The sequence below is a fragment of the Aequorivita iocasae genome, from assembly GCF_016757735.1.
GTDB classification, from domain to species: Bacteria; Bacteroidota; Bacteroidia; order Flavobacteriales; family Flavobacteriaceae; genus Aequorivita; species Aequorivita iocasae.
Genome location: NZ_CP068439.1, coordinates 403,406 through 518,748 on the forward strand (window position 1 = coordinate 403,406; position 115,343 = coordinate 518,748).

At 39.0% G+C, this 115,343-nt stretch carries 125 protein-coding genes, 1 tRNA gene and 1 pseudogene (2 of these 127 running past the window's edge); 89 read left to right on the forward strand and 38 right to left on the reverse strand.

Features of this window, described 5'->3' with window-relative positions:
- Both JK629_RS01925 and JK629_RS01930 read left to right on the forward strand, forming a co-directional pair.
- Positions 1–1,703 carry the 3' portion of an adenosylcobalamin-dependent ribonucleoside-diphosphate reductase gene (locus JK629_RS01925; RefSeq protein WP_202336960.1) on the forward strand. It extends 850 nt beyond the left edge of the window, so 1,703 of the gene's 2,553 nt are visible here — the last part of the coding sequence; the start codon falls outside the window, past its left edge; the stop codon is at positions 1,701–1,703.
- 88 nt (positions 1,704–1,791) lie between these two features.
- On the forward strand, positions 1,792–2,289 hold the full coding sequence (locus JK629_RS01930) for a hypothetical protein (protein ID WP_202336961.1): 498 nt from the start codon (positions 1,792–1,794) through the stop codon (positions 2,287–2,289).
- 63 nt (positions 2,290–2,352) lie between these two features.
- Here the strand turns inward: JK629_RS01930 and mdh are convergent, their stop codons facing one another.
- Positions 2,353–3,279, reverse strand: a complete 927-nt coding sequence (gene mdh / locus JK629_RS01935) for a malate dehydrogenase (RefSeq protein WP_202336962.1) — start codon at positions 3,277–3,279, stop codon at positions 2,353–2,355.
- 199 nt (positions 3,280–3,478) lie between these two features.
- Positions 3,479–5,419, reverse strand: a complete 1,941-nt coding sequence (gene gyrB / locus JK629_RS01940) for a DNA topoisomerase (ATP-hydrolyzing) subunit B (RefSeq protein WP_202336963.1) — start codon at positions 5,417–5,419, stop codon at positions 3,479–3,481.
- A 288-nt stretch (positions 5,420–5,707) separates the two neighbouring features.
- Between gyrB and JK629_RS01945 the strand changes: the two genes are divergently transcribed.
- A complete protein-coding gene (locus JK629_RS01945) occupies positions 5,708–6,250 on the forward strand; it encodes a DUF2911 domain-containing protein (protein WP_202336964.1) in 543 nt (180 codons plus the stop codon).
- A 5-nt stretch (positions 6,251–6,255) separates the two neighbouring features.
- Here JK629_RS01945 and JK629_RS01950 read toward each other — a convergent pair whose 3' ends face one another.
- Positions 6,256–6,885: a 7-carboxy-7-deazaguanine synthase QueE gene (locus JK629_RS01950; RefSeq protein WP_202336965.1), complete on the reverse strand. Its 630-nt coding sequence runs from the start codon at positions 6,883–6,885 to the stop codon at positions 6,256–6,258.
- 198 nt (positions 6,886–7,083) lie between these two features.
- Between JK629_RS01950 and JK629_RS01955 the strand changes: the two genes are divergently transcribed.
- The 9 genes from JK629_RS01955 to JK629_RS01995 all read left to right on the forward strand — a co-directional run bounded on the left by JK629_RS01955 (position 7,084) and on the right by JK629_RS01995 (position 13,058).
- Complete coding sequence (locus JK629_RS01955; protein ID WP_202336966.1) at positions 7,084–7,806, forward strand: hypothetical protein; 723 nt, start codon at positions 7,084–7,086, stop codon at positions 7,804–7,806.
- An 80-nt stretch (positions 7,807–7,886) separates the two neighbouring features.
- On the forward strand, positions 7,887–9,416 hold the full coding sequence (locus tag JK629_RS01960) for a helicase HerA-like domain-containing protein (protein ID WP_202336967.1): 1,530 nt from the start codon (positions 7,887–7,889) through the stop codon (positions 9,414–9,416).
- 38 nt (positions 9,417–9,454) lie between these two features.
- The gene (locus JK629_RS01965) at positions 9,455–10,021 is read left to right on the forward strand and encodes a hypothetical protein (protein WP_202336968.1); all 567 of its coding nucleotides are present in this window, start codon (positions 9,455–9,457) and stop codon (positions 10,019–10,021) included.
- A 90-nt stretch (positions 10,022–10,111) separates the two neighbouring features.
- Complete coding sequence (locus tag JK629_RS01970) at positions 10,112–10,297, forward strand: hypothetical protein (RefSeq protein ID WP_202336969.1); 186 nt, start codon at positions 10,112–10,114, stop codon at positions 10,295–10,297.
- 58 nt (positions 10,298–10,355) lie between these two features.
- Positions 10,356–10,595, forward strand: a complete 240-nt coding sequence (locus JK629_RS01975; protein ID WP_202336970.1) for a DUF7218 family protein — start codon at positions 10,356–10,358, stop codon at positions 10,593–10,595.
- A complete protein-coding gene (locus JK629_RS01980; protein WP_202336971.1) occupies positions 10,595–11,023 on the forward strand; it encodes a VOC family protein in 429 nt (142 codons plus the stop codon). Before JK629_RS01975 ends, JK629_RS01980 begins: the two co-directional genes overlap by 1 nt.
- Entirely contained in the window at positions 11,020–12,060 is a 1,041-nt protein-coding gene (locus JK629_RS01985; protein WP_202336972.1) for an AI-2E family transporter, read from the forward strand. The genes JK629_RS01980 and JK629_RS01985 overlap by 4 nt, the downstream gene beginning before the upstream one ends.
- A 13-nt stretch (positions 12,061–12,073) precedes the next feature.
- Positions 12,074–12,559: a thiol-disulfide oxidoreductase DCC family protein gene (locus JK629_RS01990; protein WP_202336973.1), complete on the forward strand. Its 486-nt coding sequence runs from the start codon at positions 12,074–12,076 to the stop codon at positions 12,557–12,559.
- Positions 12,560–12,617: 58 nt separating this feature from the next.
- On the forward strand, positions 12,618–13,058 hold the full coding sequence (locus JK629_RS01995) for a YkvA family protein (RefSeq protein WP_202336974.1): 441 nt from the start codon (positions 12,618–12,620) through the stop codon (positions 13,056–13,058).
- On the opposite strand, the gene JK629_RS02000 is transcribed toward JK629_RS01995, so the two are convergent.
- The 5 genes and pseudogenes from JK629_RS02000 to JK629_RS02020 form a co-directional block, all read right to left on the reverse strand.
- Positions 13,055–13,933: a bifunctional 5,10-methylenetetrahydrofolate dehydrogenase/5,10-methenyltetrahydrofolate cyclohydrolase gene (locus tag JK629_RS02000; RefSeq protein ID WP_202336975.1), complete on the reverse strand. Its 879-nt coding sequence runs from the start codon at positions 13,931–13,933 to the stop codon at positions 13,055–13,057. The genes JK629_RS01995 and JK629_RS02000 overlap by 4 nt on opposite strands.
- A gap of 49 nt (positions 13,934–13,982) precedes the next feature.
- Positions 13,983–14,360: pseudogene (locus JK629_RS02005) on the reverse strand (four helix bundle protein).
- A gap of 43 nt (positions 14,361–14,403) precedes the next feature.
- A complete protein-coding gene (gene ffh / locus JK629_RS02010; protein WP_202336976.1) occupies positions 14,404–15,732 on the reverse strand; it encodes a signal recognition particle protein in 1,329 nt (442 codons plus the stop codon).
- A gap of 107 nt (positions 15,733–15,839) precedes the next feature.
- Positions 15,840–16,940 (reverse strand): sensor histidine kinase, encoded by a 1,101-nt coding sequence (locus tag JK629_RS02015; RefSeq protein WP_202336977.1) that lies wholly within the window; start codon positions 16,938–16,940, stop codon positions 15,840–15,842.
- 4 nt (positions 16,941–16,944) lie between these two features.
- Positions 16,945–17,724: a LytR/AlgR family response regulator transcription factor gene (locus JK629_RS02020; protein WP_202336978.1), complete on the reverse strand. Its 780-nt coding sequence runs from the start codon at positions 17,722–17,724 to the stop codon at positions 16,945–16,947.
- A 325-nt stretch (positions 17,725–18,049) separates the two neighbouring features.
- Here JK629_RS02020 and JK629_RS02025 point away from each other — a divergent pair, with 325 nt between their 5' ends.
- The 10 genes from JK629_RS02025 (at position 18,050) to JK629_RS02070 (ending at position 27,152) form a co-directional block, all read left to right on the forward strand.
- The gene (locus JK629_RS02025) at positions 18,050–19,792 is read left to right on the forward strand and encodes an FG-GAP-like repeat-containing protein (RefSeq protein ID WP_202336979.1); all 1,743 of its coding nucleotides are present in this window, start codon (positions 18,050–18,052) and stop codon (positions 19,790–19,792) included.
- Between the two features lie 106 nt (positions 19,793–19,898).
- Positions 19,899–20,351, forward strand: a complete 453-nt coding sequence (locus JK629_RS02030; protein WP_202336980.1) for a GNAT family N-acetyltransferase — start codon at positions 19,899–19,901, stop codon at positions 20,349–20,351.
- Positions 20,352–20,358: 7 nt separating this feature from the next.
- Positions 20,359–21,639, forward strand: coding sequence for an APC family permease (locus JK629_RS02035; RefSeq protein WP_225626087.1), 1,281 nt, complete (start codon positions 20,359–20,361; stop codon positions 21,637–21,639).
- Positions 21,640–21,733: 94 nt separating this feature from the next.
- Positions 21,734–22,066 (forward strand): ArsR/SmtB family transcription factor, encoded by a 333-nt coding sequence (locus JK629_RS02040; RefSeq protein WP_202336981.1) that lies wholly within the window; start codon positions 21,734–21,736, stop codon positions 22,064–22,066.
- A gap of 19 nt (positions 22,067–22,085) precedes the next feature.
- Complete coding sequence (locus JK629_RS02045; protein ID WP_202336982.1) at positions 22,086–22,553, forward strand: DUF6428 family protein; 468 nt, start codon at positions 22,086–22,088, stop codon at positions 22,551–22,553.
- Between the two features lies 1 nt (position 22,554).
- Entirely contained in the window at positions 22,555–23,043 is a 489-nt protein-coding gene (locus tag JK629_RS02050) for a GNAT family N-acetyltransferase (protein ID WP_202336983.1), read from the forward strand.
- A gap of 15 nt (positions 23,044–23,058) precedes the next feature.
- Positions 23,059–23,676: a low molecular weight phosphatase family protein gene (locus JK629_RS02055; protein WP_202336984.1), complete on the forward strand. Its 618-nt coding sequence runs from the start codon at positions 23,059–23,061 to the stop codon at positions 23,674–23,676.
- A 1-nt stretch (position 23,677) separates the two neighbouring features.
- Positions 23,678–24,730 carry an ACR3 family arsenite efflux transporter gene (arsB, locus tag JK629_RS02060; protein ID WP_202336985.1) on the forward strand — a complete coding sequence of 351 codons (1,053 nt, stop codon included), beginning with the start codon at positions 23,678–23,680 and terminating at the stop codon, positions 24,728–24,730.
- An 847-nt stretch (positions 24,731–25,577) separates the two neighbouring features.
- On the forward strand, positions 25,578–26,207 hold the full coding sequence (locus JK629_RS02065; RefSeq protein WP_202336986.1) for a DUF4386 domain-containing protein: 630 nt from the start codon (positions 25,578–25,580) through the stop codon (positions 26,205–26,207).
- Between the two features lie 18 nt (positions 26,208–26,225).
- On the forward strand, positions 26,226–27,152 hold the full coding sequence (locus tag JK629_RS02070) for a DUF5996 family protein (RefSeq protein ID WP_202336987.1): 927 nt from the start codon (positions 26,226–26,228) through the stop codon (positions 27,150–27,152).
- 14 nt (positions 27,153–27,166) lie between these two features.
- Here the strand turns inward: JK629_RS02070 and JK629_RS02075 are convergent, their stop codons facing one another.
- Positions 27,167–28,447: a DEAD/DEAH box helicase gene (locus JK629_RS02075; RefSeq protein ID WP_202336988.1), complete on the reverse strand. Its 1,281-nt coding sequence runs from the start codon at positions 28,445–28,447 to the stop codon at positions 27,167–27,169.
- A 234-nt stretch (positions 28,448–28,681) separates the two neighbouring features.
- On the opposite strand from JK629_RS02075, the gene JK629_RS02080 reads away from it, so the two are divergent.
- From JK629_RS02080 to JK629_RS02145, 14 genes are all read left to right on the forward strand, one after another.
- On the forward strand, positions 28,682–30,559 hold the full coding sequence (locus JK629_RS02080; RefSeq protein ID WP_202336989.1) for a tetratricopeptide repeat-containing sensor histidine kinase: 1,878 nt from the start codon (positions 28,682–28,684) through the stop codon (positions 30,557–30,559).
- Positions 30,559–31,335: a LytR/AlgR family response regulator transcription factor gene (locus JK629_RS02085; protein WP_202336990.1), complete on the forward strand. Its 777-nt coding sequence runs from the start codon at positions 30,559–30,561 to the stop codon at positions 31,333–31,335. The genes JK629_RS02080 and JK629_RS02085 overlap by 1 nt, the downstream gene beginning before the upstream one ends.
- 266 nt (positions 31,336–31,601) lie before the next feature.
- Positions 31,602–33,212: a galactose-binding domain-containing protein gene (locus JK629_RS02090; protein ID WP_202336991.1), complete on the forward strand. Its 1,611-nt coding sequence runs from the start codon at positions 31,602–31,604 to the stop codon at positions 33,210–33,212.
- A gap of 33 nt (positions 33,213–33,245) precedes the next feature.
- Positions 33,246–33,770 (forward strand): ester cyclase, encoded by a 525-nt coding sequence (locus JK629_RS02095; protein ID WP_202336992.1) that lies wholly within the window; start codon positions 33,246–33,248, stop codon positions 33,768–33,770.
- A 20-nt stretch (positions 33,771–33,790) separates the two neighbouring features.
- Positions 33,791–34,795, forward strand: a complete 1,005-nt coding sequence (gene ahr / locus JK629_RS02100; protein ID WP_202336993.1) for an NADPH-dependent aldehyde reductase Ahr — start codon at positions 33,791–33,793, stop codon at positions 34,793–34,795.
- A gap of 160 nt (positions 34,796–34,955) precedes the next feature.
- Positions 34,956–35,894, forward strand: coding sequence for an NAD-dependent epimerase/dehydratase family protein (locus JK629_RS02105; RefSeq protein WP_202336994.1), 939 nt, complete (start codon positions 34,956–34,958; stop codon positions 35,892–35,894).
- Between the two features lie 38 nt (positions 35,895–35,932).
- A complete protein-coding gene (locus JK629_RS02110) occupies positions 35,933–36,874 on the forward strand; it encodes a nuclear transport factor 2-like protein (RefSeq protein WP_225626089.1) in 942 nt (313 codons plus the stop codon).
- Between the two features lie 97 nt (positions 36,875–36,971).
- Positions 36,972–37,742 (forward strand): hypothetical protein, encoded by a 771-nt coding sequence (locus tag JK629_RS02115; protein WP_225626091.1) that lies wholly within the window; start codon positions 36,972–36,974, stop codon positions 37,740–37,742.
- An 83-nt stretch (positions 37,743–37,825) separates the two neighbouring features.
- Positions 37,826–38,263 carry a DUF1330 domain-containing protein gene (locus JK629_RS02120; RefSeq protein ID WP_202336995.1) on the forward strand — a complete coding sequence of 146 codons (438 nt, stop codon included), beginning with the start codon at positions 37,826–37,828 and terminating at the stop codon, positions 38,261–38,263.
- An 18-nt stretch (positions 38,264–38,281) separates the two neighbouring features.
- Positions 38,282–38,809: a RidA family protein gene (locus tag JK629_RS02125; protein ID WP_202336996.1), complete on the forward strand. Its 528-nt coding sequence runs from the start codon at positions 38,282–38,284 to the stop codon at positions 38,807–38,809.
- Positions 38,810–38,848: 39 nt separating this feature from the next.
- Positions 38,849–39,694 carry a nuclear transport factor 2 family protein gene (locus JK629_RS15450; protein ID WP_225626092.1) on the forward strand — a complete coding sequence of 282 codons (846 nt, stop codon included), beginning with the start codon at positions 38,849–38,851 and terminating at the stop codon, positions 39,692–39,694.
- 135 nt (positions 39,695–39,829) lie between these two features.
- On the forward strand, positions 39,830–41,194 hold the full coding sequence (locus JK629_RS02135; RefSeq protein ID WP_202336997.1) for an MFS transporter: 1,365 nt from the start codon (positions 39,830–39,832) through the stop codon (positions 41,192–41,194).
- A 158-nt stretch (positions 41,195–41,352) separates the two neighbouring features.
- Positions 41,353–41,979 carry a carbonic anhydrase gene (locus tag JK629_RS02140; RefSeq protein WP_202336998.1) on the forward strand — a complete coding sequence of 209 codons (627 nt, stop codon included), beginning with the start codon at positions 41,353–41,355 and terminating at the stop codon, positions 41,977–41,979.
- Between the two features lie 33 nt (positions 41,980–42,012).
- A complete protein-coding gene (locus tag JK629_RS02145; protein ID WP_202336999.1) occupies positions 42,013–43,515 on the forward strand; it encodes a M28 family peptidase in 1,503 nt (500 codons plus the stop codon).
- A gap of 9 nt (positions 43,516–43,524) precedes the next feature.
- On the opposite strand, the gene argS is transcribed toward JK629_RS02145, so the two are convergent.
- Entirely contained in the window at positions 43,525–45,312 is a 1,788-nt protein-coding gene (argS, locus tag JK629_RS02150; RefSeq protein WP_202337000.1) for an arginine--tRNA ligase, read from the reverse strand.
- A 147-nt stretch (positions 45,313–45,459) separates the two neighbouring features.
- Here argS and JK629_RS02155 point away from each other — a divergent pair, with 147 nt between their 5' ends.
- Positions 45,460–46,092, forward strand: coding sequence for a MarC family NAAT transporter (locus JK629_RS02155; protein ID WP_202337001.1), 633 nt, complete (start codon positions 45,460–45,462; stop codon positions 46,090–46,092).
- Positions 46,093–46,095: 3 nt separating this feature from the next.
- On the opposite strand, the gene JK629_RS02160 is transcribed toward JK629_RS02155, so the two are convergent.
- Positions 46,096–46,302 carry a hypothetical protein gene (locus JK629_RS02160; RefSeq protein WP_202337002.1) on the reverse strand — a complete coding sequence of 69 codons (207 nt, stop codon included), beginning with the start codon at positions 46,300–46,302 and terminating at the stop codon, positions 46,096–46,098.
- 125 nt (positions 46,303–46,427) lie between these two features.
- Here JK629_RS02160 and JK629_RS02165 point away from each other — a divergent pair, with 125 nt between their 5' ends.
- Positions 46,428–47,861 (forward strand): SDR family oxidoreductase, encoded by a 1,434-nt coding sequence (locus JK629_RS02165; protein ID WP_202337003.1) that lies wholly within the window; start codon positions 46,428–46,430, stop codon positions 47,859–47,861.
- On the opposite strand, the gene ctlX is transcribed toward JK629_RS02165, so the two are convergent.
- Positions 47,858–48,760 (reverse strand): citrulline utilization hydrolase CtlX, encoded by a 903-nt coding sequence (ctlX, locus tag JK629_RS02170; protein ID WP_202337968.1) that lies wholly within the window; start codon positions 48,758–48,760, stop codon positions 47,858–47,860. The genes JK629_RS02165 and ctlX overlap by 4 nt on opposite strands.
- Positions 48,761–48,898: 138 nt before the next feature.
- Here ctlX and JK629_RS02175 point away from each other — a divergent pair, with 138 nt between their 5' ends.
- From JK629_RS02175 to JK629_RS02195, 5 genes are all read left to right on the forward strand, one after another.
- Entirely contained in the window at positions 48,899–49,393 is a 495-nt protein-coding gene (locus JK629_RS02175) for a DinB family protein (protein ID WP_202337004.1), read from the forward strand.
- 78 nt (positions 49,394–49,471) lie between these two features.
- Positions 49,472–49,909 carry a thioredoxin family protein gene (locus tag JK629_RS02180; RefSeq protein ID WP_202337005.1) on the forward strand — a complete coding sequence of 146 codons (438 nt, stop codon included), beginning with the start codon at positions 49,472–49,474 and terminating at the stop codon, positions 49,907–49,909.
- A 1-nt stretch (position 49,910) separates the two neighbouring features.
- A complete protein-coding gene (locus JK629_RS02185; RefSeq protein ID WP_202337006.1) occupies positions 49,911–50,894 on the forward strand; it encodes an FAD:protein FMN transferase in 984 nt (327 codons plus the stop codon).
- Entirely contained in the window at positions 50,894–51,109 is a 216-nt protein-coding gene (locus JK629_RS02190; protein WP_202337007.1) for a DUF4266 domain-containing protein, read from the forward strand. Before JK629_RS02185 ends, JK629_RS02190 begins: the two co-directional genes overlap by 1 nt.
- Before the next feature lie 7 nt (positions 51,110–51,116).
- Positions 51,117–52,352 (forward strand): DUF3570 domain-containing protein, encoded by a 1,236-nt coding sequence (locus JK629_RS02195; RefSeq protein ID WP_202337008.1) that lies wholly within the window; start codon positions 51,117–51,119, stop codon positions 52,350–52,352.
- 1 nt (position 52,353) lies between these two features.
- On the opposite strand, the gene JK629_RS02200 is transcribed toward JK629_RS02195, so the two are convergent.
- The 5 genes from JK629_RS02200 to JK629_RS02220 all read right to left on the reverse strand — a co-directional run bounded on the left by JK629_RS02200 (position 52,354) and on the right by JK629_RS02220 (position 54,983).
- A complete protein-coding gene (locus JK629_RS02200) occupies positions 52,354–52,731 on the reverse strand; it encodes a hypothetical protein (RefSeq protein ID WP_202337009.1) in 378 nt (125 codons plus the stop codon).
- 130 nt (positions 52,732–52,861) lie between these two features.
- Positions 52,862–53,260: a rhodanese-like domain-containing protein gene (locus JK629_RS02205; RefSeq protein ID WP_202337010.1), complete on the reverse strand. Its 399-nt coding sequence runs from the start codon at positions 53,258–53,260 to the stop codon at positions 52,862–52,864.
- A gap of 13 nt (positions 53,261–53,273) precedes the next feature.
- Positions 53,274–53,585 carry a rhodanese-like domain-containing protein gene (locus JK629_RS02210; RefSeq protein ID WP_202337011.1) on the reverse strand — a complete coding sequence of 104 codons (312 nt, stop codon included), beginning with the start codon at positions 53,583–53,585 and terminating at the stop codon, positions 53,274–53,276.
- Between the two features lie 100 nt (positions 53,586–53,685).
- Positions 53,686–54,381: a thioredoxin family protein gene (locus JK629_RS02215; RefSeq protein WP_202337012.1), complete on the reverse strand. Its 696-nt coding sequence runs from the start codon at positions 54,379–54,381 to the stop codon at positions 53,686–53,688.
- A 5-nt stretch (positions 54,382–54,386) separates the two neighbouring features.
- Positions 54,387–54,983: a TlpA disulfide reductase family protein gene (locus JK629_RS02220; RefSeq protein ID WP_225626094.1), complete on the reverse strand. Its 597-nt coding sequence runs from the start codon at positions 54,981–54,983 to the stop codon at positions 54,387–54,389.
- 262 nt (positions 54,984–55,245) lie between these two features.
- Between JK629_RS02220 and JK629_RS02225 the strand changes: the two genes are divergently transcribed.
- The 11 genes from JK629_RS02225 to JK629_RS02270 all read left to right on the forward strand — a co-directional run bounded on the left by JK629_RS02225 (position 55,246) and on the right by JK629_RS02270 (position 64,527).
- Positions 55,246–56,673: an anthranilate synthase component I family protein gene (locus JK629_RS02225; RefSeq protein ID WP_202337013.1), complete on the forward strand. Its 1,428-nt coding sequence runs from the start codon at positions 55,246–55,248 to the stop codon at positions 56,671–56,673.
- Positions 56,674–56,675: 2 nt separating this feature from the next.
- Complete coding sequence (locus tag JK629_RS02230) at positions 56,676–57,242, forward strand: anthranilate synthase component II (protein WP_202337014.1); 567 nt, start codon at positions 56,676–56,678, stop codon at positions 57,240–57,242.
- Complete coding sequence (trpD, locus tag JK629_RS02235; protein WP_202337015.1) at positions 57,243–58,235, forward strand: anthranilate phosphoribosyltransferase; 993 nt, start codon at positions 57,243–57,245, stop codon at positions 58,233–58,235.
- Positions 58,236–58,318: 83 nt separating this feature from the next.
- Positions 58,319–59,101 carry an indole-3-glycerol phosphate synthase TrpC gene (gene trpC, locus JK629_RS02240; RefSeq protein WP_202337016.1) on the forward strand — a complete coding sequence of 261 codons (783 nt, stop codon included), beginning with the start codon at positions 58,319–58,321 and terminating at the stop codon, positions 59,099–59,101.
- The gene (locus tag JK629_RS02245) at positions 59,098–59,733 is read left to right on the forward strand and encodes a phosphoribosylanthranilate isomerase (RefSeq protein WP_202337017.1); all 636 of its coding nucleotides are present in this window, start codon (positions 59,098–59,100) and stop codon (positions 59,731–59,733) included. Before trpC ends, JK629_RS02245 begins: the two co-directional genes overlap by 4 nt.
- A gap of 61 nt (positions 59,734–59,794) precedes the next feature.
- Positions 59,795–60,976, forward strand: a complete 1,182-nt coding sequence (trpB, locus tag JK629_RS02250) for a tryptophan synthase subunit beta (protein ID WP_202337018.1) — start codon at positions 59,795–59,797, stop codon at positions 60,974–60,976.
- Between the two features lies 1 nt (position 60,977).
- Positions 60,978–61,745: a tryptophan synthase subunit alpha gene (gene trpA, locus JK629_RS02255; protein WP_202337019.1), complete on the forward strand. Its 768-nt coding sequence runs from the start codon at positions 60,978–60,980 to the stop codon at positions 61,743–61,745.
- An 84-nt stretch (positions 61,746–61,829) separates the two neighbouring features.
- A complete protein-coding gene (locus JK629_RS15575; RefSeq protein ID WP_262896517.1) occupies positions 61,830–61,958 on the forward strand; it encodes a hypothetical protein in 129 nt (42 codons plus the stop codon).
- Positions 61,958–62,089 carry a 30S ribosomal protein THX gene (locus JK629_RS02260; protein WP_202337020.1) on the forward strand — a complete coding sequence of 44 codons (132 nt, stop codon included), beginning with the start codon at positions 61,958–61,960 and terminating at the stop codon, positions 62,087–62,089. The genes JK629_RS15575 and JK629_RS02260 overlap by 1 nt, the downstream gene beginning before the upstream one ends.
- 219 nt (positions 62,090–62,308) lie before the next feature.
- On the forward strand, positions 62,309–63,622 hold the full coding sequence (locus tag JK629_RS02265; RefSeq protein WP_202337021.1) for a hydroxymethylglutaryl-CoA reductase, degradative: 1,314 nt from the start codon (positions 62,309–62,311) through the stop codon (positions 63,620–63,622).
- A 2-nt stretch (positions 63,623–63,624) separates the two neighbouring features.
- On the forward strand, positions 63,625–64,527 hold the full coding sequence (locus JK629_RS02270; protein ID WP_202337022.1) for a GYDIA family GHMP kinase: 903 nt from the start codon (positions 63,625–63,627) through the stop codon (positions 64,525–64,527).
- 55 nt (positions 64,528–64,582) lie between these two features.
- Here the strand turns inward: JK629_RS02270 and JK629_RS02275 are convergent.
- Positions 64,583–64,655, reverse strand: a tRNA-Phe gene (locus JK629_RS02275).
- 144 nt (positions 64,656–64,799) lie between these two features.
- Between JK629_RS02275 and JK629_RS02280 the strand changes: the two genes are divergently transcribed.
- From JK629_RS02280 to JK629_RS02375, 20 genes are all read left to right on the forward strand, one after another.
- Positions 64,800–65,528, forward strand: a complete 729-nt coding sequence (locus JK629_RS02280) for a type III pantothenate kinase (RefSeq protein WP_202337023.1) — start codon at positions 64,800–64,802, stop codon at positions 65,526–65,528.
- Entirely contained in the window at positions 65,528–66,766 is a 1,239-nt protein-coding gene (locus JK629_RS02285; protein WP_202337024.1) for a hypothetical protein, read from the forward strand. Before JK629_RS02280 ends, JK629_RS02285 begins: the two co-directional genes overlap by 1 nt.
- Before the next feature lie 19 nt (positions 66,767–66,785).
- Complete coding sequence (locus JK629_RS02290) at positions 66,786–68,150, forward strand: tetratricopeptide repeat protein (protein WP_202337025.1); 1,365 nt, start codon at positions 66,786–66,788, stop codon at positions 68,148–68,150.
- Between the two features lie 2 nt (positions 68,151–68,152).
- On the forward strand, positions 68,153–68,731 hold the full coding sequence (lptC, locus tag JK629_RS02295; RefSeq protein ID WP_202337026.1) for an LPS export ABC transporter periplasmic protein LptC: 579 nt from the start codon (positions 68,153–68,155) through the stop codon (positions 68,729–68,731).
- A 268-nt stretch (positions 68,732–68,999) separates the two neighbouring features.
- Positions 69,000–70,223: a hemolysin family protein gene (locus JK629_RS02300; RefSeq protein WP_237460066.1), complete on the forward strand. Its 1,224-nt coding sequence runs from the start codon at positions 69,000–69,002 to the stop codon at positions 70,221–70,223.
- Between the two features lie 194 nt (positions 70,224–70,417).
- Positions 70,418–72,529, forward strand: a complete 2,112-nt coding sequence (locus JK629_RS02305) for a peptidylprolyl isomerase (protein WP_202337028.1) — start codon at positions 70,418–70,420, stop codon at positions 72,527–72,529.
- A 137-nt stretch (positions 72,530–72,666) separates the two neighbouring features.
- Complete coding sequence (locus tag JK629_RS02310) at positions 72,667–73,572, forward strand: tryptophan 2,3-dioxygenase family protein (RefSeq protein ID WP_202337029.1); 906 nt, start codon at positions 72,667–72,669, stop codon at positions 73,570–73,572.
- A gap of 21 nt (positions 73,573–73,593) precedes the next feature.
- Complete coding sequence (locus JK629_RS02315) at positions 73,594–73,941, forward strand: DUF488 domain-containing protein (RefSeq protein ID WP_202337030.1); 348 nt, start codon at positions 73,594–73,596, stop codon at positions 73,939–73,941.
- A gap of 62 nt (positions 73,942–74,003) precedes the next feature.
- Positions 74,004–74,756: a DUF481 domain-containing protein gene (locus JK629_RS02320; RefSeq protein ID WP_202337031.1), complete on the forward strand. Its 753-nt coding sequence runs from the start codon at positions 74,004–74,006 to the stop codon at positions 74,754–74,756.
- A 110-nt stretch (positions 74,757–74,866) separates the two neighbouring features.
- Positions 74,867–75,205, forward strand: coding sequence for an arsenosugar biosynthesis-associated peroxidase-like protein (locus tag JK629_RS02325; RefSeq protein ID WP_202337032.1), 339 nt, complete (start codon positions 74,867–74,869; stop codon positions 75,203–75,205).
- Positions 75,206–75,217: 12 nt separating this feature from the next.
- Positions 75,218–75,391 (forward strand): hypothetical protein, encoded by a 174-nt coding sequence (locus JK629_RS02330; RefSeq protein WP_202337033.1) that lies wholly within the window; start codon positions 75,218–75,220, stop codon positions 75,389–75,391.
- Between the two features lie 36 nt (positions 75,392–75,427).
- Complete coding sequence (arsS, locus tag JK629_RS02335) at positions 75,428–76,504, forward strand: arsenosugar biosynthesis radical SAM (seleno)protein ArsS (RefSeq protein ID WP_202337034.1); 1,077 nt, start codon at positions 75,428–75,430, stop codon at positions 76,502–76,504.
- 28 nt (positions 76,505–76,532) lie between these two features.
- On the forward strand, positions 76,533–77,033 hold the full coding sequence (locus JK629_RS02340; RefSeq protein WP_202337035.1) for a rhodanese-like domain-containing protein: 501 nt from the start codon (positions 76,533–76,535) through the stop codon (positions 77,031–77,033).
- Positions 77,034–77,063: 30 nt separating this feature from the next.
- Positions 77,064–77,756 carry a TIGR04282 family arsenosugar biosynthesis glycosyltransferase gene (locus JK629_RS02345; protein ID WP_202337036.1) on the forward strand — a complete coding sequence of 231 codons (693 nt, stop codon included), beginning with the start codon at positions 77,064–77,066 and terminating at the stop codon, positions 77,754–77,756.
- Positions 77,757–77,759: 3 nt separating this feature from the next.
- Complete coding sequence (locus JK629_RS02350) at positions 77,760–78,578, forward strand: purine-nucleoside phosphorylase (RefSeq protein WP_202337037.1); 819 nt, start codon at positions 77,760–77,762, stop codon at positions 78,576–78,578.
- 9 nt (positions 78,579–78,587) lie between these two features.
- Complete coding sequence (arsM, locus tag JK629_RS02355; RefSeq protein ID WP_202337038.1) at positions 78,588–79,556, forward strand: arsenosugar biosynthesis arsenite methyltransferase ArsM; 969 nt, start codon at positions 78,588–78,590, stop codon at positions 79,554–79,556.
- Positions 79,557–79,609: 53 nt separating this feature from the next.
- Positions 79,610–80,506, forward strand: a complete 897-nt coding sequence (locus JK629_RS02360) for a sterol desaturase family protein (RefSeq protein WP_202337039.1) — start codon at positions 79,610–79,612, stop codon at positions 80,504–80,506.
- Between the two features lie 28 nt (positions 80,507–80,534).
- Positions 80,535–81,338, forward strand: coding sequence for a DUF547 domain-containing protein (locus JK629_RS02365; RefSeq protein WP_202337040.1), 804 nt, complete (start codon positions 80,535–80,537; stop codon positions 81,336–81,338).
- Positions 81,339–81,384: 46 nt separating this feature from the next.
- The gene (locus tag JK629_RS02370; protein ID WP_202337041.1) at positions 81,385–82,146 is read left to right on the forward strand and encodes a TIGR04283 family arsenosugar biosynthesis glycosyltransferase; all 762 of its coding nucleotides are present in this window, start codon (positions 81,385–81,387) and stop codon (positions 82,144–82,146) included.
- A gap of 86 nt (positions 82,147–82,232) precedes the next feature.
- Positions 82,233–82,667, forward strand: a complete 435-nt coding sequence (locus JK629_RS02375; protein ID WP_202337042.1) for a hemerythrin domain-containing protein — start codon at positions 82,233–82,235, stop codon at positions 82,665–82,667.
- 11 nt (positions 82,668–82,678) lie between these two features.
- Here JK629_RS02375 and JK629_RS02380 read toward each other — a convergent pair whose 3' ends face one another.
- On the reverse strand, positions 82,679–83,734 hold the full coding sequence (locus tag JK629_RS02380) for a glycoside hydrolase family 113 (RefSeq protein ID WP_202337043.1): 1,056 nt from the start codon (positions 83,732–83,734) through the stop codon (positions 82,679–82,681).
- A 131-nt stretch (positions 83,735–83,865) separates the two neighbouring features.
- Here JK629_RS02380 and JK629_RS02385 point away from each other — a divergent pair, with 131 nt between their 5' ends.
- The 5 genes from JK629_RS02385 (at position 83,866) to JK629_RS02405 (ending at position 89,724) form a co-directional block, all read left to right on the forward strand.
- Positions 83,866–85,167 (forward strand): NAD(P)/FAD-dependent oxidoreductase, encoded by a 1,302-nt coding sequence (locus JK629_RS02385; RefSeq protein ID WP_202337044.1) that lies wholly within the window; start codon positions 83,866–83,868, stop codon positions 85,165–85,167.
- 4 nt (positions 85,168–85,171) lie between these two features.
- Positions 85,172–86,758 (forward strand): 4Fe-4S binding protein, encoded by a 1,587-nt coding sequence (locus JK629_RS02390; RefSeq protein WP_202337045.1) that lies wholly within the window; start codon positions 85,172–85,174, stop codon positions 86,756–86,758.
- A gap of 112 nt (positions 86,759–86,870) precedes the next feature.
- Complete coding sequence (locus tag JK629_RS02395; protein WP_202337046.1) at positions 86,871–87,566, forward strand: glycosyltransferase family 2 protein; 696 nt, start codon at positions 86,871–86,873, stop codon at positions 87,564–87,566.
- Entirely contained in the window at positions 87,563–89,053 is a 1,491-nt protein-coding gene (locus tag JK629_RS02400; protein WP_202337047.1) for a cellulose synthase family protein, read from the forward strand. The genes JK629_RS02395 and JK629_RS02400 overlap by 4 nt, the downstream gene beginning before the upstream one ends.
- 74 nt (positions 89,054–89,127) lie before the next feature.
- Positions 89,128–89,724, forward strand: a complete 597-nt coding sequence (locus JK629_RS02405; RefSeq protein ID WP_202337048.1) for an FMN-binding negative transcriptional regulator — start codon at positions 89,128–89,130, stop codon at positions 89,722–89,724.
- A 2-nt stretch (positions 89,725–89,726) separates the two neighbouring features.
- Here the strand turns inward: JK629_RS02405 and JK629_RS02410 are convergent, their stop codons facing one another.
- The 13 genes from JK629_RS02410 to JK629_RS02470 form a co-directional block, all read right to left on the reverse strand.
- Positions 89,727–90,386 carry a hypothetical protein gene (locus JK629_RS02410; protein ID WP_202337049.1) on the reverse strand — a complete coding sequence of 220 codons (660 nt, stop codon included), beginning with the start codon at positions 90,384–90,386 and terminating at the stop codon, positions 89,727–89,729.
- Between the two features lie 47 nt (positions 90,387–90,433).
- The gene (locus tag JK629_RS02415) at positions 90,434–91,789 is read right to left on the reverse strand and encodes a UDP-N-acetylmuramate--L-alanine ligase (RefSeq protein WP_202337050.1); all 1,356 of its coding nucleotides are present in this window, start codon (positions 91,787–91,789) and stop codon (positions 90,434–90,436) included.
- An 82-nt stretch (positions 91,790–91,871) separates the two neighbouring features.
- Positions 91,872–92,876: a tetratricopeptide repeat protein gene (locus JK629_RS02420; RefSeq protein WP_237460067.1), complete on the reverse strand. Its 1,005-nt coding sequence runs from the start codon at positions 92,874–92,876 to the stop codon at positions 91,872–91,874.
- A gap of 3 nt (positions 92,877–92,879) precedes the next feature.
- Positions 92,880–93,401, reverse strand: a complete 522-nt coding sequence (locus JK629_RS02425; protein ID WP_202337051.1) for a DUF4136 domain-containing protein — start codon at positions 93,399–93,401, stop codon at positions 92,880–92,882.
- A 55-nt stretch (positions 93,402–93,456) separates the two neighbouring features.
- Entirely contained in the window at positions 93,457–93,540 is an 84-nt protein-coding gene (locus tag JK629_RS15645; protein WP_202337971.1) for a T9SS type A sorting domain-containing protein, read from the reverse strand.
- A gap of 64 nt (positions 93,541–93,604) precedes the next feature.
- Positions 93,605–94,603 carry a GTPase ObgE gene (gene obgE, locus JK629_RS02435; protein ID WP_202337052.1) on the reverse strand — a complete coding sequence of 333 codons (999 nt, stop codon included), beginning with the start codon at positions 94,601–94,603 and terminating at the stop codon, positions 93,605–93,607.
- Positions 94,604–94,643: 40 nt separating this feature from the next.
- A complete protein-coding gene (locus JK629_RS02440) occupies positions 94,644–95,006 on the reverse strand; it encodes a four helix bundle protein (protein WP_202337053.1) in 363 nt (120 codons plus the stop codon).
- Positions 95,007–95,074: 68 nt separating this feature from the next.
- Complete coding sequence (locus tag JK629_RS02445) at positions 95,075–95,647, reverse strand: adenylate kinase (RefSeq protein WP_202337054.1); 573 nt, start codon at positions 95,645–95,647, stop codon at positions 95,075–95,077.
- 118 nt (positions 95,648–95,765) lie between these two features.
- Positions 95,766–96,080 carry a hypothetical protein gene (locus JK629_RS02450; RefSeq protein ID WP_202337055.1) on the reverse strand — a complete coding sequence of 105 codons (315 nt, stop codon included), beginning with the start codon at positions 96,078–96,080 and terminating at the stop codon, positions 95,766–95,768.
- Between the two features lie 4 nt (positions 96,081–96,084).
- The gene (locus JK629_RS02455; RefSeq protein ID WP_202337056.1) at positions 96,085–96,594 is read right to left on the reverse strand and encodes a hypothetical protein; all 510 of its coding nucleotides are present in this window, start codon (positions 96,592–96,594) and stop codon (positions 96,085–96,087) included.
- A gap of 63 nt (positions 96,595–96,657) precedes the next feature.
- A complete protein-coding gene (locus JK629_RS02460; RefSeq protein ID WP_202337057.1) occupies positions 96,658–98,220 on the reverse strand; it encodes a phage tail sheath family protein in 1,563 nt (520 codons plus the stop codon).
- A 73-nt stretch (positions 98,221–98,293) separates the two neighbouring features.
- On the reverse strand, positions 98,294–98,845 hold the full coding sequence (locus JK629_RS02465) for a GNAT family N-acetyltransferase (protein ID WP_202337058.1): 552 nt from the start codon (positions 98,843–98,845) through the stop codon (positions 98,294–98,296).
- A 104-nt stretch (positions 98,846–98,949) separates the two neighbouring features.
- Positions 98,950–100,704 (reverse strand): serine hydrolase, encoded by a 1,755-nt coding sequence (locus tag JK629_RS02470; RefSeq protein ID WP_202337059.1) that lies wholly within the window; start codon positions 100,702–100,704, stop codon positions 98,950–98,952.
- A gap of 269 nt (positions 100,705–100,973) precedes the next feature.
- Here JK629_RS02470 and JK629_RS02475 point away from each other — a divergent pair, with 269 nt between their 5' ends.
- Positions 100,974–102,257, forward strand: a complete 1,284-nt coding sequence (locus JK629_RS02475) for a pepsin/retropepsin-like aspartic protease family protein (protein WP_202337060.1) — start codon at positions 100,974–100,976, stop codon at positions 102,255–102,257.
- Between the two features lie 118 nt (positions 102,258–102,375).
- Here JK629_RS02475 and JK629_RS02480 read toward each other — a convergent pair whose 3' ends face one another.
- From JK629_RS02480 to JK629_RS02495, 4 genes are all read right to left on the reverse strand, one after another.
- Positions 102,376–103,101, reverse strand: a complete 726-nt coding sequence (locus tag JK629_RS02480; RefSeq protein WP_225626098.1) for an SDR family oxidoreductase — start codon at positions 103,099–103,101, stop codon at positions 102,376–102,378.
- A 141-nt stretch (positions 103,102–103,242) separates the two neighbouring features.
- The gene (locus JK629_RS02485) at positions 103,243–103,626 is read right to left on the reverse strand and encodes a DUF3703 domain-containing protein (protein WP_202337062.1); all 384 of its coding nucleotides are present in this window, start codon (positions 103,624–103,626) and stop codon (positions 103,243–103,245) included.
- Between the two features lie 40 nt (positions 103,627–103,666).
- A complete protein-coding gene (locus JK629_RS02490) occupies positions 103,667–104,317 on the reverse strand; it encodes a hypothetical protein (RefSeq protein WP_202337063.1) in 651 nt (216 codons plus the stop codon).
- 12 nt (positions 104,318–104,329) lie between these two features.
- On the reverse strand, positions 104,330–104,779 hold the full coding sequence (locus JK629_RS02495; protein WP_202337064.1) for a hypothetical protein: 450 nt from the start codon (positions 104,777–104,779) through the stop codon (positions 104,330–104,332).
- 214 nt (positions 104,780–104,993) lie between these two features.
- On the opposite strand from JK629_RS02495, the gene JK629_RS02500 reads away from it, so the two are divergent.
- The 4 genes from JK629_RS02500 (at position 104,994) to JK629_RS02515 (ending at position 108,558) form a co-directional block, all read left to right on the forward strand.
- Entirely contained in the window at positions 104,994–105,527 is a 534-nt protein-coding gene (locus tag JK629_RS02500) for a helix-turn-helix domain-containing protein (RefSeq protein ID WP_202337065.1), read from the forward strand.
- Positions 105,528–105,736: 209 nt separating this feature from the next.
- Positions 105,737–106,351 carry a class I SAM-dependent methyltransferase gene (locus tag JK629_RS02505; protein WP_202337972.1) on the forward strand — a complete coding sequence of 205 codons (615 nt, stop codon included), beginning with the start codon at positions 105,737–105,739 and terminating at the stop codon, positions 106,349–106,351.
- Positions 106,352–106,472: 121 nt separating this feature from the next.
- A complete protein-coding gene (locus JK629_RS02510; protein WP_202337066.1) occupies positions 106,473–106,856 on the forward strand; it encodes a hypothetical protein in 384 nt (127 codons plus the stop codon).
- A gap of 34 nt (positions 106,857–106,890) precedes the next feature.
- Positions 106,891–108,558 carry a formate--tetrahydrofolate ligase gene (locus JK629_RS02515; protein WP_202337067.1) on the forward strand — a complete coding sequence of 556 codons (1,668 nt, stop codon included), beginning with the start codon at positions 106,891–106,893 and terminating at the stop codon, positions 108,556–108,558.
- Positions 108,559–108,618: 60 nt separating this feature from the next.
- On the opposite strand, the gene JK629_RS02520 is transcribed toward JK629_RS02515, so the two are convergent.
- Entirely contained in the window at positions 108,619–109,185 is a 567-nt protein-coding gene (locus JK629_RS02520; RefSeq protein WP_202337068.1) for a DUF4256 domain-containing protein, read from the reverse strand.
- 154 nt (positions 109,186–109,339) lie between these two features.
- On the opposite strand from JK629_RS02520, the gene JK629_RS02525 reads away from it, so the two are divergent.
- The 5 genes from JK629_RS02525 to JK629_RS02545 all read left to right on the forward strand — a co-directional run bounded on the left by JK629_RS02525 (position 109,340) and on the right by JK629_RS02545 (position 114,104).
- Complete coding sequence (locus JK629_RS02525) at positions 109,340–109,789, forward strand: YybH family protein (RefSeq protein WP_202337069.1); 450 nt, start codon at positions 109,340–109,342, stop codon at positions 109,787–109,789.
- Between the two features lie 177 nt (positions 109,790–109,966).
- Positions 109,967–111,121: a 5-(carboxyamino)imidazole ribonucleotide synthase gene (purK, locus tag JK629_RS02530; RefSeq protein WP_202337070.1), complete on the forward strand. Its 1,155-nt coding sequence runs from the start codon at positions 109,967–109,969 to the stop codon at positions 111,119–111,121.
- An 85-nt stretch (positions 111,122–111,206) separates the two neighbouring features.
- Positions 111,207–111,692, forward strand: a complete 486-nt coding sequence (purE, locus tag JK629_RS02535; RefSeq protein ID WP_202337071.1) for a 5-(carboxyamino)imidazole ribonucleotide mutase — start codon at positions 111,207–111,209, stop codon at positions 111,690–111,692.
- Between the two features lie 17 nt (positions 111,693–111,709).
- Complete coding sequence (locus tag JK629_RS02540; protein WP_202337072.1) at positions 111,710–112,078, forward strand: DMT family protein; 369 nt, start codon at positions 111,710–111,712, stop codon at positions 112,076–112,078.
- 7 nt (positions 112,079–112,085) lie between these two features.
- Positions 112,086–114,104 carry a M3 family metallopeptidase gene (locus tag JK629_RS02545; RefSeq protein WP_202337073.1) on the forward strand — a complete coding sequence of 673 codons (2,019 nt, stop codon included), beginning with the start codon at positions 112,086–112,088 and terminating at the stop codon, positions 114,102–114,104.
- A gap of 62 nt (positions 114,105–114,166) precedes the next feature.
- On the opposite strand, the gene JK629_RS02550 is transcribed toward JK629_RS02545, so the two are convergent.
- Positions 114,167–115,343: the 3' portion of a M20/M25/M40 family metallo-hydrolase gene (locus tag JK629_RS02550; protein WP_202337074.1), read on the reverse strand. Its footprint extends 278 nt past the window's final position; 1,177 of the gene's 1,455 nt are visible here — the last part of the coding sequence; its start codon lies off the right edge, out of view; the stop codon is at positions 114,167–114,169.

Below are 115,343 nucleotides of genomic sequence, written 5' to 3' on the forward strand. Positions count from 1 at the left end.
TAAATGAGTCCGTGCCGGATTGCTATGCAGATTTGGGTTACAAAACAGTTTCCACAAACCCTTGCGGCGAAATCCCGCTCTGTCCTTACGATTCCTGCCGGTTGTTAGCGATAAATCTGTTTTCTTATGTAGAAAATCCGTTTACCGATAAAGCTGAATTCAATTTTGAACTTTTCAAAAAACACATTGGCATCGCCCAAAAAATTATGGACGATATTATTGATTTGGAATTGGAAAAAGTAGACGCGATTATCGCAAAAATTGACGCCGATCCACAAAGTGATGAAGTAAAAGCAGTGGAAAGAAATCTGTGGAAAAATATACAGAGAAAAGCTGAAGAAGGCCGAAGAACGGGAATTGGAATCACCGCGGAAGGCGACATGCTCGCCGCTTTGGGAATAAAGTACGGCAGCAAGGAAGGCAATGATTTTTCAGTTAAAATCCATAAAAATCTGGCAATTGAAACGTATCGTGCATCGGTTTATGCCGCAAAGGAAAGAGGTGCTTTCAAAATTTTTGATTCCGAAAGGGAAAAGGAGAATCCATTTATCCTTCGCCTAAAAGATGCCGATGAAAAACTGTATTACGATATGCTGGAATACGGCCGCCGAAACATCGCTCTTTTAACTATTGCGCCGACGGGAACTACCAGTTTAATGACGCAAACTTCTTCAGGAATTGAGCCTGTTTTTCTTCCGGTTTACAAGAGAAGAAGGAAAGTGAATCCAAACGATAAAAATTCCCGAGTTGACTTCGTGGATGAAGTAGGCGACAGCTGGGAGGAATACGTGGTTTTTCACCACCGTTTCAAGCAATGGATGGAAGTTAACAGTATTGCGACCGACAAAAATTACAGTCAGGAAGAATTGAACAAAATCGTAAAGAAATCGCCGTATTACAAAGCTACTTCAAACGATGTGGATTGGCTGAGCAAAGTGCGTATGCAAGGCGCAGTGCAAAAATGGGTGGACCATTCCATTTCGGTGACCATCAATTTGCCGAATGATGCTACTGAAGAATTGGTTGGAAAACTATACTTGGAAGCGTGGCAGGCAGGATGTAAAGGCGTTACCGTTTATCGCGATGGGTCGCGTTCGGGCGTTTTAATTTCCAATGAAGAAAAGAAAGAGGAAAGCACTGAAACGCTTACTACTTTCCCCACAAAACGTCCCGAAACTCTTGAAGCAGATGTTGTTCGTTTTCAAAACAGTAAAGACAAATGGATTGCCTTTATCGGTTTGATTGACGGAAAACCGTATGAGATTTTCACAGGTTTTGCAGATGATGAAGATGGAATTTTGATTCCACGTTGGGTGAATAACGGTGTTATCATTAAAAACCGAAACGAGGATGGTACTTCGCGTTACGATTTTCAATATAAAAACAAAAGAGGCTACAAAACCACCATTGAAGGGCTTTCGCATAAATTCAACCCCGAGTTTTGGAACTATGCAAAATTAATTTCCAGTACCCTTCGCCACGGCATGCCGATAGAAAAAGTGGTGGATTTGATAAACAGCCTGCAACTTGATAGCGAAAGTATCAACACTTGGAAAAACGGGGTTGCGCGCGCCTTAAAACGCTATGTTGCCGATGGAACGGAAGCCAGAAAACAGAAATGTGAAAACTGCAATAGTACGTCGCTTATTTACCAGGAAGGTTGTTTGACTTGCAAGGATTGCGGGTCTTCTAAGTGCGGGTAGAAAGACATAGACCACTTTCGCTATAAGACGTAAGACTAACCCCAAAGTTTTTAAAAAACATTTGGGGTTTTATTATTATATTGAACAAATGAAAAAACAATTATTCCCACTTGCCCTTTGGCTATTTTTTGGGTTTGTATTGATAAATGCTATTGATTCTGTATTAAGATTTATAATTAAAGCATATTTATATTTCGGACTTTGGACGGAATTATCTTTTAATTTTCTTAAGTACTCAATCCCAGTATTAAGCACTATTATTTATGGAACAATAACTGTTTTAACTATAAAATACATTAAACTTAGAACAGTAGATTTTAACATACGTGAAATAAAATTTTCCAAAAGGAAATATATTTTAGCCGTAGTTATATCAATTTTTATGGATCCCATTACCAATAAGTTAAGTGGGGGGTTCGGTGAAAATATAGATAAGATGAATTTGGATTATGAGCTTTCTGAATTTTTGAATTTGTATGGTACCACTGAAGCTTCTTTAGGAGTAATTGGATGGCTTACAATTATAGTTTTATCAATTTATTTTTACAGAATTTACAAGAAAAGTGAATTAGAAACAAAACAATAAAAAAAGCCGACCCCGAAATTTCGGGGCCGGCTTTTTCAATGCTATAAATAATTCGCTTAAAGATTATACTTCAAGCAAGTCATTGGTTTTTCTTACACCTTCAGCACTTTCTTTCATATGCGCTTTTTCAGCATCGTTCAATTCAAGTTCTACAATTTTTTCGATACCATTTCGGCCTAAAATAACTGGAGCACCTATGCAGATATCCTTCATTCCGTATTCGCCATCAAGCATTACGGAGCAAGGAAACATTTTCTTTTGATCGCAGGCGATCGCCTGTACCAAAGCAGAAACTGCCGCTCCCGGTGCGTACCAAGCGGAAGTTCCCAAAAGTTTTGTAAGCGTTGCACCACCCACTTTGGTGTCTTCCATCACTTGATTCAATCTTTCTTCAGAAATAAATTTTGTTACAGGAACGCTGTTTCTAGTAGCCAAACGAGTTAAAGGAACCATGCCGGTATCGCTATGGCCACCGATTACCATTCCGTCCACATCACTGATTGGCGCGCCCAATGCTTCTGCCAAACGGTATTTGAAACGTGCGCTGTCCAAAGCTCCGCCCATTCCGATGACACGATTTTTGGGAAGACCTGCGGTTTTATGAACCAAATAGGCCATAGTATCCATTGGATTACTTACTACTATGATAATGGTATTTGGAGAATGCTTTACGAGATTTGAAGAAACGTCTTTTACAATTCCTGCATTTATCCCTATCAATTCTTCACGGGTCATGCCAGGCTTACGCGGAATTCCACTTGTAATTACACAAATGTCGCTATCTGCTGTTTTTGAATAATCGTTTGTTACGCCTGTAATCTTGGTGTCAAAACCGTTTAGAGAAGCAGTTTGCATCAAATCCATCGCCTTTCCTTCGGCAAATCCTTCTTTGATGTCCAACAAAACTACTTCGCTTGCAAAATTCTTGATGGCAATGTACTCTGCGCAACTTGCGCCCACAGCACCTGCCCCTACAACTGTTACTTTCATATTAATTGTTTATGGTTATTGTTTGTAATATATTTTTCCGAAGAAAATCGGAGTGACTTTTCAATCTTTCAGAACCTTTCTGAAAGGCAGCACAAAAGTACCAATATCTGCTTAAAATAATGATAATAAAGGGTTAAAAACTAAAAAGCCCATTTCTAATTTTTCAGAAACGGGCTTTTTTAAAATTATTTATATTTCGCTACGCATCAATATTTGCATAAACGGCATTCTTCTCAATAAACTCACGACGCGGTGGAACCTCATCGCCCATAAGCATAGAAAAAATTCTATCTGCTTCGGTGCCATTATCGATAGTAACTTGACGAAGTGTTCTAAATTCAGGGTTCATTGTAGTATCCCAAAGTTGTTCGGCGTTCATTTCACCCAAACCTTTGTATCGCTGAATTGACGCGCTTCCTCCAAACTCTTCATTCAATCGGTCACGTTCTTTATCACTCCACGCATATTCTTTCTTGGCTCCTTTTTTAACCAAATAAAGCGGTGGCGTGGCAATGTAAACACAACCAGCCTCAACCAACTCGCGCATGTAGCGGAAAAAGAAGGTCAAAATTAGGGTTGCAATGTGGCTACCATCCACATCCGCATCACACATAATTACCACTTTGTGATAGCGTAGTTTTTCTAAATTTAGCGCCTTGCTGTCCTCTTCGGTACCGATGGTTACTCCAAGCGCTGTATATATATTTCGAATTTCCTCGTTTTCAAAAACCTTGTGGTGCATGGCTTTTTCCACGTTCAGAATTTTCCCGCGCAGCGGAAGAATAGCCTGAAAATTACGGTCGCGCCCCTGTTTTGCAGTACCACCCGCAGAATCTCCCTCCACAAGAAATACTTCACATTTTTCCGGATCCTGTTCAGAGCAATCTGATAGTTTCCCTGGCAAGCCACCGCCACTCATCACGGTTTTGCGCTGTACCATTTCACGTGCTTTTCTTGCTGCGTGACGTGCCTGTGCGGCAAGAATAACTTTTTGAACTATCGTTTTTGCATCATTTGGATGTTCTTCCAAATAATTTTCAAGCATTTCAGAAACCGCTTGGCTCACTGCTGCGGTAACTTCGCGGTTACCAAGTTTGGTCTTGGTCTGCCCTTCAAATTGAGGCTCTGCTACTTTCACTGAAATAATAGCGGTCAATCCTTCACGGAAATCGTCACCGGCAATTTCGAATTTTAGTTTATCCAGCATTCCGGAGGCATCGGCATATTTTTTCAAAGTACGCGTCAATCCCGCACGGAAACCTGAAAGATGTGTTCCCCCTTCGTGAGTGTTAATGTTATTTACATAGGAATGTAAATTTTCATTAAAGGAAGTATTGTAAACCATTGCAACCTCAACCGGAATGTCGTTCTTTTCGCCCTCCATGGAAATCACCTCGGCAATAATAGGCTCACGGTTTCCATCCAAAAAGCGGATAAATTCCTTTAAACCTTCCTCGCTGTGGAATTTTTCAGTAGCAAATTCACCATTTTCATCTTTTTCCCTTTTATCTGTAAAATAAATGGTAATTCCTTTATTCAAAAAAGACAATTCGCGCATCCTGCTGGCTAAAGTGTCATAATTATACTCTAACGACTGCTGGAATATTTGCGGATCTGGCTTAAAAGTTACAATAGTTCCTCGATAATCGGTATCTCCAATAGACTTTACGGGATAAAGCGCCTTTCCGCGCTCGTATTCCTGCTGCCAGATTTTGCCATCGCGATGAACAGTGGCCGTTAAATGCTCGGAAAGTGCGTTTACTACCGAAACACCAACTCCGTGGAGACCTCCAGAAACTTTATAAGAATCTTTGTCAAATTTACCCCCGGCGCCAATTTTGGTCATTACCACCTGCAGTGCAGATACGCCTTCTTTTTTGTGAAGATCCACCGGAATTCCACGCCCATTGTCTTTTACAGTTATTGAATTATCCTCGTTGATCCAGATTTCAATAGTGTCGCAATAGCCGCCCATGGCCTCGTCAATAGAGTTATCTACTACTTCATAAACCAAGTGGTGCAAACCTCGTACCCCAACATCACCAATGTACATAGAGGGCCGCATGCGCACATGCTCCATTCCCTCTAACGCTTGAATTTGGTCGGCGCCGTAGCTGCCTTTTTTCTGTTCTTCGCTCATATAATAATTTGAATGATTTTCAGTTTTTTTCGTAACGAACAAATATAACCAAATCCCCAATAAAATTAAGGGTTTGCGTAATTTATAAGCAGTAAGTTATTAACAAAATACTGTGAAAAAAAGACAAGTTTTGCAGCTGGGAAAAGATACTTGGAATTTGGCGTAATAGTTGCACACTAAAATTGGCCGAATAAACGTTTTATTATTTGGGTTTTTGACTTTGATGAAACTTTACAGTTAAAAAAACGTCTAATTTTTTAAATTTTAGAAATTCCAAAATATTTTCCTATGAACAAAATATTTCTCGTTGCCCTTTTTCTCATTTCTTCATTAACCACTGAACGTGTGCAAGCACAGAGTTTTCCACAAATGGATGCCTCGCCAATGGATTTGGTAATGGCACGACCAGATAAAAACAGCCCACCTTTCGCAAGGGTTATTTACAGTCGCCCTCAAAAGAAAGGGCGAGACATTTTTGGCGATTTGGTACCATACGGCGAAGTGTGGAGAACTGGCGCCAATGAGGCAACCGAACTCACAATTTACACACCTTTAAAATTTGGAAAAACAATTTTAAACCCGGGGACTTATACCCTGTACACCATTCCAAACGAAGATAACTGGACGGTCATTATCAATAGCGATACCAATGTTTGGGGCGCTTATAGCTATAAAAAAGAAAAAGATATAGCTAGAATGGTGGTTCCCGTTAAAGACGCAGCTGCACCTATAGAATCACTTTCAATGATTTTTAGACCAGAAAGCAATGGAACTACGCTTTTAATAGGCTGGGACAACGAGTATGTTGAAATACCCTTTAAAAAAGCCTAAATTATTTAAGGGATATTTAAATATTTATGGGTTTGTAGCGAAACCTTCCATTTTGGGTTTTGCATCACGTAATCCACAATTAGCGGACTCATCTTTTCACGTTTGCTCCATTCTGGCTGCAAATAAAGAATACAATCTGGGCCTACTTTGGCAGCTTGTTCTTCCGCAAAACGGAAATCATCGTTGTTGAAAACAATTACTTTCAATTCGTTTGCAACCTTATAAACTTCCTCAGTGGGAAGTTTCATTTTTTTTGGCGAAAGGCAAATCCAATCCCAAATTCCCGTCAGTTTATAAGCACCAGAAGTTTCAATATGGGTCTGCATTCCCTTTGCTTTCAACATTTCAGTCAAGGGGCCCATATCCCAAGTAAGCGGTTCGCCTCCGGTAATAACAATTGTTTTTGAATATTTTGCAGCGTTTCCAACAATTGCTTCAATAGCAGTTGGGGGGTGCAGTTCCGCATTCCAACTTTCCTTTACATCGCACCAATGGCAACCTACATCACAGCCACCCACCCGAATAAAATAGGCAGCTGTACCTTTATGGAATCCCTCACCTTGTATAGTATAAAACTCTTCCATCAAGGGAAGCATTACTCCTTTATCCACTAATTGCTGCATTTCTTTTTTCATAAGGGGCAAAGGTAGAAAAGACTATGGTGCATTTTAAACTTTAATTGTATTTTTTGAAAAAGGCGTTGTGGTATTTTAACCACCAATCTAGACCGCTAATCGAAAATTTAGAAAATAGATAAATCCAAGGGAGGGATTTTTTCGTAAATAATAATAAGTTCACCCAAAATATTGCATTGAAAAATTTATCCCTACAAAATGACTTCAAAAAAACTACACTGGGCGTTACTTTTTGTACTCGCAATTTCCTATAATGGATTTTCTCAAGTTGGTATCGGGACTACCGGTCCAGATGCATCTTCAATTTTAGAAATTTCTTCAACAACCCAAGGCATACTCTTACCACGAATGATCACGGCCCAAAGAAATGCGATTGTTTCTCCGGCAACAGGATTAACACTCTATAACAGTACCACAAATCAATATCAATACAACATCGGGACGCCCGCTGCCCCCGTTTGGAATACGCTGGCAACTTCAAACGTGGGACAATCTTTTAAATATTCAAATACAGACATTACAACGAATGTCAATCCTGCAACGGCTGTTAACGTACCACTTTTTGGAACCTTAAACTGGAATGATAATAACAGCCTGTATGTAGTTTCAGGAAACCAAGTTACCATTATACAAGCGGGTCGCTACAGTGTAAATGTTAATATTGCTATTACTTCCACAGTACAGCGCGCCTCACCGGAAATACGTATTACAGTGAATGGAACCGCTGTGGGCACCTATGGCTCTACAGGGTATATACGGTCTATGGGTTCCCATAATGAATCTTCCATTAATTTTACCGAAGTTTTACAGCTCAATGCAAATGATGTTGTGAGAATCACTGGTTCGCAGGGTGCATCTTCTGGCGCTGTAACAATGCGCAATGCAGGTTCTTCCAATGTATATATTGAAAAGAAATCGTAGATAAATTTTATCATCTCGAAAATATATTTTCGCAAACGTTAATGCCTTATAATTTGTTACTTTTGAATAAAATTTAAAAGATGGCAGATAAGCAGGCTTTTTTTGACTATATCAATAACGGATACACAACCAAGGGAGATTTTATAAATCTCGGTGCAGCGATGCTTAATGGCGAAACTGTAAAGGACGCTTATGTCAAAGTTCCATTAAAAACATTAAACCGTCACGGCTTGATTGCGGGTGCCACAGGGACCGGAAAAACCAAAACGCTTCAAATTATTGCTGAAAACCTTTCTGAAAAAGGGATTCCCGTACTTTTGATGGACATTAAAGGTGACCTCAGCGGAATAGCCGAGCCCGGTACAACTAATGCCAAAATTGAGGAACGCCACGCTGCTATCGGTTTTTCTTACGAAGCTAAAAAGTTTCCAGCTGAAATTCTCTCTCTTTCAGATCAGGAAGGTGTTCGTCTTCGTGCCACTGTAAGTGAATTTGGCCCTGTACTGCTCTCTCGAATCCTTGATTTGAGCGATGTGCAGGCAGGTATCGTCTCGGTGATATTTAAATATTGCGACGACAACAAAATGCCGCTGCTAGATTTAAAGGATTTCAAAAAAATATTGCAATACACTACCGAGGAAGGCAAAGACGAATTTGCGGAAGAATATGGTCGAATTTCTTCATCATCTACGGGGGCAATCCTTCGGAAAGTTGTGGAATTGGAGCAGCAGGGAGCCGATTTGTTTTTTGGCGAAAAATCCTTTGATACTGACGATTTGCTTCGCATTGATGAAAACGGAAGAGGCTACATCAACATTATCCGCTTAACGGATATCCAAGACAGGCCCAAGCTCTTTTCAACTTTTATGTTAAGCCTTTTGGCAGAAATTTACGCAACCTTCCCCGAACAGGGCGATAGCGGCAGACCTGAGTTGGTAATTTTTATAGATGAGGCACATTTAATTTTTAATGAAGCCAGTAGCGCTTTGCTCAATCAGATTGAAAGCATTGTAAAATTGATACGTTCCAAAGGGGTGGGACTTTATTTCGTAACCCAAAACCCAACCGACGTACCGGATGCAGTTTTAAGCCAATTGGGATTGAAAATACAACATGCCCTTCGAGCCTTTACGGCAAAAGACAGAAAAGCTATCAAATTGACTGCCGAGAACTATCCCCTTTCAGAATATTATAAAACCGATGAAGTCTTGACAGCTTTGGGAATTGGCGAAGCATTGGTAAGTGCTTTAAACGAAAAGGGAATTCCCACACCCCTGGCCCGCACTATGCTGCGAGCGCCCATGAGCCGCATGGATGTTTTGACGGATGACGAATTAAAAAATTTATTGAAAACTTCGAAGTTAATACCAAAATACAATGAAGTCATAGACCGTGAAAGCGCTTATGAAATGTTGACGGAAAAAATTGAAATCGCCAACAAGGAAGAAGCAAAGGAAAAAGCCCAAAAAGAAAAAGAAGCAGCACGAAAAAGCACCCCGAGCAGAAGTTCCTCCCGTCGAAGAAGCACTTCTAACCCTTGGATAAAAACACTTTCCAGCCCGACTGTAATACGCAGTGTTTTGGGTATTTTGGGAAAATTGATGAAGTAATTCAGAAAAAATTATAATTTAAAATAACTAAAAAATAAATGAAAAAGACACTTTTAATAATTGGAATAGTTTCACTTGCTTTTGTTCAATGTGGAAAGGATAGCGATCCTTTTCTGATTAAAAACGGTTCTATTGGGAACTTAAACAAGGAGATAAAAATAAAGCAAATAGATTCCATTTTTGCGGAAGATTCTATTGTAAAAATAAATTCATCACCCAACTCTTTGGAAACGCAAGGAGAAGTTGAAATTTATGAAAAAGGTGGTAAAAAACTTCTATTGTTATCGCCCGATAATGAAAACGATCCAAATTCAACCATAACCAATGTACAAGTTTTCGATTCGCGCTATAAAACTGAAAAGGGTCTTACAACTGCAAGCACTTTTAAAGACGTAAAGGCCAATTATACCATTGATAATATTGAAACCACGATAAATTCGGTAGTAATCTTTCTGAAGGAAACTGATGTTTATTTAACTATTGACAAAAAAAGCCTTCCTGAAGAGCTTCGCTACAATATGGACCTTGAGGTTGAAGCCAGCCAGATTCCCGACAATGCTCCTATTAAATACTTTATGATTGGCTGGGACGTTGCTCCCGAATAATTTAATGCTGTAAAGATTTTGTTAAGGTTCATTATGGAATGAAGCTTTTCCTTTAATTTTAATCCAATTAACCATCAAATTCAATTAATTATGATTAAGATTTTAGGTTTTATTTTAACCATTGCCGGCGGAATAGGCCTCGTAATGGGAATACTTGGAGTATTCGGAAGCATGGAAGTAGGCATAAGTCCTTGGGCCATGGGAATACTTGGAATAGTTTTCTTTTTTGCAGGCATCGGTTTACTCAAAAACAGAAAAGATACTGATCAAAATTAAATAGTAACTGCAAAAGCCCTTTGTTTCACAGAGGGTTTTTCATTTAAAACAAATTGTTATGCCAAATCCTAGAATTAAAAACGAAGATCAATACGAAGCCCTTCGCGATAAAGGTTATAGTAAGGAAAAATCGGCCCGAATCGCAAACACATCCAACTCAGGAAAGAAAGGAGGAAGCTCAAAACCCTATGAAGAGTGGACCAAAGATGAGTTATACGATCAGGCAAAAAATGTAGGTATTGAGGGCCGTTCAAAGATGAACAAAAAAGAATTGATCCACGCATTACGCAATAATTGATGGGCACTACCCTACAACCCTTCCATCTTGCCATTCCAGTTGATAATCTGGAAAAGTGCAGGCTATTTTACAGAGATGTACTTGAGCTTTCAGAAGGGCGCAGCAGTGACCATTGGGTAGATTTTGACTTTTTTGGCCATCAGCTTGTTATCCATTTAAAAGAGAAAAACACGGGAGATAAAGAAGCCGTGAATGCTGTAGATGGCAAAGCTGTGCCAATTCCCCATTTTGGCGTTGTACTGGATATGCAGACCTTTAAGGAATTTTCTGAAAAACTAATCCAAAAAAACATTACCTTCATCATTGAACCATATATTCGCTTTGAAGGACAAGTGGGAGAACAAGCAACCATGTTTTTTAAAGATCCAGCAGGCAACGCCTTGGAATTTAAAGCATTTGCAGATATTACACAACTATTCGCCAAATGACCAAACACATTCCTGCACAAATAATCCGACAAATATTCGTCATCTTGCTCATTTTACTGATGGGCAGTCTTATTTTTAGGGAACTTCTTCCCTATTTAACCGGAGTTTTGGGAGCTGTGACCATTTACGTTTTAATGCGGAAATGGATGGCAAAATTAGTAAACACAAAAAAATGGAACCCTTCGCTTGCGGCAGCATTATTAATGTTCCTTTCGTTTGTGGGAATTCTTATTCCCATTGCTGGAATTATCTTAATGCTTACCAACAAAATTGGGGATGCCGTCCAGAATTCTGCAGCAGTTATAAAAGCCCTTAAAGAACAACTTGCAAAAATTGAAGATACAGTTGGCTACGATCTTACATCACAAATAGACCCTTCGGCTATTACTGGCTGGCTTTCAGACAACCTTCAGAATTTGGCAGGAGGAACTTTCAATGCATTTATTGCTATTGGGTTAATGTACTTCATGCTTTATTACATGTTTATAAACCGAAACGATTTAAGAGATTCGTTAAAAGAATATATCCCAATGCATCGAGGAAATTTAAAGGAGATTGGGGTTGAGGTTCAAGCCATGGTTCGCTCAAATGCACTGGGTATTCCCTTAGTGGCGGTTGCTCAAGGAATTGTAGCACTGATTGGTTTTTTAATTTTTGGAATTGAAGACCCCTTCTTTTGGTTTGTTATTGTCACCATTGGCAGTATGATCCCTTTCGTTGGAACACTCGTGGGTATTCTTCCCGTTTTTGTACTCACACTTTCAACAGGGCACAGTTTTCAGGCTTGGGGAATTCTTATTTACGGTTTTGTGGTTGTGGGTTCAACAGATAATATAATTCGGCTGTATGTGCTTAAAAAATTGGACAATGTGCACCCTCTTGTAACGCTTATTGGTGTTATTGTAGGCGTACCCTTGTTTGGTTTTATCGGGCTAATTTTTGGTCCATTGCTTATCAGCCTTTTTATGGTTATAGTACGTATTTATAGGAAAGAGTATGGAAAAGAAGATACCACCCTTGATGAAGAACATTTGTAAAACTTCATACTGAATGTTTTCCAAAATTGAAAAAACCGCCTTCCCTCCTTCAGAAAAACCTGTGATGGTCTGGGATGGCAACTGTGGCTTTTGCCACTATTGGATAACACGATGGAAATCTAAAACGGGAGATAGAATTAATTACAAAGCTTTTCAGGAGGCAGCTGATCAATTTCAGGACATTCCTTTAAAGGAATTCAAGAAAGCTTCCCTTCTTATTGAGCCCAACGGGTTGGTGTATAGTGGCCCAGATTCTGCATATAGAAGTTTTACTTATTTTGAAGATGAAGCTTCACGTTGGCATACTTGGTATATAAAATCTGCATGGTTCACCTTTTTGAGCGATCACGCCTATAATTTTATTGCCAAAAACCGAAATACCATGTTCGTTATTACAAAGATATGCTTCGGAAAAGATCCCACAGCTATAAAACCTTATTGGTTCATAATACTCCTTTTTATATTCACCCTAATTATAGGTTACTTTAAATTTTTATAACAAAATTTTAAAAGTATTGGCAGTTTGAATGCGTATTTTTAGGATATAAAAAAAATATATGCTTTTCAGAAAAAAGAAAGAAAAACAACCTTCCAACATTTCCATGATGGACAATAAAGTAAATGATGACTTTGTAGCGGAAAAAGTTACAAAAATAAAGGACGAAGATGTTGAATTAGTGATGGATAATGAAGAAGCCATTTCCCAAAAACTGAGCAACGCCAGTCCTTTAAGAAAATATGCCGAGCTGGGAAAAATTATGTTCGCAATGTTGAAAGACGTTAAAAAAGGCAATTATCCAAACGTGCCATGGTTTACTATTGCTTCCATTGTGGTGGTGCTATTGTATATTTTCAATCCTTTAGACTTGGTTCCAGATTTCATCCCCGGAATAGGTTATATTGATGATTTGGCAGTACTTTCCATCGGGATGGGATGGATAGAAACCGACCTGCATAAATATTTGGATTGGCGATTGGCAAATGGTGAAAACGCCTAAGCTCTGCGTTGTTCCCGTGCCAGAAGGGTGTTTTTAAGGAGCATGGCTATGGTCATAGGCCCCACGCCACCTGGAACGGGCGTTATGAACGAGGCTTTTTTACTTACATTTTCAAAATCAACATCGCCAGTAATAACGTAACCTTTGGGATGGTTTGCATCTTCAACTCTGGTAATGCCCACATCAATAATAACCGCATCATCCTTTACCATTTCGGCCTTTAAAAAATTGGGAACTCCCAATGCTGAAATTATAATATCGGCTTGGGTAGTTATTTGTGCAATGTTTTTTGTGTTGCTGTGCGTAAGTGTTACCGTGCTATTTCCGGGCCATCCTTTACGGCTCATCAAAATACTCATCGGGCGCCCCACAATATGGCTTCTTCCAATAACTACGGTATGTTTTCCTTTGGTATCCACGTCATAACGCTGCAGTAATTCAAGAATCCCGAAAGGGGTTGCGGGAATAAAGGTGCTCATATCCAAAGCCATTTTTCCGAAGTTTTCAGGATGAAAACCATCTACATCCTTTGAAGGATCTACAGTAAGCAATACTTTTTGGGTATCAATCTGTGGAGGCAAGGGAAGCTGAACGATGAAGCCATCAATATTGTCGTCTTCGTTGAGTTCTTTGATCTTTTTTAATAATTCTAATTCACTGGTAGTATCAGGCATTTTAACCAATGTGGACTCAAAACCAACCCGCTCGCATGCCTTAACCTTGCTTCCAACATATGTAAGACTAGCCCCATCATTTCCAACAATAATAGCTGCTAAATGTGGAACTTTTTCACCACGCGCTTTCATTTTATCAACCTCGGCAGTGATTTCGTTTTTTATGTCGTTACTTACTTTTTTCCCGTCTAGTATTGTCATATTTATTAGTTTTCAGTCGCAGTCGCAGTTTTCAGTGGTAAAATTTTGATTAATTATCTTCTTTATCAACGCCAAACTTATCTGGATTATTTATCATATAATTGATTAGTTTTCCTATTTCAACATTCTCTTATGACAATCCTTTATAAATACTCTCATTTATATATTCACAAGAAAAAGCATAATCTAACCATACACTTGTTTCTGAATTTTCGCCATCAAAATCTGTCAGTTTACTAATGAAATGTTGCGGATATTTTCTTTTCCGATATGCTTCAGCAATATTTGCAGAAACAGAGCGCGAACTCCTTCATATCTGGTCTGTTAATGAATATTTTTCTTCCTTTGGAAATGATTTTGAAACATTATAGATCGCCATTGCCAAATCGAACGACTTTTGATAAGATATTAATTTTTTAAAATCCATATTTATTTAAAATCAAAGCTGACAACTGCGACTGAGAACTTGATTAACGCATCCGCCCCATAGCCTGCATCATCTTTCTTCCGCCGCCACCTTGCATCATCTTCATCATTTTGCTCATTTGGTCAAACTGTTTTAAAAGCTGGTTTACTTGCTGTACGCTTGTTCCGCTACCCTTGGCAATTCGCTTTTTTCGGCTTCCGTTTATAATTGCTGGTTCTGTTCTTTCCTTCGGAGTCATTGAATGGATAATTGCCTCAATTCCTTTAAAAGCATCATCGTCAATATCAACATCTTTCAAGGCTTTTCCGGCGCCGGGAATCATTCCCACCAAATCTTTCATACTTCCCATTTTCTTAACCTGCTGTATTTGGTTCAGGAAATCATCAAAACCAAATTGGTTTTTCGCAATTTTCTTTTGAAGTTTTCTGGCTTCCTCTTCATCAAATTGTTCCTGCGCACGTTCCACAAGCGAAACAACGTCTCCCATCCCCAAAATACGGTCGGCCATACGGGCCGGGTGAAACACATCAATGGCGTCCATTTTTTCACCGGTACCGATGAATTTAATAGGTTTATCAACAACACTTTTAATGGAAATGGCAGCACCCCCGCGGGTATCACCATCCAGTTTAGTAAGTACGACACCATCAAAATTTAGCCGATCGTTAAAAGCTTTTGCGGTATTCACTGCATCCTGCCCTGTCATTGCGTCCACCACAAAAAGGGTTTCCTGGGGGTTGATTGCTTTATGAACATTTGCAATTTCGGTCATCATCGCTTCGTCTATGGCGAGACGACCAGCTGTATCCACAATTACAACATTAAAGCCATTTTGCTTTGCGTGTGCAATTGCGTTTTGTGCAATCTGTACCGGGTTTTTATTTTCGGGTTCGCTGTAAACCTCAACGCCTATTTGGTCACCGACAACGTGCAATTGGTTAATCGCCGCCGGACGGTAAATATCACAGGCTACTAAAAGTGGTTTTTTTGTTTTTTTTGTTTTAAGGTAATTCGCAAGTTTTCCGGAAAAAGTAGTTTTACCACTACCCTGCAGACCAGACATTAAAATAACCGTTGGCGCACCACTCAAATTGATTCCAGCAGTTTCGCCACCCATCAATTCGGTAAGTTCGTCTTTTACCAACTTCACCATCAATTGGCCGGGCTGCAAAGTGGTAAGTACGTTTTGCCCCAGTGCCTTTTCCTTTACGGTATTGGTAAATTCTTTTGCGGTTTTAAAGTTAACGTCGGCGTCCAAAAGGGCGCGGCGTACTTCCTTTAAAGTTTCGGCTACGTTTACCTCGGTGATGCTGCCGTGACCTTTCAGTACGTGCAACGCTTTGTCCAGCTTATCGCTTAAATTATCAAACATATTCTTGCTTTCTTTTGTAGAGTTGCAAAGATAACATTCTGCAGGGGAGTATCAAAAAATAAGTAGGCTGCGTTTATGGATATAATTATGCTCTAAAACAAAAGGTTTTATTTTAAAGGAATTTTTATAAAAGTGATAACCGCCGTATTACCTTTAGTGTTTTCAACTATCAACTCCGCACGATTTCCGTAGAGTGTTTTCAATCTATCCTGCGTATTTTTTAACCCAGTCCCCTGCTGAAGCAATTCTTCAAAAGACTGTTTTAAAGGTTGACCGTTATTTTCAATTTCGATATAAAGAAAGTTCTCCTTTTTGAAAATTTTCAGCATTACATGTAGTTCCGTAGAATTATATCCGTAGCCGTGTTTCAAGGCGTTTTCAACCATTGGCTGCAACAGCATATGTGGCACAAGTTTGTCCTCAACGTTTTTTTGAATATCTTTTTCTATGGAAAGATGGTCTGAAAACCTGACCGAAATAATGGAAATGTATTTATCGAGAATATCCAATTCCTTTTTAAGGGGAATTAAATTCTCATCCTTAAATTCCAGAATATCGCGGAAGAGATCGCCAAAATCAGCAATCAGGTTTTGTGTTTTTTCTTTGTCTATTTCCACCAATGCTGAAATACTATTGAGGGTATTGAATATAAAATGCGGATGCAGCTGCGCCTTTAGCATATTGAGTTTTGCGTTCGCCAAATGGGTTTCAACCTGTGCTTTTTGAACTTCAATATTGCGCACTTTTTTGATGTAGTAATACACATTGATTATTCCAATCATCGCGAAGTATATCAGAAAATTCACCTCCACCACAGCCACAAAATGGTTAAAGGAAATATATCGGGAGGCTTCGGCAAAGGAAGCTTTACCTATCAAAAAAGTTATAACAGCAGTTACAAAAAAGATTACGTAGCCAATAAAAAATGAAAAGAACACATGCACCCAAATTATTTTTTTCCATCCGCTTGCGCCCCATTTTTCAAACATCAATTTGGTGAGATAGCTGATGAAGGCCATAAAAACTATCACAACAATCCAATCAACAAAAACGCCGTAATTAAACAATTCTCCCCAACTTAAAGGCCCATAGCTGGTTGTGCCCTGCACTTTCCAATAACTTTTTTTGAATTGTACTAGCACCACCACTATTGTATAAAAAATAGCAAGGTATTTTAGCAGCTGTATGTCGATGTACTTTTTCAGCATCTTTTTAAATTCCCAGCTTATTTTGAAATTCCTTTCGGTAGCTTTTGCTTACACGGAATTGTGAACCATCTTTCATTTTCACGTCAATCTCGCCGAAATTTGAGTGGATTACTTTGTCTAAAAAAGCTGTATTGATTATAGTTGAGCGGTGAATGCGGAGCATTTGCCTGCTTTCCATTTCGTTGATTACATTTTGTAGTGAATCGCGAAGTACATGCTTTTTGTCCGCTGTACAGATTTCCACATAGCTGCCCGAGGCGAGAATGTATTGTATTTCCGAATAGGGAATAAAAGACACCGTATTTCCTGTTTTTACAGGAAGTTTGCTTTTTGGAGCCGTACTGCTCTTTTCCGATTTTTCTGTTTCTATATACTGCAACAACTCTTGGAATTTTTGTTCCAAACTATTTTTAGTTTCACTTTTAAATTGTTCTTTGGCGCGAATTACCGCTTGCTCAAAACGCTCTTTTTTAAAGGGTTTCAATAAATAATCCAAAGCAAAGGCATCAAAGGCTTTTACGGCATAGGTGTCAAAAGCTGTCACGAAAATAACTTTTGGTTTTTTGTTTGTTTTAAGCTTTTTCAAAACGTCAAAACCATTCATGTCCTTCATCTGTATGTCCAAAAAAATAAGGTCGGGCTGTAATTCCTCGATACTTTCAATAGCCTCTTTTCCGGTTTTGCATTGGCCAAGCAATTGTAAAGCATCCATTTCCGCTACCAAAGTGAGCAATCGCTTTCTGGCCAAGGGTTCATCGTCAATTATTAGGCAACTTATTTTCATTGAATTAGGACATGTATTTGGAATTGGAAAGTAAATGTAGCAAACCTATCATTTATTTGCGCAGAATTATTTTTTACCAACTCTAAATAACAGCTAGTCACAACCAGATTTCTGCCTTTCAAATCAATAATAAAGTAGTTCACATCTTTCTGAAAACTATATAACTTCAATTCTACCAGCAAACACCTCAAATTTTTAAAACAATTTTTAGGCACTTCAAAACAAGATTTTTCCATTCACAACATTGCTGTAAATCTTAAAGCAGGTTCCCTTTAATTTCACTTTGAAAGTTGACAGCCTCAGTAAATAATTAAAATTCAATAATATGACAAAATCAATACTTTTATTCAGCCTTGCCGCTTCCCTTTCCTTTATCGAAAAAGCCGAGGCGCAATCTTTTGAGAAAACCACTTTTGAAGCTATTACCACAACTCCCTCCGCTTCGCGAAGTGCCAATTTTATTGATGTAAATGGCGATGGGTGGGATGATATTTTTTTCACAAATGGGCCAACTGCCGGGCAAAATAATATGCTTTACATAAACAACGGCGATAATACTTTCACAACCGTAACTGCGGACGATATTGTTTTGGACAACGACCGTTCAGACGGCGCCAGTTTTGCAGATGTAGACAATGATGGCGATCTCGACGCTGTGGTTGTAACCTACGGCAGAAACGGGGTGGGCAAGAAAAATTATTTTTATCGAAATAATGGGGACGGCACTTTTCAATATGAGCCCAGCAACGCTATTGGAATTCCGTTGACTTATTCCGAAATGGTGAATTGGATAGACCTCAACAACGATCAGTTTTTGGATGCGTACATCACGAATAGCATTGTTTCCACCCGCAATCTTTATTTTGAAAATCAGGGCGACGGTTCTTTTGAAGCGGTAACAGGTTTATCAATTACCAGTGAAACGCTTGCCTCACGCTCCATAAACTGGATAGATTACGACGGCGATGGCGATAGCGATTTGTTTGTTGCGAATGAAAACAATACTAACAATTCTCTTTTCAGAAATGATGGCCCCGATAATTTTACACAGATCACCAACCTTCCCATCAATCAAAGCGGAAAGAATTCCGCAGGCAGTTCGTGGGCAGATGTGGACAATGATGGCGATTTTGATCTTTTTGTCGCCAATTGGGGCGGGCAGAACAACCAGCTCTTCATCAATGAAAATGGCACTTTTGTAGAACAAATTAACTCAGCAATTGCAGCTGAAACCGGCAGTTCTTTTGGTTCCGCTTTTGCCGATGTGGATAATGACGGCGATTTGGACTTATTGGTTTGCAATGCATATTTTCCGGGGCAGGAAACAAATTCCCTATTTATAAACGATGGCAACGGAAACTTTTCAAAAGACAACAGCAGTAGTTTGGCAAACCACCAAGGAAACACTTTTGGCTGCGCCTTTGGCGACTATAACAACGATGGTTGGTTAGATGTAATTTTGGCAAATACGCTCGATGAAAACCAAAGCAATTCCCTTTTCAAAAATACGGGAAGCGGGAATAACTGGATAAAAATCCGTTGCGTTGGCAACCCTTCAAACGGCTCCGCTGTTGGGGCTAAAGTTCGGATTAGGGCTACCATTAACGGAAACGAAGTTTGGCAAACTCGCCAAATAGAAGCCGCAAGTGGGTACTGCAGTCAAAACAGCTATACCAATCATTTCGGTTTGGGCGATGCTTCAAATGTTGATGAAATTCAAATCCATTGGCCATCGGGAGCCGTGGAAACTTTTACGGATATTAACGAAAACAATACATATTTGGTGATTGAAGGCAATGGAATTCAGTTGGGCACAACTACTCAAATTAAATATGGCTACGTAATTTATCCCCTGCCTGCGGAGGATATTTTGGTTGTTAATTTCCCAAAAAATGAATTAAACTCAAAAGTTGAGATTTTTGATTTAAATGCTAGAAAAGTAAAAGAAGACACAAACAACCATGCAGTTTCCCTGAAAATGGATATTAGTTACTTAAATGCGGGAACCTATATTTTGAAAATCACCAATAACGTACAAGTCACCTCCCAAAAAATAATTATTAAATAGGAAACGTACCGTTCCTAAGTGTTGGTTAGTTAGTAAGCGTGTTGGATTTCCCTTATGGTAATTCAGCACGTTTTTGGTATCTTCACTTCCCTAAAAACCAAATTAAATGAAAATAGTACGCACAGATTCCACAAACAAAGACTTTATGATGCTGGTAAAACAGCTGGATGCAGATCTTGCCGTCCGCGATGGCGATGACCATCCGTTTTACGATCAATTCAATAAAATAGATTCCATAAAATATGCAGTGGTGGCTTATGACGAAAACAATACGGCCGTGGGTTGCGGCGCGATAAAACAATTTGAGCCAAAGGTGATGGAGGTTAAACGGATGTATGTGCCAGTAGAACAACGCGGGAAGGGAATTGCCGTGGAAGTTTTAAAAGAACTGGAAATTTGGGCAATGGAATTGGGCAATTCAAGATGTGTTTTGGAAACTGGCATCAAACAGCCAGAAGCCATTTCGCTTTATAAAAAAAGTGGTTATAGATTTATTGATAATTACGGGCAGTATGCCGGAGTAGAAAATAGCGTTTGTTTTGAAAAACTATTAAATTAATAAAGCTTTGAAAGAATCCTCCGACTCTATAAAACTAAAAGACGCAATAGCCATAGGCATAGGCGGCATGGTTGGCGGGGGAATTTTTGCAGTTTTGGGCTTGGCCGTTTCCCTTGCGCAAGGCGGTACGCCCGTGGCATTTCTTATGGCAGGAATTATTGCCCTTTTTACGGCTTACAGTTATTCCAAATTATCGTTGTCATTTCCAGACAGAGGCGGAACGGTACGATTTGTAAATGAAGGTTTTGGAAGAGGTATTTTTAGCGGAGGAATCAATAATGTACTCTGGATAAGCTACATTATTATGCTTTCGCTTTATGCCAGTGCCTTTGGATCTTACGCTCCAAATCTAATCTCTGTAACTGGCTCCACTGAAATAGATACCCACATTTTTGTAAGTGGGGTTATTTTATTGGCTACTGTAATAAATTATTACAGTTTAAAAGTAGTTGGCGAAATAGAGAGCCTTGCCGTTTTTGTAAAACTTTTTATACTTCTTGCATTTACAGGTATAGGTATTTATGGGTTGTTTGGAAATGTAAACGTTTCGCAATTAAACCCTATTCATTGGGAAAGTCCGCTGCAACTTCTTACAGGCGGAATGGTAATTTTCGTGGCATACGAAGGTTTCGAACTTATTGCCAATGCCGTCCCGGACTTGGAGAATCCAAAAAAAAATGTTTGCCGTGCCTATTTTATTTCCGTGGGCTTTGTTGTTTTACTCTATATTCTTATTGCCCTGGTAACCGTTGGCTCGTTAAGTTTTGATAAAATTGCAAGCGCCAGGGATTATGTTTTGGCAGCCGCCGCAAAACCGATGATTGGGCAGATTGGGTTTACCATTATGACGATTGCAGCATTGATTTCTACCTTTTCGGCAATAAATGCAAGCCTATACGGAGGGAGCCGCGTAAGTTATGAACTCGCCGAAGATGATGAATTGCCACACTCGTTTACAGACCAATTTTGGAATAAGCCAATCGGTCTGCTAATTACAGTAATACTTACCCTGCTTACTGCAAACTTTCTCAATCTGGAAAGTATTTCAACCTCGGGCAGCGCTGGCTTCTTGCTTATTTTTGCAGTTGTAAATTATGTGGGTTTTCGCAAAGCAAAAAAGATAAATGCCAGCAAAACCATAAGCTTGCTAGGAGCCATTTTTTCTGCCATTGCCTTTATTGTTCTAATTATTCAGAAATCCACCTCAAATCTTTTGGGCGTCACCATTTCCATGGCAATCATTTGCTTTTGTTTTATCGTGGAATGGATTTATAAAAAAACAGCCTAAAAAAATAAGCAATAAAAAAAGATTCTTTTTTATTGAAATTCCATTGCACTATAATTATTTAATCGTAATATTGCAATGAATTAATATAACGACTATGGGAATTACTAAAACTGAAATATTTACCGATCAGCAAAACCAAGTGGCAACGTTCGCAAAAGCCTTTGGGCATCCTGCCAGAGTAGCTATTCTTCAGCATCTATTCAAGATAAATGCCTGCATTTGTGGCGATTTAGTAGAAGAAATTGGCCTAGCCCAACCCACAATTTCACAGCATTTAAAGGAGTTGAAAAATCTGGGATTGATAAAAGGAAATATCGAAGGAACCAGTATTTGTTACTGCATTCATCCGGAAAATTGGACCGCAATGAAAACGGTGATGAACCAATTTTTAAATCAAGATTTAGAAAATAAAACAAACTGTTGCTAATTTTTTAAAAACACATACTATGAAACTTTCAGAAATAAAAAATCATTTAGACTCTTTGGAGCAAATCACTTTTATGCTTCCCAATGGCGAGTTGGTACCCACACATTTCCACGTTACCGAAGTGGGCAAGATCACAAAACACTTTATAGATTGCGGCGGCACGGTGCGCCACGAGGAAGTGGCCAATTTCCAGCTTTGGAATGGCGATGATTACAACCACCGTTTACATCCGGAAAAACTTCTACATATCATTGAACTTTCAGAAAAAATACTTGGTCTTGAGGATTTGGAAATTGAGGTTGAATATCAAGCCGAAACAATAGGCAAATTTAGACTTGACTTTGACGGAAAAAACTTTTTGCTAACCACAAAGCAAACCGATTGCCTCGCTAAAGAAAAATGCGGAGTTCCTGCTGCAAAACCCAAACGGCAATTAGCGGAAATAACTGATGAACCCTGTTGCTCGCCCGATGGCAATTGTTGCTAATATGAAACTGATTGAAATTTCAGAAAAGAACTATCCCGAAGTCGCTAGAATTTACGGCGAAGGTTTACAAACGGGTACAGCAACTTTTGAAACCACCATCCCAAGTTGGGAAAAGTGGGACGCCGGGCATCTCTCTTTCGGAAGAATTTTGGCAGTGGAAGAAGACATACCTTTAGGTTGGGCAGCACTCTCGCCTGTTTCCAGCCGCTGTGTTTACGGAGGTGTAGCTGAAGTAAGTGTCTATGTTGCAGACAGTGCAAGAGGAAAAGGGGTGGGCGAATTTCTTTTAAAAAAACTAATTGAAATAAGCGAAGCCAACAATATTTGGACCTTGCAATCGGGAATATTTCGAGAAAATATAGCCAGTCATAAATTGCATTTAAAATGCGGCTTTCGCGAAGTGGGATATAAAGAAAAAGTAGGGCAACTCCACGGGGTGTGGAAAGACAACGTGCTTTTGGAACGCCGCAGCAAAATAGTTGGAATTTAAAAAAATCAATCGCAAATGAAATTATTGGCACCAATCCAAGAATATATTGAGAAGTTGGAAACTGAAAGCCTTTCCGAGGAAAGAAAATCTATTCTGCAACCCCTTATTGCTTATATAAATTCCAAAGAGCAGGAGAAAAAAGCTATCCAATTAAACTTTATTTGCACACACAATTCCCGCAGGAGCCATTTGGCGCAGCTTTGGGCGAAGACCACGGCGGAATATTTTAAAATTCCAAATATACAGTGCTATTCCGGCGGGACGGAAGCTACTGCTGTTTACCCAATGATTATTGAGACTTTGGAAAACACGGGCTTTGAGATTTCAAAAGAAGGCGACAGCAAAAACCCTGTTTATAGTATAAAATATGCTTCTGAAAAAGCTCCCATTCTTGCCTTTTCAAAAAAATATGACGACGTGGCAAATCCCACAAAAGATTTTGCTGCGATCATGACCTGTTCCCAAGCCGATGAAGGCTGTCCCTTTGTGGCAGGATCTGAAAAGCGGATTGCTATAATGTACGAAGACCCTAAAATTTCTGACGGCACACACCAGCAAAAAGAAGTATATGCAGAACGCAGCCAGCAGATTGCAACCGAAATGAAATATGTATTCTCAAACATAGATCTCTAAAATGACCGCTACCAAGAAGTTAAGCTTTTTAGACAGTTACCTTACCCTTTGGATTTTCATTGCCATGGTCTTGGGCGTGGGCATTGGTTATTTTGCGCCCAACTTTCCAGAGCTTTTGAACACTTTTAGCAGTGGTAGCACAAATATCCCCATTGCCATTGGGTTGATTTTAATGATGTATCCGCCATTGGCGAAAGTGAACTATTCCCTTTTGCCGAAAGTTTTTAGAAATACAAAGATTCTTTCCATTTCCCTAATTCTGAATTGGATTGTTGGCCCTGTATTGATGTTTGTTTTGGCAATCATCTTTCTCAGCGACCATCCGGAATATATGATCGGCCTTATCTTGATTGGGCTGGCGCGTTGCATCGCCATGGTTTTGGTCTGGAACGATCTTGCCGAAGGCAGCAGTGAGTACGGCGCCGGTTTGGTTGCGCTGAACAGTATTTTTCAGGTTTTTGCCTATAGTTTTTACGCCTGGCTTTTTATTACCGTGCTTCCGCCCTATTTCGGGTTTGAAGGCGCCATAGTGGATATTTCCATAGCTACCATAGCCGAAAGTGTTGCTATTTATTTGGGTATTCCCTTTGTGATGGGAATATTGAGCAGATTGGTTTTAGTTAAGTTAAAAGGTGAAGCATGGTATTCGCAGCGATTTATCCCCGCAATTTCACCATTAACGTTGATTGCGCTTTTATTTACCATTGTAGTTATGTTTTCGCTGAAAGGAGAACTAATAGTGGAAATACCGATGGATGTTTTGATTATCGCAGTGCCATTGCTTATCTATTTTACGTTGATGTTTATCATAGGCTTTTTCTTTACAAAGGCTATGGGAGGATCGTATGACAAGACTGCGGCGGTAGCTTTTACTGCTGCCGGTAATAATTTTGAATTGGCCATTGCCGTGGCCATTGCCGTTTTTGGATTGAACTCCGGGCAGGCCTTTACAGGGGTTATTGGCCCCTTGGTGGAAGTTCCTGCCCTTATTTTATTGGTGCGGGTTTCTTTTTGGCTGCGGAAGAGGTATTTTGGTGAGTATGTGAATCTGTGAGTTAATTTTTTTACTATTCTAAATAGCTCGAAATGAACTCTCAACTCCCCTTCAACAAGTCTATTTGGGTAGGTTGCGCGGGTGAGCTTGATTGCTGGCGTGGTAGCTAATGGAATTAATTGTTTATTGCCAATTGTTACAGGTTAATTGATAATTATTATATTTGGTATTCTCCCCGATTAAAATGCGCACTGTTACGGTTTTCCGTAAAAGGTGCAATTGCATTATTGATACATTTGAAGATAAACAATATAATCTTATAAGGGCGGATAAATGTAATAGCCACCTGGCGCGCTTTTGCAAAGCGTGCCCATCTATAAAAGCATTTACAATGCGGCTTCCATCCTGAACGCATACAACCCAATCCCTCGCACATTTTTGTAACGTTTCCTCCAAGGACGCTTCTTACGCACATTTTATCTCCTACCCATTAAGTTTATATAGTAATTTTTGAGATCGCAAATCCCACATATACAAGGCCTTTCTAAAAAAAGTGCTTCCAAAATCTAATGAAATGTCGAAAAGCCTATTTTTTTTATTATATTAGTAATTCCTTCCGTTCCCATTCAAAATCACTCAAGCTATCCCTAAGCCGACTGCATGCCGTCTGCAAGCCGACAGTAAGCCGATTGCATGCCGACTCCATGCCGACCACAATCCATAGATACTCCATAGACACTCCTAGTATATCCCCACTATACCCCAGAGGAGGCTAGGACTAGGTAGCCAAGAAAATCTCCCATTTGCAAATTTACATACGCAACCTCCCATAGCAATTGCCCATTATGGTATTTTAATTAGTTTTAAGTATTTTAGACCTGAAAACCAACCAACTAATTAAAAAATTATGAAGTCCAGAAATGTATCGCTACTCGCTGGGGTGAGCTATCTAATCATTTTCTTTGCCGCTATCTTTGCCAATTTCTTTGTCCTGGAATCCATACTTCAGGCCCCCGTGGAGACCATTCAGCAAAATTCCCTTACCGTCCGTTTTGGTATCGTGGCCTTTTTGGTAACCGTGCTTTTTGATGTAGTAATTGCCTGGGCTCTTTTTGAGCTTTTCAAAAACCATCCCTTATCGCGTTTAAGCACCTATTTTAGATTAATGCATGCTGCCATTATGGGAGTAGCCATATTTGCACTTCCGCTGGCCTTAAACAAAAATACGGCTGAAGAGATTCTGTATCAAGCAGAAATATTCAATACCATTTGGCTTATCGGTCTTTTCTTTTTCGGAATGCATTTAATCCTACTGGGCAAAATCATAAAAAGCCCTTTTGTAATTTCAATTTTTCTGATGATTGCCGGCGCCATGTATATGATCGATACACTTGCCCATTTTCTACTTGAAGATTACGCCTCGTATGCTACCATTATGTTGACTTTGGTAGCCGTGCCAAGTATTTTTGGGGAAATGGCTTTTGCTGTATGGCTCTTGGTTAAAGGCGGAAAAAGTGAAACTGTACGTATGAAATAGAAATTTAAAACTTAACCAATGAATTCCGAAAAAATACCCGACCTTCCGTTTGAAAAATGGAACGACACTCGCCTAACGCTGCATATTATATTGCAAATTATTGGCAAGACCCGGATGGCCTCCACCGCAAGAAAAAACCATTGGTGGAATATAACCCTCTACGTTTCCCCAAGGGGTTTCACTACTTCCCCTATTCCTGTAAAAAATGGAGGGGAGAGTGTAGAAATAACGTTTGATATACCCAAAAGAGCAGTAGCAATTACCCAAAGTGAGGAAGAGGAAATTGTAATTTCCTTAAAGGAAAACCCTACCATTGCTGATTTTTATTCTGAATACCTGTCAAAATTGAAAGGAACCGGATTGCACTTTGATTTTGTAAAAAAACCGTTTGATCTGGAGGTTAAAAAACCTTTTAGCCAAATTACCGAATACCATCATTACGATTGGGATTACATAGAAAAGTTTTGGAAAATAATGAAGTGGAACAACAGCATTCTCCAGGAATTCAGCGGCAGGTTTTATGGAAAAAGTTGCCCGGCACATATTTACTGGCATCATTTGGACTTGGTAGTTACCCGATTTTCCGGAAAGAAATTACCCCCAATGGATGCCTCAGCCAGGATTTTGGAAAAGGATACTTACAGCCATGAACAAATAAGCTTTGGCTTTTGGGCGGGCGATCCAAACGTTCGGGAACCTATGTATTATTCCTATACCTATCCTTCTCCCAACGGAATTGACGAGGAAATTTTACAACCTGAAGGTGCAAAATGGCAGGACAGCAACGGCAGCCCCATGGCCTTGTTAAGCTATGAAACGGTAAAAAATTCAAACAACCCCAGAAAGGCCGTTTTGGATTTTCTGGAAAGTGCCTACCAAGCCGGCGCGAAACGTGCCAACTGGAACATCGCGGAACTTACCGTACCGGATTTGGATAAACTATAAATTCAGGCAGAAAATTACCTTCTGCCCCTGCCCCTATTGGAACTGTTGTTAGTGCTCTTGGCGTGGGTATTCACCTTCGTTCCAGTATTGCGTCCACGGCTGTGGCGCTGTGCTTTTTGTTGTTTCTTTTCTTCCTCGGCGGCTTTTACGTCGGCCATGGTCTCTGTGGGTTGAAAATTGGGAAGGGTTTTCGGCTGAAGACGTTCCCCTATCAGTTTTTCAATATCCTTTAAATAACCAACCTCATCAAGGCTTACCAAAGAAAGTGCTTCGCCGCTGGCTCCAGCCCTTCCGGTACGGCCAATTCGGTGTACATAATCTTCGGAAATATTTGGCAATTCAAAATTGATAACGTGCGGCAATAACGGAATATCCAAACCACGCGCGGCTATATCGGTCGCAACCAAAACCCGGACTTTCCCTTCCTTAAATCCTGATAGCGCCCTGGTACGCGCACCCTGACTTTTATTTCCGTGGATGGCTGCTGAAGTAATTTTCGCCTTTTCAAGTTTTTCACTCAAACGGTTGGCGCCGTGTTTGGTTCGGGTAAAAACCAAAACCTGTTGCCAGTTTCCTTCGGAAATAAGTTTTATTATTAAGTCTGTTTTTTGGGCTTTATCGACTCTGTAAACAGTTTGTTCAATTTTTTCGACGGTTGTATTTTCAGGGGTGGCTTCCACCAAAACGGGATGTTGCAGAAACTCGTTGGCAAGTTTTTTTATTTCCTTTGAAAAAGTTGCGGAGAACAAAAGATTTTGTCTTTTATTCGGAAGCAAGGCAAGTATCTTTTTAATATCGCGCAGAAAGCCCATATCGAGCATTCTATCGGCTTCGTCCAATACAAGTATTTCTACTTTTGATAGTGTCAGGGCTCGTTGATCTACCAAATCGAGCAAGCGGCCAGGGGTGGCTACTAAAATATCCACTCCATTTCGCAATGCTTTAATCTGTGGGTTTGCGCCCACGCCCCCAAAAATAACGGTAGAGCGAAGGTCTGTAAACTCACTGTATTCCTTAAATTCATCCTGCACCTGTGCGGCGAGTTCGCGGGTTGGGGTAAGTATCAAGGCACGAACGGGGCGCTGGCGCAATGTGGGCTGATTATTTAAAATTTGTAGCAAAGGCAAGGCAAACCCGGCGGTTTTTCCGCTCCCGGTTTGGGCCGAGGCCAGTACATCTTTTCTTTCTAAAATTAAGGGAATTGCTTTTTGTTGAATTGCCGATGGCGTTTCGTATCCTTTTTTGCTGATTGCTTTCAGCAGGGCATCGGACAGCCCAAGTGATTTAAATGACATATATTTATTTAAGTTGTAAGACCGCTGCGCTTGGAGATAGTATATCGCGGCGCTTTTAGAATTCGGTCTTTTTTAAAAACCATTAAAACTAAGAAGACGGTTTTAATAAGTGGCGAAGGTACGGCTAATTTTCTGCGTGGAGGCATTTATATTCACATTGATGAGCACAAGGCAACTGAATATATAATTAATCTCACTATCTTTATAAACAACTAACAACCAATCCGTACACTAATGAAACGACTATTACTCCTAGTAGTACTAGCTTGCGTTTCGTGGAGCAGTCTTCCCCAAGCTTCTTCCAAAACACAAGAAGACACGCTTAAAACTTCCGCTTCGGAAATAGTTCCAATAGTTGAAGATACCCTTCAGCAATACGATAATTTCAAAAAAACGATTCAGCTTTCCAAAAAAAACAAGGAGTTTAAAACGCTGGGCGAAGCCTATATTGGTTTGGCGCAATGGCACGAGGACCACACCGTGCTGGATTCTTCCATCGTTTATTTGAAAAAGGCCATTTCGGTGTATGAAAAACAGGAAATGACCAAAGAATTGGCCGAAACCTACCTTTTGTTGGTAACCAACTACAGCGGCACCGCTGAATATGACAAAGGATCAGAAACCGTTTTTAAAGCCTTGGCACTTTATGAAAAATTGGGCGATCAGCAGGGCGTTGCACAGTGTTATACGAAAATATGCGACCTGCTTTATTATTCAGACAGCTATGCCGAAGGCGCCGATTATTGCAAAAAGGCAATAGCCATTCAAGAAAAATACGGCTATGAGGAAGACCTAGCCCTCTCCTATCGCCGGCTCGCCGAAAACCAATTATTTTTGGGCGATCTGGATGAAAGCTTGGCAAACATGAACCAAGCCATCAATCTTTATAAAACAATTGGTGAAACGGGCCCGCCAATTTTAGCCTGCTATAACGGCCGCGGAAACATCTATAAATATATGGAGCGTTATCAGGAAGCCATTGAAGATTATAACCGTTGTTACGAAGGCGCAAAAGCCATTGGGCTGGAACGCTATATGATGCCCCCAACGGCAAACATTGGGCACGTGTATTTATTACAAGGAAAATATGCCGAAGCCCTACCCTATAATCTTAGGGCTATTGAGATTATGAAACGCATAGGCAATTCCAAAAATCTTTGGGAAAACTACATGCACGTTTCCAACATTTATAAGGAATTGGGCGACTATAAAAGCGCCCTGGAATACCACGAGCTTTATGAGCAAGGGCATACGGAATATCTAAACACCATTATTGCCCGAAAGGATAGCGAACTGCAGGTAAAGTACGAAACGGCACAAAAGGATTTGGCAATTTTGGACAAGGAGGCAAAAATTGCACAACAACGAAAAACCCAATGGCTCTACATTGGTATTGCGGGATTGCTGGCTATTTTTCTCTTTGGAATGTATTTTACGTTGAAAAACATCCGCAAAAAAAGAAAGTCGCTGGCTATTTTAAATAGTGAACTCGATGCAAAAAATAGACAGAACGAATTGCTGCTAAAAGAAATTCACCACCGTGTAAAAAACAATCTGGAAATGGTGAAAAGCCTTATCGCCCTGCAATCGGCAAAACTTGAGGACGGCGCCAGCAAAGAAGCCATGCTCGCCAGCCAAAACCGGGTACAGAGTATGGGTATTATTCACCAAAAACTGTATCAAGGTGAAAATTTGGGCAGCATTGAAATGAAGGATTATTTTATGAATTTAAGTGAAGGCGTTTTGGACACTTTCAATGCTGAGGAAAAAGTGAAAATTGAATGTGCGATGGACAACCTCAACTTAGATGTGGATACCGCCGTGCCCATCGGCCTTATCGTCAATGAACTTTTAACCAATGCGCTAAAATATGCTTTCCCCGAAGGGGTAAAGGGAGAGATAAATATTAGCCTTGCCCAAAAAGACAACGATCTTTTATTAAAAGTTTCAGACAATGGCATTGGCAAAACAGGAGGCTCACAGCCCAAAGGAACAGGTTTTGGCACCCAATTGATTCAGCTATTGACCCAACAACTGAACGGCACCATTTCCGAAGACCATAAAAATGGAACAGCAGTGTCTTTCAACTTTAAAAACTTTAAAGTCGCTTAATGGATAAGGTCGTGAAAATATTGATCGTCGAGGATGAAATGGTAATCGCCGCCAATATTTCTTTACAATTAAGCGAATTGGGCTATGAAGTAACAGGCATTTTGCCCCGTGGCGAAGAAGCGCTTTCCCATATAAAAATTGACACCCCGGACATTGTTCTTTTAGACATCAGGCTAAAGGGCAAAATGGACGGTATTGAAACTGCACATGAAATCCAAAAACAATACAACATTCCTATCATCTATCTCACGGCAAACGCCGATGAGGAGCATTTTAACCGCGCCAAGGAAACGCATCCCTATGCTTTTATCTCAAAACCTTTTAAAAAACTGGATTTACAGCGTGCCATTGAGTTGACGGTAGATAGAATATCAATTGAAAACACTTCAGAAAAAAATAATGGCAGCGCAAACGGCAACGGCAACAATTTTATTAATAGTGAAAACGCAACAGATTTTATATTGAACGACCGCATCTTCGTGCGCCATAATGAAAAGATGCTGAAAATAGATATTAAGGATATCTACTATATTGAAGCCGATCGGAATTACTGCCGCATTTTTTCACAAGACAGGGAATATCTATTGGTGATGACCTTAAAAGATATTGACGAAAAACTTCCGCAGAACCATTTTTTAAGAATACACCGCTCTTACATTATCAATATTTCCCAAATAGACGAAGTGGCCGGCACCCACGTAGTTATTTCGAAAAAAGCCATCCCCATGAGCAAGGCTATGCGGGCAGAACTTCTTAAGAGACTGCAAACCATTTAAATTTTTTTACTGTTTGCACCAAGACAATTGGAGCCACAACTCTTAAATTATTATAAATGAAATACTTAATAATGATTTATAACAATCCGTCGTGTAAGCAAACGTCGTGTGCTCAATCTTAATTTTTCTTGTTCGGCAAACAAAAACATCCCTTCGGACAGAAATTGACCTTCTTCGTCCTAAATCGTTTTTAATATTCTCTGATTGTCAGTTATTTAGATGCTCTCCCCAGAACATTTATTTTCAACTAACCAAAATTTTCAATCATGAAACCAATTAATGAAACTTTAGCTTACATTATATCACCACCATCATTTAATGTAAAATTTGGGATAGCTTTTGTTACCGCAATACTGTTTCAATTTACAGGTATTGCCCAACAACAATGGACCCCTTTGGATCCCAGTAATATTGCCCAATTAAAACCTACCAAACAAAGCAGTGTTCATAATGGTGGAGCCGCAAACCGAGCCGTAGATGGCAATACGGACGGCAATTGGGGCGCCATAAGTGTAACGCATACCCAAGGAGAGGACAGCCCGTGGTGGGAAGTAAATCTACTCGCAAAATATAAGATTTCTTCTATTACCATATATAATCGTACAGATTGTTGCCCAGAACGGCTGAAAAATTTTACAATCAGAGTTTCGGACCAACCCTTTAGCGGAAACTACGGCGGTGAAGTTTTTGGCCAAGAACCCCAATGGTTTCAAGGAAATAAAACTTTCTCTGGCAACATGATAGGCCAATACATTCGCATACATTTAAACGGTCGAGATGCATTAAGTTTGGCTGAAGTAGTTGTAAGGGGCGAACCCGTGCTAGTACTAAATGATGGCGTGTGGACTGAACCTGCAGTCGGCAAAGATGAAAACCTTGCCCTTGGCAAAAAAACAAGACAATCGAGCACCCATGAATTCGGAGTTTCCAATAGAGCAAATGATGGCGTTACCGAAGGCCATTGGGGAAATGGCTCTGTAACCCATACCCAAGGGGAGTCAAGACCTTTTTGGGAAGTAGATTTAGGCAAGAAATTTCTTGTAGATGAAGTTAAGCTTTACAATCGTACCGATTCCTATAGTGACAGATTAAATAATTTTAATATTTGGGTCACCAACAGACCGTTCGACCAAACTACGGGTCGTATAGTCCCTTTTGCTGAAGAGCCCACAAACTTTCTTCCCGAAACAAATAAATCATATACAGGCAAAAAAGTAGGACGTTATGTTCGTGTTCAGCTTAAAAATTCGAACGCCCTTACTTTAGCCGAAGTAAAGGTCTTTGGAACAGAGATTGGCGATCTTAGTCAGGGCGAGGCAGAATCTAACGTATTGTATAAAGTTAGCATCTTCCGAAACGTCACTCCCATTGAAAACTCCATAAAATCATCCATTACCACCAGTGTCTCTGAAGGAATGGATTTTAACAGAACCGTAAGTGCTGAGGATCAAAAACATTGGTCATTATCTACTACGGCCAAAGCAGCGGTAAATTACGCAATTGTCTCCTTCGAACTTGAGGTGACCGCTGCCGGCGGGGGCACCACTACCAACCGCGAGGAGAATTCACAAAGCAATAACGTAACCCAATCTACGGAGCAAAATACGGAGATTTCTCAAATGGTACCCGGCGGATGCACCCGCTATGAATTTCATAAATTCATCATTAATCAAGCGCCCGTAAACTATAAATTCAATGGAAAAAATTATTCATGGTTCAAAATTAATGAGCAGGCCAAACCTGTGGGAGATATAACGGTGATGGTTTTTCCCAATGATGTAAAGCCAGACTTAAAAGCTACTGATGATAATTGGGTGACAGCTTCTAATTATGAAAGAGTGCTACAAAGCCATCCAAACTATGTTCAAGCAGAATAAAAATAAATACTAACCAATTTAAAATTTAAAACAATGAAAAAACTACTCTTTTTAGGACTTGCAATAGTCCTTTCAACAACAGCTTGTCAACAACAGGAAAAACGCTACACCCAACAATCCCCGGAAATTGACACTTATAAAAAAGTGATTGATGCTTACGAAAAACAAGACTGGGAGGCCATGGCCAGCCATTATGCAGACACTGCAAAAATAATGAACAATGTGGAAGAAAAAGATGGTCAAACACTAGCCCAACTGGTGCAAATGAATAAAGACGACGCTTCGCTCTTCTCAAGCTGGGATTATGTAGACGGAGAATCTGAATACGAAATGGTAGTGACCGATAAAGGCAAAACCTACGTAAACTTTTGGGGCCTTTGGAAAGGAACGCTCGCCGCAAATAACAAGACCTATACCATTCCTACACATATTACTGCCCAGTTTGTGGATGGCAAAGTGGTGAAGGAGTTTGGATATTGGGATTTATCAAAAATAATGCTGGATATGCAAGCCATGCAGCAGGCAGAAGCGCCCGTAGTAAACGATACAATCAAATAATAATTCAAATATTCAAAGAGATGAAAGTGAACGGATACGCGGCCATTGAGCCCAAAGCAGAATTAACGCCTTATTCCTACGAATTGGGACCCATAGGTTCGGAACAAGTAGATATTAAGGTTTCCTATTGTGGTATTTGCCATTCAGACTTAAGCATGATAAATAATGATTGGGGAATGACACAATATCCACTCGTTCCTGGCCATGAAATAATAGGAGAAGTAATCGCTACGGGTAATGCGGTTAAAAATGTAAAAGTGGGCGATAAAGTAGGATTGGGATGGCAGTCTGGGTCGTGTATGAGCTGTGATCAATGCATGGAGGGTCATCATCATCTCTGCGCTCAAGGCGAAGCTACTATTGTAGGTAGAAACGGGGGGTTTGCCGACTATGTTCGTGGGCATTGGTCCTGGTCTATTCCACTTCCGGATGCTATTGATATGAGTAAAGCTGGACCTCTATTTTGTGGAGGAATTACTGTTTTCAATCCAATACTATTAGCTGGAGTTAAACCAACGGATAAGGTGGGTGTAATAGGAATAGGTGGGTTAGGACATATGGCTATCAAGTTTCTAAAACATTGGGGCTGCGAAGTAATCGCGTTTAGTTCAAACCCGAATAAAAAGGAAGAAATATTGAAGATGGGCGCCAGTCGGGTTATTAATTCTAAAGCTCCTGAAGAAATAGAAAGCATTACGGGCAAACTAAATTTCATTTTAAATACCACCAATGTAACCTTGGATTGGAACTCATATTTGACAGCATTGGCACCAAAAGGAAAATTCCATACGGTAGGAGCTGTTTTGGAACCGATGGAAATACCGGCATTCAGTTTAGTTATGGGAGAAAAAACAGTGGGAGGAAGCCCCATAGGCAGCCCTGCTTTAACTAAAACCATGCTTGATTTTTGTGTAAGACACAAGATTTATCCAGATGTTGAGGAATTCCCCATGGCAAGGGTAAATGATGCAATTGAACACTTAGAAAAGGGTAAAGCTCGATTTAGAATAGTATTAAAAAATTAATTATTGCCCAAAGCCAGGCCGTTTCAGAAAAAACAGTATGAAAGAGTTAAAATCCCAAGAGCGTACTGGCATTGCAAATGATTTGACTACGACCCCTTATGTGCCTTATTACCATTTAGCCAAAATCATACAATAATTTAAAAAAATAAAATACGAAAATATGAAAACTGTAGGTATCATAGGTGGTTCAGGCTTTATAGGAAGTTATATAACCAAGAAATTTCTGGAAGAAGGGTACAGTGTAAAAGTATCGGTAACCGACATTAAAAAGAGCGAAAAATATCAACATCTTTTCAATCTTGAAAACTCAGATAACCTCAATATCAGCGCACTGAAAGTAGAAGATTTAGAAACTTTGAAAGATTTCATCAGCGACTGCGAAGTTGTAATACACGGAGGAACCCCTTTTCAGCTAGACGTGAAAGATCCACAAACAGAACTTTTTGACCCAACCTTAACAGGTACCGAGAATTTTCTGGAAGCCATACAGCAAGCCCCAATGATTGAGAAGGTCATTTTTATAGCTTCTGTTGCGGCTTATAATACCAATTTTCCATTGCCTGCAGAAGGTAAAAAACCTACTGACACCTTCAGCGAAAAAGATACTCCTTTTATGAGTGAAGAAAGTCATCCATATGCACAGGCTAAGTTCATCGCCAACCAGACGGTGGAAAAATTCATACAAGAAAACCCAAGGCTTTCCTTTGAAATAATTTCGGTCTCCCCTGTGGGTGTCATGGGAAAATCGCTTTCAAATAGAGAAGATTCCACTTCAACCGGCTTACAGTTTCTTTTCAAAAACAAAATAGCGCCCAATCCATTTGTACAAATGCTTTATGACACAAACGCAGAAATGGCCGTAGTAGATGTTAACGATGTTGCGGAAGCAGTTTTTAAAGCTTCAACAACTACTGGACTGCACGGCAAAAATTATTTATTGAGCAGCGAAAGCTATCCAGTGAGCGATATGAGCCTAATGCTAAACCATCAAGCCCCAAAAAACAAAGGCAGCGTAATTTACAAAAACACACTGGCCATGAACGATTTGGGAATAAAATTCAGGCCCGTTCAGGAAACTTTAAACAATTATTCACAGTAAAATATAAAAGAGAATATTAACCAAATAAATACATAAAAATGAAAACAATTAAAACTACAGCCCTATCGGTGATGATGCTTATTGCATTTATTTCCACAGCACAAAAAAAGAACGGAACTATTTACGTAGAACATCCGGCAATTACCACAGTGGAGGCTATGACACAAGCATTTGTGAAAGGCGACACCCAAAAAGTTGCAAGCTATCTGGCCGATGATTTTAAGGCCTATAACGGTACTAGCATAGACCCAAACGATAAAGGACAGGATAAAGAAAGTTTTTCAAATGCTGCAAAAGGCTGGAATGACGCCCTTGACTATTTTTCAATCAGCCGTTCCCCAGGAGCTTATCCTGACGCTCTGGAATATAAAGATGACAACCAAAAAGATGTGATGTGGGTACAGACCTGGGAAGACATGAAAGGCGTGCACAAAAAAACAGGAGTCAAGATAAACCAGCCTATGCACCGCTTGTTTATTGTTAATAAAAACAATAAAATACAAACCATTATAACCTATAGCAACGCCAATATTGGTTCAGAAATTCGCCAAAGTTTTAGCGACAGAAAGAATGGAACCATTTATAACCATCACGAAAACATAAATACAGTTCGTAAAATGATGTATGCTATAGAATTCAATGATTGGGATAAAGTATACAGTTTTTATGATAAGGATGTAGAGTTTGTAGATTCCAGTTCACCTACTATGAAAAGCATTTCCTTAGCAGAACAAAAAGCAATAGACAAACAGATTTTAGAGAAATATGATGTTTCCAGTATAGACATGGTAGGCTATCCAGACTATTTACATTATGAAATGGGTGATATTGGGGTAGTTCTTTCTTGGTGGAATATAAATTTTATCCGCAAGGCTGACAAAAAAGCCATCACCATGCCAATTCACTATCAAATGAATTTCAATGAGGAGGGCAAGATAACTTCCGAAACTGCCTACTACAACCCAAAACTATTGGATTAAACCAACAAGCCTTTTAATAATAAACCCCAAAATTTTATTAAGTGAAAAAGTAAATACTAACCGTTTTCGCCCAAGGCGGAAACACAATATTAAAATTATGAGAAAATTAATCTTTACAATGCTCTTATTGCCACTTTTGGCAATAGGACAGGAAAGTACCGAATACGGCGTATTCGAAACGGCAAACATTACTCCAAATCCAGCACAAGTAACCCAGTTTGAAAAGGGGTTAGCAGAACACAATAAAAAATACCACGGCGAGGGACCTTACGGAGTAAGAGTTTATTGGATTGCAAACGGACCAAATACAGGTAGTTATCATTGGAGTATGGGACCGTTTCCATGGAGCTCTTTAGACAATAGACCTGCTCAAAAAGATGGTCATGACAACGATTGGAATAAAAATGTAGCCCCTTACACAACGGAGGGAAGTGGCGCCCAAAGCTACTGGCGCAGTCATCCTGAACTTTCGCGCTTTCCAAAGGATTTTACCATAAAAAATATGTCGGTAGATTATTGGGACATCAAAAGAGGCAAATATGAAGATGCCATGAAACTAGTTGAAAAAGTAAATAAAGTGTACGCTGCAAAAGCGCCCAATGAAATTTGGGGCATCTACACCAACGAATTTTCAAGTACCAAGGAAGGCCGTGACTTGGCCGTTATTTCCTTTTTCGATAAATCTGCTTGGTTAGGCCAGGATAACAGCATTGCAAAAAAATATGAAGAAATGAACGGTGCCGGAAGTTGGGCTCAATTTATAAAAGATTGGATGGATGTAACCAATGGCGGTGAAACCGAAATTTGGATTTACCGACCAGATTTAAGCGGTATTAGTGGTGATGTAAAAGTTGCACCCTCAAAGTAAATTTTAAAGAAAATGTGCGGTGCAGCTTGGTTGCACCGTACATTTTCAAAATAGGGAAGTTAGAAAAAATTAAAATTAAAGTTATGGACACAAAATTAATTACTCTTCTAATCATTCTTTTTACGGGCGTCTTTTGTGCACAGGCTCAAAGCAACGATCCGCATGCCAACCATGATTCTGCCATAACTGGAATTCCTTCGGAAAAAATTTTAATGGTTTTGGATATTACGGTGAAGGATTCCCTTCAATACCAGCAGTATCGATTAAAAGCGGAACCGCTTATAGAGCAATTTGGCGGCATCTATTTGGTGCGCTCTGGCGGAATGGAATTTGATTCAGACCCAGCCCGAAAGGTAACACCTGTAGAGGGAAACTGGAACCCAAACCGGTTTATAATCCTGCAATGGGAATCCATGGAACAACTTCAGAATTTTGCTTCCTCGGAAGAATATAAAGCCGTGGCAAAATTGCGGGAGAATTCAGCTTCAACCAAGTCGATTATCGTGAAGAAATATCAATAATTACAAATAATTTCTAAAATGAAAAACACACAACCTTTCATAATATTATTAACATTTTTAGCCATCATTTTAAGCACAGGTTGTAATGAAAAACCGAAAGCTGAAACAACTGCAGAAAAACCGAAAACCACTGAAGTAGCTGTTGCAAATGAAACTCCAGACTACTTTCTACTGCGTCCTGAAGTTGAGAAAGCCTACGGCTATTCGCACGCCGTAAAAATTGGTAACGATATAAAAATATCCGGGGCCGTCAGTATGGACGATGAAGGTAATCCCACCGCCGTGGGCGATCTGGAACAACAGATGAAAAACTGTTATGCCGATATAGAAAAAATTCTAAATCACTACGGTTGCACCTTTGACGATGTGATTGTGGAAAATGTAATCACCACAAATATGTCCAAATTTTTAGAAGTGGCCGCTTATAGGGCAGAAATCTATAAAAACCATTTCCCAACTGGATCGTGGCTTGGCGTAAAAGAATTGGCGCTTCCAGAATTTATGATTGAGATTGAGTTGGAAGTGCATAAAGGCATTAGGCATTAGGCACATTAAAATATTTAAAACCAATAAATTTTAGAAATTATGAAAATATTTAAAATCCATCTTTTTTTAATAACGCTATTTGTGATAATAGGCAGTGCCTTTTCACAAGAAAAAAATATAGTGTACAAAACCGGTAATCCTACCGATTGGCCTTCCGAACTCGACGCAGTTATTGCAGCACCAAAAAACCATAAAATACTGTTGGAAAATGACAAGGTACGCGTGCTTGAAGTGACCTTGGCGCCGGGCGAAAAAGAGGCCCTGCACCACCACCGTTGGCCAAGTGCTTTATACATTCAAGAAGCAGGAGATTTTATTGATTACGAAGGTGATGGCAATGTAATTTTCGATTCACGTCAGCTCCCAGAACCATTACCCATGCCATTTACAATGTACAAAGAGCCAGAAGCTCCACATTCGGTAGTGAATTTGAGCAAAACGAAACCCATACGACTTATTCGGGTTGAAATGAAACAAGGGAATACAGCTCAAAACATTGCCATTATAGAGGGACTATACAAAGCTTTTTCGGCTGGCGATATTCCCACGGTACTTGCTGGATTGGATCCAAAAATAGTATGGAATGAAGCGGAGGGAAATTCGCTTGCAGACGGAAATCCATACATAGGTCCAGAGGCAGTGCTTAACGGTGTTTTTGCGCGTATTGGCGCAGAAAATGAATACTTCAAACTTAAGGATATTGAGTTGCACAATATGGACAACAACCAGGTTTTGGCAACGCTTCGGTATGAGGGAAAATTCAAACAAACCGGTAAAATATATGATGTACAAGCCGCACATCTTTGGACATTAAAAAATGGGAAAATAGTTGCTTTTCAGCAATATGTGAACACCAAAAAATTGGCAGAGGCAGAGAAAATGTAATTTCCCAATCAACTATATACTTCAACACGAAGTGAAAAATTTCGCCGAATGGAAAAAATTTAAGCAGAAAAGACAGTTTCCCCATGTCCCTAATTAAAAAAGGAGAATTCAATCCTCCCTTTAAAACCTAAAATCATGGCAAAAGAAACTACAATAAAAAAAACAAGATTAGGAAGAGCGCTAACCGATAATGCCTTAACAAGGTACATTACCTTTTCGGCACTGTACATTGCACAGGGAATTCCAGAGGGTATCACCTATTTTGCAATACCTGCTTGGTTAGCAATGAACGGAAAATCTGCTATGGAAATCGCAGCGTATGTGGGAGTGATTGGAATTCCATGGAGTTTTAAAATTATCATTGCGCCTTTAATGGACCGTTTTACCTTGTTGGCAATGGGTAGAAAAAGGCCCTGGGTCATTTTCGGACAGCTTGGTTTAATTATAAGCTTTCTAATTATTGGATTTGTTCCAGATCCCTTGAACAATCTTTCCGCTTTAATGACTGCTGGCTTTTTCATCAGTTTTTTTGGAGCATTTCAGGACGTGGCAACGGATGGAATGGCTGTAGATGTAATTCCGGAAAACGAACAAGCAAGAGCCAATGGCCTGATGTGGGGAACCAAAACCATTGGCATTTCGTCTTCGTTGATTATAGGTACTTGGCTTATTAATAATTTTGGTTTTTCAACAGCTATTTCTTCCCTCTCCATCGCAGTCGCAACTATTATGCTTTTCCCAATTTATTTTAGGGAACGGCCTGGCGAAAAAACAATGCCATGGACAAATGGTAAAGTTTCGCCAGATTCAAAACAAACACAGTTGAAGAGCTGGAAGCAAATTTTTAGAAGCCTCTATAAAGTTGTAAGATTAAAGTCGAGCTTGGTGTTTGCCTTCGGGATATTTGCCGTAGGCTTGATGTTTGGGCTTATAGATACACTTTTACCTATTTTCAGCATACAGGAATTGGGGTGGACCAATTCTTCCTTTTCAAATGTATTCTCTATTACCACAGTGGTAGGAGGATTTTTGGGCATGTTTATTGGCGGTTATTTGGTAGATTATTTTGGGAAAATTAAAATGCTTTCGGTGTATTTAAGTTTCTTAACCATTCTTATTGCCGTATTTGCATCCCTAAATAATTTATGGAGCAATAATATAATTATTTATGCCTTCATCCTATCCTATTATACGCTATACACTTTTTTATGTATTGCAATGTTCGCCTCGGCCATGCATCTTTGCTGGAAAACGGTTGCAGCTACACAATTTACGCTTTATATGGCACTTTCAAACATGGGGCGTGCAGCCGGAGCTGCAATGTTGGGTGTCTTGAAAACTAATTTCAACTGGGAAATCGTCTTTCTTGTTATCGCCCTTATGCCCGTTATTATGGTAATTCTTATTCAGTTTATAAACTTCAAGAAACATCGTGTTGCCGTAGATAGCTTTGTTATTTTAAAACATACCGTAGTGGCGCCGCACGTGATAAAAGATTAATTAAAAATTCAATTTTTTTCAAAAAGATATTAAAACAAAAAAACTATAAAGATCATATTGTGGTTAGAGCTCCTTTGATTGTTCCGTTTAAAAACTTTTCTCAATTCTTTTCGAACTTTCCCTATCTTTAAATTCTGAAATAAATCTTCAGATGAACTATGAATATCGATCAAATTTTCAAGAATAATCAAAATTGGGTAAACGAGAAATTAGGGCTTGACCCAAATTATTTTAAAAATCTTTCCGAAGGGCAAAACCCCGAGGTGCTTTATATAGGCTGCAGCGACAGCCGTGTTACCGCAGAAGAAATAATGGGCGCCAAACCCGGCGAAGCTTTTATATTGCGAAATATCGCCAATATGGTTTCCAATTTGGACCTCAGCGCAATGAGCGTCATCAATTATGCGGTGAGCCATTTAAAGGTAAACCATATAATCGTGTGCGGCCATTATGGTTGTGGCGGTGTAAAAGCGGCAATGCAAAGCCAGGATTTGGGAATTTTAAATCCGTGGTTGCGAAATATTCGAGATGTATATAGATTACATAAGCAGGAATTGAATAATATAAAAGACGAAGAAGAAAAATACCGCAGACTGGTTGAACTAAACGTGCAGGAACAATGTGTAAACGTTATCAAAACCGCTGATGTTCAGATTGCCTACCGAAGTAGAAACCTTACCGTACATGGCTGGGTCATGGATATGGCCACCGGAAAATTGATTGATTTAAAAATTGATTTCGATAAGGTTCTCAAAGACATTATGGAAATTTACCATTTAGACTAAGAATAATACAAAACATAAACTTTAAAAAAACCTATGAAGAAATTTACAATCCTTGCTATTACATTTTGCTGCTTCATAAATACCTTTTCCCAAACCGAAAAGGAGAAAGTTGAAGCTACCGTTTCCAAAAACAAAATTGAGGGCCACATTTATTTTCTAGCAGACGATCTTTTGAAAGGAAGACAAACAGGTACTCCCGAAAATAAAATTGCGGCATCTTACCTTGCTAATACACTTCGAAGTTATGGAGTAGAACCGGTAACCAAAAATGTAATGAAAGGATCAAGCACAGCTAGCTATTTCCAAGAAATAAAACTGAACAAAGTGAGCCCCATAAAACGTTTGGTTTTGGCAATAGACGGAAAGGAACTCAAGAAAAAAGTGGTTTTAAAACCAAATAAAATGGAAATCATCACCCAAGGAATCTATTTGGGCTATGGCCTAGAAGAGGATTATAAAGGAAAAGATGTCTCCGAGAAAATAATTGTAGTACGTTCTGGTGGCCCCAAAAATACCAATGTCCGCGGCGCTTTCGGGCTGGTAGAAAAAAAAGAGGAATTGGCCAAGGACCACGGTGCCATTGCTGTAATAGAGTTAATAGATGCCAGCGAAAATAGCTGGAGTTTCATTGATCACAATTTTAATAACGAGCGCTTAGAAATTGCTGAAAAAGAAAAGTCAAATAGTAATGAAAAAAATATTGGTTATTTATGGGTTCAGGACGAAAATCACATTTTTGCCAAATCGCTTGAAGAAAAAAATAATATAAAAATTAAATTGATGATGGAAGGAGAAGATAAAACCGAAATCATTACCCAAAACGTTATTGGCATGGTGGAAGGTTCTGATCCAAAACTAAAGGAAGAATTCATCATTTATTCGGCACATTACGATCATGTAGGCATCGGTAAACCAGACGAAAATGGAGATGACATATACAATGGTGCAAGGGACAATGCAGTAGGAACCACAACAGTTTTAAGTATGGCCGAAAACATCGCAAAACATCCAACCAAACGTTCGGCTTTATTCATTTTTTTCACAGGGGAAGAAAAAGGTTTGCTCGGAAGTCAATATTACGTTGAAAACCCATTGCTCCCCTTAAATAAAATGGTTTATTGTTTCAATAGTGACAATGGAGGCTATAATGACACTTCTGTAATTTCAATTATAGGCTTACCCAGGACTACTGCTGCTGCAAATATAAAAGAAGCCGCAACTGTTTTTGGATTAAAAGCAATAGATGATGCCGCTCCCGAACAAAATCTTTTTGACCGAAGCGACAACGTGGTTTTTGCTCAAAAAGGTATTCCCGCGCCTACTTTTTCTTTAGGATTTCAATCTTTTGATGGCGACGTTACCAAATACTACCATCAACCCAGTGATGAGGCAGACACGCTGGACTATGACTATTTGCTGAAATTTTTTCAAAGCTATGTGATGGCAGGAAGGTTAATAGCGAACGACCCCACAACCCCTAAGTGGACAAGTGGTGACCAATATGAAGAAGCCGGTAAAAAGCTCTACGTAAATTAAACTTTAAAATCACATCCGTTCGGGAACTTCAATACCCAAAAGAGCAAAAGCACTTTTTATAACCTCTCCCACAGCTTTTGAAAGTTTTACGCGGAATGCTTTTTCTGTTTCATTATCCGTTGCTAAGATTGGTACATTTTGGTAAAAACTGTTAAATTCCTTTACCAAATCATAGGTATAGTTCGCAATAAGCGCAGGACTGTAATTCTCAGCCGCCAAGTGGATAGTATGTGGGAATTGCTGGATAATTTTAATGAGCTCTTTTTCTTTTGGATGTATTTCAAATTGTTCACCAATAAAAGTTTCGACAGCGCTCAACTTGACATCGGCCGCTTTTCGTAAAATAGACTGAATCCGCGCATAGGTATATTGAATAAACGGCCCCGTATTTCCTTGAAAATCCACACTTTCCTCGGGATTGAAAAGAATCCGTTTTTTAGGATCAACTTTCAAAATGTAATATTTCAAAGCACCCAAACCAATCATTCGGTAAAGTGCTTCCTTTTCTTCTTTTGAAAAATCATCAATCTTTCCAAGTTCTTCCGAAATAGTGCGAGCAGTCTCAGTCATTTGCGAAATCAAATCATCTGCGTCAACTACCGTCCCCTCTCGGCTTTTCATTTTACCGGAGGGCAGATCCACCATTCCATAACTTAAATGAAACAGATTTTTAGCCCAACTGTAACCCAGTTTTTTCAGAATCAAAAACAAAACCTTAAAATGGTAATCCTGCTCGTTACCAACGGTATAAATCATTCCGCCAACGTCTGGGTGATCTTTAACGCGTTGCACGGCAGTACCGATGTCCTGCGTCATATAAACCGCTGTGCCGTCGCTTCGTAATACAAGTTTTTCATCAAGGCCTTCTTCGGTCAAATCGCACCAAACAGAGCCATCATCCTTCATAAAAAAAACGTCTTTTTTTAAGCCTTCCTCTATAATATCTTTTCCTAAAAGATAGGTATCGCTTTCGTAATAATAAAAATCGAAATCTACGCCAATGGATTTATAAGTTTCCTCAAAACCACTGTAAACCCAGCCGTTCATTTTATTCCAAAGCGCGACGGTTTCTTTATTGCCAGCCTCCCATTTTCTAAGCATTTCCTGTGCTTCCAGAATAAGGGGCGCTTGGGCTTTTGCTTCTTCCTCAGTTTTACCTTCGGCTTTTAAAGCCTCTATTTGCTTTTTGTATTCCTTATCAAATTTTACATAGTAGTTCCCAACAAGTTTATCGCCTTTCAAATCAGTACTATTGGGAGTTTCCCCATTTCCGAATTTTTCCCAAGCGAGCATACTTTTACAAATATGTATCCCGCGGTCGTTGATGATTTGTGTTTTATACACTTTTTTTCCTGCAGCTTTTTCAATTTCTGCCACGGAATAGCCGAGCAATACATTCCGAACGTGCCCCAAGTGCAGCGGTTTATTTGTATTTGGAGATGAATATTCTACCATCAATGCTTCCTTACCCTGCGGAACTTTTCCGAAGGAAGAAAAATCAGGAACGGAGTTGAAAAAATTCAAATAGTACGAATCGCTCAAAACAATGTTCAAAAAGCCCTGTACAACGTTGAATTTTTCAATCTCAGAAACATGTTCAACCAAATAGTCGCCAATGGCCTCCCCTATTTGCACAGGATTTCCTTTAACAACGCGCAACATCGGGAAAACAACAGCGGTGATATCGCCTTCAAAATCCTTGCGGGTGGGCTGTAATTCTACCGATTCAAGTTTTGCACCGTACAGTTTTTCGACTGCGATTTTAATTTGGGTTTCCAATGTTTGCTGAAATGTCATACTAAAATTTTAGAGTGCAAAGATACTTTTTTGAATTTTGAATTTTCAATTTTGAATTTTGAATTTTTAGAAGCCATCAAATAACTTTCTTTTAAAGTTTTGGTAATCTTCAAACACAAAAACCAAACGTCCTTTGCCGAAAAAACTATGGACATTTTTTTATATGTATTTGCCGCGCTTTTTTCAGTAATAAACCCATTGGGTACGGTACCAGTATTTGTAGGGTTGACGAGCGATGAAAGCACTCAGGAACGCAACAAGACCTCGCTTTTGACCACGATAAATGTGGTGGTAATTTTAATCATTTCCTTCTTTGCCGGAACCTATTTATTGGCCTTTTTCGGAATAAGTTTGAACGCACTCCGGATTGCAGGAGGAATGATAATAGTAACCTCTGGCTTTGCGCTGTTGACGGGAACTTTTTCAAAGCACAAAGGGATGAAAAATAAAAGGGTGCAAAAGGATTTGGACAAACGCGAAAAGTTTTCGCTCACTCCGCTTGCAATCCCTATGCTTGCAGGGCCTGGCTCCATTTCACTATTGATAACGTTCAATCAGGAATATCAAAAAACAGCAGCTATATTTTGGGTAATTCTCGCTGTATTGGCTGTGGGGCTATCCACATTTATTATTCTGAGAAGTTCGCACTACATAAGCAAATTTTTAGGTGCTTCGGGCATTAATGCTATTTCCAGAATAGTTGGATTTATAGTAATTTCAATAGGTGTGGAATATATCAGTGCAGCCGTAATTGCAATTCTTCAAAACATTCAATTTTAAATATTAACGACGGTTTTTAAGCAGTGCGCTAGCAATAAGCGCCAAAACCCCAATACCAATCATTCCAAGTGTTTGATTGGTCAATCCTTCCTTTGCATTTACTTCCAAAGGGCCTATATCCAAAACCTGTTGTGGAACAAAAGCATTGTAAAGTCCAAAAACAATCAAAACCACTCCTACAATTAGCAATACAATTTTTAAAATTTTCATGATTTTTGATTTATTTGGTTGAAGTTTTAAAGATACCGCATTGAAAAAGATGCGCTGCAACAACTTAACGGGTTTTTAACTATTGTTTAATTATTAAAATTTATCTTTAAACAAAATATTTTAAATTGAAAATTCTACTCACAGGCGCCAATGGATACATTGGTATGCGATTGCTTCCCGAACTTTTGGAAAACGGACACGATATAATTTGTGCCGTCCGGGACAAAAATAGGCTTCCGCTCGATTCGGAAACCACGAAAAAGGTAACCGTAATTGAAGTAGATTTTGCCGATGAAGTAAACACCGAATCATTCCCAAAAGATATTGATGCCGCTTATTATTTAATACACTCGATGAGCGGCTCCACCAAAAATTTTGATGAAGTTGAAGCCCGATCTGCAGAAAACTTCAATAAATATATGGCTTCCACTACTGTAAAACAGGTTATATATTTAAGTGGTATTATAAATCAGGAAGAACTTTCAAAACACCTTTCTTCCCGAAAAAAAGTAGAGGAAATTTTATACAAAGGCAACTATAACCTTACTGTGCTACGTGCGGGAATTGTTGTGGGCAGCGGCAGTTCATCGTTTGAAATCATCAGGGATTTGTGCGAAAAATTGCCTGTAATGATCGCTCCAAAATGGTTAAAGACTAAAATCCAACCCATCGCCATTCGCGATGTGATTGCATTTCTTTCGGGCGTATTGGATAACGAAAAATGTTTTAATCAATCTTTCGATATTGGCGGGCCGAATGTATTGACCTATAAGGAAATGTTGATGAAATATTCAAAAATCCGGGGACTGAAACTTTGGATAATTTCGGTTCCGGTTATGTCGCCACGGCTTTCTTCGTATTGGCTGTATTTTGTAACTTCAACTTCATATAAACTCGCTGTAAATCTCGTGGACAGCATGAAAATGGAAGTTGTGGCAAGAGATAATAAATTGCAGGAAATTTTAAACATAAAGCCTATTTCATACGAAGAAGCAATAAAAAAAGCATTTTTGAAAATTGAACAAAACCTCGTGATTTCCAGTTGGAAAGATTCATTAGTGGCCGGAAGAATTTCAAATTTGAAAGAATATATCCAAGTGCCAAAATATGGTTGTCTTAAAGACAAAAAAGTATTGAATGTAGATGACCCCGAAAGAGCGCTAAACAATATATGGGCAATTGGCGGAAAACGCGGATGGTACTATGGAAATTCACTGTGGAAAATCCGCGGATTTATGGACAGATTGGTAGGTGGAGTGGGTCTTAGACGCGGAAGAACGCACCCAGACCAAATTTATACAGGTGATGCACTGGACTTTTGGCGTGTGCTCTACGCTGATAGGGAACGTAAGAGACTCCTACTTTTTGCTGAAATGAAACTTCCTGGCGAGGCCTGGCTGGAATTCTGCATTAATGAAAACAATGAATTAATACAGACCGCCACCTTTAGACCCAAAGGTTTGTGGGGCAGACTGTATTGGTACTTGATGCTGCCCTTCCACTATTTCATTTTTGGTGGAATGATACGAAATATAGCCAAAGCAAAAAATATAGCTTAAGCCTTGGGCAGAAAAACTTCGGCCATCATACAGCGAGCGCTTCCGCCACCACAAGTTTCAATGGTGTGAAGGTCACTGCTTAAAATTTCACAATGTTTTTCTATGGCAGCAATTTGCTGTTTCGACAAACTATTATGTGCAGCTGCACTCATTACCAAATATTTTTTGTCTCGCCCCTGTACTTGAAGCATATTGCCTGCAAAGTGATGCATTTGGCCTTCGGTGATTGTGATAATTTCCTTGCCGTCAGTTTTTAAGTGCTGTACCACATTTTTCTTTTCCTTAGCATCATCAATCGTGTCCAAGCAAATCACACAGAATTCTTCCGCAAGGCACATCATTACATTTGTGTGATAGATAGGCAATCGCTTGCCATCCACCGTTTGGTTTGCAGTAAAAATTACAGGCATGTATTCAAAATCCTCACAAAATTCAATAAGCAATTCTTCATCAGCGCGTGGTGATAGGGCGCAATACGCCTTTCGGTTTACACGGTCCATCAAAATACTTCCTGTTCCTTCAAGAAAAAAGCCTTCGTCTTCGGCAGGAGTATAATCGTAAATATTATTGATTTTGAAACCTTCGTTCTCTAAACGTATCAAAACTTCCTCACGCCTTTCACGACGGCGGTTTTCGGCAAACATGGGATAGAGACCTACATCGCCATTTTCGTGAAAACTGATCCAATTATTCGGAAAAATGGAATCTGGCGTATCCATCCTTGAATCATCATTTTCAACAATCACGTTTACGCCCACGCCTCGTAACTTTTGCACAAACGCATCAAACTCTGCCTGGGCTTTGGTATTAATTTCAGCATTCTTTAGCGCTATGTCTTCCTGAAAAAAATTGTTTACTGCCGTTTGTTCGTTCATTCGGAACGCAACCGGACGAATCATTACGATGGTATCTGTGATTTGTCTTGCCAATTGAGAAAAATTTAGGCTGCAAATTTACAGGAATTTCCTGTTGAAAAAATGCTTTTAAATGGGTAAATTAGTTGTGCAAGAAAATACATTTTTTAATACCGAAAAACTATGGATACTATAAAAAATTTAATGGACGAACTTACTGAGGAATACAACACCACTAAAAAATTTCTGAATAACTTTCCAAAGGATAAAAACGATTATGCGCCACACAAGAAAAGCATGAAGCTAATGGATTTAACTACGCATATTGTTGATATTTTTGGCTGGCCTCAGGTGATATTGAATACAGACTATTTGGATTTTGCCGATGGCTACCACCCCGAAAAAATGGACGGTAAAGAAAATTTGCTACAACAGTTGGAAAAACAGTATATAGCTGGCATAAAAGCTTTGGAAAGTGCATCGGAAGAGGATTTAACGCCTGATTGGAGCATACGGATGAACGGCCAAAAAATAATGGAATGGAGCAAATATGGAGCAATTCGTCACGGTCTTAACCAAATCACACACCATAGAGCACAACTGGGGGTGTATTATAGATTATTGGATATTCCGGTACCGGGAAGTTATGGGCCATCGGCAGATGAGCAAAACAGGTAGATAAATTTTGCGGCAAATTAAATTCACCGCGGCACTAATTTTGAATATAATACGTTATTAAAAAATTAGATACCCCCTATGAAGAAAATCATTTTATTAGTTGCTGTAATTTTTTGCTCTTTTAAACTTTCAGCCCAAGAATGGCAGACCGATTTTGAAACCGCAAAACAAATTTCTTCTGAAGAAAACCGCCCAATAGTCCTTGTTTTTCAAGGAAGCGATTGGTGCGCCCCCTGTATAAAATTGGATCGTGAAATATGGAGTTCCGAAGAATTCAAAGCATATGCAAAAGACCATTTTGTTATGTTGCAAGCAGATTTTCCCAGAAAAAAGAAAAACTCCCTTCCCGATGTCCAGCAGCAAAAAAACAATCAGCTTGCTGAAAAATACAACAAGCAAGGTTACTTTCCTTTTGTAGTTGTTCTTGATAACGAAGGCAACGTATTAGGCGAAGCAGGTTATGAAAAAACTACCCCCGCTGCATATATCGAAAAACTTGAATCGTTTGTGAAATAATTTGAAAAAAGCAATTCCTATATTAATAGCACTGCTTTGTGTGAATTTTACATTCTCACAAGAAATTTTCAAACGGACTTTAAAATTGATGGGCAGCCGTTTTGAAATTACAGTGATAGCAACAGATTCCATCGAAGCAAACACTTACATTGACGCGGCTGTTGTTGAAATAACCCGTATTGAAAAACTTATTTCCTCTTGGGATCCTGCTTCACAGACTTCAGAAATAAATCGAAATGCCGGCATAAAACCTGTAAAGGTTGATGAAGAACTCTACAATTTGATTGGCCGCTCCGTTGAAATTTCAAAATTGACCGATGGTGCTTTTGATATCAGTTTTGCCTCGATGGACAAAATCTGGAAGTTTGACGGCAGTATGACTCAAATGCCTTCCGAGGAAGCCATAAAACAATCCATTTCAAAAGTGGGCTATCAAAACATTCTACTTGATCCTGAAAATTTGACGGTTTTTTTGAAGTTGGAGGGAATGAAAATAGGTTTTGGGGCCATAGGGAAAGGCTATGCGGCCGATAAAGCCAAAAAATTGTTGATGGAAAAAGGTGTCAGTGGCGGAATCATAAATGCCTCCGGCGATATGAACACTTGGGGAACACAACCCGATGGAGAGTTTTGGAAAGTGGCAATTACAAATCCCATGGACAAAAGCAAGGCTTTTGCTTTGCTACCTTTAAACGAAAATGCTGTAGTAACTTCTGGTAATTATGAGAAATATGTTACCTTTAATAACATCCGTTACACACATATAATTGATCCACGTACAGGCTATCCCGCAACTGGAATTATTAGCGCAACAGTTTTTGCGCCTAAAGCCGAAATTGCCGATGCCCTGGCCACTTCAATTTTTGTGATGGGAAAGGATGTTGGTATTGATTTTATCAATCAACTCCCCAAAATAGAATGTATCATTATTGATGAAAAAGGTGAGATCTTCACTTCTGAAAATATAGAAATAGCGCATAAATAATGAAAAAAGCAATAATACTTTCAAGTGTAATTTTGATGGGCTTTTTAAGTTCCTGCACGGTGGTAAAAGAATACCAAAAGGTAAATTTAAACGACCCTGATATGGTCTTGGGCGACAAGCCCGTTGACAGGTTTGAAATTAATGCGCAGGCATATCGCGAGGCTGCATCAGGAGCTAACGGAGGTAAAACAGGCGGCGGTTGTGGCTGTAATTGATGTTTTTATGAAAAATCTATTCAGCTTATTTATCCTACTTTTTTCGGCAACAATTTTTGCCCAGGATTCAACTTCAACCTACAAAAAACGCGTGCTACAAGCCCCAGAAATAGATTTTCTTGTAAGCTACTACAGTCAAGATGGTGAAAATGCTGCAGTAAGTGGTGGTATTGGTACTGAGAAACTTACAGACTTTACTCCAACTATCGTTGTTGCTATTCCATTAAATGACGATGATGTTTTAACAATAGATGCGGGCGTTTCAGCCTATACATCTGCATCCTCAAGTAACGTAGACCCTTTTGACAGCAATAATCCAGCAGATCCTTTTGTAGCGTCATCAGGGGCTTCAGCAAGCGATCTTTGGGCAGGTGGAAATTTTAGCTATTCCCACAGTAGCGATGACCGAAATGATATTGTGAGCGCCAAGGTTTCCGTTTCTTCGGAATATGATTATTTCTCATTAGGTTTTGGCGGAAGCTATACCAAACTTTTTAATGAAAAGAATACCGAAGTAAGCGTGCATGCCAATGTATATTTGGATACCTGGAAATTACTATACCCGATAGAGTTGCGAGAGTCTTCAAATTTTATTGGTTTGGATAAGAAAAACAGAAACTCCTATTCACTTGGATTTGGGTTTTCACAAATATTATCAAAAAACCTTCAAGGGATGCTTTCTCTAGATCTGGTTCAACAGCAAGGTCTTCTATCCACACCATTCCAAAGGGTTTATTTTAGCGATCTTTCCGATCGTTTTCGTGAAAATTTTCAACTGGCTGATGATATTGAGAGATTACCGGATACTCGATTTAAAACTGCTGTGGGCGGAAGGTTGAATTATTTTATTAATGAAATGTTTGTTTTAAGAACCTATTATCGTTACTATTTTGATGATTGGGGAATAGCCTCGCACACTGCTAGTATTGAAGTTCCTATAAAAATCTCGGATAAATTCACTTTATATCCTAGCTATCGTTTTTACAACCAGACTGCGGCAGACTATTTTTATCCATATGAAACAGCTTTGTCAACCTATGAATTTTACACTTCAGATTATGACCTTTCAGAATTTTCGGCAAACCAATTCGGTTTCGGAGTTGGGTATACAGATATTTTTACAAAGCTGAAATTGGCAAATTTTGGGCTGAAAAGTGTAGATTTAAAATATGATTACTATAAGCGTGACAGTGGCTTGCATTACAGTCTAATTTCCGCAGGGTTTAAATTTATAGGAAATTAAATTAGGCACTCATAGCATCATCTTCGTTTGGAAGATATTCATCATATTTCAAAAGTAGTTTTTTATAAAAATTGGTTTGAAGATGACCGTCTTCAATGCAACCATCAAGAGTCTCCTGCAAATTTGTATACCCCACCAAATCTGCAATAGCTTCATTTATATCAAAAAGTCGTAACGGATTTGTGGTTAATGGCTTGGTATTCCAAATAGAAATTAATTCTTCCTGATAATCAATATTTACATCAACAGCGTTGAAATAAAACTTAAGCAAAGACACATGCAGTTGTTCAAATTCCTTTGTAGGACGAATATCGAAATTGCAACTATGCGCCACAAGTTGGTGCATTTTTAGTTGTATCCTATTTTTTATTTCTTTCATAACTTCTTTATTCGCACAAGTAAGATACATAAAGTAACTATATATAATTTTTACAAAAACTCTTTTTAGCGAGAGTTTAACTTATATTCCTCTAATGAGTTAAAAAATTAGGAAAGCAATTAACAGGCTTTTAATTTTTTGTTTGAAGACCTTGACTCTCCCAATTCAAAAAGCCGCCTTCCATATCATAGATTTCCTTAAAGCCCATATCCTTCATTATTTGGGCCGCTCTAGCGCTTCTTTTGCCGCTTCTGCAGTATAAATAAACAGGTTCATTTTTATCAAGTTTGGCAACTTTCTCCTTAAAATCATCGTCTGTTACGCAAATATTCTGGGCAGTTTTCAAATGGTCTTCCCCATATTCTTCTTGGGTACGTACATCAACCAGTTGAAGGTTTTGATTATCATTTACTGCTTTATAAACCTCTTCTGGGGAAATTACTTTAATTTGCTGTGCAGTTGTATTTTCTTTACATGACGTAAAAAAAAGCAACATTGTTAATCCAAAAAGAAAAGCTATATTTTTCATAATAAGATATTTTTTAATCTGTTATTTCACCATCCCATTCCATAATTCCACCTTTTAAATTGTATGCATTTTTTATACCAATAGAGTTCATTAGCATACAAGCCTGACCGCTTCTTCCGCCAGAACGACAATAAACATAGTAATTTTTTTGTGTATCCAACTCCTTTACACGCTTAAGGAATTCAGCGCCGTTATAAATATCTATCTGTACCGCTCCTGGAATATATCCTTCTTCAAATTCAGCATCGGTACGCACATCAATTATTACTGCATTGTCATCGTTCTTAAGCTGTTCGCTCCACTGTTCTTGGGTCAAGTCTGCCATATTGTAATTTTTTTTTGTAAAAATAATAAATGCCAAGGGTTTATAAATAAAAAAACCGAAAACAAATGTTTCCGGTTTTTAATAATTATGTGCAAAGCTATTATTGTTTTACAGAACAGCCAATGGCCTTGGTTTCTTTTACTGAAACCTCCTTGCCCGCCAGCAATTCATTTACGGCATTCGCCAAAAAGCGATCTTTCACTTCAGAAACGTTACGTACATTATCATCGATAGCACCAATGTATTTTACGATGTTTTTTCCATCTTCCTTTTGAAGTAGATAAACGTGGGGCGTTTTGGTGGCGCCATATTTGGCATAAACCGTTTGGCTTTCATCAAATAAATAGGGAAAGGTAAACCCGGCCTCCTTCGCTTTTTGCTGCATCAACTCGTACGAATCATCGGGCTGAACGGCAGGATTGTTCGGATTTATAGCTATTACGGGATAACCTTTGGCTTTAAATTCCTTGTCCAAACCAACAATTCTTTCTTCGCTCGCAACCGCGAATGGGCAGGTATTGCAGGTAAAAATCACGATAAACCCTTTGGCATCCTTATAATCTGAAAGGGAAACCATTTTACCATTTACGTCTTTCAATTTAAAATCAGTTGCTTCATCGCCAATGCTGTAGCCATAATTTGCAGTTGGAGTAGGGATTTCAGTAAATACAGGTTGTACTTTTTGGTTTACCGCAACTTCAGCGGTATCGTTTGTAGGTTCGTTTTTACAACTGCTTAAAGCGATAAAACCTATTGCCGCCAAGGCCAAGCCACCAAATATTTTGATTGTTTTCATATTTTTTATTTTTTTAAAAATGCTTTTAACTCAGTTTCAAGTTCTTCAAAAGTGAAGCTTTGTTCGTAAAATTTCCTTTTCTTTTTATTATAAATAATTGTTGCTGGAATGGCGCCGCTCCACTCCTTTGAAACCCGCGGGATCCAATTATTAGCGTCCGGATCATCCAATAATACAACTTCAGACTTTATGTTATTCTTTTTATTGAAAGGAATTACTTGACTTTCAATTTTATCAGCAAAATCAAGGCTAACCAAAAGTACCTTTACTTTTTTAGAAGAATAATCCGCAGAAATTCTTTCGAAAGCGGGCAGTTCCTTTACGCAAGGTTTGCACCACGTGGCCCAAAAATTTATCACATAAATTGAATCGTTATTCTTTTGAAAATATTTCTTCTCAAGTTGGTCAAAATTGAAGGAAATTATCTTTCCTGAATTGGGATTTTCATCATTATTCTGAAGGTTTTTAACTTCGGCAAGTTCTGAAACCAAACCTGTCGATTGGCGTTCATTATTTTCCCCACAGGAAAAAATTAAAATTGAAAAAAATATAATTACCCCTATTTTCATCGGCCAAAAATATTGAAATTCAGTTGATTTCATTTATGCGTTAACGTTTGATTAGTAGTGTTGCGTATTTGGAGTTTGTTACACTTTAAAACTTTATTCTTAAAGTTTACAATATTGGGAATCCTTTTTCAAAAAAATATCTATATTCGCAACGAAATAATGAACAATTTTACACAAAATACTTGGTGGTGGAAAAACTTACGGAAAACCTCGTGAGCGGAACACCTGTAGTATAAAATATACGAAAAGGCTTGTCAATCACGACAAGCCTTTTTTTATTCAAATATTTTACGAAATGAAATACAATTTAAAAACATATTCAAAAAAACTGCTGGCAGACACGCTTACGCCGGTTTCGGTGTATTTGCGCTTGCGCGATAAATTCCCGAATAGCCTTTTGCTTGAAAGTAGCGATTATCACGCCAATGACAATAGTTTCAGCTACATCTGCTTTAACCCAATTGCTTCCATAAAAGTTCAGAATGAAACCATTTTTCAGCAATTTCCCGATGGAAAAAATACAATTATTGATTTAAAAAGTCCCCCTTCGAAGGGGGATTTAGGGGGATGTTCACCGAGTGTTCCAACTATTTTGAACGAATTTGCTGCCTCCTTTTCTTCGGAAAAAAGCAATTTCAAGGTCATAAACAATGGTCTTTTCGGTTTTATGGCATTTGATGCCGTGCGTTATTTTGAGGATATTGAACTTCACAAAAAAGAGGAAAATCTTGAAATGCCCGATTTGTTTTATGCGGTTTACCAAAACATCATCGCGATAAATCATTTCAATAACGAAGCGTATATTTTTGCCCACACATTTGAAGCTGAAAATAATATTCCACAGATAGAGCAGATTTTAAAATCGAAAAGTTTTGCTGAATATCTTTTTCAGAGAAATGGGGAGCGCACTACCAATTTAAACGATGAAGATTTTAAGAGTTTAGTCCGAAAATGCAAGGAGCACTGTCAGCGCGGCGATGTGTTCCAAATTGTACCGAGCAAGCGGTTTTCGCAAAAATTTACTGGTGATGAATTCAATGTTTACAGGGCTTTGCGAAGCGTAAATCCTTCACCTTACCTTTTCTATTTTGACTACGGAAATTTTAAAATCTTCGGAAGTTCACCCGAGGCGCAATTGGTTGTAAAAGGAAATACTGCAGAAATCCACCCAATCGCGGGAACTTTCAAACGCACGGGAAACGATGAGCAGGATGCCGAACTCGCCAAAAAACTTGCTGAGGATAAAAAAGAAAACAGCGAACACGTAATGTTGGTCGATTTGGCGCGAAACGATTTAAGCCGACACGGTACAAATGTGAAAGTTGAAAATTATAGGGAAGTTCAGTTTTTTTCGCACGTAATCCATTTGGTGAGTAAAGTTACTGCTACCAAAAATCCAAATACTTCAACAATGCAGATTGTCGCCGATACTTTTCCCGCTGGAACCTTGAGTGGCGCACCAAAGCACAAAGCGCTGCAACTTTTGGAAAAATATGAAAACAGAAGCCGTGAATTTTACGGTGGCGCCATCGGTTTTATGGATTTCAAAGGTAATTTTAACCATGCGATTATCATTCGCTCATTTATGAGCAAAAACCACACATTGCATTACCAAGCGGGCGCTGGTGTGGTTTCTGGAAGCAATGAGGAAAATGAATTACAGGAAGTTTATAACAAACTCGGCGCACTTACAAAAGCGCTGGAATTAGCGGAAAGTATATAGCTATGAAAATATTGGTAATAGACAATTACGACAGTTTTGTTTACAATCTAGTTCATTATTTAGAAGAATTGGATTGTGAGGTAACCGTAAAACGTAATGATAAATTTTCGCTTGAAGAAGCAGAAAACTATGATAAAATCCTGCTTTCACCGGGCCCCGGAATTCCAGAGGAAGCAGGTTTGCTGAAAGAAGTGATCCAAACATACGCAACCTCAAAACCTATTTTTGGCGTGTGTTTGGGGCAACAGGCAATCGGGGAAGTTTTCGGTGGAAAGCTGGAGAACTTGAGCAAGGTTTTTCACGGCGTTGCCACAACGGCCACAATTATAAAGGAAGATGAACCTCTCTTCAAAGGAATTGAAAAGGAATTCGAAATAGGCCGTTACCACAGTTGGGTTGTTTCAAAAGAAGATTTTCCAGAGGTTTTGGAAATCACTTCCGTAGATGAAAATGGGCAGATTATGTCCGTCCGTCATAAGCTTTATGACATTTGCGGAGTACAGTTCCACCCCGAAAGTGTGCTTACTCCAATGGGCAAACAGATTATTAAAAATTGGATTGAAAGCTAAATGAAACAGATTTTAAATAGGTTAATAAACCACGAACAACTCAGCAAAACTGAGGCTCGCACTGTTTTGGTAAACATTTCCGAAGGGAAATACAACCAAAGCCAGATTGCCGCTTTTTTGACGGTTTACATGATGCGGAATGTGAGTTTGGAAGAACTGGAAGGTTTTCGAGATGCTTTGTTGGACCTGTGTTTGGCGGTAGATTTCAGCGAATACAACTCCATCGATTTATGCGGTACGGGCGGTGACGGAAAGAATACGTTTAATATTTCAACATTGGCATCATTTGTAACTTCAGGCGCTGGTGTCAAAGTTACCAAACACGGTAATTACGGGGTTTCATCCGTTAGCGGAAGTAGTAATGTGATGGAAGCGTTGGGAATAAAATTCAGTAATGAAAAGGATTTTTTAAAGCGTTGTTTGGACGAAGCGGGAATCTGCGTGTTGCACGCGCCACTCTTCCACCCTGCGATGAAAAATGTTGCACCAATCCGCAAGGAATTGGGCGTAAAAACTTTTTTCAATATGCTCGGGCCAATGGTGAATCCAGCCTTTCCGAAAAACCAATTGGTCGGCGTTTTCGATTTGGAATTGGCACGAATGTATGGTTATCTCTATCAAAAAAGCGAGAAAAATTACGCTGTGCTGCACGCAATGGATGGCTATGATGAAATTTCGCTGACAGGAACAGTAAAAGTGATTTCAAAAGCTTCGGAAACTATTTTGAATGCTTCAGATTTCGGGGTGAAGCAGATTGAGGAATCTGAAATATTCGGTGGCGAAACGGTGAAGGATTCTGCAACAATTTTTCTGAATATTTTAAACGGAAATGGCACCGAAGCCCAAAATAATGTGGTCTGCGCAAATGCCGCAATGGCGATTTCTGTAGTTCAAAATTGTACAATTAAAGATGGTTTTGAAAAAGCCAAAGAATCTTTACAATCTGGAAAAGCCCTGAATTCATTAAAGAAATTGCAGGAATTATCAAATTAAAGCAGAATCAGGAACCAAGAAACACGAACCACGACTCAATACTCAATACTCAATACTCAATACTCAATACTCAATACTCAAAAATGACAATTTTAGATAACATAACAGCCTACAAACAAAAAGAAGTTGTCGCAAAAAAAGAAGCAATCCCAACTCGTTTGTTGGAGAAATTTCCACTTTTTGCAAAGGAAACCAAATCATTGGCGGAGGCTTTGCGAATTTCCACAACGGGAATTATTGCCGAGCACAAACGCCGTTCGCCCAGCAAATCGGTGATTAACGACAAGGTTTTGTTGCCCGAAGTGGTTTCGGGCTATGAAAATGCCGGCGCAAAAGGAGTTTCGGTTCTAACGGATTCCAACTTTTTTGGTGGTTCGCTCGATGATCTTTTGGTTGCTGAAAAAACGGTTTCCATTCCTATTCTACGGAAGGAATTCATCATCGATCCCTATCAGATTTACGAGGCAAAAGCTTACGGTGCCGATGCTATTTTGTTGATTGCGGCTTGCCTTTCAGCGGAAGAATTGAAACAGTTTTCTTTTTTGGCAAAAAATTTAAAACTCGATGTTTTATTGGAAGTCCACAATTCCGAAGAGCTTCAAAAATCACTTTTGCCCAATGTGGATATGATTGGCGTAAACAATCGAAACCTTAAAAATTTCAAGGTAAATATCGACATCAGCAAAAAACTGTCCGAAGAAATTCCACCCGATTTCTTAAAAATTTCCGAAAGCGGAATTAGCGATGTGGAGAAAATAAAAGATTTGAGAACCTACGGTTTTGAAGGGTTTTTGATTGGTGAAAATTTTATGAAAACCGAAAATCCCGGCGAAACCGCAAAACAATTTATAGAAAAACTGAGATGAAACCATTGCTGAAAATTTGCGGAATTACACACAACATTGCTGGAGTTGCCGAGCTTCAGCCAGATTATTTGGGTTTCATTTTTTATGATAAAAGTCCGCGTTTTTTTGAAGGTGAAATTTCTTCACTTCCACTCGGAATAAAGAAAGTTGGTGTTTTTGTGGACGAAAAAGTTTCAAAAATTATTGAATTATGCATAAAGTATTCTTTGGATGTAATCCAACTTCACGGAAATGAAACGAAAGAATATGTGCTCGACTTGCAGGGTTATTTGACTTTGTATTGTCCAGATGTATTGATTTGGAAGGTTTTTAGCGTTGATGATAATTTTGATTTTGGGCAATTATCGGTTTTTGAAAAAAAAGTGGATGCATTTCTTTTTGACACAAAAGGAACCGAAAAAGGTGGAAACGGCTATACTTTCAATTGGGAAATTCTTAAAAATTATCCTTCAAAAAAACCATTCATTTTAAGCGGTGGAATTGGTTTGCAAGAAATTGATTCCCTTAAAGAATTATTGAAAACAAACCTTCCAATCCACGCAATTGATGTGAACAGTAGGTTTGAAACTGAGCCGGGAATGAAAGATGTTTCAGCTTTAAAAGTATTTATCGAAATATTGAAACACGACTGAAATGAACCACGAACAAAGACACAAGAACCAAAACTGAATACTCAATACTCAATACTAAAAAATGAATTATAACGTAAACGAAAAAGGCTATTACGGCGAGTTTGGCGGCGCATACATTCCCGAAATGCTGTACCCAAATGTGGAAGAACTTCGGCAGAATTATTTAAAGATAATGGCCGAGGAATCTTTTCAAAAGGAATTCCGACAACTGCTGAAAGATTACGTGGGCCGGCCAACACCGCTTTATTTCGCGAAACGTCTTTCGGAAAAATACGGTACAAAAATATATTTGAAGCGCGAAGATCTTTGCCACACCGGCGCACACAAAGTAAACAATACCATCGGCCAGATTTTAATGGCGAAACGGTTGGGAAAAACCCGAATAATCGCCGAAACAGGCGCCGGACAGCACGGAGTTGCAACCGCAACGGTTTGTGCTTTAATGGGTTTGGAATGCATCATTTTTATGGGTGAAATCGATATAAAACGGCAGGCACCAAACGTAGCCCGAATGAAAATGCTGGGCGCAAAAGTGGTGCCCGCCACCAGTGGCAGCAAAACACTAAAAGATGCCACAAATGAAGCTATTCGAGATTGGATAAACAATCCAATTGACACACATTATATAATTGGAAGTGTTGTTGGTCCGCATCCGTACCCTGATATGGTGGCACGGTTTCAAAGCGTAATTTCAGAAGAAATAAAAACACAGCTCAAAGAAAAAGAAGGACGTGAAAATCCAGATTTTGTGGTAGCCTGTGTGGGTGGCGGAAGCAATGCCGCAGGGGCTTTTTATCATTATTTGAATAAAGCGGAAGTCGGAATTATTGCAGTTGAAGCCGCGGGAAAAGGCATTGACAGCGGCGAAAGCGCGGCAACCTCGGCTTTGGGAAAAGTGGGGATTATTCATGGTAGTAAAACGTTGTTGATGCAGACTAATGACGGACAAATTACCGAGCCCTACTCTATTTCCGCAGGTTTGGATTATCCAGGGGTCGGACCTCTGCACGCCCATCTTTTTGCAAGTGGCCGCGGGGAATTTATATCAATTACTGATGACGAAGCAATGCAGGCAGGACTGGAGCTTTGCAAACTTGAAGGCATTATTCCCGCCATTGAAAGCAGCCATGCGTTGGCGATTTTTGAGACCAGAAAATTTAAAAAGGACGATGTGGTTATTGTGAATTTGAGCGGCCGTGGGGATAAGGATTTGGATACATATATAAAACATTTCAATTTATAAGATGAACAGAATTCAAAACAAACTTTTAGAAAATAAAAAACTCCTTTCAATATATTTCACCGCAGGCTACCCAAAATTGGAAGACACCGTTGAAATTCTTCAACAGTTGGAAAACAATGGTGTAGATATGGTTGAAATCGGTTTGCCCTTTAGCGATCCGTTGGCCGATGGACCAACGATTCAGGCGATTTCGCAAAAGGCTTTGGAAAATGGAATGACTACAAGTTTGCTTTTTCAGCAATTGAAAGATATTCGAAAAACGGTTTCCATTCCTTTGATAATTATGGGGTATTTCAATCCGGTGCTTCAATTCGGGATAGAAAATTTCTGCCGAAAATGTGCTGAAGTTGGTATTGACGGTTTGATCCTACCCGATCTTCCGTTGTCGGAATTTCAGGTAAATTATGTTGAAATCTTCAAAAAATATGGGTTATTAAATATCTTTTTGATCACGCCCCAGACTTCCGACGAACGCATCCGGCAGATTGACGCAGCTTCCGAAGGCTTTATTTATATGGTGAGCAGCGCGAGTGTTACCGGAACCTCTTCAGGTTTTGGAAATGCTCAAGAAGAATACTTTAAAAAAATTGCTTCGCTTTCACTTAAAAATCCACAGATTGTTGGTTTCGGAATAAATAATTCCAAAACATTTCAGCAAGCAACAAAATATGCAAAAGGCGCAATCATTGGGAGTGCGTTTATTAAAATGCTTTCAGAAAAAGAAATAGCAGGAATTTCAGCGTTTGTGGGTTCAATTTGGAAGGTTTAACCATTCTTTAGCAATGGTTTAAGGGAATTTGTGATTTGGTTTCTCTATTTTAGGTATTCAATTATAAACGAAAAAAATAATACTATGGCTAAGAAATTTGAAAGAGATACAGAGCAAAAACATCCAACAAACCCAACTGGAAAGACCAATAAGCAAACTAATGAGTTTGATATAGATAAGAAAACCATTAAAAAACAACAAAACAAAAAATAGTGGGTAAAGGTGACAAAAAAACTAAACGTGGAAAGATAAACATTGGAAGTTTCGGAAAATTGAGACCGAGACGCAAAAAATTCAATATCCGCCCAAAACCGACCAAAGACGCACAAAAAAAAGAAGCTTAAAATAAATTGACTTTTCCGCTGTCTCAATTTTTTGACAGTGGAAATCTCCAAATGGAAATCCATCGATATATTTTAATTTGATCATGGATATTTCGTTTTAAGTTGAATGGAAAGGGTTTTTAAGAACAAATTTTAGTTCTTAAAAACCTTTTCTTTTTACAAGATTCCGAAGAAACCACACTGAAACATTATCTTTGCCACTAAATGACACTTATTTAAATGAACCAACCTGTTTCTGGATTTTCAAAAAAAACAAAAGCCGAAAAAATTGATTGGCTTGCAAAAAATTACTTGCAAAGCAATTCTGATTCCGTTCAAATTCTAAAAAAGTATTGGAATGAAGATGCACAATTGCAGCAACTTCACGACGATTTTATAGAGAATACCCTTTCCAACTATTACCTGCCTTTTGGCATTGCACCTAACTTTTTGATTAACGGAGAACTATTTGCCCTGCCCATGGTAACGGAAGAAAGTTCAGTGGTAGCTGCCGCTAGCAATGCCGCGAAATTTTGGTTGGAACGTGGAGGTTTTAAGACCAGCGTGATTTCTACTGAAAAGAACGGGCAAATTCATTTCAATTTCTACGGAGATGAAAAAAGCATGGAAACATTCTTTGAAGTTGTAAAACCAAAACTTCGCAACAGTATTGAATCCATTGAAAAAAACATGAAAGCGCGTGGTGGCGGACTGTTGGATCTTTCATTAGTAGATAAATCGCATATTTTAGAAGGTTATTTTTACATTCACGCTACTTTTGAAACTTTAGATGCCATGGGGGCTAATTTCATAAACAGTTGTTTGGAGCAGATGGCGCATACTTTTGAGGAAGAAGCCCAAAATTTTGAAACATTCCAAAAAAAAGAAACCTATCCGGAAGTGGTTATGAGCATTCTTTCTAATTACGTTCCTGAGTGTTTGGTGCGTGCGGAAGTAAGCTGCAAAGTGGAGGAACTTACCACAAAACATTACGAAGGCAGGCAATTTGCTGAAAAGTTTGTACGCGCCATTGAAATCGCCAAAACAGAATCGCGGCGTGCCGTAACACATAACAAAGGAATTATGAACGGAGTGGATGCGGTGGTTTTGGCAACAGGAAATGATTTTCGCGCTGTGGAAGCCGGCGTACACGCATACGCTGCCCGAAACAGTTATTACAGCAGTTTGACACACGCAAAAATTGAAGAGGGGGTTTTTACTTTTTGGATTGAATTGCCTCTGGCAGTAGGTACCATTGGTGGATTGACGTCGCTTCACCCATTGACCAAACTGGCTTTTGAAATTCTTCAAAAACCCGATGCAAAGCAATTGATGGAGATTTTGGCAGTCGCCGGACTGGCGCAAAATTTTGCCGCTGTGCGTTCTTTGGTAACAACCGGAATCCAAAAAGGACATATGAAAATGCACTTGATGAATATTTTGAATCAATTAAAAGCTACTAAAGAAGAAAAAGAAAAAGCGATGGACTATTTTAAAGAAAATGCGGTTTCACATAGCGCTGTAGTTTCTTTTCTAGAAAAGTTGAGAAAATAATTATGCAAAAGTTCCACAGCAACGGAAAATTATTGTTAACGGGCGAATATGTGGTGCTGAAAGGAGCAACGGCCTTGGCCATTCCCACTAAATATGGGCAATCTTTGGAAGTTGATTTTTCAGAAAAAAAAGAAATTTACTGGAAAAGCTATGACGAAAATGGATCTGTTTGGTTTGAAGATTATTTTGACTTAAAAAATTTAGAAGTCTCAAAAAACAGGAATAACATTTCAAAAACGCTTTCAAAAATACTTTGTGAAGCCAGAAAACTAAATCCCACATTTCTTTTGGAACAAAATGGGTTTAATGTAAAAACAAAACTGGATTTTCCGCGCAATTGGGGTTTGGGCACTTCTTCAACATTAATAAATAATATTGCACAGTGGGCAGGTGTAGACGGCTTTGCGCTACTCGCCAATAGTTTTGGCGGCAGTGGTTATGATATTGCCGCCGCACAAAATGACACTCCTATTTTATATGAGTTGAAAAATGGAAATCCTGAATATAGAAAAATACATCTTCCGTGGGATTTTACGCGGTCTTTATTTTTTGTGCACTTAAATAAAAAACAGGACAGCAAAAAAGAGGTTACGAGATTTAAAAAGACTTCAGTAGATAAAAAAGTCCTTCAAAGAATTTCAGATATCAGCAATAAATTGTTGGTATGTTATTCCCTTTCAGACTTTGAAAAATTGATGAATGTCCACGAAGAAATCATTTCAAAAAATATTAAACTCCCCACAATCAAAGAGCAACTTTTTAGTGATTATTCCAGAGCAATAAAGAGTTTGGGGGCTTGGGGCGGAGATTTTGTTTTGGCTACTGGAGAGGAAAATGAAATGGATTATTTCAAGGAAAAAGGGTTTGGGACAATTATTCCTTTTGGTGAAATGATGAAGCAATAAACTCTAAACAAATATTTTAAAACAAAAAACCCGAAACAGTTGTTTCGGGTTTTTGTGGTGCCTCCAAGAATCGAACTAGGGACACACGGATTTTCAGTCCGTTGCTCTACCAACTGAGCTAAGGCACCATTATTGAGACGGCAAATATAAAGCTATTTTCGTTTTTGCAAAACAATAATTAAAAAAATAAAAAGATTATCTTCTTCAATTTAATAGAGCCTTAACAATTACTTCATTAGCGTAGTTGTATTTTTATCGCCTTATTCACAAAAATGAATCTCGTAATTGATGTTGGGAACACGTTGGTAAAGCTTGGCGTGTTTGATTCTGGAATTTTAAAGCATAAAAAAACCTGTGTTAAATCAGATTTTTTGGCCACACTTGCTGAATTTTTTGAAAACTTTCCAGCTATTGCAGATTGCATTGTTTCTTCAGTTTCAAATCTTTCAGAACATCAGTATTCAAAAATACAGCAATACTGTAGTGTTTTATTTTTAAACCACGAAACAAAAGTTCCCTTTACTAATAGGTACGGCACGCCCCAAACATTGGGAATTGACCGTATTGCATTGGTAAGCGCAGCTGCACATCTATACGCTCAAAAAAATGTTTTGGTAATTGATGCAGGAACATGTATTACCTATGATTTTCTGAATTCTGAAAACGAATATTTTGGAGGAGCCATTTCTCCCGGTATGTTATTGCGATATAAATCTTTACATACATTTACTGATAAACTACCATTATTGGAGGCAAACAATCCTAAGTTATTTATAGGCAACACTACAGCTACGTCTATACATTCGGGCGTAGTGAATGGGGTTTTGTACGAAATAGAGGGCTTTATTGAAGCTTATAAAAAAAATTACGACAATTTAACAGTTATTTTAACAGGAGGAGACGCACATTTTTTGCGAGAAACCATAAAAAATGACATCTTTGCCAACTCAAATTTTTTATTGGAGGGCTTGAACCATATTTTAGAATATAACAAACATTGATGTTTAGACAAATAGTAGTCGGTTTATTTATACTTATTGCAGGTGTAACAGTGGCCCAGGAAGGAACCACATCTCCATATTCATATTATGGTATAGGAACCTTAAAATTTCGCGGAACCGCTGAAAATAGATCTATGGGAGGTTTGGGCGTTTTTTCTGATAGTATCCATATTAATCTTCAAAACCCTGCTTCATATGCAGGTTTAAGATTGATTAATTTTTCAGTGGGAGGCAGTCATAAAGCGTCAAAGCAGAAAACAGAAACCGATAGCCAAAATACTTCTACCACAACGCTTGATTATATTGCGATGGGTATTCCCACGGGAAAATTCGGAATAGGTTTTGGAGTAATTCCATATACTTCCGTAGGCTATGATTTCAATTCAGAATTGCCAGACGGGCTTACCCAATATGAAGGCAGTGGAGGGCTAAACCGAGCTTATCTTTCGTTAGGTTATCAAGTAACTACAGAGCTTAGTGTAGGTATTGACGCAAACTATAATTTCGGAAAGATAGAAAACACGGCCACTACTCAAAAAAGCGACCTACAGTACGGCACCCGAACATTTAATAGGTCTGATGTATTGGGTTTTAGTTTTAATTTTGGAGCCATGTATAAAAGAATGGTTACTGATAACCTACAACTTACCGGTTCTGTAACATTTACACCGGGCACCAATTTTACTTCAGAAAACTACAGAAGAATTTCGACAGTGTCTATAATACCTGCGGGAATATTCACTATTGACGAAAGAGAAATCACAGTGGCGGATACAGACTTTACTTTTCCTTCACAAATTACTGTTGGCGCTGGCATAGAAAGACCAAAATATTGGGGAGTTGGCGCAGAATTCACCAATCAAAAAACCAGTAATTTTACAAATCGTGCCTTTACTATTGATAATGTGAGCTATGAAAATGCCTCTAAGTTTCGCTTGGGAGGTTATTATATACCCAATTATAATTCTTTTGGAAATTATTTTAAAAGAGTGATTTATCGTGCTGGAGCAAGGTTTGAACAGACCGGCTTAAATGTGAATGGACAAGACATAAACGAGTTTGGCATATCTTTTGGACTAGGGTTGCCCGTAGGCCGATTATTCTCTAATATGAACTTAGGAGTTGAAATCGGAAGACGTGGAACCACCGACTTTGGCTTGATTCAAGAAAACTTTATTAACACCTTTTTAAGCTTCTCTTTAAATGACCGTTGGTTCGAAAAAAGATTATATGATTAATACCAATAAAAAAAATACCATGAAAACAAAATTTGTTCTATTATTCACAATTCTACTACTATCCTTCTCGGGAAAATCATTTGCACAAGCTCCTGATGATTGTGCAATATCACTTTCTTATTTTACAGAGCCGGCTAAAATAAAGAATTACGAAGCTGCTCTTCCCCATTACGAGAAATTGATAAAAGAATGTCCAGATTACAATCTTGCTATCTACCAATATGGCGTAAAGATGTTTGAATACTTCATTGAAGAAAAAGGCGATAAAAGCAAAGTTGAAGACTTAATTCAGGCATACAGATTGAGATTGCAAAACTTTCCTGAGCAAACCAAGGAAGGGGACGTTCTTGCAACAATTGCTCAAATAAAATTTGACAATAATCTTGGATCAAAGGCAGAACAATTCAAAGCATTTGATGAAGCTTTTACAAAATATCCAGAAGATTTCACCAGCGGAAAAAGTTTATATACATACTTTTCCCTGGCTGTAGATTTGTACAATAGCGGAGAAAAAGACCTTCAGGAAATTTTCAACCTATATGACGTAGTGATCAGCAAAATAGATTCTGAAAAAAATAGTCTTGCATCAAAACTTACCCCATTAATGGATAAGGAAGAAGCAGGAAATACACTAACCGACAAAGAGAAACGCGCAAAAGATGTTTATGACAACAACTTGGGGGTGTACGCTACTGTTGAAGGAAGTGTAAATGCAACATTGGGTAAATTAGCAGATTGTGACAATCTTGTTCCTTTCTACGAAAAAGACTTCGAAGCAAAAAAGAATGATATTGATTGGTTAAAATCTGCAAGTAACAGACTGGATGCCAAAGATTGTGAAACGCCTCTTTCAAATAAATTGGCAGTTCGCCTTCACGAATTGGAGCCAAGTTCTACCTCGGCCTATTTATTAGGAAAACAAGCTGAAGCGGAAGGTAAAGCTTCAAAAGCACTAGAATACTTCAACCAAGCGGCAGATCTTGAAAAGGATAATTCCAAAAAAGCAAGAATTTATTACAGTATAGCCGAAAACTACCGTAAAAAAGGAAGCTACGGAACCGCAAGATCTTATTACAATAAAATGATTGATGTAAAACCATCGGCAGGTATTGCCTATTATAAAATTGGTTCCATGTATGCAGACAGTGCAAACAACTGTGGCACCACTGTATTTGAAAAAAGAGCTATGTATTGGCTTGCTGCCGACATGATGGACAAAGCAGCCCGTGTTGATGGTACCGTTGCAGGAAATGCTCGTGCCGCCGCAAGCAGCTATAGACAACGTGCCCCGCAAGCTAGCGATATCTTTTCTGAAGGAATGGCGGGAAAAACCGTTACCTTTAACTGTTGGGTTGGCGGAAGCGTTAGAGTTCCTAACTTATAAGAATGTACACCGCAATAAATATGTTTAAAAGCGTGATGGCCCTGGTATTGGCCATCACGCTTTTTGCATGTGAAAGTAATTACCAAAACGTTAAAAAGATGAGTCTTTCAGATGGCGCTCCAGTAGCTGAAGGAAAAGACATCAACTTTAAATACACTGATTCTGGAAAATTGGTGACAAACCTTTTGGCTCCCAAACTACTGGATTATTCAAACTTGGAATTTCCATTTAAAGAATTTCCCAATGGCATTGAAGTTCGATTTTGGGATGAAAAAGGAAAAAAAAATACGGTAACGGCAGATTATGCCATTCAATTTGACAACACTGGTTTAGTAGATTTACAGGACAATGTTGTGGTAATAACAGCAGATAGTGTGGTTCTAAAAGCAAATCAGCTTTATTGGGACCAAAAAAATAAATGGGTTTTTACAGACCAACCTTACCAAATTAAATTTAAGGACGGCTCATATAATGATGGCGCCGTGGGGTTTGACAGTAGCGAAGATTTTACTACCTTCCTATCCAGAAAAAACCAAGGAGTACAATTAGTAGACAAAACCAAAAAAGAAGATGCTAACTAAAGTTTACCGTTTTTTTGAATACGTTTATCTTATTATTGCAGCATTTTTTGCATATGAAGCTATAAACAATTGGAATGACGCCCCCAACAGGGCCTACTTATTTATATTCTTTGTTATTCTTGCTGTCTTTATGTTCTTTTTTAAAAGAAATTTTCGAAAGAAAATGGAAGAACAGAATAGAAAATAGTTGGTTTTGTAGACCAAAAGCTTAAATTTCAAAATAACCCATACACTCGATTTGGATTACAGTATTATTATCATTTTAACAATGCTTATACTCTCCGCCTTCTTTTCAGGTATGGAGATTGCCTATGTTTCTTCCAATAAAATTCATATTGAAATTGAAAAGAAACAAAACACATTTCTAGCAGGAATTCTAAAAAAAATAACCAAACGCCCCTCAAAGTTTATTGCCACCATGCTTGTAGGCAATAATATTGCACTGGTGATCTACGGTTTCTTTATGGGCGATCTGCTAATGGAATACATCCCCATTGCTGGGTTTACAGGTTTAATTATACAAACCATAATTTCTACGATTGTAATCTTGCTTACCGCAGAGTTTCTGCCAAAAGTTTTCTTTCAGATTTATGCAAATAGCTTGGTCAAAATTTTTGCGGTTCCAGCATATTTCTTCTATTTTCTATTTTCTTTGATTTCTGAATTTATCATTTGGATTTCAGATTTGGTGCTGAAATTAATATTTAAATCTGAAGGCGATACCGTACAACTCAGTTTCAGCAAATTGGAACTAGGAAATTACATTTCTGAACAAATGGAGATTGCCGAAACCCAGGACGAGATGGATTCTGAAATACAGATCTTCCAAAACGCCCTTGATTTTTCCGAAGTAAAATCGCGCGAGGCAATGATACCGCGTACAGAAGTAGTGGCGGTAGAAATTGACACAACCCCAAAGGAGCTCGCAAAACTTTTTACCGAAACCGGCCTTTCAAAAATTCTGGTCTATAAAGAAAATATAGACGATATTTTGGGCTACGTGCATTCCTTTGAACTTTTCAAAAAGCCTGCAAGCATCAAAAAGGTACTGATGCCCGTCGTTTTTGTTCCCGAAACCATGCTTGTCAAAGATGTATTGGGCATTCTAAGCAAAAAGAGAAAAAGCATTGCGGTAGTAATTGACGAATATGGCGGGACCAGCGGGATAATTACTGTAGAAGATATTATAGAAGAACTTTTTGGCGATATTGAAGACGAACACGACAGCATTGCCCTTATTGAAGAAGAACTGGGCGATGGCCATTATAAATTCTCAGCGCGCTTGGAAGTAGATTACCTAAATGAAACCTACAAGTTGGATTTGGAAGAAAGTGAAAACTACGAAACCCTGGGCGGGCTGATAGTGAACCATACCGAAGAAATCCCGGAACAAGGCGAAACCGTTGAAATTGAAGATTATATTTTTACAATTCTAGAAGTTTCAAGCACCAAAATTGAACTCGTGGAAGTAAAAAACCTTTCCGAGGATTAGATTTTCAATTATATCTCACTTTTTTTAATATACTTTTTTATTAATGGCAGGAAAATGGTATTTTCGCCCCCTAAATAATTAAAAAAACAATACTTTCAGAACCTTATTATTTATTAGTAACTAGAAGAATATCACAACCAACCCCTTCCTCTTCGCAAATGCGAAAATGAAGCAATATAAATTACGAACATCAAATGGCAATCTTAAACAGTATTAGAAAACGTGGGATATTTCTTATCCTCATTATTGCATTGGCGCTTTTCGCCTTTATTTTAAGTGATGTATTAACCAAAGGCGGCGGCACAAAAGTTCAAGACACCATTGCCACAGTTAATGGCACCGATATTTCCAGACAAAGCTTTATGGAAGAGGTAGAAGCTACCCAGCGTAGCATGGGCCCAAATGCCAATACCTCACAAGCCGTAAATATGGTATGGGAACGTGAACTTCGTCGCGTGATCTTAGATGAGCAATATGAAAAAGCAGGCCTTTCCGTTGAAAAAGCCCAATTGGATGACGCCCTTAAATCTTCATTGGCAAACAATCCAACTTTTCTAAACGAAGCTGGCCAGGTTGATGATGGCAAAATACAGGAATATATTGCAAGCATTAAAACTTCTTCTCCTGAAATGTACCAGCAGTGGTTAAACTTTGAACAAAATACTGCAGATGCTGTACTTCAGCGCACCTATTTAAATATGGTAAAAGGCGGTTTGCGCACCACCATTGCAGAAGGGGAGCAAGAATACCATTTCCAGAACGACAATCTAAATTTTAACTATGTAATGGTTCCTTATAGCAAAATTGCAGATGAGGAGGTAAAAGTTTCTGATGAAGAAATAAAAAAGTATGTTGCCGCACATCCTAATGAGTATGAAGTTGAGGCACAGGCTGACATTCAATATGTATTCTTTTCTGAAGAACCATCAGAATCAGACATTGAAGAAGCAAAAACTGAAACTGCTGCTTTGCTAAATAACAAGGTAGAGTTCAACCAAGACACTAAAAGCAATGATACCATTGCCGGTTTCAGAAACACAACAGATTATGAAGAGTTTGTAAACGTAAACTCTGACGTTCCTTACTACGACCGTTGGATGTTTAAGGACGAACTGCCCCAAACAGTTGCGGACACCCTGATCAATCTGAACGAAGGCGCAATATACGGACCTTATAAGGTTGACAATTCATTCTACCTTTCCAAAGTTTTGGAAACCAAAAAAATGCCTGATTCTGCTGAGTCAAAGCATATTTTAATTCGCTATGTCGGAACTTTAAGAGCTCCAGAAACTATTACAAAAACCAAGGAAGAGGCTCAAAAATTGGCCGATAGCATCCTGAATGTTGTGAAGAAAGACAAATCTAAATTTGCGGAGCTTGCAACCGAATTTTCTGATGACAGTTCAAAAGATAACGGTGGTGAGTTAGGAAACTCCACACCTGGAAGAATGGTGCCAGCTTTTGACAAATTTATTTTCAATAATCCTACAGGAACCATTGGTCTTGTAGAAACTGATTTCGGTTTTCACATTGTGGAAGTAGGAAAGCAATCTGAGCCCAAAAAAGCAATAAAGCTTGCTACTGTTGTCAAAGAAATAGAGGCTTCAGATAAAACAATCAATGATGTTTTTTCAAAAGCTTCTAAGTTTGAAGTAGCCTTACAGGATGGTGATTTTTCAGAATTGGCAAAAGCACAAAATCTTGAAGTAAAGCCTGTAAACAATCTTGGGAAGATGGAATCGAATATTCCCGGTATTGGCGCTAATCGCCCTATAGTTAATTGGGCTTTTGAAGATGACACAAAAGTTGGTGACATAAAACGATTCAGTATTCCGGAAGGATATATCTTAGCTCAACTTACGCGTAAAAATGAAAAAGGATTAATGAGTGTTGAGCAAGCTTCGCCTACAGTTAAACCGATCCTTTTAAATGAGAAAAAAGCCAAGAAAATACGTGAGTCTATATCTGGAAATACCCTTGAGGAAATTGCCAAAAACCAAAATGTAAGCGTGCAAACAGCCACAGGCGTTACAATGGCAAACCCTATGATCGGCGCAACGAACGAACCGAAAGTAGTGGGCGCAGCTTTTGGAACAAAACCCGGCCAGACTACTAGTCTGATTGATGGTAAAAACGGCGTTTATAAAGTTAAGACTACTGCTTTCAATCCAGCTCCGAAAATGGAATCTTACGTAAATTATGCCAACCAATTGAGTACCAAAGCTGCTCCTGCTTCACAAAATGCTGTTTACAATGCATTAAAGAAGAAAGCAGATATTGAAGATAATCGTGCTACTTTCTATTAATTGAAAAGCATACAAATATATCAAAGCCCTGTTACAAAGTTTGTAACAGGGCTTTTTCTTTAAAACTGTATGTTAGAATACTTAAAAAAACCGAAAATATCCTTTATTTTTAAAGAGTTTTTATCAGAATAGACAAAATGGACAATACAGAAATTATAAAAGCAATTGAAGAGAAATATAAAAACCTGGGCGAAAATCCCGAAACCTACCTCAAGGGACTTTTACAGGCAAAACCCATAACCTATTGGGACTATATTCAAGTGGACACCTTGCTTTCACTCCAAAAAACAAGAACTGATTTTAAGGATGAAGAAATATTCGTGATGTACCATCAGGTAACGGAACTTACCCTCAAAATGATGATCCACGAAATAAAACAACTTTCTGAGGGTGAAAACCTTTCAGAGGAAATTTGGTTGACAAAACTTGATCGTTTAAAAAGATATACCCGAATGCTCATCACCAGTTTCGATATTATGAAAGATGGCATGAGCTATGAAGATTATAACACCTTCCGTTCTACCCTCACCCCTGCTAGCGGTTTTCAGAGCGCACAGTTCAGAATATTGGAACTTTACAGCACTCGGCTTAAAAATTTAATCAATTCCGAAGGAAGGGAAAGATTACCGCAAAACCCCACACTTGATGATTACTTCAAGCATATTTATTGGAAAGATGCCGGTCTAAACAGAAAGACTGGTAAAATGACACTCACCCTTCAGCTTTTCATCGAGAAATATGAAGCAGATTTCAAAGCCCTGGCTGAAAATGTAAAAGGAAAAACCCTGGAAGAACGAGTGGCCCAAATGGAAAACCCTTCCGAAGAATTAAAAGAAAAGTTGAAACAGTTTGATCATTTTTACAACGTCGCTTGGCCTATGGTACATTTAGATACCGCACAGCATTATTTAAACAGTAAAGGGGAAAATAAAACCGCAACGGGCGGTTCGGAATGGAAAAAATACCTACATCCAAAATACCAACAGCGCAAATTCTTCCCTACCCTCTGGACCGATGAAGAAATTGCCAACTGGGGCGAATAACCATTTGGAATTCGTGAAATTATGGACATACAAACAAAACGGATATACGAAAAACCAGCCAACCTTGATGGTACAAGGATTTTGGTAGATCGCGTTTGGCCACGTGGCATAAGCAAGGAAGATGCAAAATTGGACGAATGGATGAAGGAAATCGCCCCTTCAACGGAACTTCGAAAATGGTTTGACCACGAAGAAGAACGATTTGATGATTTCTCAAAAAAATATAAAAAAGAACTGGAAGACCGTTCAAAACTGGTACAACAACTGTTGGAAAAAGCAAAGGAAAAACGCCTCACTCTTCTCTATGGGGCAAAGGATGAAAAACACAACCAAGCCATTGTTCTAAAAAATTATCTGGAAAACCAGTAAACTCCTCTTATTTAAACCTTTTCATTATTTTTAAGATTCCTAACCAATTATTGAAAATTAGCATGAAATATCCAATTGCGCTCTTCTTCATATGCTTTTCATTTACTGCAAAATCCCAAATACTCAATGCCGAATCGCTTCGGAAAGTAACTGATACCTCTGGTTTTTCGGGTTCTGTAAGTCTTGGCTTTTCATTGAAACGCGATGTAAATGACTATTTCGCCTTTAGCAGCAGTACACACCTACAATACAAAATGAATAAGCATTTGGTACTGTTGAAGAATGATATTGAATTAAAAAACATTGAAGGCAACAAATTTGAGAATGCGGGAATAACCCATCTTCGCTATAACTATAGGTTTCATCCTAGAATAGCATGGGAGGTTTTTGGGCAAGCGCAGTATAACAAAGTTTCAAAAATAGATTTTAGGGGACTCGTTGGAACGGGACCGCGCTTTAAACTAACTACTTCAGAAAATTATAAATTCTATTTGGGAACGCATATAATGTATGAACAAGAGGAGCTCAGCGATGGTGTAACACCGCTTCAACGCGATTTTAGGAGCACTTCCTACCTTTCCTTCAGTTTGTACCCAACCGAAACCATAAGCCTTGTAAGTACTACTTATTATCAACCTAAACTTAAAGACTTTGGCGATTATCGTATATCAAACCAAAGTTCATTGCTGATTGATTTATTTAAAAACTTTGCCTTCAAAACCACTTACACATTTATATATGATGAAACCCCCGCTCTTGGCATTCCAAACTCACAGTACAATCTGGAAAGCGGCTTTGTTTATTCTTTTGATTAAATTGTTAAACTTTCGTAAGCATGCCTCTTTGTGAAAGACTACTTGCCTATATTTACCTTTATTGAAAACCAAAACACCTAAAATTTCGTACTTATAAATAAAGCACTCCTATGGCCTCACAAAATTATTATGACCCAGCAGATTTAAAAAAATTCGGAAATATCACAGAATGGAGCAAAGAGCTCGGTGAAAAATTTTTTGAATATTATGGAAAAGTTTTTGAAGAAGGCGCACTATCTGCCCGTGAAAAATCGCTCATCGCGCTTGCCGTGGCCCATACTGAAATGTGCCCTTATTGTATTGATGCCTATTCAAAGGACGGACTACAACGCGGCATCACCAAAGAAGAAATGATGGAAGCCATACATGTGGGAGCAGCCATTAAAAGTGGCGCCAGCCTCGTACACGGAGTACAAATGATGAATAAGGTGAATAAACTTGAAATGTAAAATAGAACAACAATGATGAAAAACAAAATCAATCTATTCCTTCTCTCTTTAGGTCTGTCTGTAAATGCAACAACATTTATACTTACACAATACATCAACCTTTCCGATTTTTTAAAGGGAGGTTTATTCGGAATTGGTATTGGTTTAATGCTCATGTCCTTTCTCAAGAAAAGACAAACTGCTTAAAATCATTCTCCCGAATTTTCATTCGAAAAAAATTATATGCTTAAGGAAAAAAAGAAAAAACAACAATCTCTTCATAAACGCCATAGCGATCTTGCTATCGCAAATAAACAGTTGGAAAAACTCTCCAACGGCATATTTGCCAATGGCGAGCTTCCTACTTTTTCAGAAAAAATAAACGAAACCAATCAGTTTCCCCTGCGACCGAAGAAACTTGAAATTCTTCAAATTAACGTTGGCTATATGTGCAATCAGGTTTGCGAGCATTGCCACGTAGACGCAGGCCCGGATCGAAAGGAGATAATGACGCGCGAAACAATGGAGCAGTGTTTGGAGGTTATCCGAAACACGGGCGCCCATACGTTAGACTTAACTGGAGGCGCTCCCGAAATGAACCCAGATTTCCGTTGGTTTGTTGATGAGGCAAGTAAAGCTGGTATTCAAGATTTTATCGTTCGAAGTAACTTGACGATTATCCGCGCCAATAAAAAATATTACGATCTTCCGGAGTTTTTCAAAAGTCACAATGTACACGTTGTTAGCAGCATGCCACATTGGACTCGTGGAAAAACTGATAAACAACGTGGTGAGGGTGTTTTTGACCAATCCATTAAAGCATTACAGGAATTGAATGCCGTCGGTTACGGAATGCCCGATAGCGATTTGCAGTTGGATTTAGTCTATAATCCAAGTGGTGCTTTTTTGCCGGGTGACCAGGCGAGCATGGAAAAAGATTTCAAGAAAGCATTATTGGAAGATTTCGGGATTCATTTCCACAATCTTTTTGCCATAACCAATTTACCCATTTCAAGATTTTTGGACTATTTGATCGCTTCGGACAATTATGAAGATTATATGTATTCTTTGGTTGAAGCATACAATCCCCTTGCCGTAAAGAATGTTATGTGTCGCAATACCATCTCAGTAAGTTGGGACGGCTATTTGTATGATTGCGATTTCAACCAAATGTTGGAATTGAAGGTTGCCAGTAAAATCCAGCACATTTCAGAATACAACGAAGATATTTTGAACGATAGAAAAATTGTAATTTCACAACATTGTTATGGTTGTACGGCAGGAGCAGGAAGCAGTTGCCAAGGCGCGACGGCAACATAAATACTACTATTTTGGTTTAAACAATTTCATGAAAACATTTTTTACATTCTTAGTTTGCTTGCTTTTTTCAGGTATGATGGTGGGTCAAAAGCCACTTGATGAATTGTTGAAACAATACAACACCCAAAGTGTCCCTTACATTGCTGTTGAAGAATTGCGCATGTTTCAAATGAATGACACGGTTACAATATTAGATGCGCGAGAGCCCGAGGAATTTAATGTAAGCCACATAAAGTCCGCAATAAATGTTGGATATAACAATTTTTCTTTAGAGGAAAAACAAATCCAAAAATTGAATAAATATATTCCTGTAATTGTATATTGCTCGGTTGGAATCCGTTCTGAAAAAATAGCCGAAAAATTGAAAAATGCTGGTTTTGATACCGTAAAAAATCTTTACGGCGGTATCTTTGAATGGAAGAATAAGGGTTTTCCAATTATTGATCCTGAAGGAAAAGAAACTGAAAATGTGCACGCCTTTTCCAGCCATTGGAGCAAATATTTAACTGCCGGAAACCCTGTTTACTGACACTAATTACTGATTACTTATTACTGAAAAATGGGCTTACTTTCCTCAAAACAAACTGACGGCGACAATGAAATGGCTTTCGATTTTCATTTCCCCACTTCAAAAAAGGCATTGCTAATTTTTACGCGAAACCCAGAATTGGGAAAAGTAAAAACGCGCTTGGCAAAATCGGTTGGCGATGAAAGCGCACTGAAAATTTACAAGTTTCTGCTGAAACATACAGTGGAAATCACAGAGAAATTGAATGTGGATAAATATGTTTTTTATTCAGAAAACATTCATCGTGATGACATTTGGAATCCAGATATTTTCAGAAAAAAATTACAAATAGGAAATGATTTAGGCGAAAGGATGAAAAATGCCTTTTCGGAAATCTTCGGGATGGGCTATGAAAAAGCAATCATCATTGGCAGTGATATGTTCGATTTAAGCAAAAATGATTTGGAAACTGCTTACGATGTGCTAGAAACAACTCCATTCGTGATTGGCCCCGCGACCGACGGCGGTTATTATTTATTGGGAATGAAAGAATTGAATCCCGAAATATTTCAAAATAAAGATTGGGGAACTAGTAACGTTTTGGAAACTACGCTGAAAGATTTACCAAACGAAAAATATGTTCTGCTCGAAGAACGCAATGATGTTGATTATTTTGAAGACATTAAAGAGATTGACGCATTTCAGCAATTTCTACCACCTTATTTGGACAAAAATTTTTTATAGAATATGAATACTTTAAAATACATTGAAGAAGCGGCGGCCTATCTTCAACAAAGAGAGTTTGACAAACCCGAAATAGGGATTATTCTCGGGACCGGCCTCGGGAAAATAATTGAAAAGGTGAACGTTGAGGCAGAAGTAAGCTACAACCACATTCCCAATTTCCCTACGGCCACCGTTGAATTTCACAAAGGAAAATTGATTTACGGTACGTTGGAAGGGAAAAAAGCAGTGCTTATGCAGGGCCGCTTTCACGTCTATGAGGGCTATTCACTTACCGATGTTACCTTCCCCGTGCGTGTGATGCACCTTTTGGGAATCAAGCAATTGCTGGTAAGCAACGCTTCGGGAGCTATAAATAGCAATTTCAAAAAAGGTGAAATCATGCTAATTGACGACCACATAAACCTCCAGGGAGATTCGCCCCTTGCCTTTCGCGGAGTAGAAAAAATGGGGGAACGTTTTGTAGATATGAGCGCACCTTACAATGCTGAAATGAATCAGAAAATGGAGCAGATTGCTTCAGAAAAAAATATAAAACTGCACAAAGGTGTGTACGTCAGCGTGGTTGGGCCACAATTGGAAACCCGTGCTGAATATCGCTATTTAAAAATAATAGGTGCCGATGCAGTGGGAATGAGCACAGTGCCAGAAGTTATCGTCGCCAATCATTTGGGGTTGCCCGTTTCGGCAGTTTCAATCCTAACTGATGAATGTGATCCAAACGACCTAAAACCTGTGAATATTGAAGAAATAATCGCAATGGCTGCCAAAGCGGAACCAGACATGATTACGTTATTTACAGAATTAATCAAACAACTTTAGAATAATACCATGAGCTATCTAGATATCACAAACAACGTATACAAACAAGCGGCACTCACCCCAGATGTGGGGCTATGCTGCACCACAAACCCCATTTGGGAACTTCCCGGACTAAAGATTCCTAAGATTATGCAGGAAATGAACTATGGCTGCGGAAGCACCGTAAATGCACGCGATCTTACCAATAACCCGAAAATATTATATGTTGGCGTTGGTGGTGGAATGGAACTGCTTCAGTTTTCATATTTCAATAGAACTGAAAATGGCGTTATTGGGATTGATACGGTAGGTGAAATGCTTGAAGCTTCCCGAAAAAACTTTGCGGAAGCTGAAAGATTAAACCCCTGGTTTAAAAGTGAGTTTATAGATTTAAAAAAAGGCGATGCCCTAAACCTTCCCGTAGAAGATAATAGTATTGATGTTGCGGCACAGAACTGTCTTTTCAATATTTTTAAGGCTGAAGATCTTAAAAAAGCTATTGAAGAAATGTACCGTGTTTTAAAACCTCACGGACGTTTAGTTATGAGCGACCCGATTTGCGAACAGCAAATGAACCAAACCCTTCGCGAAGATTCCCGCCTTCGCGCACTTTGTTTAAGCGGAAGCATTCCAATTGCTGAATACGTGAAAGCGTTGACCGATGTAGGTTTCGGCACTATTGAAATTCGCGCTAGAAAACCATACCGAATTCTTGATCCAAAAAACTATCCAACGGACGAATTAATCTATATCGAATCAATTGAGGTTGCTGCAATAAAAGACCCAATGCCCGAAGACGGACCGTGTATTTTTACGGGAAAAGCCGCTATTTATTACGGAAACGAAGCTTATTTTGATGATAAAAAAGGACACATCCTTTTAAAAAACCAACCCTTAGCAATTTGTGATAAAACCGCGGGAGCTATAGCAAACTTAAATCGTGATGACATTTTTATTAGCGAATCTACATTTCATTATGACGGGGGAGGCTGTTGTTAAAGTGTTGTAATCGTCACAGGCGTTTTCCGTCTAAAGACAGATAAAACTTTGCAGTGGAAAAATACTTTGAAATCTTTAAAAACTCCTACCAGGGTTACTTTAACTATCTGTGGAATGAAATTACTCACTTCCATTGGGAAAACTATTTTTACGGATTGATCGCTGTTTCTTTTATGGTCTGGGTTTTAGAACTTTTATTTCCCTGGCGGAAAAATCAAAAAATTTTCCGAAAAGATTTTTGGCTGGATACCTTTTATATGTTCTTTAATTTTTTCCTTCTAAATTTAATTGTACTTATTTTTTTATCAAATGCTTCTGCAGAACTATTCAACGATCTTTTGGCAATTTTAGGATTGGAACTTTCAGATTTTCAGTTTCTTAATTTGGATGCGCTTCCTTTTGGATTGGGGCTTTTAATTTTCTTTCTGGTTACCGATTTTGTGCAGTGGAATACCCACAGACTGCTACATTACTCCCCTTTTCTTTGGAATTTTCACAAACTGCACCATTCGGTAAAAGAGATGGGATTTGCGGCACATCTGCGTTACCATTGGATGGAACCTGTGGTTTACAAATCGCTGCTTTACATCCCACTTGCCATCATTGGTGGTTTTGATGTGGAATCGGTTGCGATTGTACATTTTTCGGCGCTCGCCATTGGTCACTTAAATCACGCCAATCTGGGATGGGACTATGGTTTTTTGAAATACATTTTCAACAATCCAAAAATGCACATTTGGCATCACGCTAAAGTTTTACCAAAACACGCCCAATATGGTGTTAATTTCGGGATCAGTTTGAGTATTTGGGATTATCTTTTCAAAACAAATCATATTCCGTACAATGGAAGGGATATAGAGTTAGGCTTTGATGGGGACGAAAAATTTCCTTCAAGCTTTATTTCCCAAGAATTGTATCCCATCAAAACCAGACAGCGAAATAATTCGTAATTATTTCAACACCAAAATTTATTCCTAAATGAAAACCATCTTTAACCTAGCAACAATACTTTTTTTGGCATTTTCATTACAAAGCTGTAATCTGCTTTCCGCCGCAGGCGTTAGCAGTCAAGGGCAACCCACTAAAGAAGTTCAGTCCGAACTCACCTCAACTACCGCAAATTCTGCAGTAAATGTAGAGCATTCACAATGGGACAAATTGCTGAAAAAACATGTAGACAGTGAAGGTATGGTAGATTATAAAGGGTTCAAAAAAGACGAAGCCAAACTGGATGAATATTTAAATATGCTTTCAGAAAAAAAACCGACTGATGATTGGAGCGTCCAGGAATTGCTGGCGTATTACATCAATCTTTACAACGCAGCGACCGTAAAATTGATCGTGGAAAACTATCCCGTAAAAAGTATAAAAGATATTGACGGTGCCTGGACTAAAGGCCGTGTGGCTGTTGGTGATAAAATGCTATCCCTCGGCGGAATTGAAAACGGAATTCTTCGAAAAATGAACGAGCCACGTATCCATTTCACTATAAACTGTGCTTCCATTTCCTGCCCAAAACTTTTGGATGAAGCGTACACAGCTGCAAAAATTAACGAGCAATTGGATCGTGCCACCAAAGAATTCATCAATAGCGATAAAAACGATATTTCACCACAAACTCCACAAGTTTCCTCTATTTTTGATTGGTACCAAAAAGATTTCAAAGTAAACGGCAAACAGGATGTTATTGGGTTTATCAATAGATACGCAAATACAAAGATAAATTCCGAAGCAAGTTTAAGTTACAAGAGTTATAATTGGGAATTGAACGAACAAAATTGATTTTGTAAAAATCAATAAATTGCAAACTGCAACCAAAAAAAATTGAATGCTTTCCATCATCATCCCGGTTTTAAACGAAGCCGAAAACATCACCAATTTACTTGAGCATTTAACCGAAAATATATCGGAAAAAGGCAAAGTTGAATTGATTGTGGTAGACGGTGGAAGCAACGATGGCACTCCCCAGTTAATCAAAAACTTTACTGAAAGCCAAACTATACCTATTAGTTTAATCACCACTTCCGAGAGTGGCCGTGCAAAACAGATGAACGAAGGTGCGCGAAACGCTTCGGGAGAAATTCTTTACTTTCTGCACGCTGATTCATTTCCGCCGAAAAACTTTGATAGTTATATTCTTTCAGAAGTAAAAAGGGGAAATCCCGCAGGCTGTTTCCGAATGAAATTTGATAGCGACCATTGGTGGCTGCAACTTGCCGGATGGCTTACGCAATTTAGCTGGCGTGCATGCCGTGGTGGTGATCAAAGCCAATTTATAACCAAAAAACTTTTTGATGAAATTGGCGGTTTTGATGAAAACTACACAATTTATGAAGACAATATTTTAATTAACGAGCTTTACAAGCGGAAGAAATTTGTGGTAATTCAAAAATGCATAACCACCTCAGCGCGCCTTTACAGACAAAAAGGCGTTTGGAACTTGCAATATCACTTTTGGGCAATTTATGTGAAACGTTGGTTTGGTGCAGATGCCGAGGAACTGTACAAATATTATTTGAAGCATATCAAGCAAGCGAATAACACGGAAATTTCAGAAGAAAAATTCTCCAATCAAGTTGCTGAAAATTAAAGAGATTTAAAATCTTTTGATTTTCAAAGTGGTTTCTTTCCAAAATTTTTAGGATATTGTAAAGAAAAACCAACAAAAACAAAGCTATGAACATTTTTGAAGCAATTAGAAAAGACCACGACAAACAACGCGAACTCTGCCGTTTGGTAACCTCCACTTCGGGTGATTCAAAAGGAAGAAAGGAAATGTGGGAAAAACTGAAGCACGAATTAAAAATACATGCAGACGCAGAGGAGCGCACATTTTATTCACCTCTAATCCACAACGATATGATGCAGGAACACGCCCGCCACGGAATTGCGGAGCATCACGAAATGGACGAACTAATGGAAAAAGTAGACGAAACCGATATGGATTCTCCCGCTTGGCTTATTTACGCAAAACAACTTTGCGAAAAGGTAGAGCACCATTTGGAAGATGAGGAGCACAGCTTTTTTCAATTGGCAGGAAAAGTTTTCACCGAAACACAAAAAACAGCCATTGCCAAGGATTATTTGGAAGAAATGAAAAAGAATAGATAAGTTGTGAAGCGCTACTCTTTTTTGGTAGAATACTGTTTTAAAATTAGCTGCAGTGCAGGTTTGTTTTGTGGCGTAAACTGATTGTCATCGGGCCCTCCCACTTTTTCGTTTATAATAAACCATTTCCAAAGGAAACCACCCGCAAACCAATCCTCTTCCCAAACCGATTTGTAGAGTCCTTCCAGTAAATTTATTTGGGCCTCTAAGTTTACAGAAGTCATTTCCCTATTGCTTTTCCACGGTTCTTTGCCACTAAAATCCACACTTCGATAACCGTATTCCGCAAAGAGGATTTTTTTATTTTCCTTTTCTGAAATGGTTTTTAATTCTTTTTTCCATCGCTCCCAACCTGCTATTGCCTCTTCAACAGTGGGGGTTTCGCTCTCCGAAATGGGGAAATAAGCATCCACGCCAATATAATCCAGTGCATCCCAAAACGGTACGCGCTTGTATTCATCCCAATTGGCGGCATAGGTCAATTTGCCCGTGTAAATCTTTTTCACTTCCGCAATCAATTCTCGCCAATAGTTTGGGCGGTGCTCAATGAATTTTTCCAACTCGGTACCAATACAGAAAATTTCAATCTCTTCTGCCTCTGCAACTTTTGCAAAATTGAGGATGAAATTTTTATAATTGATTTCAAGTTGAAGCCAATCTGCTTCCGAAGCCATTTCAACCCAACCCGTATATCCGCCATTCCAAACCCATATTTGGGGTTTCATCATTACCTTAATTTCATTTTTGTGGAGCAATTCAACATATTGTGTTACCCCTTCGCGCGTTTCACCAAACCATTGCCGCTCTTGGTCGTAGATTATTTCGGGATGGTTTAAACTTCTTATAAAACCGAACGGCATTACGGTAACATAATTGGCATGGACTTCCTTTAAAGAAGCAACATTTTTGTGCGAAAGTGAATCTGGAGCTGCCACAAGGCTCACACCGTTTATTTTGGAAACGGTCAAATTTTGAATTATTTTTTCTCCGGAAGAATTCTTCTTTTGGGCGCATCCAATTATAATGGTGAAAAGAAGAATACCGTGTAGAAAGCGATGAAGCAATAGCATTTTGAAAGTATTAAAAGTTGAATTTAAGGTTTTATTTCAGAAATTAGGGAATTATTAATAACCGTTTCGAAACTGCCCAAATTGGAATTGCGTAAATTTATAGACGACTGAAAAAACCAATCACCAAAAGTATGGAGCACATCGTCATTATAGGCAACGGAATTGCTGGAGTTACTGCAGCTCGACACATCCGAAAACTTTCCAATAAAAAAATTACTATTATTTCCGCTGAAGCCGGCCATTTTTTCTCCCGAACTGCTCTAATGTACGTTTACATGGGCCATATGCGATGGCGCGATATTGAACCCTATGAAAGCTGGTTTTGGGAAAAAAACAGGCTGGAACTCAAAAGAGAATATGTTGAAACTGTTGACACAAACAACAAAATACTTCATTTTAAAGGCGGCGGTAGCCTAAGCTACGACAAATTGATTATCGCCTCAGGCTCGGTAACAAATACCTTTGGCTGGGAAGGTTTGGAATTGAATGGCGTACAGGGTTTGGTGACAAAACAGGATTTGGAAAAACTCGAAAAAAATGCACCAAACAACAAAGAATGTCCCCGCGCGGTAATCGTCGGTGGCGGTTTGATAGGCGTTGAAATGGCCGAAATGCTCCGAACACGTGATATTGAAGCAACCATGCTGGTCCGCGAAGAGGGGTTTTGGAGCAACGTCCTTCCAAAACATGATGCCGAAATGATTTCGAAACATATATTATCACATGGAGTTGATCTAAGACACAACGAAGAACTTAATAAAATTTTGGGTGATGGCAAAGGCAATGTACGCGCCATTGTAACCAAAGATGGGGAGGAAATTCCGTGTTGCGTGGTTGGAATTACCACAGGCGTAAAGCCACAGATTTCTTTTTTGAAGAATTCAAAAATTGAAACCGATAAAGGTATTTTGGTAAACCGAAAACTGGAAACCAACATTGAAGGGGTATATGCCATTGGCGATTGCGCCCAACAGCGCGAGACTATCGGCAACCGCCCACCCGTAGAGGCGGTTTGGTACACCGGCAGAATGATGGGCGAGACTTTGGCACAGACTATTTGCGGAAAACCTTTTGAGTACAATCCCGGAAACTGGTTTAACAGCGCCAAATTTTTTGACATTGAATACCAAACCTACGGATGGGTTTTTTCAGAAAGTAAACTGAAGGATTACGAAAAACAATTCCACTGGAAATGTGCGAGCGACCTTCGCTGCGTAACAATTTCATATAATAAAAATTCAAATGAATTTCTGGGAATAAACACCTTCGGAATAAGGATGAAACATGAGGTTTTTGACAAATGGCTAAATGAAAAGCGAAGTGTTGGTTATGTAATTGAAAATTTAAAACAAGCCAATTTCGACCCAGAATTTTATAAAAAATATGAAGCGGAAATTCAATCAATATTTTTCAACCAACCCGTAAATGTTTAATCAAATGAGTACAGTGCAACGAAACATGTCGCTTACGGGGGAACCGCCAAAAACCATAAACACACAACAAAAGCTCGCTTCTGCTATAGGTTTGATAGGTTTGTCCGTACTTTTTTTGGCCTTATTAAATGTAAACTTTCCAAATAAAACCCTTTGGCTCACAGCCTCCTTAATAATGATTGGAGGAGGAACCATCTGGTTTTCCACGGCAGCATATTTAAATAAACACGAAGGCATTAAAAATGACGGCGTGTATTTTAAATCGCTCACTTCGAAGGGATTTTGGGCTTGGGTTTTAGGTATTATTCTCACTCTATTTTATGTGGTACTTTATTGGTTTCCGCAGTATTTGGGGTTAGTGAAGAATGGTGAAAACAAGGGAATAGTAGCGCTTTTTGACCCCTTGAGCAAATTGCTGAACGGTGGCCCCGCAAGTCAATGGTTTGTTTACGGAACCCTTTATACCTTGGCAATATTGGCATTTGGGATAAAATTCATCTTAAAATACCGCCATAATAAATACGAAAAATTGCGAACCTATTCAGTGATGTTCTTTCAATTGGGTTTCGCGTTTTTGATTCCCGAACTCATGCTGAGATTAAACAGTGAATCCTTTTCCCTTCCCTATTACGACCTAAAAAATATTTGGCCCCTCAATTATTACAATTTTGAGCAATACAGGGTAGATCAGTTTATTTCGGCTGGCGATATTGGCTTGGCATTATTGATTTTTGGAATCGTGTCCATTTTTGTAATCACGCCAATTTTAACCTATAAATACGGCAAACGCTGGTACTGTAGTTGGGTCTGCGGTTGCGGGGGATTAGCAGAAACCGCCGGCGATGCCTTTCGGCATTTGAGCGACAAACGGCAAATAGCCTGGAAGGTGGAACGCTGGGTAATCCACAGCGTGCTGGTGTTTGTGGTTTTGATGACTACGGCGGTGGTGCATAGCTATTTGGGCGATGACAGTTCAAAATATTGGTTGACGAAAGACGTGTTCCTAATTTCCGTGGCAGTAATCCTAACGGCCGTTTTTGCGGGAACGTTTATTTTTAAAAAGGAGGAATTACAAAAAGACGCCCGTTACGGGGCAATCGGTTATTTCGTGATTATTATTTCGTTAATTGGGTTTCACTATTTTTCTGGAAAAACTTTGTTTCTATTTGAAGCCGAGACCCTTCGAAAAAGCTATGGTTTTTTAATAGGCGCCGTTTTTAGCGGAGTGATTGGCGTAGGTTTTTACCCCATCTTCGGAAGTCGTGTTTGGTGTCGTTTCGGTTGCCCGATGGCTGCAATTCTTGGTTTTCAGCAACGGCTTTTTTCGCGTTTCAGAATTACCACAAACGGCGGACAATGCATCAGCTGCGGCAATTGTTCCACCTATTGCGAAATGGGCATCGACGTTCGTGCTTATGCCCAAAAAGGAGAAAACATTGTACGTTCCAGTTGTGTGGGCTGCGGAATCTGCTCGGCAGTTTGCCCGCGTGGGGTATTGAAACTTGAAAATGGTCCTCTGGAAAAAAGAATTGATTCAAACGAAGTTCTTTTGGGAAATGATGTGGATTTGATGAATTATGTAAATAAGTAGCAGTATTCAGTTGTAGTGCGCAGCATAGAGCTTTCAGGTTTAAGAATATACTTGTCAAACGGAATGTCATATATTTTTCTGAAATTCGCAATTCAAAAATTCCCCAGTTTTAATGTCCAAAATTATTAAAGTAATAATTCCCGCCTATAATGAAGAAGCCTCTATAGGGAAAGTGATTGCTGAAATTCCGGATATCGTTTCAGAAATAATTGTGGTCAACAATAACTCTACCGACACTACTGCCGAAGTTGCCAAAAAGGCGGGTGCCACAGTACTGTTTCAACCACAAGCCGGCTACGGAAACGCCTGCTTAAAAGGGATGGAATACATTTCAGAAGAAAAAACAAAACCAGAAATAATAGTTTTTCTCGATGGCGATTACAGTGATTACCCTTCGGAGTTGCCGCAAATCGTAGCTCCTATTATAGAGAATAATATAGATTTTGTAGTGGGTGCACGGGTAAAAGCATTGCGAGAATCTGGGTCGATGACTTTTCCCCAGCGCTTTGGCAATGAATTGGCAACAAAACTGATGAGACTTTTTTTCAATTCAAAATTTACCGACCTGGGACCCTTTCGTGCCATTAAATATGAAAAATTGCTTTCCCTAAACATGGAGGACAAAACCTATGGCTGGACTGTGGAAATGCAACTGAAAGTTTTGAAAAAGAAATTTACATATGCTGAAGTGCCTGTAAAATATAAAAACCGCATCGGGGTCTCCAAAGTTTCGGGTACGGTAAAAGGTGCTATCTTTGCGGGCGTAAAAATCCTTAGCTGGATCTTTAAATACAGTTTCAAAAAATGATTCTTGAATCAATAATCATTGCCGTTTATTCCATTGCCCTGCTCCTCATTTTTATGTATGCCTTGGCGCAGTTGAATTTGTTATTCAACTATTTAAAGGCTCGAAAAAGCAATAAATATTCACCAACATTTGATTTTTCAAATGAAGAAGAAGTTCCCTTGGTAACCATCCAACTTCCGGTTTATAACGAGCTTTACGTAATGGAACGTCTGCTGGATAATATAGCCGAAATTGATTATCCAGCGGAAAAGTTTGAAATACAAGTGCTTGACGACAGCACCGATGAATCTTTTGAGGAAACCGCAAGGCACATTAAAGCGCTTCAGAAAACAGGTTTGGACATTCATCATGTAACGCGCGAAAACCGTAAAGGTTTTAAAGCTGGCGCGCTGAAAGAAGGCTTAAAAACTGCCAAAGGCGAATATATAGCTATTTTTGATGCAGATTTTCTTCCAAAGAAAAATTGGTTAAAAAATACCATACCATATTTTAAAGATGAGAAAATTGGAGTGGTGCAAACCCGCTGGGGGCATTTAAACCGTGACTACTCCATACTTACGCGTGTTCAAGCCTTTGCGCTCGATGCACATTTCACTTTGGAACAGGTGGGAAGAAACAGCAAAGGACATTTTATAAATTTCAATGGAACGGCGGGCGTTTGGCGAAAGGAATGCATTCTGGACGCCGGCAACTGGGAAGGCGACACACTTACCGAAGATTTGGACCTCAGCTACCGTGCGCAGCTTAAAAACTGGAAATTTAAATATTTGGAAGAAGTTGAAACCCCGGCGGAACTTCCGGTGGTTATCAGTGCGGCGCGTTCCCAACAATTTAGGTGGAACAAAGGCGGAGCCGAAAATTTTCAGAAAATGGCGTGGCGTGTTTTTAAAAGCCACGATATTTCTGCGAAAACCAAAATACACAGCTTTCTGCATTTGCTAAACAGCACCATGTTTTTGAACATTTTGATAGTGGCAATTTTAAGCATTCCGATGCTTTATATCAAAAATGAATACGAACATTTGAAATTGTACTTCTATGTGATGAGCTTTTTTGTCGCCAGCACGATTATTTTTTTCATCTGTTATTGGTTTACTTACAAAACTATCTATGGCGGCGGTTTTAAACATTTTGTGAAATATTCAGCTATGTTTTTCACCTTTTTTTCAGTAGCAATGGGCTTTTCACTACACAATTCCATTGCAGTCTTGGAAGGACATTTTGGTAAGAAAAGCGAATTTATACGTACCCCAAAATTCAATATAAGTACTTTAAAGGAAAGCTGGAAAGGCAATAAATACCTGGCCAAAAACATCTCACCAAATGTGATTTTTGAAGGTATTTTAATGCTCTATTTCGCCTTTGGGATGTACAGTGCCTTTGTGGTTGGCGATCAAGGAGGCGATTTTGGACTGTTCCCGTTTCACCTCATGCTTTTTTTGGGATTTGGGTTTGTGTTTTTTAAATCATTGACTTCAAAAGCATAGAACTTTTTAACTACTTTTAAATACTGTCAATTTTGGAGAAATCGCAATTCTTCAACCTAAAATCGTAAATCAAAATGTATCCACCCCCGCACCACCAAAGCCACGATATTGAAAAAATGATTTCCGTTATCAAGCATTTTCCTTTGGGAATGTTAGTTACGGCGAAGGATAAAAAACCCTACATCACGCACATTCCCTTTATTTACAATGAAACCACCAAAAAATTGGTTGCCCATATAGACCGCAGCAATCCACAAATGGAAACAATGACTGAAAACGCGAGAGTTACGGTAGTTTTCAAAGGGCCAGATACCTACATTTCGCCTAGTATATATATTACGCCACAATTACCCACCTGGAATTATATCATCGTTCATATTACAGGCAGCCTTCAACTTATAAATGATCCGGAAGCGGCTAAGCAAACAATTGTAAACATGACCGAATTTTTGGAAGGCGAAGCACAAAAATTCATTCTAAAAAAAGACGACCCACGCATGGAGCGTTTGATAGATTACATTCAAGCTTTTGAAATAGAAATTACCAATTGGGAAGGGAAATTAAAGCTTTCACAAGATAAAATCCCCCAGGATTTTGAGAATGCGAAAGAGGAATTAATAAAAAAATCCCGAAACGATGTTTCGGGATTTATCAATAAAATATTTGAATAATTCTATTCAGCAATATTATAGGAAACTAATCTTCTTTCAACTCTTGTCAATGAATCTGATACAAAAGAACACGTTGATTTTACTTGTCCAATTTCTTCTGAATAAGAATAATAATCTCTTCCTGGTGATATATTCCCGTTGGTAAATTTTGCAAAAAGCTCATTTACAGAACATACAAAATCTCCAGCCGCAACTTGCACATTTGAATCAACACTCGCCAATACTCCATATATTTTTGCATCTCCAGGAGCATCTCTGATTAAATATTCCTGATTGATGTTGGAATTTGAAAAATATTTTAAATGATTTTCGTCAATTAAATATCCTGATGAATCTCTTAGTTTGGTGACCACAGTTCCATTATCTGGCACAATTGCACTTGTACCATCATTTCCCGATGTAGTGGTTTCGAAAGTATAAAATGTATTACCATTAATTTCAGATGTTCCAGTAATAGATACATCATCGAATGCACCCAAACTTTCAAATTCATCCGTTCGATCAATTCTTTGGAAATATTCATACCGCCAAGAATTACCAACAGTTAAAGCATAAAAATTGGGTTCGGAAAGTTCTTGCGCCTCTTGCGGAGTGCCGTCATCTTTATTACAGGAAGTAAATAAAACTGAAAATACAATTAAAACGGATAGGGAAAATTTCATAAGATTGGATTAACGTTAGTCACCTTATAACGCAATGTATTTCCAATTTATTTTAAATACTTCTTTACTTCCTCAAAATCCAACCCTCCATAATTGCCGCTGCTCATTAAAAGCAAGCAAGTATTGTCATAATCCTGAGAAAAAAGATACGTTTTAAAATCGGCCGGATTGGTGAACACTACTAGATCGTCTCGATCAAAAGCCTCGTCAATCTGCTCACCTTTTATTTCTTCCAACTGTTTTATCATCACCGCATGCGGCGAATAGAAAACTACCGCACTATCCGCTGCATCCAAGGTGCCTTTATATTCCTTTAAAAATTCCGGGTTTAGGCTGCTGTAAGTGTGCAATTCCAAACAGGCAATGAGTTTTCTCTCGGGATACTGGTTTTTAACCGCTTGGGTAGTGGCTTTTACTTTGCTGGGCGAATGTGCGTAATCTTTATATGCAACAGCAGTTTTGGTTTCAGCAATTTTTTCCAAACGTTTGCTTGCACCTTTGAAGGTTGCGATGGCTTCGTAAAAATCATCGGCATCTACACCCATCAATTGGCAAATCCAGCGGGCACCTTCCAGATTATTTAAGTTGTGTTTTCCGAAGATTTCCACCGGCATTGGCCCTTCGGGAGTTTCCAAAAGGGTGGTTCCGTCTTCCACGGAATATGCTGGTGTTTGATAGGGATATTTCTTGATCGGGTTGGCAGCTGCTTCTACCACCCGCTTCACCTCAGCGTCTTCTTCATTATAAATAATTGCACCGCCGTTTGTTATTTCCTTCAGAAATATTTCAAACTGTTCCACATAATTTTCATAGGTTGGAAAAACATTGATGTGGTCCCACGCAATGCCGCTGAGTAAAGCAATGTTCGGTTTGTATAGATGGAATTTTGGGCGACGGTCAATGGGAGAGGAAAGGTATTCATCACCTTCAATCACCATAAAATCATTGTCATCGGTTATCTTTACCATAGTGTCAAACCCTTCCAATTGGGCGCCTACCATGTAATCTACATCCTTGCCATGATAGTTCATCACGTGAAGAATCATAGATGTAATAGTAGTTTTTCCGTGAGAACCACCAATGACCACGCGGGTTTTGTTTTTGGACTGTTCGTAAAGAAATTCTGGGTAACTGTAAATTATTAAACCCAGTTCCTTCGCCTTTAAAAGTTCTGGATTGTCCGCTTTGGCGTGCATTCCGAGAATTACTGCATCAATTTCCGAAGATAACTTTTCGGGAAACCAGCCTTCTTTTTCTGGTAAAAGACCTTTGTTTTTCAATCTGCTTTTAGATGGTTCAAAAATCTCGTCGTCGCTCCCTGTTACAGTATCTCCTTTTTGATGTAATGCCAATGCAAGGTTGTGCATTGCGCTGCCGCCTATGGCTATAAAGTGGATTTTCATAAAATAGTTTCAAATTTCAGGTTTTAAAATGCTTCCTGAGTTTGCTTCAACAAATATAAAATTTCTAATTCTGAATTAGAGATTACATCGCTAAGATGAGTGATTTTTCTTTTTGCGCTTCATCAAAATCATTTCGATCTGCCAAGGCTTTGTTTATCCAGGTGAGGGCAATTTCCTTTTTGCCGAGATTTTTATAAATCTGCGCCAAACGGAAGTATGCCCAATCCTTGGGGACGCCATCTTTTATGGAGTAGTTGGCCAAATATTGGCTAAGGCATTCAATACCGTATTGGGGCTGCAGATTGTACTGCGCTGCAATTTTCCCAATTTGATAATTGAGTTGGTTGCGCTTATGGATTTTTAAGGATTTTGAAGTGGTTTCCAACGCTTCCATTGGCTGATTGTTCTTTTCATAAAGACCTGCAAGTTTTTCATAGGTATGTGGTGAACCGCCCACTTCAATTGCTTTTTTGTAAAATAGTTCCGCATCTTTCGGTCTGTCGGAATACTCGGCGATGTAGCCTTTCGCGAGGTATTCGTCCACTTTTGAAATGGCTCTCAATTCATCGGCATAGGCAATTGCTTTTTTTTCACTTCCACCGATAATGCCCGGCAACTGAATGTAAAACTCCACTAAGGCCCACCGCGCCTCAATATGGTTTGGGTCCAGGGTTGCTGCTCGTTCCAAATGGTGTTTTATATCGCCAATGTATGTAACCGCCCGAAGACGGCTTACGGATAGCGCTTTCATCCCCAGAGCACCGCCATATTTAAAATGGTAATTGGCACTGGTTCCTTCTTCTTTGACTAAGCTTTCATAATAAGAAACAGCTGTATCCCAATTCTTTCCATAAGCTGCTATATCACCTAAATATTCTCGGGTTTTTTTATCAGTGGGATTTTGTTTTAAATACTTTTCAAAAATAGGTTTTGCCTTGTTGAAGTTTTCTTGCTCAAAGTATTTTTCTGCCTTTTGGTAATTGTTTTGGGCAACTGTTCCGAGTGGAAATAATAGCGTAGGCACTAGCATCCAAAAGAATAAGGTATGCGCGTAATGTTTAAATAACTTTAAATCGTTACTGCGCACGGCCTACTTATCTTTTGGTGGATATTTCGCTAAAATTCTCTGTAAGACCGAAACGTAATATGTTTCTTTTTGTTGTGGCGTTGCACGTTCTTTCATCTCCCCTTCTGCCACGGCCTGCCAAACCAAATCGTCTTTTTCAACATCAATAAAATCCATTGTCAATTGTTGGTTTATTACTCTTCCGCCAATTGGAATGCCACCGCTTACGCCCACGCCCACGTTGCCCCCACCTCCACCAACCCCAATACCAATAGTATTGCGTGAGCGGGAAACGCTCTCGCGCGCATAAAAGTTGATGTACAATTGGGGAGTGTCACTTTTTACGAAACCTCGCTGCTGCAGCAAACTATCTGTAATCTGCATGATACGGCTATCGTCTAATTGGTTTAACCCTGAATCTATCGTAGGAAAATAGTTATAGGTAGAATATTTTGAAAAATCCGCTTGCTTGTCATAATCCACGGCCACCGTGGCGCCACAGGAAATAAAAAATATGGAGAGTACTAAAATTGAGAGCAACTTCATTGCATTATCTTTTCCTTAAAAATACGCAAAAAAGCTGCCTTTAGTTTTGGGTTTGCTATTCTTTAACAATTTTCTTTGTCACAGTACCTTTATTGGTAACCACTTCCACAAAATAGATGCCTGCGGAAAGGTCTTCCATATTTGAAAACTTAATCTAATTAATTACCGCTCACACTTTGACTTCCCTCGACCTGACATTGGTTCTAATTCAACATCGCCCAAAGTTTATCCTTTAACTCTGTCAAACCTTGTTGCGCCACGGAAGAAATAAACAGATACGGAATACCCTTAAACTGTTTGTCGAGAATCTTTTTCATCTCGGCTTTCAATTCATCATCTAGCATATCGCTTTTGCTGATGGCTACTAAACGTTCCTTATCTAAAAGTTGTGGATTGTAACGGCGCAGCTCATCTACCAAAATATCGTATTGTTCCTTAATATCCGGTGCATCTGCGGGAATCAAAAACAGCAAGGTAGAGTTACGCTCAATATGGCGAAGAAAACGATGCCCAATCCCTTTACCTTCAGCAGCACCTTCAATGATTCCGGGAATATCCGCAACTACAAAAGTTTTAAAATCGCGGTATTTAACAATCCCCAAGTTTGGCTTCAATGTGGTGAATTCGTAATTAGCAATCTTAGGTTTTGCTGCGGTAATAACGGAAAGCAGGGTAGATTTACCGGCATTGGGGAAACCAACGAGACCCACATCTGCCAGGATTTTAAGTTCAAGAATAATATCTACTTCTTCTCCTTCCTCGCCAGGCTGTGAGTAGCGTGGAGTTTGGTTGGTTGCACTTTTAAAATGGGCATTCCCTAATCCGCCGCGACCGCCTTTGGCAACTACTTTTTCTTCCCCGTCTTCGGTGAGCTCAAAGAGTATTTCCTCGGTTTCCTTATCGCGTACTACTGTACCCAAGGGTACTTCAATATAAACATCGGCACCATCGGCACCTGTGCTTGTTTGCTTGCTGCCGTGTTCGCCGTGTTCGGCTTTAAAATGTCTTTTGAATTTTAAATGGTACAATGTCCAAAGGTTTTTGTTGGCCTTTACAATTACGTGTCCGCCGCGGCCACCATCACCACCATCGGGACCACCTTTGGGAATATACTTTTCCCGACGCATGTGCTTACTGCCCTGTCCTCCCTTTCCGGAAGTAACATGGACCTTTACGTAATCTACAAAATTGCCTTCAGTCATTGTTTTGTGGAATTGTGTGTTTGTTGAATTGTGTAATTGTTTATTTTTTTAATTGTGCATTTCTTAACGCATTGATTTTATTCGATATCATTAAAAGATGTGCACGAAGTTTTTTATAAGCCTCATCATCAATAAAATTCAACCTTTTGGAAATTATTACTTGATTTAACAATTCCATTGTCGAACTAAATGCCATTGTTGAAAAATGTGATTTATCTTTTTGTGTTATTCGGGAAGTACCTTCAGCTAAATTAGAAGCTATTGAAACCGAACATCTTCGCATTTGATTGGTTAATCCAAAACGCTCCTCTACAGGAAAACTTTCACTTATTTTATATACAACCTCAACTAAATCAATTGAGTCTTGCCAAACTTCCAATTTTTCAAAAGAATGCTTATACATAAATACCTTTACACAGTTAAACCATTAAACAGTTAAACAGTTAAACAGTTAAACGATTAAACAATAAACTACAAACCGTCTATAACCTTACTTAAGCGTTCCGTAATTTCCTCAATACTACCCACACCATCAACCCCGTAGTATTTGCCTTTTTTCTCGTAATAGTCCTTTAGTATAGCGGTTTCGTTGTAATATACTTTTATACGGTTACGGATAATACTCTCGTCTGCATCGTCTGCTCTCCCACTGGTTTTACCACGTTCCAATAAGCGTTTTACCAAAACCTCATCATCCACTTCCAACGCAACCATAGCGTCTATCTGCGTATCCTTATCATCCATCAAGTGTGCCAATGCTTCGGCTTGGGCTTCCGTTCTGGGGAAACCGTCAAAAATAAAACCATTGGCATCAGGATTTTTATCTACTTCGTTGCTGAGCATATCAATAGTGATCTCGTCTGGCACTAATTTCCCTTTTGCTATAAATGACTTGGCGAGGTTGCCCAGCTCGGTTTCATTTTTTATGTTGTATCTAAATACATCACCAGTAGAAATGTGCACCAAATTGTACTTTTCTTTTAAAAAATTGGCTTGCGTTCCTTTTCCTGCGCCAGGAGGGCCGAACAAAATAATATTAGTCATGGGTTTGCTTTAATGAATAAAAAACGAAGGTGCAAATTTACGAAATTATAATTGGGGATTGGATTTCGTGATTGGTTAATTTGGGAATAAGGTGCTTAAAACTTGAAATGTATTATTTTCAAATAACCACGCCCACCGCTTTATAAAGAAAATTTACCAAGGCATTCCAAAGCTTTTCTAAAGTTACCATCAAAATTCCTTTCAAGGTATTTACGAAGTTGAGGGCCATAGCTTCCAAGCCATCCAGGAAAAACTCCCGAAGGTCTTCGTCAATATCACCATTGGCTATTCCTTTTTGGATAATCACGGTTTGTTTGGCGATGGCCTCTACTTGCCGTTCACTAAAACCGCGTACTGTGGAAATATCCTTCTCCAAAATATCGGAAGCAATATCCTTTATGCTTGTAATGATTGTTGATACATCCTGTGCCATAAGCTTATCTTTTTAAGAAACTTTCATAGGTTATTGCCTGATCCAAAAAGATTTCAACCTGGCCTTTAAATGCTTGTAACGCCAAAGGTTTTATACCATTTTCCCGATCGGTCTGCTTCATTTTTTTGAAGGTTTCGGCAATCTTTTCAAAAGCGAAGGCACTTGGATATTCTCCAGAAATGGCGCTACTTCCTTTGGCTTGCAGCAGTTCGTTTATTTTGTCCAGCGCCACATTTTCGGGAACGGGCCGGGCTTTGGCCTGTAATTTTAGCGATTCAAAAGCACCTATTAAAACGTTGTACACAGCTTCACGCTGAGCAAAACTTTCGCTGTCCGTCCCCCCATCTACTTCGGCAAAAAAACGCATTGCCAGATTACTGCTTTCCGTTACCTTTTCAACTATGGCCTGATCGTATGCTGGGGCCAAGGTAGCTTGGCAGCCTCCAAGTAAGAGAAGTGCCCCTAACAACTTTAGAGCAAAGAGTTTTTTATTTAAGTAAGGCAATAATATCATATTGTCAATGAGTAAGTTGACACTAAAATAAAGAATAAAAAGCAGATTTATACCATCTTAAGACTAAACCATTTGTTGCTGAACAAAAGAAGATACAATAAATTCCGCTGGTCTTGAGACTGCGACACCTAGGGTTACAATCAGCCGACCCTCCAAAACATCTTGGGAAGTCATGGTAGTTCCCAACCCACACTTAACAAAATATGCGTCCCTTGGGGTAGACCCCGCCAATGCTCCTTGCCTCCAAAGATTGTTCAAGAAATTTTCAATCATCCATTGTATCCGAACCCAGGTATTGGCATCATTGGGTTCAAAAACAAAATTCAAACAGGCTTTTTTACATGATTGCTCTATAAAAATCATTGTTCTTCTTACGTTTATATAGCGCCAATCATTATTATTGCCATCCAGTGTTTTAGCCCCCCATACCAATGCTCCCCTTCCAGGAAAGTTTCTAATCGCATTTATTGATTTCCCGCTCACGGCATCAACATTTAAATTTTCCTGTTCAGCTTGGTTAATTTTTATTGGCAAAGAAGCTACTCCAGTTATCGAAACATTTGCGGGAGCTTTCCAAACACCTCTACTGTTATCTAACATAGTTACAACTCCCGCCATTCCGCCACTGGCAGGCAATATGTTGACAAGCTGTAAAACAGCCGAAATAATATTTTTATAGGTTACACTTATAGCAAGTAACGTACGATGATTTTCATTTACTGATTGTGAATTTTCAGAATTATAAATAGATTTTAGAAGTTCTAAAGAACTTTTTTCAGGCGGCTGTATTGAGTTAAAAACGGTAGCCAAAGCCCTAACATCCCCGCCAAATAGATTGGTATAGTTCAAATCCTGATTACCCATAATGGTGGTTCCTAAAAAAGGGTAATATGCAGCTCCATAATTTAGGCCGGTAGTTCCTGTATTATTTCTAAATGTTTCTATATCTAAATTATTCCCACTCGGATTTTCTCTATTTCCGCCTATAACATCAAAAATGCTTATTGCCGTCTGCATTTCATTATTCTGCAAAAGCATATTTTGCATCAGGGTTCCATTTTCAGCTGAAGAAAGCAGAGTTGCCTCCGGACATATATACATAGTGGGTTCTTCCTCTGTTTTCAATGTCGACAAGCCCTTTAATAAATCGGCAAGCTGAACATTTGGGTTTACCAAAGGATCTCCAATATCTAAAGCTGCTCCTGAAGCTTTTCCATAGCCTCCAACTGATACAATATAAGCCTTGCCTCCGCCATTTTGATAAAACAATTTTATGCTGTTGTACAGATAATAGATAGTGGAAGCATCGGGAAGTATGGAGTAATATTCGCTTCCTATTAGAATAAAATCTCCCTCTTTAGGTTTGGAATTTTGACGCACCAAATAATACTGCGGACTATACTGCTGAACAGGCTCAGGGCCATCAGGAAAACAAAAAACACGTTCAAATTCAATAAAGGAAGTTATTTTGATAGGTTCAAAAGAACAATCATTACCATTGCGCTCCGCCCGGGGTGTATATCCAATAAACGCAGGAATGGCTGTTTCAACCTGAGCTACAGAATTTGGGAAGGCTGCAACTTCTTCAATATAAATTCCTGGTGCCTTGAATGTCTTCTTGCTCATTGTAAGATGGTATTTGTAGCAGCTCTGTTTAAATAGCTGATTACTAAGATAGTAAAATGGCCGATAGTAGCTATCAACAGCTATTCTTATTATTCCTCAGCCATTCTTTTTTGCTTAGCGAGTAGAAATTATGAAGCGTTCCGTCATAGTAAAATTCATTCCGTTTTAATAAACCTATTTTTTTCAAAATAACATTTGATGCAATATGGTCCACATCTGCCATACCACAGATTTCTTCGTAATTCAGTTTTGCAAACCCATGATTTAAGGAAGCTATAGCGGTTTCAGTTGCATAGCCTTTTCCCCAGTATTTTTTTATGAAGCGATATCCCAAATCGTAAAAGTTTGATCTGCCGCCAAAAGTATCGGTAATATATTTAAACCCGCTCCAACCCACAAAATCGCCACTTTCTTTTTCAACAACAGCCCATCTGCCAATGCCGTTTTGAACGTATTGCTCTTTTATGGAAGCAATCATCTTTTTAGCTTCCTCCATAGTGGAAATAGGTTTGTTTCCCAAAAAAGCATGCACCTCAGCATCAGAATCCATGGCGAACATACCTTGCACATCCTCATCCATCAAATCGCGCATAATTAATCGGTCCGTTTCTATATGTATTTTCATTTCAGTATTTATTAAAAGAAAAAGCTTGCAGATTTATATTTTAAACCTGCAAGCTAATATAACAATTTACACATCAAGAGTCAGCCACTAAAGAAAACCGATAACTAGATTTTCTTACCAACAATTTCTTGCCCTCCTTGAAACAAGGTCAAGCTTTCAACAACTCCAGCGCTATTCTTATTAAAAGTAATCTGTGCCGCAACAACTTTCACATAAAACTCTGTCTCCGATTTTGGAAATATTTCAAAACCAGGCTGCCCCGTGGCTTGTGCTTTCAGTTGGTTCCCTTCTTTAGTAACGGTAAGAACAAAACCCGGTTTCAGTTCATAATTACCCACATAAGTTTCCAAAACAGCATCGGGCACAATTGCATCTTTTGCTAAACCTTCGGTTTCCACGCCAAGCATTTTCAGCATATCAATCCCGTTTTGGTTTCCGGGATTCAATTCTATTGATTTTTTATAATTAGCAATTGCCAGCTCAATTTTTCCCTGCTCCATCAAGGCTTCCGCGTAACTGTCATATACATTAGCGGATTTTGGAAAGGCCTCCATATTTAATTTAAAAATTGCTTCCGCCTCTTTTTTCTTTCCAGCTTGTAAGAGTGTATAGCCCATAGTGTTCATTTCGCTTTCAGATTTGGAATACTCTTTTGAATCTTTATTTTTTTCATAAAATGCAAGTCCAGCTTTTAAATCTTTATCTATAATCTCTTTATAAACCAAATTGGCTAAGGATTGCTTCGGAAGCTCATAGGTTGTTCCGTGAAGAATTCGATTTATGGCAATTGTAATATCATCCAAAGGTGCTCTTCCTGTATTGTTCAACAAAATGATGGTCGATTTCTCCTTGGGCATTCGTGTTATAAGGGTGTTGAAACCATTGATTCCGCCACCATGGCCAATTATTTCTGTACTGTCTTTGGTATTACCGACCGGGAAAGAACCAACGCTCCAGCCATAACCGTAATACTGACCAAAGGCAGGCACGTATTTTTCATACATCATATCCCTATATTTCTTTGGAAGCAATTTTTCGGTGTACAAGGCTTGGTCCCAAATAAATAAATCTTCTACCGTTGAATACATTGAGCCAGCAGCATAGGGCGTGGACATATCTATATATGGTGCGTTTTCAGGCTTACTGCCCTTCATTTCATAGCCTGCTGCACGTTTTTTTAGAATTGTATGGTGATGGTCATAGCCGCTATTATTCATTTTTAAAGGCGTGAATATCTTTTCCTGCAAAACTTCTTCGTAGGTCTTTCCCGTAATCTTTTCAATTATGGCCCCAAGCGTGATATAACCTGAATTGCTATAAGAAAACCGTTCGCCCGGCGTAAAATTCAAAATAGAATCAGCATACATTTTTACCATTTCGGTTGGCGTGTATGGATTGCGGCTCATGGTTTTGAAGAAATCGGGAAACGAAGTATAATTGGGTGTGCCCGAGGTATGGGTGAGTAATTGGTGGGTTGTGATTTTATCGGCATTTACTTTAGGGTAGTCTGGCAGATATTTGGAAATAGGCGCCTGTAAATCCAATTTTCCTTCGGCCACGAGCTGCATAATGAGCATGGCGGTAAATTGTTTGGTGATGCTTCCCAAACGGTGTTTAGTATCGGGTGCATTGGGAATATCCCATTCCATATTGGCCAATCCAAAGCCTTTTTTGTAGACAATTTTCCCTTTGTCAGCCACCAATACCGAGCCGTTAAACTGGCCGTATTCGGTGTATTTATTTAAAAGGTTATCTAATTGTGTCGTTTTGTTTTGTCCGAAACTAACGGTGAATGTTGCAATAAAGGCAATGACCGCCACAAACGCGATTCTGCGTAAGGATTTTTTTGATGATTTCATGATTTTGATTGATTTTGATTGATGATATTTTTTGATATTTATATGACGAATTTTAAACTGAGGTGTTACATAAGAATAAAATTTACGCCCTTCTAAAACGCGTAAAAAAACTGGCAAATAACGTTTTACGTGTCATAAAAAAAGTGTGCTTTTGTCAAAGACACACTTTTTCAACTTTTTCAAAAAAATTACTGACTTTTTGTTACAAACTCCCCAGAAATTGAACTAATAAGAAATCTATTTCTAAAACTGTTGAAAGAAGTTTCAATATGAAAAAAATATACCTGCTCCCCATTTTATTGTTTTTTATTGGTTGCGGCCAAGGTTCAGAAAAGGCTGTCGTGGATAAAAATTTTGAGGCGTTGAATGCCTTTGTTGTGGACTTGGATTACTTCACCTTGCGGGAAGAATTCAAAAACAATAAAGAGCAACTCAACACAAGGGATTCTCTCTATTTTGAAGCAATCCTCGCCAATGCCTTCAACAATCCGGAGAAATCCAATGAGGCGATAGACACTTTTTTTAAAACCCCAAAAGCGGAAATAACCGATAGCTTGGCGGAAAAGATGCTGGCCACAAAATTGACAAACCATATTTATCGCGCAGAGTATAAAGCTGCGGTAGAAATCAATGAAAAGCTCCAGCAACAATACGCCCACTTGTTGGATTCCACCAAACTGAAAGATTTACAAAACACCCATAAAATCTGGAAAGCACTTGAAAATACAAAACCTCAAAAAGTAAAAATAGCTGCCGATGTTGCCCTGCCCATTGTAAAAGATAAAGTTGGTCTTTCCACTCTTGCCACTAACATTGGGGGTTCAACAACCAATTTTGTGTTCGATACAGGCGCCAATTTCTCGGTAATCCAGCGTTCTGTGGCAGAAAATTTGGGTCTTAAAATAATTCCCGCCCAATTTGATGTGGATGCCGCCACAGGATTAAAAGTGAAAAGCGACCTAGCCGTTGCAGAAAAGTTGCAATTGGGAGAAATTACCGCCACCAATGTAATCTTTCTGGTGTTTGATGATAAGGATTTATCCTTTCCCACAATAGATTATGAAATAAAGGGAATTATAGGCTTTCCGGTAATCCGTGCGCTTCAGGAAATCCAACTTACCAAGGATACGCTTTACGTTCCGCAGCGCCCCAACAAATATTCCTTAAAAAATCTGGCTTATGATGAATATATGCCAATAATTCAAGTAACCCACAAGAATGACAAGCTGCGCTTCAACTTTGATACAGGCGCGCAAACCACATCGCTTTATTCAAAATTCTATAAAAAATATCACACAGAAATTGATAAAAATTATACCAAAACGAGCCTCAGCACCGGTGGTGCCGGCGGGCAAGTGGCTTTGGAAGGCTATGTGCTAAAAAATGTGCCACTCGCTGTCGGCAAAGCAGCGGCAACCATAGAAACCATTCGGCTTTTTCCTGAAAAAATAGGAGTTACCGACAGTCTGCACGGTAATCTGGGCCAAGATTTTATTGGCCAGTTTGAGGTTATGATTATAAGTTTTAAAAGTGCAAGTATTTTATTTCGGTAACAGCATTGGTTATTTTGGGAGCCGAAGTGGGTAGGGTATAGAGTTGTTGATGAGTTAAAAATTGGTTCTTTTAATTGAAAAGATTCCCCTTCCTAATTATCCGCACACTTTCAAAATATTATGATTTGCCCGTAGGCTTGATAAGGATTTCATTTACATTAACCTCATCTGCCTCGGATACGGCATATACCACTGCCCTTGCAATCGCATCGGCATCCAGTTTGGGTTCATCACCGCCGTAATCCTTGTCTTCCAACAGTTCCTTATCGGTAATATCCTGGCGCAAATCGGTATCAACAGTGCCAGGCTCAATAGATGTTACCTTAATGTTGAATTCAGGCGAAAGCTCCATTCGCATGGCTCTGGAAAGTGCTATTATCGCTGCCTTTGAAGCGCCGTAAACGGCCCCGCCTTTATACAATTCCTTACCATCTACGGAGGCTATATTTACAATATGCCCCTTTTTATTATCCTTCATACTTGGAAGCGCTCCATGTACGGTACGTAAAATTCCTTTTACGTTTACCTCTATTGTTTGCAGCCATTCCTCTAAATGAAGATTTTTAAGATAGGTTAACGGCATTACCCCTGCTACATTGACCAGGATATCTATGGTATTATATTCGTTTAAAATCTTGTCAAAACCCTGTGCTACGCTTTCGCTGCTAGACACATCCATTGCAACAACTAAGGACGGATTTTTTAATTCCTTTTGAAGAGATTCCAAAATATCAACACTGCGGGCGGCCAATGCCACTTTGCATCCATTATTGTCCAGATGTTTGGCTATGGCGCTTCCTATTCCCCCACTTGCGCCTGTTACTACTGCTATTTTGTTTTTCATTTCCATATTTCTGTTTTCTCTTAAGGAACAAAAATTTCAGCATAATGGGTGTTAAGAAATTTAGAAAGTTTACTAATCAGAAGAAAAAGATTTGTTAGCTATTGGTTGTTTGTGGGCAGGTATACATTTGTAGATAACTGTTTAGGCATTTGTAGCGCTTACACCAGCCTTTATAAATATTTCCTGTACCTCTTTCTCTATGGGAAACGGTTTCAGTGGCGGCACGTTTGCTCCGCCGGGATTTCCAACGGGAACTTTCCCAACAAAAGACTTCACGCCCCCAAACACCAAACGGGGTATTTGCCCTAAGATTTCCTTTGGACTTTTTATTTTAAACCCAAATTGCAACATTTTCCAATGTACAAAAGTGTGGGCGTACGGATATCGCTGACCGAGTATATGGGCTCTTTCCAAGTGGTTCCAAGCGGCTGCCAGATTTCCACCCTTAAATTCCTTACGGTACTTACCTATTTCTATTTCATAAAAAGGTCGTAACCCTTTCGGAAGTGAAGTGTAAAGTTTCATTTTTTAATTTTAAACTTTTGAAAATTTCTGCAAGTTACTATTATCTAATCTTTATACTCTTACTTATCTTTTCATAAACCTCTCCGGTAGAGAGTTCAACTTTTACACGTATCTTATAATTTTCATTAAGAGTTGGCTTCCTATCAACTTTCAAGCGAATAAACGGAAATTGCACGTTCAGCGTATCATTTACCAAATAATCTTCTAGGTATTGATCTTCTTCAAAATAGGCCCCTTCCACAATCATAATGTCATTTAGTGTATCATTTGCACGGTGGTTGTCATCAAAATCGTTAAGTGTTATTACGGTAATGTTGGTAAGCTTTTCATTTTTTGAACCGGCATCCCCATTTTCACGACATGAACAGGCGTATGCACTGGGAATAAAGGAGAAGCTCGGCATTTTGGTACGTTTGGGCTTTTGGCTTATAAAATCCACATCATACGTTATCAATAAACTTTTATAGTCACTATAATTTACAAGCTCATTTTCCTCCATCTGCTCAAACGTATCTTCTCCCGTCTTTTTGTATTGGGTCATTTCCATCCCCTGAATATCAAAATATGCTCCAGTAATAGGGCCACAATTGCAATCATCGCTACCGTTTGGGCTGCACATCTGTAATGGTAACCCAACTACCAAAGCAATAACCAACACTTTGGTTTTAATACTATTTTTGAAGTTTTTCATAATTCTTAGACTTTATTCTTTTACCCGTTCATAAACAATCCTATAATCCTGCGTGGTACCACTTAGGGTCAATTTTCCATCGGCAACACTAATCTTTTGGCAAAGCTTATTTTCTGGTAAGTAAAAATATACAAGCTCGGGCGCGATTTTATTTGCACTTTCCTGCCTTGCAGGACAAGTAGTTGCTATTTGATATGCCTCAAATTTCGGCGGCTCAACCACGCCTTCCTCCACAAATTTTACCTCTGCGCCTTTAAACTCGGCAGTTCGGTATGGATATTCGGCTTCTTTCCATTTTCCCTGTAAATTTTCAATAATCGCTACGGTATCCCTCATAACGGTTTCTGGGGTTGTTGTTTCCGTTATGGGAGTTTCGGTTTCTTTTGATTCTTCTTTTTTGTTTTTGCAGGAAACAATTATGGCTGTCAATAATAATAGGATTGCAATTTTTTTAAGTTTCATAACATCTCAATTTTTCTTTTCTATACATATTGATTTTAAAACGATAAGTATTATGATTCATTGTTATAAACCAAATGTCCCCTCGGGCGCAGTCGAGACCTATTCGCCTTTTAATGAAGGTTTTTCAACAAAAGGTGTAATGCCAAACTCAGGATAAATTTCACTGGGGAAATAAATCACCCCGCCACGCGATGTTTATGAACTTAATTACGCAATGATACCTTGGAATATTGGTACCGTAATTGCCTTTCTATTGATTTTGCTATATAGCTATTTGGGATATAAGGGAATTTTTCAATCCAATATTTTACTCCCAGGTTTCGTTGTAAACGAATCCCTAAAAGAAGGTGGGAATGATAAAAACGTCATTACTTCAATAAGTTCTATTGGAATTACAGAGGAGGAGGCAAGCGACTTAAAGATTCGTCTGTACGAATTATTGGACGTTAAAAAGCTTTATTTAAATGATAGTCTCAGTCTTACCGATTTGGCTGAAGCGATGGACATTAGCAGTAGAAAGCTTTCAGAGTTCCTAAATAAAAACCTCGACATAAATTTTTACACCTTAATCAATGACTACAGGGTTGCCGAAGTACAGGAGCGATTAAAAGAAGAAGAGAGCAAAAAATACACCTTGTTGGGCCTCGCACAAGATTCAGGTTTTCAATCAAAAGCCAGCTTTAATCGTATTTTTAAAAATAAAACCGGCATGTCACCCTCTCAATATAGGCAAATGTACAGCCAATAATTGATGAGGCATCAGGCGTAAAATTCTAGGCCTGAGATATAAACCACGTGCCAGGAGCAAAGAGCCAGGAGCCAAGAGCCAAGAGCCAAGAGCCAAGAGATTAAAGCTAGAAAATTTTAATAGTACATTTGTATACCAACACCCTATTTGTGGACAAAGAACAAAACCAACCCAAAAAAACAAAAACCCCCTGGCCCACAAAGGCTGCCATGGAGCAAGTTTATGAAAACAACCTTTGGGGCGGCAACGAAGATGAGTTTTATTCTGGCGAGGGTTCGCACCTTACAGGAATTGTAAATCCATACCTGGCCGCAGTAACTTCATTTTTAACTTCGTTTAAAAATCCGCTAACGGTGTGCGATTTAGGTTGTGGCGATTTTAATGTTGGGAAGGAATTGGTACAGCACACAGCGAAATATATTGCAATAGATATTGTACCCAATCTGATAGCACGGAATATAGAAACCTTTAAAGCCCCTAATTTAGAATTCCTTTGTCTGGACATTGCAGTGGCCGCTTTGCCATCTGCAGATTGCGCCATAGTACGGCAGGTACTCCAACATCTATGCAATGCTGAAATACAAAGTATCGCAACTAAGTTGGCTGCTTATAAATATATTATTCTAACGGAACACATTCCCGAAGGCGGTTTTATTCCCAACAAAGACATCATTTCCGGCCAGGGAAATAGACTAAAAGTACAAAGCGGCGTAAACCTATTAATGCCGCCCTTTAATGTAAAGATTAAGGAGGAAAAACAATTATCAGCAGTAATTTTGAATGATGGAAAAGGGGTTATCGTGACGCAGCTTTTTAAGTTGTAGACCCAAAAAGAGCGATAAGGTAAAGGCTTAGCCTAAAGCATTTCCATATGACGTTTGTCATAGTTTCAAAAAGAATTCAACCTTACTTTTATAGCCTAATTAACCTTCAAAAATTACTACAATGAAAGACAACCCATCCCTTAAAACTTGGCTCAGAATTATCCTGGGTTTATTCTTGATTGTTTACGCAATAAACCAATTCTTGCATTTTTTACCTACCAGTTATGGCAAAATGCCTGAGGAGGCCATGGATTTTATATATGCGGTGGTAGTATACCTTCCATTTCTATATTTTTTCGAAATTATTTTAGGATTATTATTCGTGTTTAATAAATGGACACCATTTTTATTAATAGTCCTTTTCCCGTTATCAGTGGCATTCTTAATTTTTAGTATTTCAAACCAGGATCTCTTGGATGCGATTCCTGCTGTGGTTGTTGCCCTTTTAAATTTCACTTTGATTTTATTTGAAAAAGAAAAATACAAGCCTCTTTTCAGTAAATAATAATCAATTTTTCATTCAGCAGTAAAGAGAAGTTATGACCGATATACAAATTGCACAAAGCGTTACCCCAAAGCCTATAAAAAAAATAGCAGCACGCTTGTCAATTCCTAAAGATTCGTTGGAGTATTACGGGAATGATAAGGCGAAAATTCCTTTGAGCCTTATTGATGAAACAGCGCTAAAGCAGAGCAATCTTATATTGGTGACTGCTATTACGCCTACTCCCGCCGGCGAAGGAAAAACTACTACTTGCATAGGCTTGGGCGATGCGCTCAATTATTTAAAAAAGAAAGCTGTTGTAGTAATCAGGGAACCCAGCCTGGGCCCCGTATTTGGAATAAAAGGTGGTGCCGCCGGCGGTGGTTGGAGCCAAGTTATTCCGATGGTGGATATAAACCTGCATTTTACGGGAGATTTTCACGCTATTGAAAAAGCCAACAATCTACTTTCTGCCCTTATAGAAAACAATATTCAAAGTAAAACCAGAAATCTGGGCATTGATCCTAGAACGGTTACTTGGAAACGATGTATGGATATGAATGACCGCGGGTTGCGGAACATTATAGCCGCACTGGGCGGAAAAGCGGGCGGCATTCCGCGAGAAACCGGTTTTAATATTACCGCAGCATCTGAAATAATGGCAATTTTATGTATGGCGTCAAATTTAGAAGATCTAAAGGAAAGATGCGGCGCTATTTACATAGGCGATACGTGGGAAGGAAATGCTGTTTATGCAAAAGACTTACATGCTAATAACGCCATGGCCGTTCTTTTAAAGGATGCCATCAAACCGAATCTGGTGCAAACCCTGGAAGGAAACCCCGCTATTATCCACGGGGGACCTTTTGCCAATATTGCACAAGGAACCAACTCTATTATTGCAACAAAAATGGGGATGTCGCTAAGTGATTATACCATCACAGAAGCAGGTTTTGGAGCCGATTTAGGTGCAGAAAAGTTTATGAACATCAAGTGTCGCACTGCAGGAATCTCTCCTAAAACCATTGTCTTGGTCACTACCCTGAGAGCGTTAAAATACCATGGCGGCAAACCCTTAAAGGAAATTACCCAAGAGGATGTAGAAGCGGTTAAAAAAGGACTTCCCAATTTAGAAAGACATATTTCCAGTTTACAAAGCTTTGGAATTCCTATTGTTGTTTCTTTAAATGCCTTTAAAACCGATACGGAAGCCGAGATGAAAGTGATTACCGACCATTGTAAAAAAGGGGGCATTCCCGTCGCGCTGAGCTATGGGTGGGAAAAAGGCGGTAAAGGATGTGTTGATTTGGCTGAAAAAGTGATTAAAGCTGCAAATTCCTGTACCGATACTTTTCAAGCTACCTACAGTCTTGCTGATAGTATAACAACCAAAATTGAAAAAATTTGCAAAACCATTTATGGAGCAGCAAATGTTGAATTAAGCACTAAAGCGAATTTGCAATTACGTAAATATGAATCCATGGGCTATGGAAAACTACCTATCTGTATGGCCAAAACAGAAAAAAGTTTCAGTGATGATGAAAAGCGATTGGGCCGTCCGGAACATTTTGATATTCATATTAGAGAGTTTGAAATAGCAACGGGTGCCGGGTTTATTATTCCCATTGCCGGAAACATTTTGCGTATGCCCGGATTACCCGCAACCCCCGCCGCCGAAAATATCACTATTGATGGCAGCGGGCTTATTGAAGGTCTATTTTAAATAAAGACTATATAAAATTAGCCCTGTAGTCTTTAGATTTTAGTAAAATAGCTTTTTTCCTTAAACCCGTAGCACTCCCCGAAACCCTCGGGCCGCATAATAAGATTGTGCTCCATTGTGGTACACAAAAACTGTATCATAACGAAAATCGCCAAAAATGGCACCGCCTAATTTTCTAATTTCTGCTGGAGTTTTTAGCCAACTGGAGGTTTTGGCGTCAAAGTTTCCCAGTTTTTGTAGGTTGCGGTATTCGGCTTCGGTTAAGAGTTCGATGCCCATTTCTTCTGCCATATCCACAGCGGTATTGTCGGGTCGGTGTTCTTTTCTGGATTCCCATCCTGCACGGTCATAACAAACACTTCTTCTCCCTTTAGGACTTTCATCGCAACAATCGTAAAAAAGGTATTCGCCCGTTTTTCCGTCCTGTCCCACAACGTCAGGCTCGCCACCCGTTTCTTCCATGGCGTCCAGCGACCAAAGCTTCTCTGGCTTGGCTTTCAATTTCGTTTCAACAGCTTCCCAAGCAATGTCTTTATGCCGTTGGGTATTTTTCTCAAAACGGGTTTTTAATACTTTTAATAACACCTCAGTTTGTTCAGAAGATAAAACCGAATTTGCTTTTGACATAACTTATAATTTTAAGAATAAAGATATGAAAAAGTGAGTAGTGAGTAGTGAGTAGTGAGTAGTGAGTATATTTAAAAATCCAATGATCTTATGATTGAACGTAACTTATTTAACAATAGGGCGTCTCTTATTATATTATTTAAATAATAAAATTATGAAACTAAAATATCTAATCGTTTTTGCAATCTTTTGGGCTTGCAATAAGCAAAAGGAAAATAACACAGAACAATCCCTGCAACAAATTATTAAGGCAGATAAAGAGACTAGCGTTTTAGCATCGGAAATAGGTTTTAACAGCGCGCTTTTATCTGTTGCCGATAGCAGTTTTGTGAAACTTGGTAATGGGCAATTGCCAATATTGGGAAAAACAGCTTTTGCAAATTCCTTTGAAAAAGATAATGACCTCAAAACCATTACTTGGAATCCTGTGAAAGGCGAAGTGGCAGAATCTGGCGAACTGGGCTATACTTGGGGCGACTGGCAGTTCAAAACACCAGACACAACATACTACGGCAATTATGTAACAATCTGGAAAAAGAAGGAAGACGGCAATTGGAAAATGGCTTTGGATGGAGGCAACAGCACCCCCAATCCAAAACTTTAAAACAGAAAGGAAAAACAACTACAGCTATGTTAATCTAGACAACAAACTTCACACGTCTCACGTTTTATGAATTCCCTATCTTTGCATTCGATTTAAGCGAAAAGCGAAAAGCGAAAAGCGAAAAGCGAAAAGCGAAAAGCGAAAAGCGAAACCGACAACAGACAACAGACAACAGAAATGAACTACTTCTCCACCAACTTCACCCTCGGCATTTTAGGCGGCGGGCAGTTGGGCAAAATGATACTTTACGAAACCCGCAAGTGGGATATCCGAACCAGCGTCCTCGATCCCAGTGCTGAAGCACCCTGCCGTATTGCAGCAGACAACTTTCAGCAAGGCGACCTGATGGATTTTGAAACAGTTTATAACTTCGGAAAAAAAGTTGACGTGCTTACTTTTGAGATTGAAGGTGTAAATATTGAAGCTCTTGAAAAGCTGGAAGGCGAAGGCATAAAAGTATATCCCAGCGCCGCCACGCTTCGTAATATTCAAGATAAAGGAATTCAGAAAGAGTTTTATAAAGAACACCAAATACCTACCTCACCTTTTAAGGTTTATAAAGACAAGTACGAGCTTAACGAAGCCATAGTTAGAAAGGATTTGCATTTTCCATTTGTTTGGAAAAGCTGTACTGGCGGGTATGATGGAAAAGGCGTAAGCATTATCCGCACCGCTGAAGAGGTAATTCCGCTTTCGGAAGGCGCTTGTATTGCAGAGAAATTGATTCCTTTTAAAAATGAATTGGCTGTAATAGTTGCCCGCAGCCCTTCCGGGGAAGTAACCACCTATCCAGTTGTAGAAATGGAGTTTCACCCAGAGGCCAACCAAGTGGAATACGTAATTTGCCCTGCCCGTATTGACGATGTAGTTGCCCAAAAAGCACGAGCCGTTGCCACCAAGGTTTCCGAAGCCTTTAAGCACGTAGGCCTTTTGGCGGTAGAAATGTTCCAAACCGAAGATGACGAAATATTGGTAAATGAAGTAGCTCCACGCCCCCATAACAGCGGTCATTACAGCATCGAGGCCAGTTACACTAACCAGTTTGAACAACAAATAAGAGCCATTTTAGATTTACCGTTAGGAAATACCGACAGTAAAGTTGGCGGCATTATGGTTAACTTAGTAGGCGCCGAAGGCCACACTGGTCCGGTAGTTTATAAAAACATAAAAAACATCCTAAAGATGGAAGGCGTAACGCCCCACATTTACGGCAAAAAAGAAACCCGTCCCTTTAGAAAGATGGGGCACGTAACCATAGTTAACAAAGACCTCAGCAAAGCACGAAAGATTGCGGAGGAAGTTAAGAAGACGATTGAGGTTATTACTGAATAACCACCAAATCTCAAATTCCAAACTCCAAACTCCAAAGTTTGGAATGAGGAGCTTGGAATTTGGAATTTAAAAAATTTGGAATTTTATGAAAAAAGTAGCAATAATAATGGGGAGCACCAGCGACCTACCAGTAATGCAGGAAGCGGTGGATATTTTAAAGGAATTTAAAATTGAGGTTGAAGTGGATATCGTTTCCGCCCACCGCACCCCAGAAAAACTTTTTGATTACGGAAAGAATGCACACACCCGTGGAATTTCAGTAATAATTGCGGGAGCTGGTGGCGCAGCTCACCTCCCAGGGATGATTGCTTCGCTCTCGCCATTGCCCGTTATTGGCGTTCCCGTAAAATCCAGCAACTCCATTGATGGTTGGGACAGCATTCTATCCATTCTTCAAATGCCAGGCGGCGTACCCGTTGCCACGGTAGCGCTGAATGGCGCCAAAAATGCAGGCATTTTGGCTGCTCAGATTATTGGGTCTTCAGATAAAGCCGTTTTGGATAGGATTATTGCCTATAAGGAAGGCTTGAAGATGAAGGTGGAAGAAGGCGCCAAAAATTTAAAAAAGTGATTTTTTAAAGAATTAATATGAAGTCAATTGCAACTATAGGCTTATTGATTCTTTCAAACATCTTTATGACACTCGCTTGGTATGGGCACCTAAAATTTTCGGAATTAAAAGGTTTCCAAAAACTGGGCTTAGTCGCAATTATATTTATAAGTTGGGGCATTGCGTTGTTTGAGTATTTTTTTCAGGTTCCTGCCAACCGAATTGGTTTTAAAGAAAATGGCGGCCCTTTTTCCCTTGTGCAGCTCAAGGTAATTCAAGAGGTAATAACACTTGTTGTTTTTACTATATTCACATTAATAGCATTTAAAAATGAAACCCTCAAATGGAATCATATTGTTGGTTTTATTTTTTTAGTACTTGCTGTCTATTTTATATTCAAAAAATAAATTTTAAATGAACAATCCACTTTTACAAGATTATAATACCGCCCCATTTTCCAAAATAGAAAACAAGCACTTTCTCCCCGCTATCAGTAAATTGATTGAGGAAACAAAAGCTGAGATTGATGCCATCACCTCCAATACTGAAGTGCCTACTTTCAAAAATACTGTGGAGGCATTGGAAAATACAGGTGAAAAGCTCGATAGAGCAACAAGCATTTTCTTCAACCTCAACAGCGCCGAAACCAATGACGAAATTCAAAAAATAGCGCAGGAAATCTCGCCAATGCTCACGGAATTCAGTAACGATATGCTTCTAAATGAGGCGTTATTCGAAAGACTAAAAGCGGTTTACAATCAAAAAGATACATTAAACCTTTCCGAAGAACAGCACATGCTGCTCGACAAAAAATACAAGGCTTTTTCCAGAAACGGCGCCAATCTTTCAGAAGAAAAGAAAAAACAACTGCGAAAGATAGATGCCGACCTATCAAAATTGAGTCTCACTTTTGGTGAAAATGTTTTGGCGGAAACCAACAGGTTCGAACTTCACATTACCGAAGAAAAAGATTTAAGCGGATTGCCCGAAGGCGTAATAGAAGCTGCCGCACAAACCGCCGAGGAAAAAGGAAAAGAAGGCTGGGTTTTCACTTTGGATTATCCAAGTTATGTGCCATTTATGACCTATGCCGACAACCGATCGCTTCGCAAAAAGATGGCAATTGCCTTTGGCGCCAAAGGGTTTCACAATGACGCATTGGATAATCAGCAAAACGTTTTGCAGATTGCAAGGCTTCGCCATAAACGGGCCAATTTGCTGGGCTATAAAAGCCACGCACACTTTGTTTTGGAGGAACGAATGGCCGAAACCCCCGAAAAAGTAAAATCCTTTTTAGATGAATTGCTTGAAAAAGCAAAACCCGCAGCACAAAAAGAATTTGATGAATTGACCGAATTCGCGAAAGAACTTGATGGCATCCACCATTTGGAGAAATGGGATGGCGCTTACTATTCCGAAAAGTTAAAACAGAAGCTTTTCAATCTGGACGACGAAAAGCTGAAGCCCTATTTTGAACTGAAAAACGTTATAAATGGCGTTTTTACTGTTGCTGAAAAGTTATATGGACTTCATTTTGAAGAAGTGCAAAATATAGACAAATACCACACTGACGTAAAAACATACGAAGTAAAAGATGACGAAGGCGAATTGGTTGCCATCTTTTACGCAGACTTCCACCCACGTGCCGGAAAGCGAAATGGCGCCTGGATGACTTCCTATAAACCACAACAAATTAAGGATGGTAAAAATGACCGTCCGCATATTTCCATCGTTTGCAATTTTACGAAGCCTACGGCGAGCAAGCCTTCGCTTTTGACTTTTAACGAAGTGACAACTTTATTCCACGAATTTGGCCATGCCCTGCACGGAATGCTTGCAAACACCCACTACCCCAGCCTTTCGGGAACCAGTGTTTATTGGGATTTTGTGGAATTGCCCAGTCAGATTTTAGAGAATTGGTGTTATGAAAAAGAAACCTTGGAACTTTTCGCCACGCATTATAAAACAGGTGAAGTAATCCCAATGGAATATGTTGAAAAAATAAAGGATTCTGCAACCTTTTTGGAAGGAATGGCAACGCTGCGCCAACTCAGTTTCGGGATGTTGGATATGGCCTGGCACGGCAGCGACCCTTCAGGTATCAAGGATGTAAAAGCTTTTGAAGTTGCCGCTTTTGACAACACACAGCTTTATCCCGACGTGAAGGAAAACTGTATGAGCACTTCATTTTCCCATATATTCCAAGGTGGTTATTCCGCAGGATACTACAGTTATAAATGGGCTGAGGTTTTGGATGCAGATGCTTTCGCCTTGTTTAAGCAGGAAGGTATTTTCAACAAAAAAGTAGCCGATAGATTCAAAGGTTTTGTGCTTTCGCAGGGCGGAACGATGGACCCGATGGAACTATATATAAAATTCCGCGGGCAAAAGCCAGACCCAGAGGCACTGTTGAAACGTGCGGGGTTACTATAATAAAAAACAAGGCTTCAGAAATTAAACATTTCTGAAGCCCTAAAATTTTTGCATACAGCCACTTAATTCAATATAAATTTCTTGGTGAATGTGTGGCCGTTTTCCAAGGTGAAATGCGCAATGTAAAAACCTTGTGCAAATTGCTGAAGTGCAATACTTCCAGTCTCATCATTCATTTCTTCAGAAATTATTCTTTGTCCCGCTACGCTGTACACAGACACATTCTTAACACTGGAAACAGTATTGTTTAAACGGTAATTCAAAGTTTTATCTTTTACAAAAACACGAATTGCATTTTTAGAAAAATCATCTACCGAAAGAATTTGGGGTTTGGCAGCTTCAATCAAAAACTCTAATCCCAATTTTGCGAATTTCACGGAATGGTCAGGCTCGTTAAAAAAGGAATACACGTCTCCTGGACTGTGAATATTAGGATTGTCCTGTCCCATAGCTGCCTCAAAAGGAAAAGCGGCATCAAAACCATTATCGGCCCAGCTTGCGTGATCTGAACAACCATAACCACATTCTGTATAACCGTAGGTGAAATTGTGGTCACTGTTTGGGTTGTTACTGTTGTAATGATCCATCAATTCGGTTAAATAGGTATTCAGCGCATTGCTGTTGTACCAATCTGTAGTAATATAAATATCGCTATTAGAACCATTGTAGCCCGTCATATCAAACTGTACATAAGCACTAACATTCACCCCTTGATTTGCATAATCCTCTGCAATTTCAGCTGAACCCACAAGACCTATTTCCTCCGCTGCATAAGCCATAACTTCAATACTTCTATTTGGCACAAAGTCTTTTTCCAATAAAACGCGTACCATTTCATTTAGTGAAGCAATTCCTGAAGCATTATCATCTGCACCCGGCGCATTGTTCTTATCCCCAAAAGTAGTTGAATCTATATGCCCGCCAATAATCACAAATTCATCTGGCGTATTCGCCCCATCAAACGTTAAAATTACGGAAGGCATCTGGGTATTTACATGGTTGTAGATGCGGGTATGCACATCGTTCCTTCCAGCGGCCAGAATCAAAGCGTCCCATTTTGCCTGTTGGTCCAAAACTGCTTGCTCCGCTTGTGACTTAGTATGGTATCGGGTTCCATACGCTTGAAGTTCTAAAATATCATCTTCAATGTTCTGACCATTCACAAGATCCAAGCATTCGTTCACAAACGAATCTTCGGTAATGCTATAATCTATTTGTGTGCCACGATTTGCAACTTGG

Bases quoted from the DNA above. Each gene is read 5' to 3' on its own strand.
- JK629_RS02315 (WP_202337030.1), top strand. From the start codon at position 73,594: ATGGACATACAAACAAAACGGATATACGAAAAACCAGCCAACCTTGAT.
- JK629_RS02030 (WP_202336980.1), top strand. From the start codon at position 19,899: ATGAAAATAGTACGCACAGATTCCACAAACAAAGACTTTATGATGCTG.
- lptC (WP_202337026.1), top strand. From the start codon at position 68,153: ATGTACACCGCAATAAATATGTTTAAAAGCGTGATGGCCCTGGTATTG.
- JK629_RS01960 (WP_202336967.1), top strand. From the start codon at position 7,887: ATGGCAGATAAGCAGGCTTTTTTTGACTATATCAATAACGGATACACA.
- JK629_RS02285 (WP_202337024.1), top strand. From the start codon at position 65,528: ATGTTTAGACAAATAGTAGTCGGTTTATTTATACTTATTGCAGGTGTA.
- JK629_RS02200 (WP_202337009.1), bottom strand. From the start codon at position 52,731: ATGAAAGAAATAAAAAATAGGATACAACTAAAAATGCACCAACTTGTG.
- JK629_RS02180 (WP_202337005.1), top strand. From the start codon at position 49,472: ATGAAGAAAATCATTTTATTAGTTGCTGTAATTTTTTGCTCTTTTAAA.
- arsS (WP_202337034.1), top strand. From the start codon at position 75,428: ATGCTTAAGGAAAAAAAGAAAAAACAACAATCTCTTCATAAACGCCAT.
- JK629_RS02445 (WP_202337054.1), bottom strand. From the start codon at position 95,647: ATGACTAATATTATTTTGTTCGGCCCTCCTGGCGCAGGAAAAGGAACG.
- JK629_RS02485 (WP_202337062.1), bottom strand. From the start codon at position 103,626: ATGAAACTTTACACTTCACTTCCGAAAGGGTTACGACCTTTTTATGAA.
- JK629_RS01965 (WP_202336968.1), top strand. From the start codon at position 9,455: ATGAAAAAGACACTTTTAATAATTGGAATAGTTTCACTTGCTTTTGTT.
- JK629_RS02135 (WP_202336997.1), top strand. From the start codon at position 39,830: ATGGCAAAAGAAACTACAATAAAAAAAACAAGATTAGGAAGAGCGCTA.
- JK629_RS02160 (WP_202337002.1), bottom strand. From the start codon at position 46,302: ATGAAAATTTTAAAAATTGTATTGCTAATTGTAGGAGTGGTTTTGATT.
- trpD (WP_202337015.1), top strand. From the start codon at position 57,243: ATGAAACAGATTTTAAATAGGTTAATAAACCACGAACAACTCAGCAAA.
- JK629_RS02525 (WP_202337069.1), top strand. From the start codon at position 109,340: ATGAAACTAAAATATCTAATCGTTTTTGCAATCTTTTGGGCTTGCAAT.
- trpB (WP_202337018.1), top strand. From the start codon at position 59,795: ATGAATTATAACGTAAACGAAAAAGGCTATTACGGCGAGTTTGGCGGC.
- JK629_RS02545 (WP_202337073.1), top strand. From the start codon at position 112,086: ATGAACAATCCACTTTTACAAGATTATAATACCGCCCCATTTTCCAAA.
- JK629_RS02245 (WP_202337017.1), top strand. From the start codon at position 59,098: ATGAAACCATTGCTGAAAATTTGCGGAATTACACACAACATTGCTGGA.
- JK629_RS02330 (WP_202337033.1), top strand. From the start codon at position 75,218: ATGATGAAAAACAAAATCAATCTATTCCTTCTCTCTTTAGGTCTGTCT.
- JK629_RS02455 (WP_202337056.1), bottom strand. From the start codon at position 96,594: ATGATATTATTGCCTTACTTAAATAAAAAACTCTTTGCTCTAAAGTTG.
- JK629_RS02015 (WP_202336977.1), bottom strand. From the start codon at position 16,940: ATGCTGAAAAAGTACATCGACATACAGCTGCTAAAATACCTTGCTATT.
- JK629_RS01945 (WP_202336964.1), top strand. From the start codon at position 5,708: ATGAACAAAATATTTCTCGTTGCCCTTTTTCTCATTTCTTCATTAACC.
- JK629_RS02125 (WP_202336996.1), top strand. From the start codon at position 38,282: ATGAAAAACACACAACCTTTCATAATATTATTAACATTTTTAGCCATC.
- JK629_RS02410 (WP_202337049.1), bottom strand. From the start codon at position 90,386: ATGAAATTTTCCCTATCCGTTTTAATTGTATTTTCAGTTTTATTTACT.
- JK629_RS02345 (WP_202337036.1), top strand. From the start codon at position 77,064: ATGGGCTTACTTTCCTCAAAACAAACTGACGGCGACAATGAAATGGCT.
- JK629_RS02495 (WP_202337064.1), bottom strand. From the start codon at position 104,779: ATGAAACTTAAAAAAATTGCAATCCTATTATTATTGACAGCCATAATT.
- JK629_RS02145 (WP_202336999.1), top strand. From the start codon at position 42,013: ATGAAGAAATTTACAATCCTTGCTATTACATTTTGCTGCTTCATAAAT.
- JK629_RS02270 (WP_202337022.1), top strand. From the start codon at position 63,625: ATGCAAAAGTTCCACAGCAACGGAAAATTATTGTTAACGGGCGAATAT.
- JK629_RS02040 (WP_202336981.1), top strand. From the start codon at position 21,734: ATGGGAATTACTAAAACTGAAATATTTACCGATCAGCAAAACCAAGTG.
- JK629_RS02305 (WP_202337028.1), top strand. From the start codon at position 70,418: ATGGCAATCTTAAACAGTATTAGAAAACGTGGGATATTTCTTATCCTC.
- JK629_RS02175 (WP_202337004.1), top strand. From the start codon at position 48,899: ATGGATACTATAAAAAATTTAATGGACGAACTTACTGAGGAATACAAC.
- JK629_RS02400 (WP_202337047.1), top strand. From the start codon at position 87,563: ATGATTCTTGAATCAATAATCATTGCCGTTTATTCCATTGCCCTGCTC.
- JK629_RS02540 (WP_202337072.1), top strand. From the start codon at position 111,710: ATGAAGTCAATTGCAACTATAGGCTTATTGATTCTTTCAAACATCTTT.
- JK629_RS02370 (WP_202337041.1), top strand. From the start codon at position 81,385: ATGCTTTCCATCATCATCCCGGTTTTAAACGAAGCCGAAAACATCACC.
- JK629_RS02055 (WP_202336984.1), top strand. From the start codon at position 23,059: ATGAAATTATTGGCACCAATCCAAGAATATATTGAGAAGTTGGAAACT.
- JK629_RS02310 (WP_202337029.1), top strand. From the start codon at position 72,667: ATGGACAATACAGAAATTATAAAAGCAATTGAAGAGAAATATAAAAAC.
- JK629_RS02280 (WP_202337023.1), top strand. From the start codon at position 64,800: ATGAATCTCGTAATTGATGTTGGGAACACGTTGGTAAAGCTTGGCGTG.
- JK629_RS15575 (WP_262896517.1), top strand. From the start codon at position 61,830: ATGGCTAAGAAATTTGAAAGAGATACAGAGCAAAAACATCCAACAAAC.
- JK629_RS02490 (WP_202337063.1), bottom strand. From the start codon at position 104,317: ATGAAAAACTTCAAAAATAGTATTAAAACCAAAGTGTTGGTTATTGCT.
- JK629_RS02075 (WP_202336988.1), bottom strand. From the start codon at position 28,447: ATGTCATTTAAATCACTTGGGCTGTCCGATGCCCTGCTGAAAGCAATC.
- JK629_RS02470 (WP_202337059.1), bottom strand. From the start codon at position 100,704: ATGAAATCATCAAAAAAATCCTTACGCAGAATCGCGTTTGTGGCGGTC.
- JK629_RS02290 (WP_202337025.1), top strand. From the start codon at position 66,786: ATGAAAACAAAATTTGTTCTATTATTCACAATTCTACTACTATCCTTC.
- JK629_RS02465 (WP_202337058.1), bottom strand. From the start codon at position 98,845: ATGAAAATACATATAGAAACGGACCGATTAATTATGCGCGATTTGATG.
- JK629_RS15645 (WP_202337971.1), bottom strand. From the start codon at position 93,540: ATGGAAGACCTTTCCGCAGGCATCTATTTTGTGGAAGTGGTTACCAAT.
- JK629_RS02155 (WP_202337001.1), top strand. From the start codon at position 45,460: ATGGACATTTTTTTATATGTATTTGCCGCGCTTTTTTCAGTAATAAAC.
- JK629_RS01975 (WP_202336970.1), top strand. From the start codon at position 10,356: ATGCCAAATCCTAGAATTAAAAACGAAGATCAATACGAAGCCCTTCGC.
- JK629_RS02415 (WP_202337050.1), bottom strand. From the start codon at position 91,789: ATGAAAATCCACTTTATAGCCATAGGCGGCAGCGCAATGCACAACCTT.
- JK629_RS02390 (WP_202337045.1), top strand. From the start codon at position 85,172: ATGAGTACAGTGCAACGAAACATGTCGCTTACGGGGGAACCGCCAAAA.
- JK629_RS02340 (WP_202337035.1), top strand. From the start codon at position 76,533: ATGAAAACATTTTTTACATTCTTAGTTTGCTTGCTTTTTTCAGGTATG.
- JK629_RS02110 (WP_225626089.1), top strand. From the start codon at position 35,933: ATGAAAACAATTAAAACTACAGCCCTATCGGTGATGATGCTTATTGCA.
- JK629_RS02115 (WP_225626091.1), top strand. From the start codon at position 36,972: ATGAGAAAATTAATCTTTACAATGCTCTTATTGCCACTTTTGGCAATA.
- JK629_RS02215 (WP_202337012.1), bottom strand. From the start codon at position 54,381: ATGAAAACAATCAAAATATTTGGTGGCTTGGCCTTGGCGGCAATAGGT.
- JK629_RS02205 (WP_202337010.1), bottom strand. From the start codon at position 53,260: ATGAAAAATATAGCTTTTCTTTTTGGATTAACAATGTTGCTTTTTTTT.
- JK629_RS02050 (WP_202336983.1), top strand. From the start codon at position 22,555: ATGAAACTGATTGAAATTTCAGAAAAGAACTATCCCGAAGTCGCTAGA.
- JK629_RS02300 (WP_237460066.1), top strand. From the start codon at position 69,000: ATGCTTATACTCTCCGCCTTCTTTTCAGGTATGGAGATTGCCTATGTT.
- JK629_RS02080 (WP_202336989.1), top strand. From the start codon at position 28,682: ATGAAACGACTATTACTCCTAGTAGTACTAGCTTGCGTTTCGTGGAGC.
- JK629_RS02000 (WP_202336975.1), bottom strand. From the start codon at position 13,933: ATGACAATACTAGACGGGAAAAAAGTAAGTAACGACATAAAAAACGAA.
- JK629_RS02225 (WP_202337013.1), top strand. From the start codon at position 55,246: ATGAAATACAATTTAAAAACATATTCAAAAAAACTGCTGGCAGACACG.
- JK629_RS02365 (WP_202337040.1), top strand. From the start codon at position 80,535: ATGAAAACCATCTTTAACCTAGCAACAATACTTTTTTTGGCATTTTCA.
- JK629_RS02025 (WP_202336979.1), top strand. From the start codon at position 18,050: ATGACAAAATCAATACTTTTATTCAGCCTTGCCGCTTCCCTTTCCTTT.
- ahr (WP_202336993.1), top strand. From the start codon at position 33,791: ATGAAAGTGAACGGATACGCGGCCATTGAGCCCAAAGCAGAATTAACG.
- JK629_RS02230 (WP_202337014.1), top strand. From the start codon at position 56,676: ATGAAAATATTGGTAATAGACAATTACGACAGTTTTGTTTACAATCTA.
- JK629_RS02375 (WP_202337042.1), top strand. From the start codon at position 82,233: ATGAACATTTTTGAAGCAATTAGAAAAGACCACGACAAACAACGCGAA.
- JK629_RS02475 (WP_202337060.1), top strand. From the start codon at position 100,974: ATGAAAAAAATATACCTGCTCCCCATTTTATTGTTTTTTATTGGTTGC.
- trpC (WP_202337016.1), top strand. From the start codon at position 58,319: ATGACAATTTTAGATAACATAACAGCCTACAAACAAAAAGAAGTTGTC.
- JK629_RS02510 (WP_202337066.1), top strand. From the start codon at position 106,473: ATGAAAGACAACCCATCCCTTAAAACTTGGCTCAGAATTATCCTGGGT.
- JK629_RS02045 (WP_202336982.1), top strand. From the start codon at position 22,086: ATGAAACTTTCAGAAATAAAAAATCATTTAGACTCTTTGGAGCAAATC.
- arsM (WP_202337038.1), top strand. From the start codon at position 78,588: ATGAGCTATCTAGATATCACAAACAACGTATACAAACAAGCGGCACTC.
- JK629_RS02265 (WP_202337021.1), top strand. From the start codon at position 62,309: ATGAACCAACCTGTTTCTGGATTTTCAAAAAAAACAAAAGCCGAAAAA.
- JK629_RS02065 (WP_202336986.1), top strand. From the start codon at position 25,578: ATGAAGTCCAGAAATGTATCGCTACTCGCTGGGGTGAGCTATCTAATC.
- JK629_RS01985 (WP_202336972.1), top strand. From the start codon at position 11,020: ATGACCAAACACATTCCTGCACAAATAATCCGACAAATATTCGTCATC.
- JK629_RS02380 (WP_202337043.1), bottom strand. From the start codon at position 83,734: ATGCTATTGCTTCATCGCTTTCTACACGGTATTCTTCTTTTCACCATT.
- ctlX (WP_202337968.1), bottom strand. From the start codon at position 48,760: ATGATTCGTCCGGTTGCGTTCCGAATGAACGAACAAACGGCAGTAAAC.
- JK629_RS01950 (WP_202336965.1), bottom strand. From the start codon at position 6,885: ATGAAAAAAGAAATGCAGCAATTAGTGGATAAAGGAGTAATGCTTCCC.
- JK629_RS02220 (WP_225626094.1), bottom strand. From the start codon at position 54,983: ATGAAATCAACTGAATTTCAATATTTTTGGCCGATGAAAATAGGGGTA.
- JK629_RS02140 (WP_202336998.1), top strand. From the start codon at position 41,353: ATGAATATCGATCAAATTTTCAAGAATAATCAAAATTGGGTAAACGAG.
- purK (WP_202337070.1), top strand. From the start codon at position 109,967: ATGAACTACTTCTCCACCAACTTCACCCTCGGCATTTTAGGCGGCGGG.
- JK629_RS02020 (WP_202336978.1), bottom strand. From the start codon at position 17,724: ATGAAAATAAGTTGCCTAATAATTGACGATGAACCCTTGGCCAGAAAG.
- arsB (WP_202336985.1), top strand. From the start codon at position 23,678: ATGACCGCTACCAAGAAGTTAAGCTTTTTAGACAGTTACCTTACCCTT.
- JK629_RS02515 (WP_202337067.1), top strand. From the start codon at position 106,891: ATGACCGATATACAAATTGCACAAAGCGTTACCCCAAAGCCTATAAAA.
- JK629_RS02195 (WP_202337008.1), top strand. From the start codon at position 51,117: ATGAAAAATCTATTCAGCTTATTTATCCTACTTTTTTCGGCAACAATT.
- JK629_RS01955 (WP_202336966.1), top strand. From the start codon at position 7,084: ATGACTTCAAAAAAACTACACTGGGCGTTACTTTTTGTACTCGCAATT.
- JK629_RS02085 (WP_202336990.1), top strand. From the start codon at position 30,559: ATGGATAAGGTCGTGAAAATATTGATCGTCGAGGATGAAATGGTAATC.
- JK629_RS02350 (WP_202337037.1), top strand. From the start codon at position 77,760: ATGAATACTTTAAAATACATTGAAGAAGCGGCGGCCTATCTTCAACAA.
- JK629_RS02500 (WP_202337065.1), top strand. From the start codon at position 104,994: ATGATACCTTGGAATATTGGTACCGTAATTGCCTTTCTATTGATTTTG.
- JK629_RS02425 (WP_202337051.1), bottom strand. From the start codon at position 93,401: ATGAAGTTGCTCTCAATTTTAGTACTCTCCATATTTTTTATTTCCTGT.
- JK629_RS02395 (WP_202337046.1), top strand. From the start codon at position 86,871: ATGTCCAAAATTATTAAAGTAATAATTCCCGCCTATAATGAAGAAGCC.
- JK629_RS15450 (WP_225626092.1), top strand. From the start codon at position 38,849: ATGAAAATATTTAAAATCCATCTTTTTTTAATAACGCTATTTGTGATA.
- JK629_RS02505 (WP_202337972.1), top strand. From the start codon at position 105,737: ATGGAGCAAGTTTATGAAAACAACCTTTGGGGCGGCAACGAAGATGAG.
- JK629_RS02090 (WP_202336991.1), top strand. From the start codon at position 31,602: ATGAAACCAATTAATGAAACTTTAGCTTACATTATATCACCACCATCA.
- JK629_RS01980 (WP_202336971.1), top strand. From the start codon at position 10,595: ATGGGCACTACCCTACAACCCTTCCATCTTGCCATTCCAGTTGATAAT.
- JK629_RS02440 (WP_202337053.1), bottom strand. From the start codon at position 95,006: ATGTATAAGCATTCTTTTGAAAAATTGGAAGTTTGGCAAGACTCAATT.
- JK629_RS02105 (WP_202336994.1), top strand. From the start codon at position 34,956: ATGAAAACTGTAGGTATCATAGGTGGTTCAGGCTTTATAGGAAGTTAT.
- JK629_RS02460 (WP_202337057.1), bottom strand. From the start codon at position 98,220: ATGAGCAAGAAGACATTCAAGGCACCAGGAATTTATATTGAAGAAGTT.
- JK629_RS02120 (WP_202336995.1), top strand. From the start codon at position 37,826: ATGGACACAAAATTAATTACTCTTCTAATCATTCTTTTTACGGGCGTC.
- gyrB (WP_202336963.1), bottom strand. From the start codon at position 5,419: ATGAGCGAAGAACAGAAAAAAGGCAGCTACGGCGCCGACCAAATTCAA.
- mdh (WP_202336962.1), bottom strand. From the start codon at position 3,279: ATGAAAGTAACAGTTGTAGGGGCAGGTGCTGTGGGCGCAAGTTGCGCA.
- JK629_RS02095 (WP_202336992.1), top strand. From the start codon at position 33,246: ATGAAAAAACTACTCTTTTTAGGACTTGCAATAGTCCTTTCAACAACA.
- JK629_RS01990 (WP_202336973.1), top strand. From the start codon at position 12,074: ATGTTTTCCAAAATTGAAAAAACCGCCTTCCCTCCTTCAGAAAAACCT.
- JK629_RS02325 (WP_202337032.1), top strand. From the start codon at position 74,867: ATGGCCTCACAAAATTATTATGACCCAGCAGATTTAAAAAAATTCGGA.
- JK629_RS01970 (WP_202336969.1), top strand. From the start codon at position 10,112: ATGATTAAGATTTTAGGTTTTATTTTAACCATTGCCGGCGGAATAGGC.
- trpA (WP_202337019.1), top strand. From the start codon at position 60,978: ATGAACAGAATTCAAAACAAACTTTTAGAAAATAAAAAACTCCTTTCA.
- JK629_RS02405 (WP_202337048.1), top strand. From the start codon at position 89,128: ATGTATCCACCCCCGCACCACCAAAGCCACGATATTGAAAAAATGATT.
- JK629_RS02450 (WP_202337055.1), bottom strand. From the start codon at position 96,080: ATGGCACAGGATGTATCAACAATCATTACAAGCATAAAGGATATTGCT.
- JK629_RS02385 (WP_202337044.1), top strand. From the start codon at position 83,866: ATGGAGCACATCGTCATTATAGGCAACGGAATTGCTGGAGTTACTGCA.
- JK629_RS02480 (WP_225626098.1), bottom strand. From the start codon at position 103,101: ATGAAAAACAAAATAGCAGTAGTAACAGGCGCAAGTGGGGGAATAGGA.
- JK629_RS02520 (WP_202337068.1), bottom strand. From the start codon at position 109,185: ATGTCAAAAGCAAATTCGGTTTTATCTTCTGAACAAACTGAGGTGTTA.
- JK629_RS02070 (WP_202336987.1), top strand. From the start codon at position 26,226: ATGAATTCCGAAAAAATACCCGACCTTCCGTTTGAAAAATGGAACGAC.
- JK629_RS01995 (WP_202336974.1), top strand. From the start codon at position 12,618: ATGCTTTTCAGAAAAAAGAAAGAAAAACAACCTTCCAACATTTCCATG.
- JK629_RS02210 (WP_202337011.1), bottom strand. From the start codon at position 53,585: ATGGCAGACTTGACCCAAGAACAGTGGAGCGAACAGCTTAAGAACGAT.
- argS (WP_202337000.1), bottom strand. From the start codon at position 45,312: ATGACATTTCAGCAAACATTGGAAACCCAAATTAAAATCGCAGTCGAA.
- purE (WP_202337071.1), top strand. From the start codon at position 111,207: ATGAAAAAAGTAGCAATAATAATGGGGAGCACCAGCGACCTACCAGTA.
- JK629_RS02320 (WP_202337031.1), top strand. From the start codon at position 74,004: ATGAAATATCCAATTGCGCTCTTCTTCATATGCTTTTCATTTACTGCA.
- ffh (WP_202336976.1), bottom strand. From the start codon at position 15,732: ATGTTTGATAATTTAAGCGATAAGCTGGACAAAGCGTTGCACGTACTG.
- obgE (WP_202337052.1), bottom strand. From the start codon at position 94,603: ATGACTGAAGGCAATTTTGTAGATTACGTAAAGGTCCATGTTACTTCC.
- JK629_RS01930 (WP_202336961.1), top strand. From the start codon at position 1,792: ATGAAAAAACAATTATTCCCACTTGCCCTTTGGCTATTTTTTGGGTTT.
- JK629_RS02190 (WP_202337007.1), top strand. From the start codon at position 50,894: ATGAAAAAAGCAATAATACTTTCAAGTGTAATTTTGATGGGCTTTTTA.